Source organism: Cryobacterium roopkundense (assembly GCF_014200405.1).
GTDB lineage: Bacteria > Actinomycetota > Actinomycetes > Actinomycetales > Microbacteriaceae > Cryobacterium > Cryobacterium roopkundense.
The window spans coordinates 1,427,167-1,541,175 of record NZ_JACHBQ010000001.1; the positions used below are offsets into that span (position 1 = coordinate 1,427,167).

Consider the following 114,009-nt stretch of genomic DNA (forward strand, 5'->3'; position numbering starts at 1 on the left):
GTTGCCGGGGGCCAGATTGTGGCCTGCCCGGAAGGCGGCGAACGTGGCGCCGGGAAGCAGCACGGGAACCACGGGGCGCCGCGTACCGATTGACTTGAGCGTGGCCCGGGCCAGGTCGGAGGCTCGCACCACCTGGGGCCCGCCGATGTCGGCCACCCGCCCTGAGCCTCGGGTGAGGGCGAGGGCCAGCAACTGGTCGGCCACGTAGTGCACGTCGATCGGCTGCAAGCGGATGCTGGGGGCCAGCACCACGGGCATCTGGCGTTGGGACGTGAAAATCGTGAAGATCAGGTTGTGAAACTGGGTGGCGCGTTGAATCGTGAACGGCAGCCCCGAACTCTCGACCACGTCTTCGGTGGCTCGTTTCTCCCGGTAATAGCCTAGCGGAATGCGGTCGACCCCCACGATGGAGACGTAGATGAGGTGCGGTGGTGTGGCCGAGCGACGGGCGGCGTCCACGAGTCGACGGGTCATGCGTGCGTCGCCCCCGCGCGAATTTGTGGCGCAGTGGATGATCGTGTCGACGCCCGTGAGGGCGGCATCGAGGCCCTCGCCGGTGGACAGGTCGCCCTGCGCCCAGGTGGCTGGGGCACGTCCGGCCGGTGCGGGCCGTCGGCTGAGCGTGCGCGCGGCGCGTGGCGGCGCGAGCGAGTCGATCGCACGACCGAGAGTTCCGGTAGCGCCGGTCAGCAGTAGTGAGCTCATGTGGCCCAGTCTGGCACCGGTACGGGTTATGCGGCGGTGTTGAGCTCGGCGCGCAGAGGCCAGTCCTGGCCCTCGAGAATCACCTGGGCGCACATGCCGGTGGCGGCGTTCACGACGATGGGCGCCATCAGATTCACGGTCGTACTCCCCTCACCGGGGTTGACGACCACGAGAACGAGGGCATCCGTGGGTGCAGTCAGTGACAGCGCGTCGGACTGCTCCGACGAAATGTACGGCGTGTAGTCGGGCAGGTACACGGAGGCGTCGAGCACGTAGAGGCGCGTGCTTGGGTTGGGCACCGCCTGCAGCGAGTAGAGACCGTCGGCGCCGTCGACGGTGTTGAGGGTGAAGTCAGTGAGCGGCGCGAGGCCGGGCGGGGGAGTGACGAAGGTCAGGGCGGGGCTCATCGCAGAAAGTCCATCAGGGTCGGTTGGAGCACGCGGGCGGTCACCGCGAGGGCCGATTGGTAGGTGACCTCCTGCAGCTTGAGGTCGACGATTACTTGGGCCAGGTCCACGTCTTCGAGGCCGGAGCGCTGCGACTCGAGCGACCCGGATTGCTCGAGCAGCGTGCCCTGGGCGCGTTCCATGCGTGCCTGGCGGGCACCCACCTCCGAGCGCTGGCCGATGACCACGGCCAGACGCTCGTCCACGTCACCGAGCTGGTCGTTCACGGGGGTGCCATCTCGCAGGTTGCTCGCGATCGTGTCGATCAGGGAGAAGACCGAATTCGCGCCGCTGCCGAACACGGCCCCGCCATCGGCATCCACTCGCACTGTCGTGTCGGCGCCGATGCGCCTCGTCACGCTGCTGCCTGTGTCGCCGGTGAAGCTGTAGTCACTCCTGAAAGCGGCCCCGGCGTCGGAGCTGCCCGCGAAGACAGTGCGGCCGAGGTAGGAGGTGTTGGCAAGGCCGAGCAGGTCATCTTTCAGGCCCTCGAGCTCCACCGCGATGGCTTCCTTGGCCGCGGGGGAGAGCGCGCCGTTGCCGCCCTGCACCGTGAGGTCGCGCACGCGGTTCATGATGTTGGTCGACGCGCCGAGGGCGGAGTCGAGGGTAGTGAGCCAGTCGTTGCCGTTGTCGGCGTTGCGGCTGTACTGATCCACCGCGCGTGCCTCGGCACGCACCGACAGCGCGGCGGCCGCGGCGGTCGGGTCGTCGGAGGCACGGTTGATCGCCTTGAGCGAGCTCGCTTGCTCCTGCAGCCGCGACATGTTGGCCATGTTCTCCTGCAGGTTTTGCTGCGCGGTGCGCATCTGAGTCTGGCTGGTGACGCGAGAAATCATCGGTTACCTTCCCACCAATCCGGTGCGGTTGATCAGGGTGTCGAGCATCTCGTCGACGGCGGTCATCACTCGTGCCGCTCCCTGGTAGGCGTGCTGGAACATGAGCAGGTTCACGTTTTCTTCATCGAGATCCACGGAGGCGTTGGCGAGCTGCTGCCCCGCAGCGGATGTCGCGCTCGAGCTGGCGACATTGGCCTGCTGGAGCTGGCCCTGCGTCGCAACGCCGAGCTCCGTGACGAACTTCGACCAGACCGAGTCGGGGGATTCGACGGCCAGGCCGTCGGCATCGACAGCCTGGCCGGCGCCGAGCTGCGCGATCGCGTCGGCGATCGATCCGTCGTACGTGCCGAGGTTGGGGTCGCCCGCGTGCACGTCGGCGCCGGAGAGGGGAACCACGCTGAGGCTGGCGGCGGCATTGTCGCCCGAGTTATAGGCGAAGAACGACGTGCCACCGGCATCCGTTCCGTAAATGTTGTTGACCTTGTCGGCCAGCCCGCTCGCGAACGAGTTGTAGGAGTCGGCAGCGGCCACGATCGGCCCGCCGTTGGCCAGCATCGACAGCGCGCCGGCGATCTCGCCGCTGTCCACGAGCACGGGCGTTCCGGCGCGGGCGGAATCCTGCCAAACGAGGCGGGTGTTGTCGGCCACGCCAGGTGCCGATTCCGTCATCGCCGCCGTCAGTGTTGCCGCCCCCGACGTGGCCAGCGCGTGCGCCCTGTCTCCCGACACGAGCGCGTTGCCACCGATGAGCACGTCGACAGTGCCGTCTGCCTTGTCGCGCACGGTGGCGCCGGTGAGGGCCGCGATCGTGGTGGTGAGAGCGCTGCGCTGGTCAAGCAACTCATTGGCCGAGCCGCCGGAGGCCAGGGTGGAGCGGATGCGGGCGTTCAGATTGGCCACCTGGCTGGCGGCGCTGTTGAGCTCGCTCACCATGCCGTTCAGGTCGTTGCGCACGCTCGACCACTCGGAGGAGACGGCCGCATAGCCCTGCTTGATCTGTCCCACGAGTTCGGCCGCGTTTCCGAGCAGCAGCGCGGCGGGCGCCGAGGTATCGGCCCCGTTGGCGAGGTTCTGCCAGCCGGCCCAGAAATCACCGAGCTTGGCGGAGAGACCGTTCTCGCTCGGCTCCTTGAGCGAACCCTCGAGCGCGCTCAGCGAATTTGCGCGCACCGCGGTGTAACCCGCAGTGCCCGATGAAAAGCGCACCTGGGCATCCAGTTGGGCGCTGCCGAGGCGGGCCACGCCATCAACGGTGACGCCCTGGCCGATGCGGATGTTGTTCGTGAACATTCCGGTCTGCGCCGTGGGGCTGAGCGCCGAGGTTTCGATGCGCTGGCGGGTGTAACCGGCGGTGTTGGCGTTGGCGATGTTCTGCCCCACCACGTCGAGGCCCTTGCGCGCGGCGACGAGGCCACTGTAGGCCGCGTTCAGTCCGCCGAAGGTGCTCATTCGGGTCTCCCTACAGGTTCCGGTCGAAAAGGCGGGCGGCGGTCGCGGCCACGTCGGTGGCGCCGTGAGCGTCGTAGGTCTTCACATCGGGGTTCAGGCCGGCGAGAGTTTCCTGAGTCGAACGGCTCGCGGCCCGAATGAACTGTTCGTTCACATCTTTGAGCTGCTTGATCTGGGTGGTGAGGTCGGCCATGGCCTTGAGGTGTGCGCCGAGAATTTCGGTCCACGGGCCGGAGGGGGCACTCGCGGCGAGTTCGCGCAGGGTGGCGTCCTGGGAGCTGCCCCACTCGGTGGCGAGGGCGGCGACTTCCACAGAGCGGCCGAGGCCGGCTTCACGAACGAGGGTGAGCACCTGCTCCACCTCGCGGGTGGCGTGCTGCAGCCAGCGGCTCTTGCCGCCCTGCAGCAGCAGTTGTTCCTCTTCAAGTTTGAAGACGAGCAGCTCCAGCAACTCACGTTCGCGCCACAGCAACGCGGACAGCTCATTGGCACCCATGTGCTTCAACCACCATCTCAGATTCGTGCCGTGCCGCCCGCACATTGCAAGGCTTTCAGCGCATACGTAGGCACTATCGGCAGGGGTTGAGACAACGTTAGTCAATGAACGCTGAATATCACCCTAAATGGGGTCAAATTGATGTCCTCCGAAATGAGGACACGTTCTGCCCCGATTCGGGGGTGTTTTGGTACAGAACGGGCCCGGCATGACCCTAGGCTGTGAATCGCAGGTGAATGGGCATTCGCAGGGGCGCACGATTCACGCGAGACGCCTGCGCGTGCATCAGGCTTTTTTGACAACTCGGGGGGAAACGCACGTGAACCGTTCGGAGCGCAATCAACTAGTCGTTGAGAACCTGCCGCTGGTCGGTTACCTCGTCGCCGAGACGTGGGCCAAGGCCCGCCACCTGTCGCGCGACGACCTGGCTTCGGCCGGCGCGATGGCCCTGATTACCTCGGCGGATGCCTTCAACGCCGCCCTCGGCGTGCCCTTCGGCGCGTTCGCCCGTCGTCGCATCATCGGTGCCTTTGCCGACGAGATGCGCTCCAACGACTGGGCCACCCGCGGTGCCCGCCGACGCATCAAAGAGACCCTCGCCGTACAGGAAACCCTGTCCGCGGCCCTCGGGCGCACCCCCAACGTCGACGAGATCGCGGCCTCATTGGGGGTAGACCGTGAAACGGCCCTCGCCGGCATCTCCGATGCCGCCCGCACGGTCTCGACAATCGACGACACCACGGCGGAATTCCTCATCGCCGACACGATTCTTCCCGAGGAATCGCTGCTCACCGCCGAGCGCCTGGGCTATCTGCGCTCCTCAATCTCGGCCCTGCCCGAGAAGTTCCGCTACGTCGTCGAGCAGATCTACTTCGAAGACCGCGCCGTTAAAGACATCGCCGCCGAACTCGGCACCACGCACTCCGCGGTGTCCCAGACCCGCGCCGAGGCCATCCGCCTCCTGCGCGACGGTCTCGGCACTCACTACTCCGACGACGCCGAGACAGAGTACGTTCCCGAGTCCCGCATCGCCCCGGCACGCCGAAGCGCCTATCTGGCGCGCCTCGCCGACCACTCCGCCGTGGCCATGACCCGAGCCGCCCACGCTCGCACCACAGACGTCCCCGTAGCCTCCTAGCCTCGCCCCGCCCGAGCCCCCGCCGCGCTCACCCGCACTCGCTCGCCTGCACTTGCTCGCACTCGCTCGCCCGCGCTCGCACTCGCTCGCCCGCGCTCGCACTCGCTCGCCCGCGCTCGCACTCGCTCGCCCGCGCTCGCACTCGCTCGACCGCGCTCGACCGCGCTTTCACCCATCTCGCTGGTCGAGCAGCGCCGTCTACGGCGCGTGTCGAGACTCCGCAAGTCGCTCTTCGGACGCTCGCGTCTCGTGCCCGACGCGCATAGCGCTTCCACCACTGGAGAGATCTGCTCACGAGGTCTCGACGGGCGCGGCCCAAAAGCGGGCCCGCTGCTCGACCAACGGAAAGGGGCGCGAGCGGGCGCGGCTCCTTCTTAGCGGGCACGAGACCGCGCGAGCCGCTCTCCGGTCACTCGCGTCTCACTGCTGCTGCGGGGCCGTTAGGCCTGGAGCCGGAGTGGCGACCCCAACTTCAGTGGTGATTTGCTCACCAAGAGCATTGGGGTTTGGGTCGGATCGGCCGTGGGCGGTGGGATCAACCAGAAGTCTTGCCCGAGGCGGATGATCTTCCACCCGTCATTATGGAGGCGGAGGTGATGGGGGCTGCAGAGCAGGATGCCTTCGTCGAGGTTGGTGAGTCCGCCTTCTGCCTTCCAGAGGTGCAGGTGGTGGGCTTCGGAGAAGCTGGGTGGTTTCAGGCAGTCCTTCCACAGGCACCCGCCGTCCCGAAGCGCCAACGCCACGCGTTGCGCAGTTGTGAAGAGCCGTTGCTCCCGTCCGACATCGAGGACGGATCCGTCGCGGCCGAACAGCACCGGGGTGAAGCCCGTGTTGCACACCGTCCTGTCGATCGTGGCCGTGGTCACCGCGTCCGATGTTCCTTCGATGAACCCGTCTCCAACGAGCACCAGCCCCGAGGAAGGTGTTGCGGGTGCCTGCGCGGGTGCCTCCATCACGACGAGTTTCACCGACGGTCGGATGCGGCCGAAGATCGTGCCGGGGTCCGCTCCCGCGGCGACCTTGATCACCTCGATCAAAGACTCTGCGGCGATCTGGTCGGTTGAGCGGGGGTCGTCGATGATGCGCTGCGCTCGTTCCTTCTCTCCTTTCTCCACGAACCGTGGCCCGCCGGTGCGGGGACCGGTGACCTGCTGCAGGAAGTCTTTGAAGTACGCCCCGTTCTCCGGATCGAGCTCAAAACTCCCGTGCAGCATCCCGTCGGGCTTGTCGAACACCCGGAGGTATTGCCGGGCCCGCATGGCGTCGGCGCGGGAGGCGATCCCGGCGGCGTCGATCGAGTCCCGGCAGTGCCGGGCCGCTTTCGCGGCCTGGTCCGCGTTCAGGGTGCGGCACTCGATGAGGAGATGCTGGAGCGCCTCGGCCAGCATCTCCTCCGTCACACCCAGTGCGACCTCACCCAAGCCCCGCCTAACAGCCGTGGCAGCCTCCGCGCTGAGCGTTCCGTCGGTGACCGCGTCACCCAGCGCCGCGAACCACGGCCGGTTCACCTCAACCGGCGGCGCCTCGGGGTGTTCCAGAGCCAACTGGTCGGCTTCCTCTTGCCTGTCTCGGGCGGCTTCGGCTTCGGTGGCCATGGTGCCGGCCTCGATGAGGCGGCGAGTGTCTGCCTTGGTGCCGCCGCCTCCGCCGCCGAGGGCTTGTACGTAGTCTTCGGGGCTGTTGTAGCCCTTCTTTCGTGACAGTCCTTCTCTGCCGAGTGTCCAGTCGGATCGGTTGGCCATGTTGGCCGCCGAGAGGGCGTACGCGGCGGTGACCTCACGCAGGTGGCGGGCGATGGCCCGGTGGGTGCTCTCCGACCCGTCGTCGGACAGCTCCGCGAACGCTCTCGCGGACGTATCTGACCGGGCTAACACCCCGGACAGATCGGCGAAAACAACTTCAAGAGGGGTTGTCATGAGAGAAGTGTGACAGGCACCACCGACACTCCACCGGGCCCAGAAGCCGCCGCATCTCCGCGTCACTTCCAACTGTCCCAGGAATCTTCACCAGGTTTTCTAACCCGCCGACACCCTCAGCCGATAGCTCTAGGTGTCAGACCACGGATGGACTGACGTACTTTGACCCAATCACGGAGGATTCATCATGGGCATGCAGGTAAACACCAACATTGCGGCTAACAACGCTTACCGCAACCTCGCAACAACGCAGAACGACCTGTCCAAATCGCTGGAGAAGCTGTCCAGCGGTCTTCGCATCAACCGCGCAGCGGATGACGCAGCAGGCTTGGCCATCTCAGAAGGCCTCAAGTCGCAGGTCGGTGGCCTCACGGTCGCTTCCCGCAACGCGCAGGACGCCATCAGTGTCATCCAGACCGCTGAAGGTTCGCTGAATGAGGTCACCTCGATTCTGCAGCGTGTTCGCGACCTGGCTGTCCAGGCCGGTAACGACTCGAACAATGCTCAGTCTCGGGCAGCGATTACCACTGAAGTCAAGGCGCTGACGGACGAACTTACTCGAATCTCTGAGTCGACAAACTTCAACGGCACGAAACTACTGGACGGTGCCGTAGACGCAAGCGTTCCCGGTTCGCTGAGCTTTCAGGTCGGAGCGGACAACACCGCAAGTAGCCAAATCGTTGTGGATCTCTCCAAAGCCAACGTTGAAGCTATTGCGGACACTCTGGTGGGCGGAACGTCGGGTGCCACGGGTTCCGCATTCGCCGTGGACCTGGACGCCTTGGTTAATGGCGCGCAGACGTTCTCAAGCGTGAAGGATGGCGTAACGACCACTGTCGAGACGGCCGCCCTCACGGTAGCCGGCGCTGCAAGCGTTGATGCCTACGCCGACGCTTTGAATGGTGATGCAGACTTCTCGAGCGCTTACACGGCCTCAGTGACCAAGGATGCCAACGGAATGGGAACCGGTATCGTGGTCACGGCTAAGGACGGTGGCACTGTTCAGACGGACGTGGCGCCGGCTACAGCTGGCGTCGCTTCCGGAGGCACCGAAGGCACCGTGCCTGCTGGGGTCGGTCTGGACTTTTCCAGCGCGGCGGGAGCGGCTTCGGCAGTCAAGATCCTCGACGAGCAAATTGCCTTGGTCTCGAGTGCTCGTGCCGACCTGGGTGCGAACCAGAACCGGTTCGAGAGTGTTATCAAGAACCTGGCCGTATCGAAGGAAAACCTCACCGCTGCCGGTTCGCGTATTCGCGACACCGACATGGCCGAGGAAATGGTCAAATACACGCGTGCGAACATCCTGTCGCAGGCCGGAACCGCCATGCTCGCTCAGGCGAACCAGTCCAACCAGGGCGTTCTGCAGCTCCTTCAGTAACTAGAGGGCGCAGCATCACGCACGAACTGAACTGCGCTGAGTAGCAGCCGCGGGGCGATCTGGACCTCGCCCCGCGGCCGCTACCCAGCGTTCCGGTAGCACCGCAGTATCCACAGCACGAGAGGAACCACCATGTCGATGGCTATCGACGGACTGGTCAGTGGACTGGACACCACCTCCCTGATCAACTCGCTCATGCAGCTTGAGGCCGTTCCTCAGTCGCTGCTGCAGCGCAAAGTTTCTGAATCCACCACCTTCATCTCTGCCCTGCAGGGGCTGAACTCGAGCATCGCCAGCCTGGGCACGCTCGCCACGAAGACCGCCAAAGACGGCGCCTTCGACCTGTACTCGGCCACGAGCAGCTCGACCGCAGCTACTGTTACGGCTGCCGCCGGTGCGAGCGCGGGCCAGATCGACATCGTGGTTGACGAGCTGGCCCAGCGCCAGGTGTCGGTGTCCGACGCCCGTGCCGCTTGGCCCGGCTCCAACTTCACCATCACGACCGGCGGAAGCGCCGTGGCGATCAACGCCTCGTCGACAGACCTCGACGACATCGTGTCGGCCGTGAATGCTTCCGACGCCGGAGTGAAAGCCGTGAAGGTCTCCGCCGGCCTCGACGGAAACGGCGCGGCCCTCTATCGAGTGCAGTTCACCGCGAACACCACCGGTGCAGCCGGCGCGTTCACTGTCGACCAGGTGGATGAATCCAGCAACTCGATGATGGTCGAAACGCGCACGGCGCAAGATGCCAAGGTCACCCTGTGGGCGGGCACGAGTGCCGCGCAGAGCATCAGCTCCTCCACGAACACGTTCACGGACCTGCTGCCCGGCGTCTCGGTGACGGCAACCAAGGCCTCCGCCGATCCGGTGAGCATCACGGTCGCCCGCAACGATGCCGCCATCAGCACGATGGCGAGCGATCTCGTCAGCGGGCTGAACGGCATCTTCGCGCTGATCTCCACCAAGTCCGCCGTGGTGAACAGCACGAACTCCGCGGGAGTTGCGGTTCTCTCGAGCGGGCCTTTCACCGGGGACAGCACCATCCGCGACGTGAACCAGCGCATCCTCACCGCGGCATCCGCTCCCGTTAACGGGTACTCGCCGAGCGAATACGGGATCAGCATCACGAAGACCGGAACAATGGAATTCGATGCCACCAAGTTCGCCGCCGCGCTCAAGGCCGACCCTGTTCGCACCGAGGCGGCCCTCAAAGAGATCGCGTCGCGGGTAGCAGATGCCGCCACGAACGCGTCCGACAAGTACGACGGCCAGATCACCTCGAGAATCACCGGCCAGGAATTCATGGTCAAAGACCTCGGAAACCAGATCACCGACTGGGACCGCCGCCTGGCCTCCCGTCGTTCCACGCTCGAACGCACGTATTCCGGGCTGGAGGTGCAGCTGAGCGCGATGAACTCGCAGTCAGCCTGGCTCACCTCTCAGCTGTCCGCGCTCACCAACTCGAAGAGTAATTGATGACCCTCCTCATGATGCCTAACGCCGAAGCCCGCCGCGCCCGCTACAACCGCGAGGCCGTGCTCAGCGCCACCCCGGTGCGCCTGCTCACCATGCTCTACGACCGCCTGCTGCTCGATCTCAACCGCGCCGAGGCCGCGCAGATCGAGGAGAACTGGGGCGTCGCGAGCGAGAACCTGATCCACGCCCAGGCGATCATCTCCGAACTCACCACCTCGCTTAATGTGGACGCCTGGAACGGGGGAGAGGGCCTCTTCGCCCTCTACACCTACGTCTCCACCGCCCTGATGCGCGCCAACACCCACCGCGATGTGGCCCGCACGCAAGAGAGTATCGCCCTGCTCGAGCCCCTGCGCCTCACCTGGCACGAGGCCGCAGCCTCGCTGCCGGCCCAGCCCGCCGAGATGAACACGACGGGCGGCGCACTCGGCTTTGGCTAAGAAGGCACTCAACACGGCTGCCTGGCTGCGCGTACTGAACGAGCTTGAACAGAGTCTCGACACCGCCAACTGGGCGCTGGCAGCGAATTCCACGTCGACTTCCCCAGCGGATGCGGCGGGCCTCGCCCCGGCATCCACTTGGCGACCCCCGGCGACGATCGGGCCGATTCCCGCCCAGCTGGAGGGGCGTGCCCGCGACCTGCTCGTGTGCCAGCAGAAACTCGTGCGCGAACTCGACGCCGCCCGACGCACGGCAGGGCAACATCTCGCGGCCCTCCGCACAGTGCCCCCCGTGCGTGAGCTAGACCGGTCGGTTTACCTCGACGTCACCGGTTAACGGTCTCGTCACCGGCTCGCTAGAAAGTCTTACCGAATTCTTTCAACTAACTCCTAACCGGTACCCCCGTTCGGCCGATAGCTGACTGTGAGCACGGATCGCTCATCAACTGGCCACGGATTGGCCGTCGCGTCTTTTGTCGACGAAACGGGAACCCGTGCTTGAATCCGTGACCTCCTCAGCGCTCACCAGCGCCCTGGACGGCCTGGCCCTGCGCCAGCGCACCATCGCGAACAACATCGCGAACGTGAACACGCCCAATTACCACGCCCAGCGCGTCTCCTTCGAGAACGCCCTGGCGCAGTCGGTTTCCGAGGGTTCCGGCGCCGTGGCGGCGAGCAGCGAACGGTCAATGGACCCCACGAACGTCAACGGCAACAACGTGAACCTCGACACCGAGACGCTGTCCAACATCGACACGGTGCTGCGCTACCAGTTCGCGGCCCGCGCCGTGGAAGGCCCCTTCACCTCGATGCGCACCGCGATGCGGACCACCTGATGACCTTCGACGCGATCGGCATCGCCGGCAGCGGTCTCACGCTGCACCGCAAGTGGCTCGACGCCCTCGCCGACAACATGGCCAACGTCAACACCGCTACGAGCACCGACGGCAGTGCATTCCAGGCGCGGTATATTGCGGCGCAGGAGGGCGAAGGTGTCTCCGGCGTCTACGCCACTGGCGTGGAGCTCGGTTCTGCCGAGGGCCGCATGGTCTTCGAGCCGAACAACCCGCTCGCCGACACCGAGGGCTACGTTCGCTACCCCGAGATCGATCTCGCCGAGCAGATGGGCCAGCTCATCATGGCCCAGCGCGGCTACCAGGCCAACGCCGCAGTGGTGGACCGCGCCAAAACAACCTATGAAGCCGCACTCCAGATCGGACGTTCCTAATGCCCCTGAGCTCGATCCAGATGATTCAGGGCATGTCGGGCGTGCAGGGAACGACAGGCACCACGGCCACGCAGGGCACCGACGGCTCCGGCTTCGGCGCCGCCCTCACCGGCGCTGTCGACAACCTGCAGCAGATCTCGTCGGCCTCGAACGAGCTCGCGATCAAGGCTGTCACCGGCGACCTCACCGACATCCACTCGGCCACCATTGCGAGCACCCGCGCGCAGGTCACCCTGGAACTCGTCGCCGCCGTGCGTAACAAGGGCGTTGACGCGTTCAACGAGATCATGCGGATGCAGGCCTGATGCCCGCCCAGGTCACCTCGGCGTTCCGCCGCTTCAGCGATGCCATCCGCGCCTTCACCATCGCCCAGCGCACCGTCGCCATCATCGGCGTCGCCGTGCTCGTTCTCGGCATCGCAGCCCTCAGCATGTGGGTCACCAAGCCCGCCTACACGCCGCTGTTCTCCGGCCTGAGCGGCGTCGACGCCAACTCCATCGTGGAGCAGCTCCGAGCGGATGGCGTGGCCTACGAACTCAGCGACGGCGGCGCGACGATCATGGTGCCAGAGGCAAACGTCTATGACGAGCGTCTCAAGGCCGCCGCGGCCGGTCTTCCCACCTCCAGTACGGGCGGATACTCCCTGCTGGACACCATGGGCGTCACCTCCTCCGAGTTCCAGCAGTCGGTCACCTACAAGCGTGCCCTCGAAGGCGAACTCGCGTCCACGATCGGCGCCCTCGACGGTGTACAGACCGCGTCGGTGAAGCTCGCAATCCCCGAAGACAGCGTCTTCGTGTCTACGAAGAACGACCCGACGGCATCCGTTTTCGTGCAGACGAAGAACGGCGTGTCCCTCAGCAACAGCCAGGTGCAGGCCATCGTTCACCTGACGAGCGCGTCGATCGACGGTATGCCTCCCGAAAACGTGTCGGTTGTCGACGCGGCCGGCACTGTGCTCTCCGCCGTGGGCGTGGGCGCCACCGGTTCGGCAGACCAGCAGGCCTCCGACTACGAGAGCCGCGTGCGCGACTCCGTGCAGAACATGCTCGATCGCGTGGTGGGCCCCGGCAATGCCACGGTGGTGGTGGCCGCCGACATGAGTTACGAGTCGGCCCAACGCACCGAGGAATCCTTCACCTCGCCCGAGCAGGGCATCGCCCTCAACGAGTCGACCAAGATCGAGACGTACGCCGGCACCGGTGGCGGCGCCGCGGGAGTGCTCGGCGCCGACAACATCGCCGTCGCCGCCAACGAGAGTGGAGACGGAACGTTCAACTCCGAGGACTCCACCCGCAACAATGCTGTGAACAAGGTCACCGAGTCGCGTACCATCCCGGCAGGCTCCATCAACCGCCAGACCATCTCGGTGGCTGTCGACGCAGATGCCGCCGCCGGCATGAACGTGGCCGACGTCACGAGCCTCGTGGCCTCCGCCGCCGGAATCGACACCACACGCGGTGACGCCGTCACCGTGGAGGTCGTTTCCTTCAATCAGGCGGGGGCAGCGGATGCCGCGGCGGCCCTCGCCGCGGCAGAGAAGGCCGCCGCAGACGCCCGCCTCGCCAGCTTGCTGCGCATCGCCATCATCACCGCGGGCATCGTGATCATGGTTGTGGTCAGCCTCATTCTGTACGCACGTCGCTCGCGCCGCCAGAGCCGGGAGCCGGTGGACGTGGGTGACCTCAGCGAAATGCAGAATGTTCTCGACTCGATGAACGCTCCTACGCTGCTCACCCCGGTGATTCCCCAAAAGCTGCCCGTGCTGCCCCCGATCAACTACACGATGACAGAGGCCGACACCCGCCGCGCCGAGATTGACCAGCTCGCACAGAGCGACCCTAAGCGCACGGCCGAGTTTCTGCGCAATCTGATGGATGACCGGCAGAACGCATGAGTGAGATCATCACAGCGCTGACCGGCACCCAGAAGGTGGCCGTGGTGCTCATGAACATGGATCACGAACTCGCGTCCGTCGTCATGAAGCAGTTCTCCGACGCCGAGGCCGAGGTGATCGCGTCGGAGATCATCCAGCTGCGTAAGGTCGATGCCGAGATTGCTGAGAACGCCCTCACCGAGTTCCACGAGATCACGCGTAACAGCTCGCGTCCCGGCCGCGGCGGCCACGAATTCGCCCAGGGCCTGCTCGAGGCCTCCTTTGGCGCAGAGCGCGCCGCCGGCGTTCTGACCCGTGTCGCCACGTCGATGGCCGGCAAGGCCTTCGAATTTCTCGACAGCGCCGAATCCAGCGACGTGCTCAACCTGCTTGAGGGCGAAATGCCCCAGACCATCGCGCTCGTGCTCGCCCACCTGCGTCGCGAGCACGCCTCTGCGATTCTCTCCGGTATGGCGCCCTCCCTGCGAACCGACGTGGCGCAGTGCATCGCCACCATGGGGAGCGCGGCCCCCGAAGCGATTCGCATTGTGACGGACACTCTCAAGATGGGCGCGCGCACAGTTGTGGCACGCGAAACCGTCGAGGTCGTCGGGGGAGTGCAGCCGCTCGTCGAGATCATGAACCGCGCCGACGCCGCCACCGAGCGTGCGCTGCTCGAAGCCCTCGAAGAGCGAGACCCGATCCTCGCCGAAGAGGTGCGTTCGCGCATGCTCACCTTCGCCGACATCGTCAAGCTCGAGAGCCGCGACGTGCAGCAGGTTCTGCGCGGCATCGACACGAGCGTGCTCGCGATCGCCATGAAGGGCACCTCGGGCGCCGTGCTCGCGGTCATTCGCGCCAACCTCTCCGAGCGCAATCGCGACCTTCTCGACGACGAAACTAAGAGCCTCGGCCCGGTGCGCGTCAGCCAGGTCGAAGATGCCCGTGCCGAAGTCGTGCGTGCCATCCGTGACATGGAAGCCCAAGGCACGATCACCGTGCAGCGCGGCGTGGAGGAAGAGTATGTCAACTGACGCCGGCTTCTCGAGCGTGGCCTATCCTCGCCTGCGCGTCGTGGCCGACACCCGTGTCGACGAACGAGACCGCGCTGCCGGCCACGCCGCCGGATACGCCGCGGGCCTCCGCGCCGCCAGTATCACCGCCGCGGCCCTGGCGGTTGAGCAGGCCGCAGAACACGCCGCAGTTTTGCGCCACACCGAGGCAAAATCCGACCGAGCGGTGCGCCTGCTCGCCGCCGCCGCCGAAGCGCTCGACAACAGCACGGTTCCCGTGCTGCGTGAGGCCGAGGGAACCCTCGTGCGGACTGCCCTCGACCTCGCGGAGGCCGTGCTCGGCGCGGAGCTGAGCCAGGGCGAGATTTCGGCCAGGCGCGCGCTCGAACGCGCCCTCGGCCAGGGCGAGCATCTGGAAACACACACCGTGCACATGCACCCCGACGACCTGGCCGTGCTGGGGCTGTCCACCCAGAACATTCCCGGCGTGCTCTTCGTCTCCGATGCCTCGCTGTCCCGCGGCGACGCGGTCACCCGTTTCGCCGACGGCTTTCTCGACGCCCGCATCGGCACCGCCTTCACCCGGGTGAAGAACGCCATGTTGGGCGGCCTTGCATGAGCGGGCTGGCCCTGCTCGACGCCGCCGTCGCGTCGGCCCGATCCGCTGCGCGGCCGGAACGGGTGGGCACCGTCAGTTCCATCGTGGGCCTCGGCGTCGAGGTGCGTGGACTCGATGCCGCCATAGGCGACCTCGTGAGTCTGGGGGACTACCCCGGGATCGACTCTGAGGTCGTGGCCACCGGTGCCAGCGGCATCCGCTGTATGCCACTCGGCCGCCTCACCGGCTTGCGGGCCGGCGCACCCGCGCGCGCGGCGAGCACGCCGCTACTGGTGCCCACTGGAACCGGGCTCTTCGGCCGCGTGATCGACGGCCTCGGCCGCCCGATCGACGGCAAGGGCCCGCTTGCGAGCGACGGCGCGGTGTCGCTGCACCACCCGAGCCCCTCGGCCATGGCGCGCACCCGCATCACCGAGCAGCTGCAGCTTGGTGTGCGCGCCCTCGACACTCTTACCGCGGTGGGCAAGGGCCAGCGCATGGGGCTGTTCGCCGGTTCCGGCGTGGGCAAGTCATCGCTGCTGTCGATGATCGCCAGGGGAACGGATGCCGAGGTGTCCGTGATCGCCCTGGTGGGGGAGCGCGGCCGCGAGGTCCGCGAATTCCTCGAAGACGACCTCGGCCCCGAGGGGCTCGCGCGTTCGATAGTGGTGGTCTCCACGAGCGACGAACCGGCCATGATGCGCCTCCGCGCCGCGTTCACTGCCACGCGCATCGCGGAATCCTTCCGCGACCGCGGCTCCGACGTGGTGCTCATGATGGACTCGCTCACCCGCGTGGCCATGGCGCAGCGCGAAATCGGTCTTTCGGTGGGGGAACCCCCCGCCACCCGCGGCTACCCGCCGTCGACCTTCTCGGTGCTCGCGCAACTGCTCGAACGGGCCGGAACCGGCGAGACCGGCTCAATCACCGGCATGTACACAGTGCTCGTCGACGGCGATGACCATAACGAACCCATAGCGGATGCCGCGCGCTCGATCCTTGACGGACACGTCGTACTCGACCGCAAGCTCGCCATCACGGGCCATTTTCCCTCGATCGACATTCTCGGCTCCATCTCGCGGGTGGCATCACGGGTGAACACACCCGCACGCAATCAGGTCGCCGCGACCCTGCGCCGGGTGCTCGCCGCGCGCCAGGGCGCCCAGGACCTGCTCGACGTGGGCGCCTACCGCGCCGGCACCAATCCGCTCGTCGACGCCGCGGTCAACAACGAGAGCGCGATCAAGAACTTCCTGCAGCAGCGCATGGACGACCAGACGCCCACCATCGTGGCCTGGGATCGCCTGGCCGCCCTCACCCGGCAGCTCGGGGTGGCGTGATGAAGCGACTCTTTCCCCTCGCCGGCCTGCTGCGCCTGAGACACCTGGAGCAGGACGAAGCCGCCGGCGAACTCGCCGCCGCCAACTCCCGCGTGCAAGACAACGAGACCCGGCGCGACCGTGCCCGCGCCCTGCTGCACGGCGGGGCCCACTCGCCCACGAGCGCCGCGGCCATGAATGCCATGGCGGCGGCGCGGGCATCCTCCCGCAGCATGCTGAGCGACCTCGACGCCCTCGGGCAGGGACACCTCGCCACTCTGGCGCAGGCGCAGACTGTGTTCGACGCGGCTCGCGCCGAATCCATCGCGCTCGAGAAGCTGCAGGCCCGTCATGCCGCCGCCGTCGTCGCCGCAGACCTGCACGCCGAACAGATTGTGCTCGACGAGATCGCGTCCACACGCTGGCACCGAGACCAGGCCGCGCGAGAGACCGACGGCGGAGGTGCGCGATGACAATGACCATGTCCGACGCCTTGAGCCGCATCGACCAGATCCAGTCGACGCTGCAGCGAATCGCCGGCACCCAGTCGCCCGCGAAGACCGCGGCATCTGCTGCATCGGCCGATGCCTTCGCCGCGACCCTGGCCTCGAGCCTCGGCACCACTGGCACCTCGGCCTCCGGGGTGGCGGCACTCGCCGGAACGAGCACCGCCACCGGTACCGACGTGGCGACCGCCGCGCAGAAATACCTCGGCGTTCCCTACGTATTCGGCGGAGAAGATGCGAGCGGCATGGACTGCTCCGGACTCGTGCAGAAGGTATACGCCGATGTGGGCATAGAGGTTCCCCGGTTGGTTTCCGGCCAGATGAAGCTCGGCACCGAGGTCGGCTCGCTCGCAGAGGCCCAGCCTGGTGACCTCATCGTGACCGGCGGCGGCGCCCACATTCTCATCTACGCGGGCAACAACAAGGTCATCCACGCGCCGTACGCCGGTCGCACGGTATGTCTCGTCGAGGCCTACATGACGGATGCCGACATCGACACGATCCGACGGGTCATCCCTACGCAGACCGCCGCGACGGCCGGAAACACGACCGCCGACATGTTCAGCGCCGCCCTTGCCTCGTTTGAATCCGGCGGCGCCCGATGACCCTCACGCTGAACACCACGCCCGCGGGCTCTGCCGCCACGTCCGGCGGCCAGTCCGCCACAGCGCCCCGCCCCGCCGCGTCGGACGGCGCCGCCGGCTTTGCTGCTGCGCTGCAGCAGACGGGTCGAGAGGCGCGCGAGCAGAGCCCCACCGGCCGGGATGCGGCCGATAGCGCGCGCGTGGTGGCGCCCGCCGAGGTGGTGGCATCGTGCGTGCCTGTGTCGTCAGGCACGGCCGCCTCGATATCAGATTCGACAGTGGCAGCCGATGCCACCCCGTCCGATGGCGCAACGTCAGATGCCACCCCGTCAGATGCGAAGGCCATGCTCGTCGATGCCCCCGTGACAGCGCTGCCCACCACGTTTGCCTGGCTGGCCCTTGGCCGGAGCCCGATGGCCGACGTGTCCGGACAGCCGGCAGCTGCCGAGCAGGTTGCCGGGGTGCCCGCCGCGCAGGAAATGACACCGAAAACCGAGGCCGGGGCCCTCGACGCAGCGATCGGCACCGCCGAACAACCCGCACAGGTTCCGTTGCCCGTCACGCTGGCTGTCCCCGCTGCTGTCCCGAGCGCCGGTGCCCGCGCTGCGTTCGCGTCTCTCTCCCCGTCGTCCGTCGCCGTCTCGTTCGCGGGCGGTGCGAATGCCCGCTCCGCCGAGCCATCCACGCCGGCGACAGCTGCCCGGCCGCTTTGCCCTACCCCGGAGCCGTACGGAACGCCGACCCGGGCCGAGTTCCTCGTGCGGCCCACCGGGTCGACGAAGGCCGAGGCCGTCACGATCGTGCAGGCTGACGTGCCCGCGCCCACGACAGTTAGTGTTCCAGGTGCCGCGACGCCGACCGCGCCGGTTGCGCCCGCCGCGCCGACGGCATCCGCTGTCCCGGCCGCCCCGGTGCCGCTCACCGCTCAGGTCGCCAAACCGCTCTTCACGCTGAGCGGCGTCAAGCCGGGCGAGCACGTGCTCACCATCAACGTGACGCCCGAGAACCTCGGGCCGCTCACTGTGCGGGCGCACGTGACCGGAGACAACATTCGCGTGGAGCTTTTTGCCCCGACCGACCTCGCCCGCGAGGCGCTGCGCGCGATCCTGCCCGACTTGCGCCGAGACCTCGCCGGTGGCGGGCTCAACGCCCAGCTCGACCTCTCGTCGCAGAACCAGGCGAGCGATGCCCGAGCGGATGCGCAGGCCAGCCGCCAGCAACGGCCCCCGCCGGGCGCGCGCGACGGCCCGGGCGACGAACCCCCGCCCCGTTCCCCCCGCAGTTTTCTCTCCAGTTCTTCATCCACCATCGACGTGATGGCTTAGCAGGAAGGTCGCCCGTGACGATCCCCGCAGTTACCGCCGCTCCTACGACCGGAATGTATTCCTCCACGGTTACACGAGCCCCAAAGCAGACCATGGATTCGGAGGTCTTCATGTCACTGCTGGTCACCCAGCTACGCAACCAGGACCCGAGTTCGCCCATGGACACGAACCAGATGATCGCGCAGACCACCCAGCTGGCCATGATGGAGAAGCTCAACGCCCTCGCCACGACGAATGACGAGAACTTCTCGTTGCAGATGCGCATGGCCGCCGCGGCGCTCGTGGGTCAGGAGGTCAGCTACACGGATGCTGACGGAACTGAACTGACCGGACGGGCCACGGCCGTGTCCTACGCCGGTCCGGTGCCCCAGGTCACGGTCAACGGCCAGCCCGTCGCCCTTGACGCCATCTCCGGGGTGACCGGCGCCGCTGCCCCCACCGCCTGATCGCTCGACCCACACTCTTCTACTTCCTTATCGAAAGGCGGCACCCATGCTTCGCTCTCTCTACTCCGGTATCTCCGGACTCCGCGCCCACCAGGCCATGCTCGACGTGACCGGCAACAACATCGCCAACGTCAACACCACCGCGTTCAAGGCATCCGCCGCGCAATTCCAGGACACCCTCTCGCAGATGACGCAGGCCGCGGGCGGACCGCAGGCCACTGTCGGCGGCACGAACCCGGCCCAGGTCGGCCTCGGCGTGCAGGTTGCCGGCATTTCCACCAATTTCGCGCAGGGCTCCGCCCAGTCCACCGGACGCGCGACCGACGTGATGATCTCTGGCGACGGCTTCTTCGTCACCCAGCTCGGTGGCGAGACGCTGTACACCCGTGCCGGCGCCTTCGACTTCGACGCCCAAGGACGCCTCGTGTCGCCGGACGGTGCCATCGTGCAGGGCTGGAACGCCACCAACGGCGTGATCAACGCCGGCGGCGCCACCGGAAACATCACCCTCCCCGTTGCGGCCGTCATCCCCGCGAAGGTGACCACGACGGCATCCGTCAACGGAAACCTGCCCTCGGACGCCGTCGAGGGAACTGAACTCATCCGTGATATCGAGGTCTTCGATGCGTCCGGCACGGCGAGCACAATTTCCCTCAAGTTTGTCAAGGACGCTGCGGCCGGCACCTGGAACGTGAGCGACGTGAACAACACGGCCACGGCGTCCGTCGCCCTCACCTTCGTTAATGGCGAGCTGACGAACGCTGCCGGGACGGCGACCATCTCGGCCGGCGCTGCCGGAACCCCGGTTGACCTGTCGGCACTTGAGGGTTTCTCCGGCCTCACAACTGTCGCCTTCTCGGGCCAGGACGGTTCTGCGGCCGGAACTCTCGAATCCTTCGCTCTCGGTTCCGACGGAACTCTCGTAGGCCTGTTCAGCAACGGCGGCCAGCAGGCCATCGGGCGCATCGCCCTCGCCACTTTCACGAACCCCGGCGGCCTGGAGAAGGCCGGAGCTTCGGGCTACCGCGCCACCTTCAACTCCGGTGCGGCGCTGCTCGGCACAGCCGGCGCCGCAGGAATGGGTTCACTGCAGAGCGGTGCGCTCGAGATGTCGAACGTCGACCTGTCGCAGGAGTTCACGAATCTGATCGTGGCCCAGCGAGGTTTCCAGGCCAACGCCCGCATTATCACCACGTCCGACGAGGTGCTCCAGGAGCTCACTAACCTCAAGCGCTAGCTAGCGTCGCGGTCACCTGCGCCCGAAAGTGGCTCACGCCCCTGAAATCACAGGCGCATGAGCAACTTTCGGGCGCACGACCTCGTCGAGGCTCTGCAGCCCACATCATGTCCGCTCGGTACGGACTTCTGGTTGATTCCACCGCCCGCCACCGATCCGACCCAAACCCCCCGTCCTCCTGGTGAGCAAATCAGCACTGAAGCTTGGGTCGCCACTGCGGCTGCCGGCCTGCAGGAGTACGCGCCGCGTAGTGGATGCCCCAGGCCGGAGGGCGGCTCGCGGGGCTTCGAGACGCTCGTGCCTCGCTCCTCGACCGGCGCTGGATCGAGCCTGTCGAGTTCGGGGGGTCGAGCAGCGCGGCGGGGCCGACGGGCGTGGGCGGGCGGGTCAGCGGCGCTCGAGCTCGTGGGCGAGGGCGTCGAGTTCGGCGCCGCCGGCCATGAGGCGAGTCATCTCTTCGATGCTGATCTCGCTCTTCAGGAACGCACCGATGCTCGTACCGCGCTTGAGCAGCAGGAACCGGTCGCCCACCGGATACGCGTGGTGCGGATTGTGCGTGATGAAGACCACGCCGAGCCCGCGGTCGCGGGCCTGGGCGATGTACTTCAGCACCACGCCGGACTGCTTCACCCCGAGCGCCGCAGTCGGCTCATCGAGGATCACGACTTTGGCGCCGAAATACACAGCACGGGCGATCGCCACAGACTGGCGTTCACCCCCGGAGAGCGTGCCGATGGGCTGGTCGACGTCCCGCAGATCGATACCCATCTTCGCGAGTTCAGTTTTGGTGACCTCACGCATCCGCTTCACGTCGAGATACCGGAACGGGCCGAAACCCGTGGTGAGCTCGGAACCGAGAAAGAAGTTGCGCCACACCGGCATCAGGGGCACGACGGCGAGGTCCTGATAGACCGTGGCGATGCCGAGGTTGAGGGCATCGCGGGGGCTCGTGAAGGTGCGGGCCTCGCCGTAAGACAGCAGTTCTCCCTCGCTGTGCGCGTGGGCGCCGGCCAGAATCTTGATGAACGTGGACTTGCCGGCGCCGTTGTCGCCGAGCACGCACAGTACCTCGCCGACTCCAACCTGGGCCGAGACGCCCTGCAGAGCCAGTATCGAGCCGTAGCTCTTGCCGATGTTTCGCACCTCGAGAATAGGAGGTGCGGTAGACAGTGTCTGACTCATGAGCGAACTCCAGCTCGTTTGCGAACGTACAGGTTGACGAGCACGGCGAGCAGAAGCATGCCGCCGAGGAAGGCCTTGAGCCAGTTGTTGTCCCATTGGGCGAACACGATGCCCTGCAGGGTCATGCCGTAGATGAGGGCGCCGAGGGCGGCGCCGATCGCGGATCCGTAGCCACCGGTGAGCAGGCATCCGCCCACCACCGCGCAGATGATGTAGATGAACTCCTGGCCGATGCCGGTCGTGGCCTGCACCGTGGACACGTCGAAGAGCATGAGCATGCCCACGAGCCATCCGGCGCCGGCGGTGGTCATGAACAGGCCGATCTTGACCTTCATTACCGGGATGCCCACCTGACGCGAGCTCTGCAGCTGGCCGCCCACCGCGAAGATCCAGTTGCCTGCCCGGGTACGGATGAGCACCCAGGTGGCGACGATGATGGCGAGCAGCCACCAGACCACGGCCACCTTGAGGTCCATGCCGAGGAATGGGAACGAGGAGCCGAAGAACACCCTCACCGCGTCGAAGCCGGGAACTGTGCCCATGCCCTGAATCACCACGGAGCCGGTGATCAGCTTTGTGACGGCTAGGTTGATCCCCTGGAGAATGAAGAACGTGGCGAGGGTCACGATGAAGCTCGGCAGCCCGGTCTTCATCACGATGATGGCGTTGCCTGCACCGAGAGTGAGTGCAACCGCGAGAGCGACGCCCATTGAGAGCCAGACGTTGGCACCCCACTGGGTGGTCATGACGCCCACGATGAGCCCGGTCGTGCCGGTCATGGCGCCGGCCGAGAGGTCGAACTCCCCGCCGATCATCAGCAGCGCAACGGCAACTGCCATGATGCCGAACAGCGACGCCGAGTACAGCCACGTCGAGACGCCCGCGGGGGAGAGGAACACTTCAGTGGTTAAGGAGAAGAAAGCGAAGATGCCCAGGGCCGCGACGAAGGCGCCGACCTCGGGTCGTCGGAGCAACTTCACAATCGGCCCCACCGGCGTGAGGCGTTCGTCAATGGCTGGGGCGGCGGCTGGCGCGGCTGGCGCAGTGATCGTCATCGAGTGCCCTTGACTGCGAACTCGGCGACCTGCGCCGCGTTCTCCTTGGTGATGAAGGCCGGGCCGGAGTACACGGGCTGGCCGCCGCCGGCCACGTCGCCGTTGCGCAGCTGCAGGGTGAGGAAGACCACGGGGAGGTAGCCCTGGGAGTAGGGCTGCTGGTCGACCGCGAAGAGGATGGAGCCGTCTTCGATGAGTTTCGTCACGTCGGCGGACACGTCGAAGGTCGCGAGTTGGGCCGTGCCTCCGGCCTCCTCGTTGGCCTGTGCGGCGGCCACGGCGATGCCCGGGTTGAGCGTGAGCACGCCGTCGATGCTCGGGTCAGAGAGCAGCATGCTGCTGATCGTGTTCTTGGCGTCGGCGATGTTCGCCACGTCGACCTGAAGGTTTGTCACTGTGTCGAGCTTGTCGGCGGCGCCGGCGCAGCGCTCTTCGAGGGCCACGTTTCCCGCTTCGTGGATGACGCAGATCACGTTCGTGGCGCCGGCTGTGGCCAGTTCTTCACCCGCGCCCTGCCCGGCCAGGTATTCGCTCTGGCCCACGTGGGTCGAAGCGCCAAACTCCTTCGACTGCTCCATGCCGGCGTTGATGGTGATCACCGGGATGCCCGCGGCCACGGCCTTCTCGACCGCGCCGCGAACCCCGTCGGGATTGGCCATCGACACGATGATCCCGGCGGGCTTCGACGCGACGGCCGCGTCGATGAGCTGGCTCTGCTTCACCGGGTCGCCGTCGCCCTGGTACGTGACGTTCATTCCGAGGTCCGCCCCGGCCTGCTCGGCACCGCTCTTGACGACGTCCCAGAAGTTGTCGCCGGGGGTGCTGTGGGTGACGACCGCGATAGTGCCGCTCACGGCATCCGTTGTTGCCGCAGTGGTGGTCTGCCCGGTACCCGAGCAGCCGCTCAGGGCGAGCGGAACGGCGACGAGTGCTGCAAGCCATGCTTTGTTGTGACGCATCAGTGAATCCTCCATTGGATACAGGTGCTGTTCTGTTGGGTTGGGTGGTCCGTGACAGGGAGAGTTACTCCGCGAAAATGGGGGAGCGGGCGACTCGAACCGGCAGGCCGGTCTCGAGCGACTCTTGCGCCGCATCCGCTATCCGGCTCGCGGCAACGGCGTCGTCGGGGGTGCAGGGGTTCTCGCGCAGTCCGAGCACAAGCTCGATGAAGGCGACCATTTCGCTGCGGTACGCCTGGTCGAAGCGGTCGGCGAAGGTCTGGTGCGGGATTCCGGAGGGAAATGCAATGCCGGGCTCGGTGGAGCCCAAGGCGGTCCGGTCGTCGAGGCCCACGAGGAGGGAAGTCGCAGAGCCTTGCAACTCGAGGCGCACGTCATGCCCTGCCCCGTTGTAGCGGGAGGCGCTCACGGTGCCGATCATGCCGTCATCGAAGGTCACCAGGGCGAGTGCGGTGTCGACGTCGCCGAGCGCGCCGATGGCAGGGTCGCCATTGTTGCTGCCGCGAGAGTAGACCTCGACGATCTCGCGGCCCGTGATCCAGCGCAGAATGTCGAAGTCGTGCACGGAACAGTCCCGGAACAAGCCGCCGGAGCCGGCGAGGAATTCCACCGGCGGCGGAGTCATGTCGCATGTCACGGCGCGCAGGGAATGGATCCAGCCGAGCTCGCCGGCCTCGAAGGCCCGCTTGGCCTCGAGATACCCGAGGTCGAACCGGCGCTGGTGCCCGATCTGAACGACGCCCTGATGCTCGCGGATATAGGCGAGCACGGGCAGTGCCTCCGCCACATTGACCGCGACGGGCTTCTCGCAGAAGACCGGGATGCCGGCTTCGACGCCGGCCCGAATGTGCTCAGGGTGCAGGGCGGTTCCGGTGGCAACTACGAGGCCGTCAACACCCGAGGCGATCAATGCCTCGACGCTCGGCAGGTACTCTGCGCCGAGTTCGGCGGCCACGGCCTGAGCATGCGCGGCGGCGACATCTGTGAGTTTGAGGGCGACCGTGAAGCCGGAAGCCGGCAGGCCCGTGATGTTGCGGGCGTGCATCACACCGATGCGGCCAACCCCGATGAGTCCGAGCGTGATGTTCTTCATGATCTACTCCAGCGTCATTGACAGTATTGGACCGGTCCAACACGATGACTACAGGCTAATGGTGAATTTTCACCACGTCAATAGAATGTCTTTACAAAGTGGGAATTCACTTTACGCACGCGGCGGAGCGCTGCTACCGCGCACGGCGAGCGAGGGCGCGAGGAGCGTGAGCGATGCCGGCCGAACCGGGTCGGCGAGGCGCGCCACCAACAATTCGCCGGCCTTTCGCCCGCTCGCCAGGCTCGCGTTGTCGATGCTGGTCAGGCTGATGTGCCGCATCCTCGCGGTCGGAGTGTTGTCGTAGCCCACGATCGAGAGGTCGTCGGGCACAGCGCAACCCAGCTCATCCGCTGCGGAAAGCAAACCGAAGGCGGCCATGTCGTTCACGGCGAAAATGGCGGTGGGACGGATGCCCGTGGCCGGGTCCAGCAGCTGGAGCCCTGCCTCGTAGCCACCCTGTTCTGTTAGGCCACCGTCGACGGTGAGCATCAGCTCGGCGAGCCCGCTCTCCGTCATGGCCTGCTCATAGCCGGCTCGGCGGGCCAGGCCTACGGGCGTGGGCCCGGCGCCCAGGTGCGCGATGCGACGGTGGCCCAGGCTCACGAGATGCTGTACCGCGAGGTGTGCACCCGCCTCGTTGTCGTCGGTCACCACGTCTGCCGACGGGGCAGGGGCCTCCGGAGCGCCGAGCACAACGGTGGGCACCTGCCGCACGGCATTAATGAGGTCTTCAGAAGGGGGCAGGGTGCCCACGAGCACGAGGCCGTCGACGTTCATCTCCAGCAGCTTCCCGAGCAGAGAAGACCCGCCCCGACTGTCGAGACGGTGGTCGCCGAGCAGCATCTGCAGTCCGTGGGCATTCAACACGGCGTTGAGACCGTCGACCGCTTCAACGAACCACGGGTTTCGAAGGTCGTGCAGCACGACTCCGACCGTGTAACTCCGTGCCTCTGTGAGTGTGCGTGCGGCGGCGTTGGGCCGGTAGTCGAGTTCGCGCACCGCAGCGGCCACGGCGATCCGCTTGGCGTCGCTTACATACCCCGTGCCGCGCAGAACGAGGGACACGACCGACTTGGACACCCCGGCCTGGACGGCCACATCGCGGATGGTCGCGCGCTTGCTCGTGAAGTCAGCCATCCCTCCACTATAGGAAGCTAACGCCGTGGGCAGCGCGGCCGACAGTACGCAGTAGCGCCTCACTGGAGTCGTTCGTTACCAGGGGATGAGCTCATGATCGTAGTCACGCGGCTGAACGACAGCCAGTTTGCGATCAATCCCGATTTGATCGAACGCATACACGCGAATCCAGACACGACCCTAGTGATGGTTGATGGCGCCAACTTCATCGTGACCGAGACGATGGAAGAAGTGATTGAGCGAATCGCGCAGTACCGCGCCAGAGTGATTTCCCTCGCCTACGACCCCGACGCGGGCGAGCTGCCGCGCGGCCCGCGGAGGATCTGATGGATCCGGCGACACTGGTCGGTATCGTCATCGCCTTCGGGGCGCTCTTTGCCATGATCACCCTTGAGGGATCGTACGTCTCGAGTATTCTGCTGCCCGCGCCGATGATCCTGGTGTTCGTTGCCACGATCGCGGTGGGCGTCGCCGGCGGAACGATCCGGGACGCCGTACTCGCGTTCAAGGCGCTACCGCGCGCATTCAGGGGCAAGACTACCCCGCCCACTCAGATCATCGACCAGGTCGTCGGCCTGGCCGAAACCGCCCGCACCTCAGGCCTGCTCTCCCTCGAGCAGGAGGCCGACAACGTCAATGACCCGTTCTTGCGCGGGGCGCTCCAGAACATCGCGGATGGCACAGACGGCGACGAGCTGCGCATACTGCTCGAAGATGAGATCTCCACCAGGGCACGGGCCGACCGCTCAGCGGCCAAGTTCTTCAACAGCCTCGGCGGCTACGCGCCGACGATTGGTATCGTCGGCACGGTTGTGTCGCTCACGCACGTGCTGGAGAATCTCGACACGCCGGACACTCTCGGCCCGATGATCGCCGCTGCCTTCGTGGCCACCCTCTGGGGGCTCCTCTCGGCGAACTTCCTGTGGCTGCCCATCGGCTCGCGTCTCAAGCGGTTAGCCGACATCGAGGTTGATCGTATGACCCTGCTCATGGAAGGCGCGCTGGCCGTTCAGTCCGGCAGCCAGCCCCGCTTGCTCGGTGAACGCCTTCGCGCCATGGTCTCGGATGACGCACTCGGCAAGCCGGCGAAGGCCGCGAAGGCCGGAAAGGGCGCCCAGCAGAACGACGACGACACGACCCTGTTCGAAGCCGCATGAGTGCCCGCAAGGGGCGCCGCAGTTTCGGTGAAGATGAGGATGAGCATCCCGACGAACGCTGGATGGCCTCCTACATGGACATGGTCACGGTGCTCATGTGCATGTTCATAGTGCTTTTCGCCATGTCGAGCGTCGACCAGAACAAGTTCGAGCAGCTGCGCAACTCCCTCGCGACGGGCTTCGGAAGTGTCGAGGCCGGCTCCATCGATACGGCCACCGGCGTGGTTGTGCGGCCAGAGCACGTCGACTCCGAGGACGAAGCATTCTCCGGGGCGTCACCCACCGAGCTGCCGGCCACGGACCAGCAGCTGGCCACGGCAGAAGTTGAGGACCTCAGCAAGCTCGAGGCCGACATCACCGCGAACCTCGCCGCAGCGGGCCTGGCCGACCTCGTGCAATTCGCGGTCGACGAGCGCGGGCTGACTGTGGGGCTCGTGGGCTCCGAAACCTTCTTTGCCCCCGACCTGGCGGATCTGAGCCCGACGGCTGTGGCCATTCTCGATGCCATGGCACCGGTGCTGGCGGCGAGTGATCGCGAGATCTCGGTGGAAGGTCACGCCGACAAGCACGGGCAAACCGTAAACTATGCCACCGACTGGGAGCTGTCTGCTGGGCGCAGCACCCGTGTGCTCCGCCGTCTGGTGGAACAGGGCGGTGTGCAGCAGGAACGGATCGCGGCCATCGGCTACGGCGCGGCGCGGCCGGCATCCACTGGCTCCGAACTGGCCGATATGGCCATGAACCGCCGGGTTGACGTGGTGCTGCTCTCGACTCTGCCGGACTCGGTTCGCTCTCTCATCCCCGGGGTCATCGCCGGAACTGAAACGACGGGCGAAACCGGCACCGGCTAGCACCTAACGCCGCAGCGCGGCCGGCCGATAGTGGCAGACGTGACGGTCCAGGAACAGGTAAGCAGAGGTGTGCCCGCCAAGCCACCCAAAACGGTTGAGGTGTACGACTTCCGTCGCCCAACCACCCTCGCGCGGGAGCACGCCCGAGTCCTGGAACTCGCCTTCGAAACCTTCGCCCGCCAGTGGGGCACGCAGCTCACCGCTCGCGTGCGCCTGCTCTGCCAGGTGACGTGCGACCTCGTGCAGATGCAGACCTACGACGAGTATGCCTCGAGCCTGCCGTCCACCACGGCGATGGTGCTGTGCAGCATCGACGGCATCGCGGCAAAGACCGTGATGCAGTTTCCCACCCGCGCCGCCCTGAGCTGGGTCGATCACATGCTGGGTGGCAATGGCAGCAAGGCAGCCAAGGAAGAGCGCAAGTTCACCCCGATTGAGCAGGCACTTGTGCGTCACCTCGTCGAGGAAGGTCTCGAAGACCTCCGCTACTCGCTTGGCGACCTGCTGCTCGCCGACGTGACGATAGACGGGATCCAGTACAACTCGCAGTTCGCGCAGGCCGCCGCGACCGGCGACCTGATGATCGTCGCCACCTTCGGTATTCGGGCAGGCAGCGACGCGCCCGTGATCGCCACAGTGGCCATACCGGAGCACGCCCTGATGCCCCAACTGGGCGAGGCGAATCCCACGAGCCTCGCCGAAAACGCACGAGAACTGCTCGAACAGCAGCTCACCTTCGTACCGGTCGATGTTTCCCTGCGGCTCAATCCCATTCAGGTGCTCCCGAACCGAATTCTCAGTCTGGCCGTCGGAGACCTGCTCTCCATCCCGCATCCGCAGCATCGACCGCTCGACCTTGTCGTCAACGGCCAGATCCTGGCCACGGCTGCCGTGGGAGTGAACGGCTCCCGTCTTGCCTGCATCGTGATCGACACCGAGGAGAAACCATAATGACCGACACCGGAGTGTTGTCAGCCGCCGCCGTTGATGCCCTGATCCGAGTGCTCCCCACGGGCGTTCCCCTGCGCGCAGTGGAAACCCACGGCAGTTCGGCGCTGAGCGCGCGCGTCGGATCAGCAGCCGTGGCCTCTTTTGTCGGCGCGACCTCCGCAGACCTGGCGATCGTGTTGATGGACCCCGCAGCGTTCGACGCCGCGTCCGGGTCGGCCTCTGCGCTCGTCGCAAGCCATGATGTGCTGCGCCCGTCGCTCGAAAGTGCCGCCGGCGTGTTGGGCGTCGGTGTGCTCGGCGACACGCGCGTCGAAGACGCCTCTTCGCTCTTCATGGACGCAGAGACGCGCGTCTTTGAACTGGGCGCCGCCGGCCAGGTGAGCGGATGGTTCGCCCTGCGTGTGCGGAAGAACGGTGCGGCCACCGGAGGCGCCCCGGGGTCGACCTCTTCCGCGGTGAGCAACCTCGGGCGCATCAACAACGTGTGGATGGCGCTGACGGTAGAGATCGGCCACACGCGTATGCCCGTTCGTGACGTCTTGTCCCTTGAACCCGGTGCCGTCATCGAACTCGACCGCTCGGCAGGGGCGCCGGCCGACGTCATGCTCAACGGGCGGCTCATCGCGCATGGCGAGATCGTTGTCGTGGACCAGGACTATGCAATTCGCATCACGCAGATTCTCGACGTGGTCGAGGGCGCATCCTAAAGTGGACACCCTGATCGTGGCGTTGCGGGTGGTGGTGTCCCTCTCCGTCGTCCTCGCACTTCTCTGGTACCTGCAGCGCCGCTTCACCAAGGGCGTTCGCGCGCGCGGGGGAGCCAACCTCGTCACCGTCGTGGGCCGACAGGGCCTCGGCCAGAAGGCATCCGTCGTCGTCGTCGACATCGACGGCCAACGCCTCGTACTCGGAGTGACCGAACAATCCGTCACAGTTCTGCACGGCAGCGGCACCCCCGTGCCGGCCGCCGGCCATGAAGCCTTCGCCCGCTCGATGCACACCGCGACCGTCAGCACCGCACCGGAGAGCGACGCCGCGGTGGGCGCGCCCCTGGAATTCCGACCCCGTCGCAAGCCAGTGCAGGCGGGAGCCCTGAGCGGTTCCATCCTGTCGGCCTCCACGTGGCAGCAGGCCGCCGCTGCCCTTCGGCAGGGTCGGTGAACGCCCCCGTCCTCAGGCCCGACTCTTCTGCCGCCACCCTGAAGCGTCGCTTCTCCCTGCGTCTTGCCCTGCTGCTGGCCGCCGTCCTGCTCCTCACGGGGGCACTGCTCTGGTTCACGGCGACAGCGGGTCACGCCCTGCCGGTCGACCCGAAGATGCCGACCGATCCGATCGATCCGACGGCTCCCGTCGACCCTGGCGCGGGCGAAGGCGGTCTGACGATCGACATCAACGGCCCCAACGGCGCGCCGTCGTCTGCGATCGTCACTCTCGTGGGGATCACCCTGCTGTCGGTGGCACCGGCCCTGTTGCTCATGATGACGAGCTTCACGAAGATCTTCGTCGTGCTCGCCATGACCCGTAACGCGCTGGCCCTGCCGTCCATCCCGCCCAACCAGGTGCTCGCCGGACTTGCGCTCTTCCTCTCGCTGTTCATCATGGCGCCGGTTCTTGCCGACATTAACACTCTCGCCGTCACGCCGTACCTCGACGGCGGCATGACGTTCACGGAGGCCCTCGCAGCAGCATCCACTCCGCTTCAACACTTCATGATGGCAAATACCCGCGAGGAAGACCTTGCTCTGATGACGCGGGCCGCGGGCCAGGAGAACCCCGCCAGCCCGGACGACGTTGAGCTCCTCACGCTCATTCCCGCCTTCATGATCTCCGAACTTCGTGCGGCCTTCATCATCGGTTTCGTCATCTTCATTCCCTTTCTCGTCATCGACATCGTGGTCTCCGCGGCCCTGATGTCGATGGGAATGATGATGCTCCCGCCGGTGATGATTTCCCTGCCGTTTAAAATCCTGCTCTTCGTGCTCGTCGACGGCTGGGGACTCATCATCACCTCGCTTATCGGCAGTTATCGGATGGGCTGATGGACACCAACGCCGTTCTCGACATTGGTCTGCAGGCCCTGTGGCTCGCGGCGAAACTCTCAGCCCCTGTGCTCATCACGGCACTCGTCGTGGGCTTCGCCATCTCGCTCCTGCAATCGATCACTCAGATCCAGGAGGTGACGCTGTCGTTTGTGCCCAAGGCCATTGCCGTCTCCATCGCCCTGCTGATCACAGGACACTGGATGATCTCCGAGTCGGTGGCCTTCACTCACGCCATGTTCGATAAGATTCCCACGCTGATCGGCGGCGGGTGATGGAATTCTCTCTCAACCTCGCGTGGATCGAAGCGGTGATGCTCGCCGGGGTCCGCATGATCGCCTTTCTCGTGATCGCCCCGCCGTTTTCCTACCGGGCGTTCCCAGCGCGCATCAAAGCGATGCTTGGCATCGGGCTGGCCCTCGCCGTGGCTCCCCGCGTGACCGCAACCTACGAGTCCCTGAGCACTGCGGGCTTCTTTGGAGCGCTCGTGCTCGAGATCTTGGTGGGCGGACTGCTCGGGTTTCTCGTGTTCGTCATATTCTCCGCCGTGCAGTCAGCCGGCGGCCTGATCGACATGTTCAGCGGATTCCAGATGGCCCAAGGCTATGACCCGCAGTCCATGGTCAACGGTGCCCAGTTCACCCGGCTGTTCCAGATGACGGCTCTCGCCCTGCTGTTCGCCTCTGGCGGCTATCAGCTCATCATCGGCGGCCTCGTGCGCTCCTTTAACGCATTGCCGCTCGGCGGAGGCATCGACATGGCCGCCCCCGTGCAGGCACTGATCGGGGCCGTCAGCCAGATGTTCCTGGCCGCGGTACAGATCGCCGGCCCGTTGCTCGTCGTGCTCTTTCTCGCGGATGCCGGCCTCGGCCTGATCACGCGGGTCGCCCCGGCGCTCAACGCGTTCGCCCTCGGCTTCCCGCTCAAAATCCTCATCACCCTGACCCTGGCCGCCGCCGTGTACGTGGCATTGCCCCACATCGTCTCCTCGCTCACCGGCGAGGCCGTCGATGCGCTGATGGGGGTGAGGTAGATGGCTGAGCCCGATTCCGGCGAGAAGACCGAGCCGGCGACCCAAAAACGCATGAAAGAAGTGCGGGCCAAGGGCCAGCTGTCCAAGTCCCAGGACGTCACGGCCTGGCTCGGCGTCGGTGCCGCGGCAATCATGATTCCGGCCACCATCGAGGCCGGCGCCGAGGCCGGCAGCGACCAGATGTTCACTATCAAGAGCCTGATCATGAACCCCGACCCGCTCGAGGCCGTCACGGCGCTCGGCGACGGTATGGCTTCCATGGCCGGGGTGCTCACCCCCATGCTGCTCCTCGTCGTGGGAGTCGTACTCTTCGGCGCAGCGCTGCAGGGCGGCATCCACTTCAAGAAGTTCGAGGGCAAGTTCGAGCAGTTCAACATGGTCACGGGCCTGAAGCGGGTCTTCGGCGGTCAGGCGCTGTGGGAGGGCGTGAAGTCCCTGCTCAAAACAGCCGTCGTGGGTCTCGTGCTGTTCTGGGTGATTCAGGGTCTCATGCCCGTCATGATGACGGCCGGCGGCCTGCCGGTGATGGAGCTGATCGGCGCGGCCGGCGATGGTGCTGCGGCGCTGCTGCGATCAGCGGTCATTGCCGGGCTCATCCTGGCGGCGGCGGACGTCTTCGTGGTGATGCGGCGCAACCGTAAGAAGACGCGCATGACCAAGAAGGAGGTGCGTGACGAGAACAAGGCCTCGGAGGGCGATCCCATGATCAAGTCTCAGCGCCGCGCCCGTCAGCTCGCAATGAGTCGCAACCGCATGATCGCCTCAGTGACCGACGCCGACGTCGTGCTGGTCAACCCGACGCATGTGGCCGTTGCGCTGAGCTACGAACCCGGCAAATCAGCCCCGCGGGTCGTGGCGAAGGGAGTGGGACACATTGCCACCCGCATCCGCGAGCAGGCCGAAACCGACCGGGTCCCCATCGTGCAGGACATCCCGCTTGCCAGAGCGCTGCACGGCGCGTGCGAGATCGGCGAGGAGATCCCCGTCGACAGGTACAACTCGGTCGCCCGGGTGCTCGCCTTCGTGATGGCGCTCAAGGGGCGCGGCGGGGGAGGCGGGGGCGTGCACACCATGACCCCGCAACCAGCACAGAATCCATCTTTCGCAACGACCACCGGAGGCAACTGACGTGAATCGCAATCTCACCAAGCTCGCCGTGCCCGTCGGTGTCGTGGGCATCATCCTGCTGCTCGTCGTGCCGATCCCCGCGGTTATGCTCGACCTGCTCATCATCGTGAACATCATGCTCGCGCTCGTGACCCTGCTGACGACCATGTTCGTGAAGAAGCCTCTCGACTTCTCGGTCTTTCCCTCACTGCTGCTCGTGGCCACGCTGTTCCGACTGGGCCTCAACGTGGCGTCCACTCGATTGGTGCTGGGTGACGGGTACGCCGGGCAGGTGATCGAGGCCTTCGGTCACGTGGCCGTTGGCGGATCAATCATCATCGGCGCCGTTATCTTTCTCATTCTCGTCGTCATCCAGTTCGTCGTGGTCACGAAGGGCGCCGAACGCGTCGCGGAGGTCGGCGCTCGCTTCACTCTCGACGCCATGCCCGGCAAGCAGATGGCGATCGACGCCGACCTGAACGCCGGCCAGATCACCGACGCGCAAGCCAAGGACCGCCGCGCGGAGGTGTCGGCGGAGGCTGACTTCTACGGTGCGATGGACGGCGCCTCGAAGTTCGTCAAGGGTGATGCCATCGCGGGCATCATCATCATCATCATCAACCTCGTCGGCGGCATCGCGATCGGCATGCTGCAAAAGGGTATGGAGATCACCGATGCCCTCAACACGTATGCCCTCCTGACGATCGGCGACGGCCTCGTCACCCAGATCCCCGCCCTGCTGATGGCTGTCGCCACCGGCATGATCGTCACCCGCTCGAACGCCGAAGCCGACATGGGATCGACCGCGTCGACCCAGCTGTCGCAGTCCCGCTACGCCCTCACCATCGCCGGCTCGGCCGCCATCCTGATGGCGCTCATACCCGGCATGCCCATCTTCCCGTTCTTGATCGTGGGCGTGGCCCTGATCGTGATCGGGCAACGCATCAAGTCCGGCGAGACGACAAAGCAGGCGGCAGCGGATGCGAGCCTTGCGGCAGAGAAGACGGCTCCCCGCTCCGACACCCCGGAGGACCTGATCGAACAGATGCGGGTGCACGCCCTCGAGATCATGCTCGCCCCCGACCTCGTCGACATGGTGTCCGGCGCCTCCGACGACCTCCTGGCGCGGGTGCGCGGGCTGCGACGCAAGATCGCTCTCGACCTCGGTGTGGTCGTGCCGCCGGTGCGCACCCGCGACAGCGTGGAGCTGCCGGCTTCGACCTATTCCATTCGCATCGCCGGCGTGGAATATGGTCGCGGACTCGCCCCGTCCGGCAAGGTGCTCGCCCTCGGTGAGGCGCTCGACGGCCTGCCCGGCGTGGTCACTGTCGAACCCGTTTTCGGGCTCGCTGGCAAATGGGTGCCGAGCGAGATGCGACACAGCGCCGAAATGACCGGTGCCACCGTGATCGACCCAGTGTCGGTGCTGATCACACACCTCTCCTCGATCATCTCGCTCAACGCGGCGCGACTGCTCACGCGAGAAGACGTTCGTGTGCTGACGGATGGCGTGAAGCAGGTCAACCCCTCGGCCGTCGACGATTTGATTCCCGGTCTGCTCTCCCTCGCCGAGGTTCAGCGAGTGCTGCAGGGGCTCCTGATGGAGGGGATCCCGATCAATGATCTGCCGCGCATTTATGAGGCGCTGTCGCTGCGGGCAAAAACGAGCAACGACCCTGAGGGCCTCATCGAAGCGGCGCGCCAGGCCCTGGGCCCGGCACTCACAGTGCAGTATCTCGACGGAAACCTGCTGCGCGTCATCATGATCGAGCCCACTCTGGAACAATCAATGCTCGAGGGCATGCGCCCGTCCGAGCAGGGCACCCAGATCATGATGGATGCCGCGAAGATCGAGACCGTGCTGTCAAGCGTTCGCACCTCGGTCGCCGCCGTCGAGGCGAGCGGACTGAGCGCCGTCCTCGTGTGCGCACCCGCGCTGCGCCCGGCCGTCCGCCGCCTGGTCTCAACCCAGTCGGGCGGGCTCCCGGTGCTCTCGTACCAGGAAGTCACCTCCGCAAACGTGACCATCGAGACGGTTGGAGTGGTGCGTGGAGCCGAATCGCTTTCTGCTTAAGGGTACGACCATGCAGGAGCTGCAGGATCGAGTGCGCCTCGAACATGGAGCCCACGCCCGCATCATCTCAGCCGAACGCGTCACCGTGGGCGGTGTGCGCGGATTCTTCGCTAGACAACACTTTGAGGCGACCGTCGAGGTCGGACCGGTACATCGCCGCGCAGAACGCGCCCTGCTCGATGTTCCGGCCCGGCTCGGCATCGCCGCCTTGCTGGACGATGCCGACGCGGCAGAGGCGCGCAGCAACGGACTCGCGGGCGATGCGTCGATTTCCACCGAATCCGATGACTTCGCGGCCCTCATGGACGACCTAACGTTCGCGACGGCACGAACCAGTTCCCCGGCCGAGCCGCTGGGCGCGCCCCCGGACGCGCCGGCCCCGCTGGCCCGGGCGGGCGACCTCGTGCTCGTGATCGGCCTCACAGGTGAGGCCCTCGAGGTAGCGCGTGCCATGGTGCTCCTGACCGCGAACGCCGACCTCCGCGTGGGTGGATCCCTCTCTGCCCCCGGCCTTGACAGGGTCGACGACCGCCGCGATGCGCTGGCCGCGCGAGCCAGGGGAGTGGAACTCGATCAAACCACTTTCGTAGCCTTCGGCCTGGCGCGCCCCGGAGTGGATGCGTCGGCCGACCTGGCCCTGCGCACCGCGAGCATCGGCAGCGTCGGCGCGGACCAGGTCTGGGTCGTCGTGGACACAGGACGGAAGGTCGACGACACGGCGCGCTGGGTGAGTGCCATCGCGGAGTCCGTGCACATCGACGCCGTGGCTGCGGTGGGCGCCGAGCTGACGACCAGCCCGGAGACGGTTTCTGACCTCCGCCTTCCCGTTCGGTGGATCGACCTCGGGGTCGAAGCGCGTTCGTCCGGGCGACGCGCGGCCGCCCCCATACGGGGTGCGGCCGACAGGTCGCGATAAGCTGATCAAATGCTGGTTCTGACACGCAAACCTGGGGAGAAAATCCTCATCGGGGACGATATCGTCATCACCGTGCTTGACGCGCGCGGCGACAGCGTTCGCATCGGAATTGATGCTCCACGCGGCGTGAAAATCCAGCGCGACGAGGTCGTTCGGGCCGTGAGCGAGGCCAACCTGGCTGCCACCGTGGCCGACGATGACGCCGAAGACCGCATCAAGCGCAATCTGGGTTTGCTCGGGCTCACGCTCACGGCGTCGTCCGCGGGCGGCGAGCCCGTGGCCACCACGGGAGAGACGGGAGCCCCGAAGCCGCAGCCCCGGCCGCCTCTGCCCGACGCCGAGCGGGGCGCCTCGTCGGCACCGACAGTCTGAACCGGTTCAGTATGGAGTCTCTGCCGGTTTAGTCCACGGAGTCCATCCATTTCTCCGGTCGGCGCATCCACCGGATTGTGCAGCGTGAGTATCGTGCACGCACATGCAATGGTTCGCGGCCGGTGACTACGAGATCGCGCGGCCGGTACTGCAGCGCGGTGTTGCGGCGTGCTTCCTCCTCGCGTTCGTCTCGGCGATCAACCAGTTCCCCGCCCTGCTGGGCGAGCACGGGCTGCTGCCCGTGCCTCGATTCCTGGCGCGCGTGTCCTTCCGTGAGGCGCCGAGCCTTTTCCACTGGCGATACTCCGACACCATGCTGCTCACGGTCTGCTGGACCGGATCGGCTGTTGCGGCGTTCCTTGTGCTCGGGCTGCCCCAGCTGGGTCCGGCCTGGGTTCCGATCCGTCTGTTCCTGCTGCTGTGGGCGGCCTATCTCCCCGTCGTCAACGTCGGCCAAACGTTTTATTCCTTCGGCTGGGAAAGCCTTCTCCTCGAGGCTGGGTTCGTCGTTGCCTTCCTCGGCTCGAACGGCGTCGCGCCGCCCCTCACGATCATTCTGTTCGTGCGCTGGCTGGTCTTTAGACTGGAATTCGGCGCCGGCATGATCAAAATTCGTGGCGGCCGTGAGTGGCGCGACCTCACCGCACTCTTCTACCATCACGAGACCCAGCCGCTGCCGAATCCCTTCAGCAGGTGCGTGCACCCTCTGCCCCGCTGGTTCCACCGCGGGGAGGTGCTCTGCAACCATGTCGCCCAACTGGGGGTGCCGTTCTTCCTCTTCGCGCCCCAGCCCGTCGCATCCGTTGCCGCGGCCGTGATCATCCTCACCCAGCTATGGCTCGTGTTCACGGGCAACTTCGCCTGGCTCAACGCGATCACCATCGTGCTCGCATTCGCGGCCGTCGACGACACTGCTTTCCGCGTCGTGCTCGGTGTCCCCGGTCCGTCACCCCGCGAAACCACGCCGGTCTGGTTCCTGGCCGTCGTGTTGCTGGTGACCGCGCTCCTGCTCGCACTCAGCTCCTGGCCCCTGCGCAACCTCCTCTCGCGGAGACAGCTCATGAACGCGAGTTTCAATCGCTACCACCTCGTGAACGCCTATGGCGCATTCGGCACCGTCACCAGGGTGCGTTTCGAGATAATCGTGGAGGGTAACGACGATGCGGTGCCCGGCCGCGACGCCGAATGGCTCGAGTACGGCTTTCGGGCCATGCCGGGCGACCCCGGGCGCATGCCGCCGCAGGTGGCGCCGTATCACCTGCGGCTGGACTGGCTGATGTGGTTTCTGGCCCTGGGTGCCAGGGACACCCGGTGGTTCGAAGTATTCCTGCTACGCCTGCTGCAGGGAGACCGGCGGACGCTTCGTCTGCTGCGGTACAACCCTTTTCCGACCGGGGCGCCGCGCTGGATCAGGGCACGCCTCTTCGAGTATCGCTACACCTCGCTGGCCGAACGCCGCGCCACGGGAGCATGGTGGGCGCGTACCGAAGTCGGAATACTCGTGCCGCCGGTCGCCTTCGAGGGAACGGCAGACAACGACCAGTCGTAAGTGTGCCGCGCCACCAGGTTGGTGACAGCTAGTACCCGCGGAGCTCCTCGATGTCGCGACGCTCGCGTTTCGTGGGCCGCCCGGCACCGCGGTCACGCGTCGGAACCATCGCGACCTCCTCCCGTGGCGGCGGCGGGGGAGTATGGTCCACGAAACACTCCGCAGCCACGATCGCGCCCACGCGCTTGACTATGAGGCGTGACACGATTAGCACCCGGTCGAAACCGTCCGTGCGCACCCGCACCTCGTCGCCGATCCGCAGGGACTGGGCGGCCTTGGCCTTGTCACCGTTCACGCGCACGTGCCCCGCACGACACGCCGCCGTGGCCATGGAGCGCGTCTTGAACAGGCGCACTCCCCAGGTCCAGCTGTCGACGCGCGCGGTGAGAACGGGTTCCATTGGACAACTCTATTCCGTTGGCGGCCGGTCCGTTCGATTGGCTACGCGTTCAGACCGACCCACCCGATGAGCAGCATGGTGACAACGAATCCGCTGAAGAAATTCAGCCAGAGAAAATGCTTCCACCCGCGGTTGGCCCGGTCCGAGCGATCGTCGGTGACCGACCAATGAGGCAGCGCGGCGATAATGTACGGGAGCACCAGGATCGCGGCGATCGGACCGGGCCACCGAGTGAGGAGTATCAGCGCTCCCGCCAGAGTCCACAGCAGCACGGCGAGACGCACCGTGGTCGCCGCGCCGAGGGCAGTGGCAACTGACGCAATCCCGGCGTCACGATCGGGTGTGACGTCCTGCACGGCCCCGAAGGCGTGACTGGCCATGCCCCAGAAAAAGAAGGCGAGGAGCAGGGCGTACAGGCTGTCATCGAACGCAGCCCCGGCCACGAGCAATCCGTATACGGCCGGGCTCACGAAGTGAATGCTGGAGGTGACCGAATCGAGTCCGGGTCGCTCTTTGAATCTCAGCCCCGGAACTGAATAGGCCACCACGAAGAAGAGGCTCAGGGCCAGGACCAGCCACGAGAGAGCATGCGCCGGGCCGGCCAGAACGAGCATGGCCGCGATCAACGGTGCGGCGGTCACAATTCCAGACGTGATCACAAGCCGGTGAAGTTCGGGGGCCAGCAGTGCGCCCTGGGCGCCGCCCTTACGCGGATTGCGGAGGTCCGACTCGTAGTCGAACACGTCGTTGATGCCGTACATCAAAAGGTTGTAGGGAATCAGGAAGAAGAGGGTGCCCACGACGAACAGTGCGTCTATGCGCCCGGTTGTCATCAGATAGGCGGCAGCGAACGGAAACGCCGTGTTGATCCAGCTGAGGGGACGGGACGACAGAACGACCTGGCGGGCCCGCCAGCCCACGGTCGATTTAGCTTTCTGCACGTGCGCCGCCCTCTGTGTCGCTCAGGAGTACCCAGACCGACGGTAGCAGCACCGCGGCCGCGACCGGATAGGCGAAGTCTTCGATGGGGGCGCTGCCGATCAGCAGGCCCACCAGATGAGCGGGATCGTACGAGAAGAGCCCCGCGGTGATCATGAGGTTGTCGAAGACAGCCGTCAACGCCAGAACGAGGCCGAGGGCTATGCCGCACGCCGCGGTGTAACGCCGCGTTAGGCGTCCACGTGTCGCGGCCACGGCCGCGACAGCGGCGGCGACCAGCAGAAAGCACGCGTTGAGCAGCAAATAATTCATGTCGTGACCCTCTGGATGAGCAGGCGGTGGGTGCCCAGGGAGAGATTCATCGTCAGGTAGGCCAGGAATGTGAGAAAGAAGAGCTCCTCCAGCGGCAGCTCCGGGGCGAGTTGAATCCCCGTCATCAGGTCGGTTTCACCTCGGTAGAAGATGCCGAGACCGATGCCGAGAAGGTCCCAGGCCAGAAAGAAGGCCACGCCCACGACGAGCACGATCGTCGCACGCCGTGCGTCGCGCCAAAAGAAGAGCGAATACGCACGGTCGAGCAGCACCATACCCCCGAGCGATACGAGCAGGACGAGGAGATACGCTGCGCTCAACGTGGTTTTGGTTCGGGCCGTCTCGCCGGTTCCGGCAGCGGGCCTGTCGTCACGTCTCCACGGATGCGCTTCAACAGGATCTCCGCACTGATCAGGCACATCGGCAACCCGATCCCCGGAATCGTCGTGCCGCCGGCGTAATACAAGCCTTCGACCTTCCGTGAGGCATTCGAACCGCGAAGGAACGCACTCTGCCGCAGCGTGTGCGCGGGGCCCAGCGCGCCGCCACGCCAGGAATTCAGGTCCACGGCAAAGTCGGCCGGGCCGACTGTTCGGCGCAGGACGACCCGATCCGCCAGGTCTGGGATTCCGGCCCAGTCGGACAGCTGGGCGATGGCCGCGTCCGCAATCGACTCGATGGCGTCAGAGCCGCCGCCGCCGATGCCGCCATGACCGAGGCCCGGGTCGGCCGGAATCGGCACGAGGACGAACAGGTTGCTGTGGCCGTCTGGTGCCACAGTCGGATCCGTGGCATTGGGCATGCAGACGTAGAACGACGCTGGAGAGGGCACCGACGGGTTCTTACCGAAGATCCGTCCGAAGTTCTCGCCCCAGTCCTTCGTGAAGAACAGCGAGTGGTGCTTGAGAGCCGGCAGTTCGCCAGTGATCCCCAGCATCACGAGCACGGCGCCCGGGCCGGACGTGCGGCCCTTCCACCACTTCTCAGGGTAGGTCTGTTCGTTCGCGGCGAGCAACTGGGTCTCCGTGTGGTGCAGGTCCGCAGCGGACACGACACGGTCGGCCTCAAGGCGCGTCGGGAGGCCGTCCGTTCCCACGAAGCTCACGCCGGTTACGACATGAGCCTTCCCTGCATCCGGGTTGGGCGACGTGAGGATGCCGGTGACGCGAGCGTCCGTGATAACCCGAACACCCTCCCGCACGGCCAGGTCAGCAACGCTGCTGATGAGCTGCGAGAAACCGCCTTGGGGGTACAGTACGCCGTCGGCGAGGTCGAGGTGGCTCATGAGGTGGTACATCGACGGCGTCTGGTCGGGCGATGAACCGAGGAAGACCGCCGGGTACCCGAGAATCTGCCGCAGGCGGAGGTCGCGCACATAGCCGGCGGCGAATTTGTCCAGCGGCTGCAGCAGTAGGCGGGCGAGGCGTCCCAGTCGTTTCAGCACATCGGGCACCAGGAACGGGCGGAATGAGGCAAAACTCGAGTAGAGAAAGCGGTGCACTGCCATGTCGTAGGTGTCTTTGGCGGAGTCGAGGTATCGCGCCAGGGCGGCGCCGGCGCCGGGCTCAAGGCTCTCGAAGAGACGGATGTTCTCCTCGCGCTCGGCCTTGATATCCACGGGGCTTGGGTCGCCCTCGAAGAAGACACGGTAGCCAGGATCGAGGCGAACGAGGTCGAGTTGCTCCGCCGACGACGTGCCGAAGAGCCGGTAGAAGTGATCGAAAACCTCGGGCATCAGGTACCAGGACGGCCCGGTGTCGAAGCGGAATCCCTCGGCGTTCCACACCCCGGCCCGTCCACCGAGTTCGTGGCGTGCTTCCAGCAGCGTGACGGAATGCCCGTCTCGTGCCAGCAAGGCGGCGCTGGCCAGACCGGCGATGCCGCCGCCAATGACGATAATGCGGGACGACTCCGTGTTTGTCATCGTCGCCACCCGGCCGATCCCATGGCGGCGCTGAGGGCGATCACGAGCTTCTCGCCGTCGGGAACTCGCACACGGGCGCGTAGTAGCGTCTCGGCTGGTGTCGCCCGCAGCCGTGACGAGAGCTGGGAGAAGAGCCCGTGGGCCGCCGTGACTGCTCGTCGGCTGCCGGCCGGCAGGGCCGGCAGCACTGCGCCCGCTGCTGCCAGATCGGCATCGATGTCATCGAGTAGGCGGTTTTTTTCAGGGTCAGTCATGTTCAGCGGATCGATTCCGGGAAAGTAGTTGCGTCCGAGAATCTCTCGGTCACAGGCGAGGTCGCGCAAAAAGTTGATCTTCTGGAAGGCGGCGCCCAGACTGCGCGCTCCACGTTCGAGCTCGAGGGTATCGGCCGGGGGACGTCTCGAGTGCTGCAGAAAACAGCGTAGGCACATGAGGCCGATGACCTCGGCAGAACCGTAAATGTAGTCGGCGACACCCTCCGGTGTGAATGGTGCGTCGTCCAGATCGCGGCGCATCGACGCGAAAAACGGTGCGGTGAGCCTGGAGTCAATTCCGGCAGCGCGAGCAGTGTTGGCGAAGGCGTGCACGACGAGATTGGTGCTGTAGCCGAGTTCGATCGCCCGCTCGGTTTGCTGTTCGAGGTCGTCGAGCAAGGCACGCTGGCCGTCTATGCCGATCCCCGCGCCGGCCGCCGCGCCGTCGACTATCTCGTCAGCGATTCGCACGAGTGCGTAGATCGTTCTCACCTGTGTGCGGACCATTGGTTCGAGGAGGCGTGCCGCGAGGCCGAAGGACGTGGAGTAGGCCCCGATCACCGTGGTCGCGCTGGCGAGGGCTGCCGCGTTGTATTGCTCGATGTCGGTGGGCGCGGGACGCGGGGACCGACTCATCGGGACCGCTCCACGGAGGAGCCGGCGAGGGTGGCAAGCTTGCCGCGCAGTGCCGCGGGAAGTGCGGACCGCTCAAGCTCGTCGATGGCGCGCGCGGCGTACTCGCGAGCGAGACTCTCCACGCGGTGTCGGGCCCCACATTCTGTGAGGTGTTGCCGTGCGCGCTGGGCCTCAGCCTCGGTCAGGTCGCGCTTGCCCACCAGCGGATCAATCACGTCCCAGCCCGGAACGGAGCGGGCGTGGGCCAGCAGCGCCGTTTGCTTGCCTTCGCGGAGGTCGGCTGTGACGCTCTTTCCCGTCTTGGTCGAGTCTCCGAAGATACCGAGCAGGTCATCGGTGAGTTGGAAGGCAATGCCCACGAGCCTGCCGAAGCGCCCCAGCGTCGCAATGTCCTCGTCGGAAGCCGCTGCGAGCACCGCACCCGCCTGCAGGGGAGCTTCGAATGAGTAGACGGCGGTCTTCTGATCGAGGGTGGCGACGACGTCGTCCATCCCAGGCGGATGCTGCGCGAGGGCATTCGTCACGTCGGCGAGTTCTCCGGCTGCCGAGACGAACACGGCCCGGTCGAGGAGGTCGAGCAGGCGGACTCGCATGTCGCCAGCTATCGGAAGGCGGGCCAGGATGCGGTGTGCCTCGCTCAGGGCCAGATCCCCGGCCAGGATTCCCGCGGCGGTCGCCCAAACGGCCGCCTGATCGGGCTCAGCACCATGGGCGAAGGCCCGGTCGGTAAACCGCCCCGCGATGTTAGCCACGCCGCGGCGGGCGAGGTCACGATCAATAACATCATCGTGGATGACGAAGGCCGTGTGCAGCAGTTCGAAGCTCACCGCGACCTGGCCGGCGAGAGCCATGTCGACGCCGCCCAGCCCGGAGAACGCGGTGAGCACCAGGGTGGGCCGAACCCGTTTTCCCCCGGTCGCGGCCTCCTCCAGTGCATCCCACAGGGCGAGGTAGTGGCTGCCGTACTCTGTGGCCCGCGCCCGCGACTCCGAGAAGAATTGGGAGAGTTCGAATTCGACTCCGGCAGGCGTTGTCTCAAGCACGAAAACTCTCCATTTCGCTCACCTGGAGGCCGAGCCACGGGCTGAACGCCCACGGCGCGTCCCGGGCAGCCCTCCGGAGGGCGCTCGGGGTCGTCCAAGCGAATTCGATAACCTCGTCCGGGTTGGGCACGGGTTCGCTGGCGGTCGTAGCGATGTACACGGGACAAATCTCGTTCTCGACGATGCCGCTGCCGTCAACGGCGCGGTAGCGAAAATCGGGCAGTGTCGCGCTGATGTCGGCGGGGTCGAGTGTGAGACCGAGTTCGAATTGCGCGCGTCGGAGGACTCCGAGGTGCAGGGCTTCGCCGGGAAGCGGATGTCCGCAGAAAGAGTTGGTCCATACTCCCGGCCAGGTCTTCTTGCCCAGGGCGCGACGGGTCACCAACACCTCACCGACCGAATTGAAGACGTGGCAGGAGAATGCGAGGTGAAGAGGCGTGTCCGTGCTGTGCACACTGTATTTAGGCGCCGTTCCGATTTCACGCCCATCCTCATCGAGCAGGACGACGAGTTCTTCGGTCAGATCCAGGGTGTGCATGCTCGGGTCCGCCTTTTCGTTAATGCGCTGAAGTAGCTAACTGAGTTAGCTTGTCGAGGTTAGCATGGAGCATGTCCGAAAAAGATAGTCATTCGACGTCGCGGGGGCTTTACTGGTACCGCACCGATGATCGTACAGCGTCGTCCGTTTCTGTGCTTGAGTCTCTCAGACGCTTTCGCGCGGCGGATTCCGTGATGCGGAGGCATACCCAGGCCGCGATGTCGATGAACGAGACCGATCTGATGGCGCTGCGTCACCTGATCAGGAGCGAGGCCAAGGGCATTCCAGTGAGTCCCAAGGACCTCAGCGCCTTTCTGAACGTCTCGTCAGCGGCGACCGCCAAGCTGCTTTCTCGGCTGGGGAAATCCGGACACGTCAGACGCGAACCACATCCGAGCGACCGTCGTGCGCAGGTCATATTTGCGACGGCGGAAGCGCATCGGGGAGTTCGGAGCACCCTCGGACCAGCCCATGCACGCATGCTTGCTGTCGCTGAGAGCCTCGACGCGGAGCAGCAGCAAGCCGTGGTGTTTTTTCTCGACGCCATGAGTTCTGCTGTGGTCACAAGCGACGACGCGCCAGAATGATTCGCCATCCGGTGTGGGGACTTCAGTCGGAAGGGGCCATGCTGGGATCATGACGAGCGTGAGCGGCGATGCCTGGGTATACGGTCCCAACGGCGGCAGGTTTTGGGGTCGGTTCGGCGCCGCGGGCCTGCTCGTGCACGACCCGGCGCGGGGCGTGCTCCTGCAACATCGAGCCGTGTGGAGTCATTTCGGAGGCACCTGGGGCCTGCCGGGGGGCGCACGTCACGAGGGCGAATCCGCTGTCGATGCGGCGTTCCGGGAGGCACGGGAAGAGGCCGGAGTGCCGTCCGCTGTGATGCGCGTTCTGTTCACCTCGGTCGTGGACCTCGGCTTCTGGTCTTACACGACAGTGGTGGCCGAGTCGACCGCAGTATTTGACCCCGTGATCAGTGATGCCGAGAGCATCGCGTTGCGCTGGGTCAAGCCCGCCGAGATCGAGGAGTATCCGCTACACCCCGGCTTCGCCACGAGTTGGCCGGGGCTGCAGCAGCGTCTGGCGTCGTTTGCTCCCGATTGACTCCGCTTCCGGATTCTCCTCTCGGGCAACGTCGTGGGGCGACTTGTCTGGCCGCCAGCCTCGCCAGGTGGGATGACGCAACCGACCGGCCGGCGTCCACTGCGCGAATTCGACCTCACCGACGAGTTCCGGGCGCACCCACCTGGCGCCCGCTGCCTCGTCCGCGGCGAGGGTGGCAAACGGACAGTCCATGGCAGGGGAGGCGTCCATCAATTTTCGTGCGCTCAGGAGATCGCTGTCCCTGAATCCCGTGCCCACCCGCCCCACGTACTGCAGCGTGCCCTCGTGGGGAATCCCCAGCAACAGCGACCCGAACGTCTCCGATCGGTTTCCGCGGCCGGGCCGCCAGCCCCCGATGACGACTTCCTGTGTGCGACGTTGAGTGACTTTTACCCACGCACGCGACCTGCGGCCGGCCCGGTACGTGGAGTCGTGGCGCTTGGCGACGATGCCTTCGAGCCCCAACTCACGGCTCGTGCGTATCGCGGCCGCCACATCCCCGTCGAAGGAGGACGGTATCTGCACGGAATCCTGCGGTGTGAGGGCTCCGGTCAACCGGCGACGGCGGTCATCATAGCCGCGGTCGAGTAGCGACTCGCCGTTGTATTCGAGCATGTCGAAGACCAGATAGGTGACCGGCGGGTCCGCGGGCGATGGACCTGGGCGTGGCGGCACTGCCGATACCATTCGGGATTGCAGGCGCGCGAAGTCGGGCCGCCCCCTGGCATCCAGCGCGACGACCTCGCCGTCCAATACAGCGGTGCCCGAGCCGACGGCCGCCCGCACTCCCGCCGCAACCTCCGGGTAGAAGGGAGTCGCATCGAGCCCGTTTCGGGTGCGGAGGGTGGCCGTCCCCTCCGGCACGTCCCTGCTGACACACGCGAGGATGCGAATTCCATCCCATTTCATCTCGATCGCCCACTCCCGCTCGGGTCGGAGGTCGGACGGGCTGCCGGTCGTGGCCAGCATGGGGGAGTGGTCGGGTGGCGGCGAATCGGGCGTGACAGGCACGGTCCCCGTCGCGCGCATCTCCGCCACAGCCGTTGTCTTCATGAGGTGGATGAGCCAGTTGTCGTCGGCTCCGCCGTCCCCGTTGGTGTGGATGAGTGCGAACCGGCGAGGGCCACCGAGGCCACCGTCCCGCTGGGGAAATAGGGTCACAATCACCTCGTCGTGACCCCATTTCTCGACCTCCACGGTGCCGGCATCCCAGACGAACATAGTGCCGGCTCCATATTGTCCAGCGGGAATGGTGCCCTCGAATGTCCGATAGTCCACAGGGTGAGCCTCCGTGTGTACCGCCAGATGATTGTGCGCCGACGACGTCGGCAGGCCCGTGGGCAGCGCCCAGCACTCCAACACGCCGTCGCGTTCGATGCGCAGATCCCAATGAAGCCGGCGTGCGTGGTGTTCGTGAACCACGAAGGCCGGCGCCGTGTCACGCCCGAGTGCCGCACCCAGGTGCCCGGGAACGGGCTCCGGCGTGAACCCAGCGCTGCGTTTGGCCCGATAGCGTTCGAGCGGGTGAGGAGTCGAGTTGTCGGGACTGACCAGGGAAGCGGATGCGTGGCGCCGGGTCTCTGGCGGTGCGGTCGCCGGGTCGCCGTACCCGCCTGCTCTGTTCACTCTGGCGAGCGGATCACCGCCGCCGACAACGCGGCGCATTACCTCGATGTAGTCCAACTGGGCAAGGTCGCCGTCCGACAGTTCGCTCCAGACGCGCGGAGCAGCGACCGTGGGGCGGGAGCGACCGCGCAGTGAATATGGCGTGATCGTGGTCTTGGCCGCGCTGTTCTGGCTCCAATCGATGAAGACCCGCCCCGCCCGCACCGACTTCGTCATGGCGCTCACGACACGATCCGGGTGATCCGCTGCCATGGCGCGCGCGAGTTCGTGTGCGACGGCCACCACCTGATCGCTCGTGGCCGTCATGTCCAGCGCGGCGTATAGATGGATCCCCGTGCTGCCGCTGGTCACCGGCACCGGGTCGAGGCCCATGCCGGTCAGGAGTCCGCGCAGGATGAGTGCGACGTCCGCGCATTCGCCCAGCGACACCCCTGGCCCCGGGTCGAGATCGAGAACGAGCCGGTCGGGATGCCGCGGTGCCCCGTCCCTCCCGAACCGCCACTGCGGAACGTGAATTTCAAGAGCGCTCATCTGGGCCAACCAGACCAAGGTGGCCAGATCGTTGACGAGGGGATAGTCGAGAGGGCGGCTGCTGTGCTGCATTGCGCGGCGTTCGATCCACGCGGGCGCTCCGGGCTCCAGATCCTTCCGGAAGAACGCCGGTTCAGGGTCGGTCTCCGTTCCGACTCCGTGCACCCACCGCTTGCGGGTAGCCGGGCGGCCGGCGGCGTGGGAAATGAGCACGTCGGCGACCGTGGCGTAGTACTCAAGCACGTCGGCCTTTGTCGTGCCCGTTTCCGGATACAGGACCTTGTCCAGATGGGTGAGTGTCAGGCGGTGGCCGCCCACGACGATCATCCGGCTTATGGGGTCCATCACCCCAGAATGCCCCCGACCGGGTCTTCGGGCTAGGTCACACGCTTTCGCACTAGCTGATGAGGGGTAATCGGTGTCTACTGGTAGTGTGCGGTCAATCTGGAAGGGTGCGATCACGTTCGGTCTCGTGAACGTCCCGGTCAAGGTCTACAGCGCCACGGAAGATCACGATGTGGCGCTGCATCAGGTGCACGACGAGGACGGTGGTCGCATTCGGTACCAGCGCCGGTGCGAGATCTGCGGCCAGATCGTTGACTTTGAGCACATCGACAAGGCCTGGGCCGGGGATGACCAGATCGTGGTCTTGACCGAAGCCGAATTATCGTCCCTCCCGGCAGAACGCGCACGTGAAATCGACGTCGTCGAATTCGTGCCCAGCGATCAGCTCGACCCCATCATGTTCGAACGCACCTATTACCTGGAACCTGAGGGACGTTCGGCCAAGGCCTATGTGCTGCTGCGCCGCACCCTGGAAGCGACGAACCGTACGGCCATCGTGCGCTTCGCCCTGCGGCAGAAGACCCGGCTCGGTGCCCTGCGGGTGAGGGGCGACGTTCTGGTGCTGCAAGGATTGCTGTGGAGCGACGAGGTGCGCACGGCGAATTTCTCCGCCCTGGCTGGTCCAGTCTCCGTGACGGACAGGGAGCTCGAGCTCTCCGGCGCGCTCGTGAAGTCTTTCGAGAAAGACTTCACCCCTGAGGAATTTTCTGACGACTATCAGGTCCAGTTGCGGGCGCTGATCGACGCGAAACTGGCACGGGGCGACTCGCGAGAAACCCACACGACCCCCGAGGCTGGTGAGCCGGCATCCGGCGGCGAAGTTCTCGACCTGATGGAGGCACTCCGGCGTAGTGTCGACGCCAGCCACCGGCGGTCATCCGATACCGGTTAGCGCGGCCGCCGAGCAATATTTATTCCTGATCGGAACCGTATTTGGGTCAGATAATCGTTAGACTGGACACCGTGACGAGAGCAGAAAGCACCGAGGTGGGCTCGCAGGTGATGACCGTGCCCAACGGGTTGAGCGCCATCCGCTTGCTCCTGGTGCCGGTCTTTCTCATCCTTCTGGCGCAGGGCTCCGACGCCCTGGCGCTCATTGTGCTCGCGTTCTCCAGCCTCACGGACTTTCTCGACGGCTTCATCGCCCGCCGGTTCCATCTCGTCACCCGGCTGGGTCAGCTCCTCGATCCCGCCGCCGACCGGCTCTACATCTTCGCTGCCCTCATCGGTCTCGCGTGGCGAGACCTTGTGCCGTGGTGGATCGTGCTCCTCGTGGTCGGTCGAGATGTCTTCCTGCTCGTGCTGGGCATCATTCTGGCGAACTTCGGGTTTGGCCCGCTACCGGTACACACCCTCGGCAAGGTGGCCACGTTCTGCCTGTTCTACGCTCTTCCGATGATCATGCTGGGGCAGGCTTTTCCCGACTTGGCTTGGTGGTCCCAACCAGTGGGCTGGGCCTTCGCTCTCTGGGGTGTCTTCCTCTATTGGTGGGCCGGAATCATCTACGCCACTGAAACGATGCGCGTGATTCGGATTCCACGGGTCATTGTGCCGGTTCAATCAGATACGCTGGAATCATAGGAGGTGCAACGTGGCCGATTTTGAGAATTCGAACAAGGAGCAGGACGAGCCCGTGCGCAAGAACACACCTGAGTCGGTCAGTACCGACACGACGATGACATTCAGCCAGGAGTTCGCGGCGCAGATGGCCTCGATCGACGCGAACGTCACAGCCGAGGAACAGGAAGCCATTGCGGCGCTGCCGTCGGGTTCCGCACTGCTTGTCGTGCGGCGAGGACCCAACGCCGGCGCCCGCTTCCTGCTCGACGCCGACGTCACCACGGTGGGACGTCACCCGAACGCCGACATCTTTCTCGACGACGTTACAGTTTCACGCCGCCATGCGCAGTTTCTGCGACACGCGACGGCCTTTGAAGTCAAAGACCTCGGATCCCTCAACGGAACCTACTTCGATGGCGTGCGCATTGAAACGGCTCTGCTCAGTGATGGCGCCGAGGTTCAGGTGGGCAAGTTCCGCCTGACCTTCTACGCGTCCCGTCTCGACCTCGCGCGCACGGCGAGCGAATAATGTCGGCGTCCTCCGCCCAGGTGAAAGCCTCGGGCGCAGCGCCGCTATTGAGTATCGGTCAGGTCCTGGCTCGGCTCACGCCGGATTTCCCTGAGTTGACGCCGTCGAAGCTCCGTTTTCTCGAAGAACAGGGCCTGGTGTCACCGGCTCGTACCGGGTCGGGGTACCGCAAATTTTGTGCAGGTGACCTCGATCGCCTGCGGCTCATTCTGTCCATGCAGCGCGATCACTACCTGCCGCTCAAAGTCATCCGTTCCTATCTGGAAGACCTCGATGCGGGGCTCTCTCCCACTCTCCCGGGCGGGGCGACTCCCGGGCCGTCGATGCTCTCCACGGTGCGGCGCCTCACCCGTGACGAGCTCCTTCGGGAAGCGGGAGCATCCCTCACCCTGATGCACGATGCCGTCTCGGCGTCGATCATCCTGCCCGCGGAGTACTACGGGGAGAATGTGCTGCACGTGCTGCGTGCCCTCGTGGAGCTCCAGCGCAGTGGAATCGAGCCGAGGCACCTCCGCGGCTTCCGCGCCGCTGCAGAACGCGAACTGGGCCTGATCGAGAGTGCGCTCGTGCCCCTGGCGCGCCGCAAGGACGCCTCGAGCCGGGCGAAGGCCGCCGAAATGGCCGTGGAGATCGCGGGGCAGTTGGAAGTTATTCGCAGCAGTCTGATCCGTTCCGCCCTGGGACGATTAGGCTGAAAGCACTCGTCGCGTCACGAATCGTTACCGACACGGCAAGTTCGTTGCTCGAATGTCAGGCCCCGCGGGCCCCCCTGTCGGTAGCGTTGTCAACAGCGATCACAACTTCATCGCGAACAATTCCTGAGAGGCAGTCGTATGAGTGAACTCAAACCCGATGACGACGCCTCGCGCTACTCGCAGGGACTTCTGTTCACCGATGGCCTTCCCGAGCTCGACGAGAACTCCGGATACCGTGGGGCCGTCGCTGCCCGCGCCGCCGGTATCACCTACCGCCAGCTCGACTACTGGGCGCGCACCGGTCTGGTCGAACCCACCGTTCGCGGTGCGGCCGGCTCCGGCTCCCAGCGCCTGTACGGCTTCCGCGACATTCTCGTTCTCAAACTCGTCAAGCGGCTGCTTGACACCGGAATCTCCCTCCAGCAGATCCGCACGGCGGTCAACCAGCTCCGTGAGTCCGGCGTCAGCGACCTCGCCCAGACCACGCTCATGAGTGACGGCGCGAGTGTTTACCTCTGTACGTCCAACGACGAGGTCATCGACCTCGTCAGCCGCGGCCAGGGCGTCTTCGGCATCGCCGTGGGCAAGGTGCTCCGCGAGGTCGAGACCAGCCTTGTCGAGCTCAACCTCCAGGAAGCGGACCCGTCAGACGAGCTCGCCGCCCGCCGTTCCACCCGCAAAATCTCCTAACCCATCACCCCTTCCTCCCTCTTCCTCAGGGCCGAGAGCCAATCTCAGGAACTGTCGCGGAGCGCGTGATAGGCGGGGTGTCGAAATCTCGACAAGCTCGATCCAGGGTTCACGTGTCTGAGCTGAGGAGGCAGCTACCCGCCCCCGCGGCCCCACACGCTACCGACCTACAGGCGCTTCCGCGTACTCACCAATACGCGCCGTCCGCAGAACCCGCTCGAGCAACTGGTCGAAGTATCTCGCCATTTCCTGCGCGCTGTCCCCCGGCCAGATGTGCAGTGGCTTCGCGGCGCCCTGAGCCTGCTGCAGCGAGGTGCGCTCGGGCAGCTGCGGGCTGAGCACGAGGGGCCCGAACATGTCGCGGAGCTCCTTGATGCGGAACTGGTGCTCCAGGGAGGCCGTTCGGGCGCGATTGACAATGATGCCGAGCGGCTGCAGGCGGGGGCTGAGGCCTCGCCGGATTTCCTCGATCGCACGCAGGGCACGGTCGGCGGCCGCCACGGAGAACAGGCCGGGTTCGGTGACGACGGCTACTCGGTCGCTTGCGGCCCACGCGGTGCGCGTGAGGGCGTTGAGCGACGGCGCGCAGTCGATCAGCACGAGGTCGTATTCCTTCTCCACCGTGGAGAGGGCCTCCTCGAGCTTCCAGATTTCACGGATACTCGGGTGCGGACCATCGAAATTTATCGCAGACGGACTGCCGATCATCACATCGATGGTGCCCTGGCGTCCGCGCGTCCACCCGCTGGGGGCGATCGCGGCGCGAACTGTCTTTTCCTTGGGCGAGGCGAGGACGTCCGCCACGTTCAAGTGACCGGCGACTTCAATGTCCATGCCGGTCGACACGTCTGATTGCGGATCGAGATCAACCACCAGTGTTCGCACACCGCGGGCGAAGGCTGCAGAAGCAAGACCAAGGGTCACCGTGGTCTTGCCTACACCTCCCTTGAGGGAGCTAACGCTAAGTACATGCACAAGTAGACACGTTACCTTCAGTAGTCTGGGAGAACCTAACCGTTAGCTGTATGCCGGTTTACGTTCGAGAGGTCTGCATGTTTACGAAAATCCTTGTTGCCAACCGTGGTGAGATCGCAATCCGTGCCATGCGCGCGGCCGTAGAGCTCGGAGCGAAAACCGTTGCGGTCTTCCCCTTCGAAGATCGAAACTCCCTGCACCGCCTGAAGGCCGATGAGGCGTACCAGATCGGCGAGGTCGGCCACCCGGTGCGTGCGTACCTCGATGTGACTGAGATCATCCGCGTGGCTAAGGAGTGTGGCGCCGACGCCATCTACCCCGGCTATGGGTTTCTGTCCGAGAACCCGGAGCTGGCCGAGGCCGCCGCGGCGAACGGAATCACGTTCATCGGACCCGGGGCGGACGTGCTCGAGATGGCCGGCAACAAGGTGACGGCCAAGGAACACGCCATTGCGGCGGGGGTTCCCGTGCTGAAGTCGACTCCGCCGTCGAAGGACGTCGAGTTGCTCATCAGCCAGGCCGAGGACATCGGCTTTCCGGTCTTCGCCAAGGCCGTCGCCGGCGGCGGCGGTCGCGGCATGCGTCGGGTCGAATCGATGGCGGAGCTACGGGGGTCCCTTGAGGAGGCCATGCGTGAGGCCAACAGCGCCTTCGGTGACCCGACGATGTTCCTCGAGGCCGCAGTGCTGCGCCCCCGCCACATCGAAGTGCAGATTCTCGCCGACCACACCGGCGAAACCGTGCACCTGTTCGAGCGAGATTGCTCGGTGCAGCGTCGCCATCAGAAGGTGGTAGAGATCGCGCCCGCGCCGAACCTGAGCGATGAGATTCGTGTCAAGCTCTACGCGGATGCCATCACGTTCGCTCGTTCTATCGGCTACGTGAACGCCGGTACCGTCGAGTTCCTGCTCGATACCGTGGGGGAGCGCGCCGGGCAGCACGTCTTCATCGAAATGAACCCGCGCATCCAGGTGGAGCACACTGTCACCGAAGAGGTGACCGATGTCGACCTGGTCCAGTCGCAGATTCGTATCGCGGCGGGGGAGACGCTGGCGGACCTCGGACTCACTCAGGACAAGATCAAGCTCCGCGGCGCCGCGCTCCAGTGCCGGATCACGACGGAGGACCCCTCGGCGGGCTTCCGTCCCGACACGGGCAAGATCACGACGTATCGTTCGCCCGGAGGCGCCGGCATCCGTCTCGACGGAGGCACGATCAACCCTGGCACCCAGATCAGCCCGCACTTCGACTCCATGCTGGCCAAACTGACCTGCCGTGGCCGCGACTACGCGGCCGCTGTCGTACGCTCCAAGCGTGCGTTGGCCGAGTTCCGCATCCGCGGCGTGTCCACGAACATCTCGTTCCTGCAGGCGGTCCTCGACGACCCCGACTTCGCGGCCGGCGACCTGAGTACCTCCTTCATCGATGAACGGCCCGAGCTTCTGCGCACGGAGGCGTCGAAGGACCGCGGCACGAAGATCGTCAACTGGCTCGCCGACGTCACGGTGAACCAACCCAATGGCGTTGCCGTCACGACGGTGAGCCCGGCGGAGAAACTCCCCGTCCTCGACCTCAGCGTTCCGGCCCCCGACGGTTCGCGCCAGCAGCTTCAGCTGCTCGGACCGGTGAAGTTCGCCGCAGCCCTGCGCGCGCAGACGGCTTTGGCCGTTACGGACACGACCTTCCGGGACGCCCACCAGTCCCTGCTCGCGACTCGCGTGCGCACCAAGGACCTGGTGGCTGTCGCCCCGTATGTGGCGCGGCTCACGCCCCAGCTGCTCTCCGTAGAGGCGTGGGGCGGCGCGACATACGACGTCGCGCTGCGCTTCCTCGGCGAGGACCCGTGGGAACGCCTGGCGACCCTGCGGGCGGCACTGCCGAACATCAACATCCAGATGCTGCTGCGCGGTCGCAACACTGTCGGGTACACGCCGTACCCGACCGAGGTGACGGACGCGTTCGTGCGCGAGGCGGCCGACACTGGCGTCGACATCTTCCGTATCTTCGATGCCCTCAACGACGTGTCCCAGATGCGCCCCGCGATCGATGCCGTGCTCTCTACCGGTACCTCGGTGGCCGAGGTCGCCGTCTGCTACACCGGTGACCTGCTCAATCCTGCCGAAGACCTGTACACCCTGGACTATTACCTGCGCTTGGCCGACCAGATCGTAGAGTCCGGGGCGCACATTCTCGCCATCAAGGACATGGCCGGCCTGCTGCGTCCGGCCGCGGCCGAGAAGCTTGTCACCGCCTTCAGAGATCGTTTCGACCTGCCGGTGCACGTGCACACCCACGACACCCCTGGCGGGCAGCTCGCGACCCTTCTCGCGGCGGCTCGCGCCGGAGCGGATGCCGTCGACGTGGCGAGTGCGCCGATGGCGGGCACAACCAGCCAGCCCTCGGCATCCTCTCTCGTTGCAGCCCTCGCGCACACGGAGCGAGACACCGGCATCGAGCTTAAGAACGTCACGGACCTGGAGCCCTACTGGGAAGCCGTGCGCAACGTTTACCGTCCGTTCGAATCTGGTCTCTCCGCCCCTACAGGCCGTGTGTACACGCACGAGATCCCGGGTGGCCAGCTGTCCAACCTGCGCACGCAGGCCGTCGCACTAGGACTTGCCGATCACTTCGAACTGATCGAGGACATGTATGCCGCGGCGAACAAAATCCTGGGACGGGTCCCGAAGGTGACGCCCTCGTCGAAGGTTGTGGGCGACCTGGCCCTCTACCTCGCGGCTGTAAAGGCGGACCCCGCCGATTTCGAGCAGAACCCCGACAAGTACGACGTCCCCGACTCCGTGATCGGATTCATGGCCGGCGAGCTCGGGGATTTGCCGGGCGGATGGCCGGAGCCCTTCCGCACCAAGGTGCTCAAGGGGCGCACTGTCAAGGTCGGAATCACGGAAATTTCCGAGGCGGAGCGTGTTGCGCTCAACACCGACAGCACCACTCGCAGGGCGATGCTGAACCAGCTGCTCTTCCCCGCGCCGACGCGCCAGTTCGAGCAGATCCGCGAGCTGTTCGGTGACCTGTCCGTCATCGACACCGTTGACTACCTCTACGGCCTGCAGCAGGGCCAGGAACACGCCGTTGACATCGCGCAGGGCGTGCGCCTGTACGTGGGACTCGAAGCCATCGGTGAGGCCGATGACAAGGGCATCCGCACGGTCATGACCATGCTCAACGGCCAACTGCGCCCGGTCTTTGTTCGGGACCGTGGCATTACCGTCGACGCGCGTGTGGCCGAGAAAGCGGATGCCAACCAGCCTGGCCAGATCGCGGCGCCGTTCTCCGGCGTCGTCACCCTTCAGGTCGAGGACGGTGCGGAGGTCACGGCCGGCCAGAGCGTAGCAAGCATCGAGGCCATGAAGATGGAAGCGGCGATTACCTCACCGATCGCCGGTTTCATCGAGCGCGTCGCCATCCCCAGGACCCAGCAGGTCGACGCGGGCGACCTGCTCGTCGTCGTACGGCCGCGCTAGGCTTAGCTTCGCCGGCTATGAGGAATTGAGTGACGATTTGGCAGACAAGTCTGACGATGTCGACGGAGGCGAACCTCTGGGGTCGGCTCCGGGTGCCTTCGAGCCGGCAGAGCAGGAGTACCACGGAGAGTTGCTGCCCCACACGGTCGACAACCTCGCCTCCGTCCTGCCGGGCAGCCTGAGCGAGGCTGCGGAGCTTCTCGGGGCCTCACGTAGGGCCGTGCCCGGCAGCGGTGAGCCGAGTGCCCGCGTGCCGGGTCTGGGCCCAGTGGGTTCACATGGGCCGAGCACCCGCAGTTCGTCGCGCCTGGCAACGCATACCGTGGAAATCGATGCCATTGCGCCGGCACAGCCCGTTCGGGCTGCCGTAGCCATTGCCAACGGTGGAGGCTTCGAGCGCATGCGCGCGGATTCCACGGGCCCGGTTCGCCGGGACCGGCCTCGCGCCGAACGTGATCCCGGTGACGCCTCCGCTGAGCCGTACGTGGCCCAGCCAGAGTCCGCGGGAATGCTCACCGCTGAGCGTCTCCTGGCCGTCAACCGCAAGACACGCCGACCGCCCCGGGGCGCGTGGAACGAGTTTGTCTTTGCGGCGACCCTGCACCTGGTAAACCTGGGGGACTCGGCCTCAGTTCGCGCCCAGTCCGAGATGGACGAGCGCATTCGCAAGCACTTCGACGGCGGCACGCGATTTGTGCCCATCCTGACCCGCAAGGGGGGCGTGGGAAAGACGACAGTCACGACCTTGCTGGGCATGGCGTTGGCCGACTCTCGGGACGATCGAGTCATCGCGATCGACGCGAACCCCGACCGTGGAACCCTGTCTGAACGCGTGAGTCAGAAGACGACCTCGACCGTGCGGGACGTCGTCACCAAGGCCGCGTCCATCGGCAATTTCACCGACTTCTCCACGCTCGTCTCCCGTGACGAGACTCGGCTGGATATCCTCGCGTCCGACACCGACCCGATGCTCTCCGAAGCGTTCGACGAGAACGACTACAACGTCGTCGCCGACTTGGCCGCCCGCTACTATTCCCTTGCCCTCACCGACTGCGGTACCGGCATCGTGCACTCCGTCATGCGCGCCACCCTGCGCCGTGCCGACTCCATCGTCGTAGTGTCGGGCGGCAGCGTCGACGAGGCTCGGCTGGCCTCCGAAACGCTCACATGGCTGGAAGCCAACGGATACGGCGAGCTCGTGAAGAACGCCGTTGTCGCCCTGAACACCGCCACTCAGGGCACGAATCTGGTGCGTCTCGACGAGATCGAAGCGCACTTCCGCTCCAGGGTTCGGGCGATCGTTCGTATTCCCTACGATGCCCAGCTCGCGGCCGGCAGCGTCGTGTCGTACGAGGACCTCCGTCCCATCACACGCCTGGCGGCACGCACCCTCGCAGCCCTCGTTGTCGAAGGACTGCCCACCACACGCAGCATCTGACCATTCGTTTCGCACCACCATCTAATATTGGGAGTCCTCCTGTGCCCGAGCGCCAGATTCGTCTTTTCGGAGACCCCGTCCTGAAAACTATCTCCGACCCGATCGTGGTCATCGACGACCGGGTACGCAGTCTCGTGCAGGACCTCGTTGACAGTGTTCGCCTTCCCGGCCGGGCTGGGGTGGCTGCCTCTCAGATCGGGGTCAATCTCCGAGCCTTCAGCTACAACGTCGACGGTGAGGTCGGGTACATGCTCAACCCCACCATCGTGGAGCTCTCCGGCGAACCCGAAATGGTCGACGAAGGGTGCCTGTCAGTGCCAGGGCTCTGGTATCCCACGGAGCGCTTTCCGTTCGCGAAGGCTGTCGGAACCAACCTCGACGGCGAGACTATCGAGCTGTCCGGAACGGGAATCATGGCACAGGCCCTGCAACACGAGACTGACCATCTGGACGGGCTTCTCTACCTGGATCGCCTCACCAAGGAGAACCGGCGGGCCGCCATGAAGGAAGTTCGCGAGTCCGACTGGTTCTAGGCGGTTTCCCCATCCCACGATGGGGCGAAGCGCCTCACCAGCTCGAGATCGGGTGAGCCGAGTCTGAGAGTCGGGTCGCTTGGTCTCGATCGCTCCTTCGTCGCGCCTCGACCAGCGAGATGGGGAGACGCACCGCATTTCCCGAGTAGGCCCTGCAGGCCGGTCCTCAGACCGGCCTGCAGGGCCTCGATCTCGACAAGCTCGATTCAAGCACTCGTGGCTCGCGCCGCAACGGCGGAACCTTGGGGTTTCAGCTTCTGATCAGTCGCGGATGGAGAAGCCTTCGGTGATGGGGGCGCCAGCGTAGAGGCTGTCGATCTCCACGGCGAAATCGCGCAGGATGATGTTTCGCTTGATGCTCATCTTGGGTGTGAGGTGACCGCTCTCCTCCGTGAGCTCCAGTGGCAGCACGACAAACTTGCGAATCGACTCGGCGCGGCTGACGGTGTCATTTGCACGATCGACGGCGCGTTGGATTTCGGCGAGCACGGTGGGATCGACGGCCGCCTCTTGAACGCTCATGCCGGCATCCGCATTGTTGTTGTTGAGCCAGACCGGAAGCATGTCGGGGTCCAGTGTGATGAGAGCCCCGATGAAGGGCTTCTGGTCGCCGACCACGATGACCTGTCCGATGAGCGGGTTCGAGCGGATGGGGTCCTCGAGCGCGGCCGGGGCAACGTTCTTTCCACCGGCTGTGACGATGATTTCCTTCTTGCGCCCGGTGATACTGAGGAATCCGTCGTCGTCGAAGGCGCCGATGTCCCCGGTCTTCAACCAGCCGTCCTCGAACGTTTCCGCGGTGGCGGTGGGGTTCTTCCAGTATTCCTTGAAGACGTTGACGCCCTTGACCTGGATCTCCCCGTCGTCCATGACGCGCACTGACACTCCGGGGAGAGGAGGACCGACCGTGCCGATCTTGGCGCGAGTGGCCAGGCTCACCGTCGCAGGTGCGGTTGTTTCGGTCAGGCCGTAGCCCTCGAGAATGACGATTCCGAGGCTGTGGAAGAAATGCCCGAGATGGGCGCCGAGGGGCGCTGACCCTGACACCGCATAGACCACATTGCCGCCCATCGCCGCGCGAAGTTTGCTGTAGACGAGGCGATCGAAGAGGGCAAACTTGATCTTCATTCCCAGGGGAATCTGCTCCCCGGCCTGAACTGCCTTGGAATGTGCCACGGCAGTGGCCACGGCAGCCTTGAAGATCTTGCCCTTGCCTCCTGCCTCGGCCTTCTGGCCGGCGGAGTTGTAGACCTTCTCGAACACGCGTGGCACTGCCAGCAGGAATGTGGGCTTGAAGCTGCCCAGGGACGGCAAAAGCTGCCGGGTGTCGGGCTGGTGGCCCACGCGTACCCCGGCGTGCACGCACAGTACAGAGATGAATCGCGCGAACACGTGCGCGGTGGTGATGAACAGCAGGGTGGAAGCGCCCTCCGGGTGGGTGAGCACTTCCTTCAACGCCACGGCGGAATTTCGGCTGGTTTCGAGGAAGTTGGCATGGGTGAGCACGCAACCTTTCGGCTTGCCCGTGGAGCCCGACGTGTAGATCAGAGTCGCCATATCGGCTCCGACGGCGAGATTGCGCCGACGTTCGATCTCGGCATCGGGAACGGAGACTCCAGCGGCGACGATTTTGTCGAGATCGCCCAGGTCGATCTGCCAGACCTGACCGATATCGGGAAGATCGGCGTGCACCTCGTCGAAGCGAGCGAAATGCTCCGCGGTCTCGAGGATAACGGAGGTGGCGCCGGAATCGCTGAGGTTCCACTGCACCTGGCTCGGGGAGCTGGTGTCATAGACGGGCACGAGGACCGCGCCGGCAAACCACGTCGCGAAGTCGATCAGGGTCCACTCATACCGGGTCTTGCAGACGAGGCCGATCTTGTCCCCTGGCTCGATTCCGGAGGCCACCAGGCCCTTCGCGAGGGCGATGACCTGGCCGTGGAATTCGGCGACGGTGACCGGAACCCATCCGCTTGCGCTCGGCAGTGAGAACAAGACAAGGTTGGGGGTCGCCTCAAGTCGATTTACCAGCAGATCGGTGACGTTGGCCTCCGGGTCTGCGGGTACAACGGCTGGTACGTCAAACTGTTTCACGGTAACTCCTTTGGTACCGGTAGGGCGTGCGACTTCACTGCCATCAAATGTTGGCGGTGATCGGGTGCTTCGCCCTACGGCAAGCTGGTTAAGTACACTCTATGTGGTGTGGTGTCGACCTGCCCGGTCGACGCGCACTCTCTTTTCTGCATCGTTATATCCCCGCCACGAAAGGTACGTCTGTGCACGCCATTGGAATCGATATCGGCGGCACCAAGATTGCCGGAGCGCTCGTTGACGAGGACGGTGTGATCGTGAGGTCCGAACGACAGCCCACCAACGCCGGTGACCCACGGGAGATCGAGGACACTGTCGTCGGCATGATTGACGTGCTTCGGGGCGGCGACGATGTCATCGGTGTCGGCGTTGCCGCGGCCGGTTTCATCGATGCCGCGCAATCGACGGTCTACTACGCCCCGAACATCAACTGGCGCAATGAGCCGTTTCGCGAGAAACTCGAGGCGCGCATCGACCTGCCGATCATCGTGGAGAACGACGCCAACGCTGCTGGCTGGGCCGAGTTCAGGTTTGGCGCCGGACGTCCGTACACTGACATGATCACTCTCACCATCGGCACCGGCGTGGGCGGGGCGATCGTCGCCAACGGGGCGCTCTTTCGAGGCGGCTTCGGCGCGGGTGCGGAGCTCGGCCACCTGAGGCTCGTTCCGAATGGTCTCGCGTGCGGGTGCGGAGCCCACGGCTGTATCGAGCAGTATGGGTCGGGTCGTGCGCTTCTGCGCATCGCGAATGAGATTGCGGACGCCGGCATGTTGGGGCGAGGGTTGGCCATCGCGCGCGAACGCACGGGCAAGCTCACAGGCACAGAGATCGGGCGCCTCATTCAGGACGGTGACGCGGGAGCCCTCGCGGCCTTGCGGCAGTTGGGGGCGTCGCTCGGGCAGGCATGCGCCAGCTTGGGCGCCGTTCTCGACCCCCAGGTCTTCGTCTTCGGCGGGGGAGTGTCCATCGCCGGAGATTTGCTTCTTGCGCCGATTCGCGCGGCGTACCTCGAGCATCTGCCGGCGCGGGGGTATCATCCCGAAGCAGCCTTCGCAATCGCGCAGCTCGTGAACGATGCCGGCGTCGTCGGTGCCGCAGACCTCGCGCGAATCGCGGCAACGCGGCTCAGCTGACGTTCGGTGCACCGAATCCGGCCCCGCAGCGGTAACGTAAGATTTTCTTATTCGATGGGAGATCACGCGCAATGTTCTACTGGTTCATGAAGAACATTGTCGTGGGGCCCCTGCTGCTGGGTGTTTTTCGCCCCTGGGTCGTCGGCTTGGAGAATATACCCAAGGACGGCGGAGTGATTCTCGCGAGCAACCATCTGTCTTTCATCGACTCCGTCTTCCTTCCCCTCGTCGTGTCGCGCCGCGTGGTTTTCCTTGCAAAGAGCGAATACTTCACCGGGAAAGGTGTGAAGGGGTGGGCCACCCGCCAATTCTTCAAGGCCACCGGTCAGCTTCCGATTGACCGCTCCGGCGGGAAGGCGTCCGAGGATTCGTTGAATACGGGTTTGCGTGTACTGGGCGCCGGGGGAGTGCTGGGAATCTATCCGGAAGGAACGCGCAGCCCCGACGCACGCATGTACCGCGGCCGCACCGGTGTGGCACGCATGGTGCTGGAATCGGGTGTGCCGGTCATACCCGTTGCGATGATCGACACAGAGAAGGCCATGCCCACGGGCACTCGCATCCCCAAGGTGCGCCGTATCGGCATCGTCATCGGCAAGCCACTGGACTTCACCCGCTTCACGGGCATGGAGGGAGACCGCTTCGTGCTGCGGTCGGTCACGGACGAGCTCATGTATGAGCTTCAGCGTCTCAGCACCCAGGAGTACGTCGACGTGTATGCCACGAGCGTGAAAGAGAAGCGCGCGAACCTTTCGCGATAGGCTGCCAGTACTGCGCTTTGCCCCCTCGGGGCTGTGTTCCCTCGCGGGCACCGCACCATTGAGGCGCACACGAGTGTGCGCCGTAGAGAGAAAACAGGAACTATCACGTGGTAGACCCCACCGAACCAGTCGTACTCGCCGATGCCGCTGTAGTGGCCGGGCTGGATCACTGGCGCACGCTGCCCATCAAGCAGCAGCCGGCGTGGCCGGATGCCGACGTTGTCGCGGCCGCTTCAGCCGAATTGGCCACCCAGCCCCCGCTCGTCTTTGCCGGGGAGGTGGACATCCTGCGCGATCGACTTGCGCAGGCGGCCAGCGGTCATGCCTTTCTTCTCCAGGGGGGCGACTGCGCGGAAACCTTCAGCGGTGCGACCGCGGACCAGATCCGGAATCGCGTCAAGACGGTCTTGCAGATGGCTGTCGTGCTGACCTACGGTGCATCCATGCCGGTGATCAAGATGGGCCGCATGGCCGGCCAGTTCGCCAAGCCCCGCTCGAGCGACTTCGAAACCCGCGGGGATGTCACCTTGCCGGCTTACCGCGGCGACATCGTCAACGGCTACGACTTCACGCCGGAGTCCCGTGAGGCCGACCCGGCCCGCCTCGTGAAGGGCTACCACACGGCCGCTTCCACCCTCAATCTCATCCGGGCGTTCACGCAGGGCGGCTTCGCCGACCTGCGTCAGGTTCACAGCTGGAATCAGGGCTTCGCAGCCAATCCGGCCAACCAGCGTTACGAGAAGTTGGCCAAGGAGATCGACCGCGCGATCAAATTCATGATCGCCTGCGGCGCCGACTTTGAAGCGCTCAAGCGCACAGAATTCTACACCAGCCATGAAGGCCTGCTCATGGACTACGAGCGCCCCATGACGCGCATCGATTCGCGCACCGGCACGCCATTCAATACCTCGGCACACTTCATCTGGATCGGGGAACGCACCCGCGACCTCGATGGGGCGCACGTGGATTTCCTGTCGAGGGTGCGCAATCCGATCGGAGTCAAGCTCGGCCCGAGTACGACGGCCGACGACATGCTTCGACTCGTCGACAAGCTCGACCCCAATCGCGAGCCCGGCCGCCTGACGTTCATCACGCGCATGGGTGCCGGCAAGATCCGCGATGCGCTTCCCCCGCTCCTGGAAGCCATCAAAGCAAGCGATGCCACGCCGCTCTGGGTCACTGACCCGATGCATGGCAACGGAGTCACAACCCCGACCGGCTACAAGACGCGCCGCTTCGACGACGTCGTTGACGAGGTCAAGGGCTTTTTCGAGGCTCACCGCGCGGTAGGAACCCACCCCGGTGGAATCCACGTCGAGTTGACAGGCGACGACGTGACCGAGTGTCTGGGCGGCTCGGAGCACATTGACGAGGCTGCCCTCGCCACACGCTACGAATCCCTCTGCGACCCCCGACTCAACCACATGCAGTCCCTCGAACTGGCCTTCCTGGTCGCAGAGGAGCTCGGCCAGGCCCCGCGGGCAGGAGTGGCTCGCAACAGGGTCTAGTCGAGCCGAACAGGCGTCGAGCCCCGCACCCGTGTCTCAGGTGCGGGGCTCGACGCGTACCCGCGGACGCGGGGCGGTCACGATCCCGGCCCTAGGCCGAGAAGTTGATCTTGACGCTGCTGCCGCGCGGTACGGACTCACCGGCGCCCGGTGTGACCTTGGTGACTGTGAACAGGCCCGGCGCCGCATCCGCGAAGATGTTGTAGTCGAGCCTCAAGCTCGCGTCTTCCAGAATCTGCTTCGCCTCCGACCACGGCTTGCCGACAACATCGGGAATTTGAACGGGTTCTGGCCCGCGGGAAATGGTCAGCGTAATTGTTGCCCCGGAGCGGACGGGGCCGTCAGGTGCGGTGGACGAGACCACCCGTCCCTCCGGGACGGTGTCGCTGTAGGTTTGCTCGCCGGGTGCCGCGATGAGCCCGGCTGCCTCGAGCGTCTGGGTGGCATCGGCAACTGTCTCGCCGGAAACGCTCGGGATGGGGCCGAGAGATACCACGAGGTCTACGGGGAGCCCCTGAAAGTAGTCCCCACCCTGCGAGACGTCTCCGTCATCACTGGCCCGTGTCGCGGAAATGACGGTTCCGGACGCGACGGAATCGTCGAAGACTGGGTCCACTCCACCCACCTCGGCCTGCAGCTCGGTGATCTCAGCGGTTGCAGCCTCCTGGCTGAGGCCGGTCAGTGGGGGCAGAGTGATGGGCTGCAGGCCCAGCGAGACGATGATCGTCACGACGCTGTCTTTGGCAACCCGTTTGCCCGCTCCAGGGTCTGTGGACACGACCACGCCTTCGGGCACGTCGGCACTGTAGGCGGTCGTCTGGTCGGACGCCAGACCGACGGCAGTGAGCTGAGCGACAGCGTCGCCGGGGCTGAGCGTTGCCACGGCGGGAATCGCGATGTCGGAGCCTGGACCGGAACCGAAATACCACCCGGTGCCCCCCAGAGCCGAGGCGATCAGGATGACCAGTGCGAAGAGCCAGAAGCCACGGCCTTTTCGACGGCGGGCCTTGGTGGTGAGTCGGGCGCTGTTGTCGGGCTGCCGCGGGCCGACGCCGGTGGCGGTGAGCGGACCGAGCACGTTGGTGGGTGGGGTGCCGCCGAGAATCTGCGTTTCGGCGTTTGCGGTGGCAGCGGACAGGTTGGGCAACATCATCGTAGGTTGCAGCGCCGTGGGTTGCAGTGCGGTGGGCTGGGCCGACGGATCGGAGTGGCCGCGACCGGCGAGGAGCTGGTCGAGCATCACGCGAGCGTCCCGGGGGCGCTGCTCCGGATCGCGAGCCGTAGCCCACTGCACGAGCTCGTCAAGGTCCTGCGGTGTCGAGGGAACCTTGCTGCTGGGCCGCGGCACGGTGTCGTTGGCGTGCTGGTAGGCGATCTGCATCGGAGCCTCGCCCACGTAGGGCTGTTCGCCCGTGAGCATTTCGAACGTCATGATTCCGAGCGCGTAGATGTCGCTGCGGGCATCCGCAATTCCCCGGGTCACGAGTTCCGGGGAGAGGTAGGCGATGGTGCCCAGCAGTGCTTGGCCGGTCGCTGTGTTGTTGTTCACGGCGCGAGCGAGGCCGAAGTCGCTGATCTTGATCCGGCCGTCGTCGGCGAGCAGCACGTTTTCCGGCTTGACGTCCCGGTGCACGATTCCGGCTTTGTGAGCCGCGGCGAGCCCGCTGAGCACTGCCTCCAGAATATCCACGGTCTGCTCTGGTGTGAGCTTGCCGTAGTCCTTCAGCAGATCCCTCAGGGTGATACCCGGAAGGTATTCCATGACGAGGTAGGCGGCATCGGCGTCCTGGCCCTGATCGAAGACGTTCACAACGTTGGGGTGCGCCAGGCGCGCAGCGGAACGCGCTTCCTGGATGAATCTGCTCTTGAAGGCGTTGTCATCGGCCAGATGGCCGTGCATGATCTTTATCGCGACCCGACGCTCGAGGCGCAGGTCGGTGGCAAGGTAGACCGTCGCCATGCCGCCGCGAGCGATTCGGGAGCGCACCTGATACCGGCCATCTATCAGACGGCCGATCATCTGGTCGGTCGGGGTTTCACTCACTCGTCGAGTCTAGAGAAGCCCGACGGCAACATCCTGCTAGAACGCCGCGCGCCGCCGCAACACTCCCGGTCTAACCGAGCTGGCCGAGCCACGATCGGGCGGAGATCTCCCATTTCGCGTAGTGGTTCGGGAAGGCCGAAATCTGCACTGCCTGGGCAGCATCCGTCACGGTCATGGACTCCCAGCCCGGAATTTCGAGCAGGCCACGGGTGACCCCGGTATTGGGGTTGCTGCTGCCCCCGAAGAATGCCAAGGTTGCGCGGGTCGGATCCATGACTTGCTCGGGTGTGCCCCAGCCAAAGCTCGGGCGCTGCTGGAACAAACCCAGGGAATCCCGATCTCCGTAGTCCACATTCTTGAGACCCGATTCCTGAGCGGCAGCAGCCAGAGCAATGACGAGCCCGTAATCGGAGACGCCGATGGAACGACCGACGGCCACAATGGTGGAGGCGTTCTGCCGCATCTCGGACGTCAGGGGAGTGACGGCGTCCGCGCGCTCGGCTGCAGCCAGTGCCGCGGGGGAAGGAATCGTCAGCACCTGGCCGGGGTAAATCATGCTGGACCAGCCGAGACCGTTGGCGTCCAGCACATCCTGCACTGTCACGCCGGCTGTGGCGGCGACGGCACTGATGGTGTCTCCGCTCGCTATCGTGTATTCGGATGCCGCTGGAGCGGACTCCACAACCATCGGCGTGATGAAGGCGGCTGGCACAATCTGTGCGGTTTCCGCGACGGGCAGCACGATGGACTGGCCGGGGTAGATCACGCTGCTGCGCTCCAGGCCGTTCGCGCTCAATACCGCATCGGTTGACAACCCGTTGGCGGCCGCAATGCCGCCTATAGTGTCGCCGCTCTGCACAGTGTGCGCGGCCGCCGGGGAGGAAGCCGTGGCGGGAGCGCTGGGCGCGGATGGGGCCGTGAGGTTCAGAACTTGGCCCGGAAAGATCAATGCTGCCGAATCGAGGCCGTTCAGGGAGAGCACGGCGGACGTCGTGAGGCCGAAACGCGCGGCAATGCCGCTGACAGTGTCGCCGTCAGCGACCGAATACTGTGCGGGGACAGCTTCTGTAGCAGCGGCCGCCACGTGCGCAGTCGCGCTTCGCAGCCCGGTGTCGTGTGCCGTGGCTTCGGCGAATCGCGGATTGAGTGGCTTCTTAACGTCGGCCGCGTGGGCGGGCGCCGCCAAGTTCAGGCTGATGGCCAGTGTGCCTACCAGAACGATGGGAACAGTCAGTAGCGCACTCCGGCCCCGTCGCTCGTCCGGTTGTGTGCGCCGAATGCTATCGGCTGCAGTCGGTGCGCCGGTCGCGCCAGCGAGTGTGTTCACCTCAGTCGACATGGAACTCCTGTTCATTAGTACCCCAAGCCCCGGTCCGAGGTTGACACAGATGATTACTTGAGTCAATCAGTGTGGCAGATGTGACGTTCACCACACGTGTCATCCACTGCGTGTCATTTTGCGAGTTCGCGGAATCATGGGAGGATTAAAGCGTGACTGAAGAGTTTTCAGAGCCCGAGTGGCTCACTATCCCTGACCTTGTTGATCTGCTCGGACTGACTCAGTCTCGAGTGCGGCAGCTTATTGACGACAATCACCTGCTCGCCATTCGCCGCAACGGCGTATTGCAGGTGCCGGCCGACTTCCTGCGGGATCGAGCCCCACTGCCCGAATTGCGCGGGACCATCTTCGTTCTCAATGACGATGGGTTCACGACCGAACAGGCGATGAGCTGGCTGCTTGACGTCGACGACAGCCTCGGCGTGTCTCCCATTGCTGCCCTCCGCGCGGGGCGCAAGGCCGAGGTGCGCCGGGTCGCCCAAGCGTTGGCCTAGGCGCCGTCAGAAGGCTCGCCGGGCGACCTTTTCGGCGAGCATCCTGAGCTCTGACATGGCCGAGTCGGCCAGCAGGGCGGCGTCGAGAACCGCGGTAGCCTCCGCGAGCTGGTGCGTAATCAGGGCCTCGACACGATCGACGGCACCGCTCCCCGCAATGATGCCCTGCAGCTTCTCGATCTGGTGCGCCGTGAGGTTCGGGTCGCCGAGGTTGTCATCGAGGAATCGGCGGCTCCCGCCGTCCAGGTTCTCACGGGCCAGAGCAACGAGGACGGTCCGTTTGCCCTCCCTGAGATCGTCGCCGCTGGGCTTGCCGGTCAGGGACGAATCGCCGAAGACGCCCAGCAGATCGTCCCTGAGCTGATAGGCCAGGCCGAGGGGCAGACCGAACCTGCGCAGAGACTCCAACTGCTCGGGGGTCCCGCCTGCCAGAGCGGCTCCGATCACGAGTGGTGCGAGCACGCTGTAGCGAGCCGACTTGAACTCGATGACCCGCATGGCTCTCTCCAGCAATTCATCCTCCCGGGAGGTACGCCACGCGCGTTCCTCCAGGATGTCGAGATATTGTCCCGCAGTGACTTCGGTACGCATGAGATTGAATTCCCGTCGGGCGAACCGAGCCGCGCTCGGATCTCGGAGCCCTGCCAGCCCCTCGTCGAGGAGCTCGTCGCTCCAGCCCAGTAGCAGGTCGCCCAGCAGAATCGCCGACGCTCGGCCGAATTCGACCGGGCCGCCCGCCCAGTTCTCAGACCGATGCAGATTCTCAAAGAGCCGATGAGCGGATGCCGCACCGCGACGAGTGTCGGAATTGTCGATGATGTCGTCGTGCACGAGAGCCGCCGCGTGGAAGATCTCGAGCGCCGCCGCGGCGGACACGATGGGTGCGAGATCCACATCGTGGGGTGGGCCGGCAGTGGGGACCCCGTCGGAACCGCCGCCGGGCGTCACACTTCTCCATCCCCAGTAACAAAAGAGTGCCCGGAATCGCTTGCCACCGCTGAGAAATTGCCGAGAAAAGGCCACTAGTGGCGTCAAATCGGAGCTGATCAGGGACACAATTGGAGCGCGGGTAAAGAGGAATTCGTCGATGCGGGATTGAACCAGATCTATCAGATGATTGCTTTCGGACACCTGCCTAGCCTAGTCATCCTGACAGGGCTAGAATTGGGATTCAACCCGCTCGATCCCGAAATTGGAGGGAATGAGATGCCGCTTTCTGAACAAGAGCAGCGACTCCTTGAAGAGATGGAGCGCAGCCTCTATCACAACGATGCAGACTTTGTCGCAAGCGTAGGCGCTTCACGCCTGCGACCCAACTACCGTTCGATCGCCATCGGCGTCCTTCTAGCGGTGGTGGGCATTGTCGCCCTCATCGCAGGGGTGGCCCTGCAACTGTTGTGGCTGGGCATCGTGGGGTTCGTGGTGATGTTTACCGGGGTGCTGCTCGCATTGTCGCCGGGCAAGGCAATGAAGGGCATGTCGACGCCCGCAGATCCCGGCCGCCGCCCCACGCAGGCACGCTCGGACCAGGGCTTCATGGACAAGCTCAACGATCGCTGGGACCGTCGCCAGGACGGTCAGTAGCTAGGACGGTCAGTAGCTAGGACGGTCGTTCGCTCCATCTCCACGACGCTTCACTCTCCACCACACACGCGCATTGAAAAGGGCTGATCTTCGGATCGGCCCTTTTTTTGTGCCCAAAATCCGACCGTGTAACGATCAGATGCTCCCTTTTCCTCCACTCCTGAATGCCTTGTAATTATTGGTATGCAGCGGAAAATATTCCAATAATGGTGCCAATCTTCACGTTTTGTGGGGGACAGTGGAGTAAAGTGGAGTGACACTTGAATCCGGCCGGCAGAGAAGGGGTGATGCATGTTCCTTGGTACCTACGCCCCCAAGCTCGACGAAAAGGGACGCGTCATCCTCCCCGCGAAGTTCAGGGAAGAGCTGTCCACTGGAGTCGTCATGACTCGTGGTCAGGAGCACTGCATCTACGTGTTCAGCGCTCGGGAATTCGAGGATCTGCACGACAAGATTCGCCAGGCTCCCGTCACGAGCAAGCAGGCACGCGACTACCTGCGGGTGTTCCTGTCCGGCGCGAGCTCCGAAACACCCGACAAACAAAATCGGGTCACAATTCCAGCCAATCTCCGCAGCTATGCGGGCCTCGATCGTGAGCTGACCGTCATTGGTGCCGGTAGCCGCGTTGAGATTTGGGACAGCGAGGCCTGGGCCACATATCTGGCCGAGCAGGAATCCTCATACGCCAACACGACGGAGGAGGTGATTCCGGGACTTTTCTAGCCCCTGGCGCCTGACTCCCAGCCGTTCATGCCCTGACACACTTCCCCGGTGCCAGGAAAGAATGGATGGGGATCAGGCATCAGGGACCAGCCCGGCATTATGGCCATAAACGACATTCATACCCCGGTGCTCCTTGAGCGGTGCATCGAGCTGCTGACGCCGGGGCTGGCAGCGCCCGGTGCCGTTCTTGTGGACGCCACCCTCGGAATGGCGGGGCACGCTGAAGCTTTTCTGCAGCGTTTTCCCGGACTGGTTCTCGTCGGTCTCGACCGCGACCCCGACGCTCTCGCGATTGCGCGGGAACGGCTGGCCCCGTTCCACGATCGCGTGCACCTGGTCCATACCGTCTACGACGGCATCCAGGATGCCCTGCACAGCCTCGGGATCGAGGAGGTGCAGGGCGTTCTCTTCGACCTCGGTGTGTCCTCGCTGCAGATAGACCGTGTCGAACGGGGATTTTCGTATTCCAAGGACGCCCCGCTCGACATGCGCATGGACAGCACCTCTGAGCTGACCGCAGAAGTGATCCTGGCGACCTACAGCGAACAGGACCTGCGCCGCATCTTTCAGGACTACGGCGAGGAAAAGCTCTCCGCGCGATACGCGAAAGCCATTGTCGCGGCCCGTGAAGAGGCACCGTTCGTTCGATCGGCCCAGCTGGTTGACGTGATCACGACAGCAACACCCGTCGTCGTGCAGCGCATGGGACACCCGGCGAAGCGGGTCTTCCAGGCCCTGCGGATCGAGGTGAACCAGGAGCTCTCGGTGCTCGAGCGCGCCATCCCCGCGGCACTGGACGCTGTCGGCGTGGGTGGCCGCATCGTCGTGATGGCCTACCAATCCCTCGAGGACCGCATCGTCAAGCGTGCCCTCGCAGCGGCGTCGGGGTCAACGGCCCCGGTTGGGCTGCCCATCGAGCTGCCGGAACACAAACCGGTCTTCAGACTTCTCATTCGTGGAGCCGAGCTGGCCTCCGAAGCAGAAAAAGCGGACAACCCGCGTGCAACACCCGTGCGGCTGCGAGCTGCAGAGCGATTGAGGAGAGCCGGATGAGAGACAATCTTGCACGTGTACCGCTGGCGGCCGAACCGCAGCGTCAGAGCGAGGCGACCCACGTCGCACGTCGCTTTGAAATCGTGGCCCCCGATGCGAGGCGACGTCCGCGACCTCGAATCTTCTATGCCTTCACCGCGATCGCCGGAGTGGGGGCGATCATCGTCGCGCAGCTCCTGCTCAGCGTCGGAATCTCGCAGGGCGCCTACGAGATTTCGACCCTGCAGTCCAACCAGTCCGAGCTGACCCGCACCACTGCCAGCGTCAATGAGGACCTCGTGCGCGTCTCCTCCCCGCAGAGCCTTGCGGCGAACGCCGAGGCGCTGGGCATGGTGAGTAACTCCAATCCAGTGTATCTGCGCCTGTCCGACGGCGCGGTACTCGGCGCTCCCAGCTCGGCTTCAGGTTCCCAGGCCGGTTCGGCGAGCCTCGTTCCAAATGCACTGCTCGGAGATAACATCGTGCTCAGCCAGGTGCCCGCGGGCGCCGCCGGAACCGGTGTCGCAGCGGGGGCAATCGCCCCAGAATCGGCTCCGGTCGTCGCTGTGACGAGTGCGCCCGTTGTACCGGCAGGTTTGCCGTCTCCCACTACCCGTTAGCGATACCCAACGGCGAAACCGTCACGTCAGACTGTGGAGCACGACAGCACGACCAGCACGACCAGACAGCACGACCAGACAGCACGACCAGACAGCACGACCAGACAGCATGACCAGACAGCATGTGTGCGGCCTGTGGCCGAGGTAAGGAACTTAGCGTGGCGAAACGAACGGCACAGGGCAGACTGATCAGCAGCCGTTCCGATCGGCGGCGGGTCGCGGGCACGATAGTCGTGCTGATGCTCGTGATCTCGGTCTTCGTCGTGAAACTCGTCGACATTCAGGTCGTCCGCGCAGAGGCTCTCACCGCCGACTCGGTGGGAAACCGTTCCGTAGACCAAACCGTCTACGGAACCCGGGGGGGCATCGTGACTGAGGGCGGTGTCGTGCTCGCCGACTCTGTCATGCGCTATGACATCACGGTGTCCCCGAGAAACGTCGCCACGTTCACACGCGCGATCGCGGAGAGCGACAAGCGAGCCGAGGTCACTGTCGCGCAGGCTGCCGCAGAGCTCGGCGCGATCACCGGACAGACCGGGGACGCCATCCAGCTCATCATCGCCGAAGCCCTCGCTGCCAACCCGAATTCAGACTTTGCGTACATCACCAAACAGGTGGACGTGGACGCCCTCCGGGCGATCAACGAACTGGACATTCCCTGGCTGTACCCCAGAACGCATCCGAGCCGGGAATACCCGAATGGTGCCGTCGCTGGAAACCTCATCGGGTTTGTGTCAGGGGAAGGGAAGGCTCAAGCGGGCCTCGAGCTCGGCCAGGATGCCTGTCTCGCCAGCCGAGACGGCACTGAGACATACCAAAAAGGGGCCGACGGCGTGCGAATCCCGGGTAGTAGCGTCACGACGGCACAGGCCGTCGACGGCGGGGATGTTGTGTTGTCGATCGACTCCGACCTGCAATTCTTTGTGCAGCAGACGCTCGCCGCCCGGGCCCAGGAAACCGGCGCGGCGTGGGGTACTGTCGTCGTGCAGGACGCTAAGACCGGCAAACTTCTTGCGGTGGCCGACTATCCCTCTGTAGATCCGAACAACGTCGGAGGAACGGCGAACCCTGAAGACCGTGGATCACGTGCATTCACCGACTCCTTCGAACCCGGGTCCACGTTCAAGGCACTCACCGCGGCATCCGTTCTGGACGCCGGCGTCGCAGATCTGAACACCGAGGTCCTGGCACCGTATCGCTACCTGCCGGAAAACGGGGCCAATATCAACGACAGCCACCAGCACCCCGATCAGAACATGACGCTGTCCGATGTGCTGATTGACTCCTCGAACACGGGCATGTCCAAGTTCGGCGAGATGCTGACCAACGAGCAACGCTTCGACTACATGACAAAGTTCGGCGTGGGCACAGCCACCGATGCCGGATTCCCGCGGGAGGATTCCGGCATCCTGCATCCGTGGAAGGACTGGGACGCCCAAACCCAGTACGCGACCATGTTCGGCCAGGGCCTGACCACGACCGCACTCCAGGTGGCGAGCATGTACCAAACCATCGCCAACGACGGGGTGCACATGCCCGTCCAGCTCGTTGAGGGTTGCCGCCACGAGGACGGCACTGTGACCAACCAGCCGGATTCGACGGGGAGTCGCGTCCTGTCCGAGAAGGCGGCGAACGATACCTCCGATGTTCTCGAGATGGTCTACAGCGACAGCTGGGTGCATAGCATGTGGAATATTCCCGGTTATCGGGTGGCCGCGAAAACGGGTACCGCCCAGATGCCGAACGGGCAGGGTGGCTACTCAAAGGGCTACCTGGTGTCTGTCTCGGGGTTTGCCCCCGCGGACGATCCCCAATACGTCGTTTCGGTGAGCCTCGCCGACCCTGTTAAACTGAATACGTCCGCCGCACCCGCTCCGATCTTCCAGGAGGTCATGAGCCAGGTGTTGAAGAAATACCGGGCGGTTCCTTCGGGGGATCCAGCCCCCGTCCTCCCCACCTCCCGGTGAGAAAGTGAGCCTCGTGACCAATCTGGCACCCTCGGCTCTTCGTCCCCAGAACCCCGTTCCACGGTCGTTGTCGGGACTCGTCGATGAATTCAACCTCGCATGGAGCGGCGACATCGCCGGCGTGTCCGTGACCGGTGTGAGCCTCAGCTCCCGCACGGTGCAGCCCGGAGACCTGTACGTCGGGGTGCCGGGCCAACACAGCCACGGTGCCTCCTTCGCGCGCGCCGCTGCGGAGGCCGGCGCGGCGGCTGTGCTCACAGACGAAGCTGGAGCCCTGCTTGCCGCGGGCTGCGGTCTGCCGGTCATCGTGACCGAAAACGCCCGTGCCGCCCTGGGAACCGTGGCCGCCTGGATCTACCGCACGAGTGAGAACCCGGCAACCCTCTTCGCCGTGACGGGAACCAACGGCAAGACGAGCGTCGTGTACCTGCTCTTCGGCATCCTCAACCAACTCGGTGTCACATCGGGGCTCACGTCCACTGCGGAGCGGCGCATCGGCGACCTGGCCGTGACCAGTTCCCTGACCACGCCTGAGGCGAGCGAGCTTCACGCCCTTCTGGCACGGATGCGCGAGGCGGACGTGCGCGCGGTCGGTATCGAGGTGTCGGCGCAGGCTCTGAGTCGCCACAGGGTCGACGGTCTCGTCTTCGACGTCGCGGCCTTCACGAATCTCAGCCATGACCACCTCGACGATTACGCGGCAATGGATGACTATTTCCAGGCGAAACTCGAGCTCTTCACCCCCGACCGTTCTCGGCGTGGCATCATCACAGTCGACTCCGACTGGGGTCGCCGGATTGTCGAGGCATCCCGGATCCCCGTGACGACGATTAGCAATCGCCCCGACGTGCCCGCCGATTGGCGGATGACCGTCGTCGGGGAAAACGCCTCGTACACGGAGTTCGTGCTCGAAGGTCCCGACGGTCGGCGGCTGCAAAGCCGTGTTCCCCTGATGGGCTGGTACATGGCGGCAAACGCTGCGCTCGCAATCGTGATGCTCGTGGAATCGGGATTCGATCTTGAGTTGATCGCGCACGCTCTGGAACGCGATGGCGGAATCGACGCCTACATTCCCGGCCGAGCGGAACTGATCTCCGGCCCGCGTGGCCCCCTCGTCTATGTTGACTACGGCCACAGTCCCGACGCTTTCCTGAATACCCTCGCGGCGATCCGAAAGTTCACGCCCGGGCGTCTCATCATGCTCTTCGGGGCAGACGGAGACCGGGATACCACCAAGCGCGCTGATATGGGTGCCATCGCTGCCAGAGGAGCGGATGTAGTGGTCATCACGGATTTCCACCCGCGGTACGAGGACCCCGCGAGCATCCGAGCCACCCTGCTCTCGGCAGCCAGGGAGGCAATGCCCGCCGGGGAATTCTACGAGGTTCCGAATCCCCAGGCAGCATTTCGCAAGGCACTCTCGCTTGCCGGTGAAGGTGACGCCATCCTGTACGCTGGCCCGGGCCACGAAAACTACCATGAGGTTGCCGGTGTGAAAATTCCCTATTCTGCTCGCGACGATTCTCGCCAGGCACTCCGCGACGCGGGGTGGCTGTAAATGATCGCCCTCTCCCTCCGTCAGGTCACCGAGGCTACGGCCGGTGTGCTGCATCTGGCCGCCGGCACCGTCGATGACCGGTCGATGATTTCCGGCACCGTACAAACCGATTCCCGTGAAGTCACGCCCGGATCGATCTTCGTCGCCAAACCCGGCGAGGTCACCGACGGGCACCTGTTCGCCCCGACCGCGGTGGAACGCGGCGCCGAGCTCCTCATCGTGGAACGCCTCCTCGACCTTCCGGTGGCTCAGATCGTGGTCGCCGACGTCGTCGTGGCGTTGGGCGCCCTGGCATCTGACGTTGTCGCCCGCGTGCGCTCCGCAGGACGCTTGAAAGTCGTCGGCGTCACGGGGTCTAACGGCAAGACGACGACGAAGAACCTCCTGCGCGAGATCCTCGAACGGGTCGGTCCGACGGTCGCGCCGCGCGGTTCCTTCAACAATCAGGTCGGCGCGCCGATGACCATGCTCGAGGTCACGCACGAGACCGAATACCTCGTGGTGGAGATGGGCGCCAGCGGGGTGGGTGCCATTGCACGGTTGGTCGACCTGGTGCGCCCGGACATCGGCATCGTTCTGACAGTCGGCCTGGCTCACGCCGGCGAATTCGGCGGCCTCGACGCGACAGTTCTGGCCAAGTCCGAGATGGTGACCGAGCTTCTGCCCACGGATGTCGCGGTTCTCAATGCCGATGACCCTCGTGTCGCGGGAATGAGCGCTGTGACGCACGCCCGTGTCGTGCCGTTCGGAGAATACGGCAACGCCGTTGTGCGCGCCACCGACGTGCGAGCAGGCCGCAGCGGTACGTCCTTCATCCTTCACCTCGCCTCTGGCCAGAGCAGCCCGGTGGTTTTCCGCGTTCTCGGCGAACACCACATCACGAATGCCCTCGCTGCGGCTGCGGCCGCGGAGGTGCTCGGTGTTCCGCTCGACACGATTGTGGCAGCCTTGGAGTCCGTGCGGAAGGCGGAGCGTTGGCGGATGGAGGTACTGGGCGGCCGTGACGGGATCACCGTCATCAACGACGCATACAACGCGAGTCCGGACTCCATGACCGCCGCGCTGAAGACGTTGGCCCAGATCCAGGAGCCGGACACCCGCACCATCGCGGTGCTCGGGGAGATGGCAGAACTCGGGGCTCTGGCGGGGGAGGAACATGACCGCGTTGGGCTTCTCGCTGTACGGCTCAATATTTCCCAGGTCGTGGTGGTCGGCGCGGGTGCCCGCCGAATGCATATCAGCACCATCAACGAGGGATCCTGGGACGGCGAATCTGCCTATGTCGACACGGCGGACGAAGCCTTCGAGCTCGTACGCACGATAGTGCGGCCCGGCGACACCATTCTGGTGAAATCATCGAATTCCGCGGGACTGCGTTTCCTGGGCGACCGGTTGGGAGACCTTTACTCGTGAGAGCACTACTGCTGGCCGGCGCACTGTCGCTCGCCTTCACACTTTTTCTGACACCCCTCTTCATCCGGTTGTTCCATAAACTCGGCTGGGGCCAGTTCATTCGCGACGACGGTCCCAAAAGCCACCATGCCAAGCGCGGCACGGCGACCATGGGTGGCATCATCCTGATCTTCGGCGTGGTGATCAGCTTCTTCACCGCAAAGCTCACCCAGGGCGAGCCGATTACAGCCTCACCGCTCCTCGTGCTCTTCATGATGGTGGGCCTCGGGCTGGTCGGGTTCGTTGACGACTTCCTCAAGACCAGAAATCAACGGAGCCTGGGCTTGGGCGGCTGGTCGAAGATCGCCGGCCAGGTCATCGTGGCGAGTGTCTTCGCCTGGCTGTCCCTGCAGTTTCCGAACAAGAACGGGCTGACGCCCGCGTCCACACATGTGTCGTTCATCCGTGACACGCCGCTGGATTTCATGAGCCTCGGCGCCATCGCCGGGCTGATCCTTTTCATCCTCTGGATCTGCGTGATCGTGGCGGCCACCTCAAACAGCGTCAATGTGACAGACGGCCTTGATGGCCTTGCCACCGGTTCCTCCATCCTGGCGATCGGTTCCTTCATCGTCATTGGTTTCTGGCAGTTCAACCAGTCCTGTTTCAATGGCGGAGCCGACGCGACCGACCTGTACAGGTGTTACGAGATTCGTGACCCCCTCGACCTGGCCGTGGTATCGGCGGCCATAGTCGGAGGGCTCATCGGATTCCTCTGGTGGAACACATCCCCGGCGAAGATCTTCCTCGGCGACACCGGATCCCTCGCCATCGGCGGCGCCCTCGCCGCCCTGGCCATTCTGAGCCGCACGGAGCTTCTGCTCGTCCTCATCGGCGGCCTGTTCGTGATCGAGTCCGGATCCGTGATCGTGCAGCGCGCTTACTTCAAGATCACCCGTGGAAAGCGCATCTTCCTAATGAGCCCCATCCACCACCACTTCGAGCTCAAGGGCTGGGCCGAAGTCACCGTCGTCGTGCGATTCTGGATCATCGGCGGACTGCTGGTTGCGGCCGGAGTCGGAACCTTCTACCTTGAATGGCTCTCCGCGGTGCCGACGCCGTGAGCGACCTCGAGAACCGCCTCGAGCACCTTACGAGCTGGCAGTCCGACTGGTCGGCTCTTCGAGTGGCTGTGCTGGGCCTGGGCGTCACTGGTTTCGCCGCAGCGGATACCCTCGCTGAGCTGGGGGCGGATGTTCTCGTCGTCGCGTCCGCCGCGCCCGACGAGCGAACCCAACTGCTCAATGTGCTCGGGGTCGCGCTCGTGCAGTCCGACCTCACCGACGTTCCCGACGAGCTATCGGCGCACCGTCCCGAACTGCTGATCGTTTCCCCGGGATTCCACCCCGACCACGTGCTGCTGCAGTGGGCTGCGGCGCGGGGCATCGCCGTCTGGGGTGACATCGAACTCGCCTGGCGTCTGAGGGACAAGGTCGGCATTCCCGCCGAGTGGCTGCTCGTCACGGGCACCAACGGCAAGACCACGACGGTTCAGCTGGCGGCCACGATGTTGGCGGCCGCGGGGCATCGCGTCGCGCCGTGCGGCAATATCGGGGTGCCCGTGCTCGACGCCATCCGAGACCCGCGCGGCTGGGACGTTCTGGTTGTCGAGCTCTCCAGCTACCAGTTGCACCACCTGCCGCGCTCGGGACCCGGCGCACTCGCACCGTGGTCGAGCCTCTGCCTCAATGTCGCCGACGACCACCTCGATTGGCACGGCTCTGCAGCCGCCTATCGGGAGGCGAAGTCGACCGTTTATGCGAACACCGGAGTTGCCTGCATCTACAACAAAGCGGATGCCGCGACGCTGCACATGGTCGAAAACGCCGAGGTGCAGGAGGGGGCGCGCGCGATCGGATTCGGTCTCGGAGTTCCCGGTCCCAGTGAGCTGGGCATCGTCGAGGGAATCCTGTGTGATCGCGCGTTCCTCGACGACCGCTTCGACCGTGCGCTCGAGCTGACCACGGTGACCGAGCTCGCCGGAGCCGGCCTCGCCGCGCCCCACGTCATCGCCGACGTGTTGGCCGCCAGCGCCCTCGCCCGTTCGTTCGGGGTGGAGCCTGGCACGATTCGCGACGCGCTACTGACCTTCCACCTCGATGCGCACCGCATCGAGGTGGTCGCCCTTCAGAACAACATTCAGTGGATCGATGATTCCAAGGCCACCAACCCGCACGCAGCGGACGCTTCTCTCGCCGCCTTCGATTCGGTCGTGTGGATTGTGGGCGGACTGCTCAAGGGCGTGGACGTGAACGACCTGGTGCGCAAGCACGCGGCGCGCCTGTCCGGGGCGGTCATTATCGGTGTCGACAGGACTCCGCTGCGGGAAGCATTTGCGCGACACGCGCCGCTGGTGCGCGTTTTTGAGATCGATTCGGATGACACTGAAGATGTGATGCCGAGTGCTGTCAGGATGGCCGCCACCGTCGCGAAGCCGGGCGACGTCGTGTTGCTCGCACCGGCCGCCGCCTCGATGGACCAGTTCGACAATTACGCGGCACGCGGCACGGCATTCAACCAGGCGGTCCACACATTTCTCGGGAGGTAACGCTATGACGAACTCTCCCCGTACCCGGAACCGCCCCACGCCGGGGGCCGCAGCGCACCCTGCGACGCCCCTCACTGGCGCGTCGGCCCGGATCACCCTCGGACGAGTGTTCACGGCAGAGTCCGGCAACTATTTCCTCCTCCTCGGCACGACCCTGTTCCTCGTTGCCTTCGGTCTGGTCATGGTCTTGTCGTCCTCCTCGGTCGATTCGTACCTGGCCGATGCTGGATTCTTCGGCGGACTTCTGCGACAGGGAGGCTTTGCGCTCATAGGTGTGCCGCTCATGCTCGTGGCCAGCCGCATGCCCATCACGTTCTGGAAACGGATGGCCTGGCCCGCGCTGCTCGTCACGTCTTTTCTGCAATGCCTCGTGGTTTTCACCCCGATGGGATACGAGATCGCGGGCAACACGAACTGGCTGTCTATCGGTGGCATTCAATTTCAGCCCTCCGAAGGAATCAAGATGGCCCTCGTCATCTGGCTCGGCATGATTCTGGAGCAGAAGCGAGACCACCTCGACGACTGGCGCCACGTCTTCATCCCCGTCTTTGGCGTGGGCGGCGGTGCCGTGCTGCTCGTCATGATCGGTGGGGACCTCGGAACGGTCATGATCATGGCCGGGATCCTGTTCGGTGCCCTGTTCTTCGCCGGCGTGAAGTTCCGCCTGCTCATCATTCCAGTGGTAGCGGGGATCGGCGGTGCGCTGGTGCTTGCCCTCACGAGCAGCAACCGCCTGACGCGCATCATGAGCTTCGTCAACGAGGGCTGTGACCAGCTCAACGGCGCCATCTCCGCCAGTTGTTGGCAGCCGCTGCACGGCACGTGGGCCCTGGCTAACGGTGGAATCTTTGGTGTCGGTCTTGGCAACTCGAAGGCCAAATGGTCGTGGCTGCCGGCCGCGGACAACGACTACATCTTCGCCATCGTCGGCGAGGAACTGGGGCTGATCGGTGCCGTGGTTGTGCTGGGAATGTTCATTCTGCTCGCCTTCGCTTTTCTGCGCATCATGCGTTCGAGCACATCCGTGATGGCGCGCATCACGACATCCGCTGTCATGGTGTGGATCATCGGGCAGGCCTTCGTCAACATCGGGGTGGTGCTCGGCGTCTTCCCCGTGCTCGGGGTTCCGCTGCCGCTGATCTCCGCGGGAGGCACAGCTCTGCTGACCACGCTCGTGGCGATTGGGATCGTGTTGTCTTTTGCACGGGGACAGCACTCAGGGAGCACTCAACGATGACCACGTATCTTCTGGCTGGCGGCGGAACCGCCGGTCACGTCAATCCGCTGCTCGCGGTGGCCGATGCTCTGCGAGCGCGGGAACCCGAAGCGGTTGTCATCGCGCTCGGCACTGAGGAAGGCCTTGAGGCGCGACTCGTGCCTGCCCGCGGCTATGAACTGGTCTTCGTTCCCCGGGTGCCGTTTCCGCGTCGTCCCAACCGCCAGGCACTGGGCTTTCCGGGTCGCTTCCACCGCGCAGTGGCCGGCGTTGCGGAACTCATCCGCGAACGCCAGGTCGATGTCGTCGTGGGATTTGGCGGATTCGTCTCCACGCCCGCCTATCTTGCAGCGAGGCGCCTGCGCGTGCCGATAGCGATCCATGAAGCGAACGCGAAACCGGGGCTGGCCAACAGGCTCGGTGCCCGCTTCACCGAGCACGTCGGAGTGGCCTTCGCCGATACTCCCATTCGGCACGCTCAATTCGTGGGGATGCCGCTCCGTCCCGAAATTGAAAACCTCGATCGAGCGGCCGTCCGGAGCGAGGCCGAAGCTTTGTTCGGACTGGAGCCCGGACGAAAGACCCTGCTCGTGACCGGGGGGTCGCTTGGTGCTCGGCGGTTGAATTCCACTCTTGTGCAGTCGGGGCCGCTACTAGTCGCCGCGGGATGGCAGGTTCTTCACATCACCGGCGAACGGGGCGAAGTGCAGGATCCGGGCCTGGAGCACTACCGCATGATCGCCTATTGCGATCGAATGGACCTCGCCCTGGCCGTCGCTGATTGCGCCGTTTCTCGGGCAGGGGCCGCGACAGTCAGCGAGTTGTGCGCCCTGGGTATTCCGGCCGTCTACGTACCGTATCCAGTGGGGAACGGGGAGCAGCGGTTCAATGCGGCCGATGCGGTTCGAGCAGGCGGCGCCATCCTCGTAGAGGATGCACTCTTTCTGCCGAACTGGATCGCCGAGGAGCTCGTCCCCCTGTTGGGCGACGGCCTGCGCCTCGGTACCATGGGCAGGGCGGCGGCTTCGGTCGGTGTGCGAGACGGATCAGCACGAATGCTCGAACTCATCGACCGGGCCCGCTAGCTCACATGCCACCCCCAGCGCGTAACGTTGCTGGGGCTGAACCCCACCCGCACCTGTTTCGCCCCAAGCCGAGAAGAGCGTACACAACCGTGATCAAACCCGACCTCACACTGACCATCGGCGACGATCTGGGCGCGGTGCACTTCGTCGGTATCGGTGGCTCCGGGATGAGCGGCATTGCCCGGCTGTTCCTCGGGCAGGGCCACACCGTGACGGGCTCCGATGTTCGGGAGTCGGACAACGTTCTCGCGCTTCGGGCACTGGGTGCACACATCCAGATCGGGCACGACGCGGCGAATGTGGGCGACGCGGACACTCTCGTCGTCACGGGCGCACTGTGGCAGGACAACCCAGAGTACGTGCTGGCCACCGAGCGTGGCATCCCCGTCCTCCACCGTGCGCAGGCTCTGGCCTGGCTGATTCAGCACCAGCGACTCGTCGCCGTTGCCGGTGCTCACGGCAAAACCACGTCGACGGGCATGATCGTTACGGGCCTGCTCGGGCTGGGACACGACCCGAGCTTCGTCAACGGGGGAGTGATCGAATCGCTCGGAGTGAGCTCGGCCGGCGGAACCGAGGATCTTTTCGTTGTCGAAGCCGACGAATCCGATGGGTCATTTCTGCTCTACAACACGAACATCGCACTCGTTACCAACGTGGACCCCGATCACCTCGATCACTACGGGTCGTTGGAAGCCTTTGAAGCCGCGTTCGTGGAGTTCTCTTGCAACTCCACGGAACTCGTAGTCATTTCGTCAGACGACCCAGGTGCTGTTCGTGTGACGGAGAGCCTCACGGATCAGCGGGTGATCACCTTCGGCGAGGGTGCCGACGCGGACGTGCGGGTGCACTCGATGGCCACCGACGGACCGGTATCGTTCGCGGTCAGCTGGCAGGGGAAGGACTATTCGACCACACTGCGTATTCCAGGCAGGCATAACGCCATCAACGCCGCCGGCGCATTCGCCGTTCTGGTGGGTCTCGGACTCGAGCCGGCCGCGTCGCTCGCCGCCATCTCGCAATTCGGTGGCACGGAACGCCGCTTCGAGCTGCACGGGACCGTGGGGGGCGTCAGCGTCTACGACGACTATGCGCATCACCCGACGGAGGTCGCTGCCGCGCTCTCCGCCGCGCGCACTGTCGTGGGGAACGGTCGAATCATCGCCGTGCATCAGCCTCACCTGTACAGCCGGACCAAGCTCTTCGCCCAGGAATTTGCAGAAACGCTCGAAAGCCACGCCGAGCAGACCATCGTGCTCGATGTGTACGGCGCGCGTGAAGACCCGGAACCCGGAGTGACGGGCGCTCTCGTGGCGGACCGTTTCGTCGACCCCTCGCGGGTGGCCTTCATCCCTGACTGGCAGGACGCCGCGGATTACCTCGCCTCGATTGCCCAGGCTGGAGACTTCGTCGTGACGCTTGGCTGCGGCGACGTGTACCGCATCGTTCCCCAGCTTCTCGAAGCGCTCCGCGTGGCGCGCGAATGAGCCGCCTCCTCGCATGAGACGACCAGGGTCTTTCGATCGTCCGTCCCCTCCGGCCAAACCCGACGGAGGGAAGAAACGCTCCGCCGGAACCTCCACCGCACCGACGTCCGGGCCACGTCCGGCCCCTGCGGATGCTCACACCGAGCCGATACCGGTACACCGGGGAGGCTCCGAGTCGATGCCGCTCGCACCGGTGTCTGGAATTCGCGCCCGCGAGTCGGCGAAGGCGTCAGGCCAGCCGGCCACTGCCGTGGCTCACGCCGTGCTGCGTGCCGCCCGGCGGGCACGCAAGCGATTTGAAAGAGCCGAGGTGCGTCGTTTCACCTGGCGTTCGCGCCGACGGCGCACCGCGTGGCTGGTGACGGTCGGATCAATCCTGTTGGTACTTTCCGGTGTCATCGGTGCGGCGTACTCGCCGCTGATGGCGCTCCGCACGATTGACGTCGTGGGAACCGACCGCGTTTCGTCCGGGCAGGTCGTGGACGCGCTCAGCGACCAAATCGGCACGCCACTGCCGCTCATCGACTTTGCCAGAGTCAAGTCCGAGCTGTCCGGGTTCATGCTGATCCAAAGTTTCGTCACGGAGAGCAGGCCGCCCGGCACGCTCGTTGTGCGCATTGTGGAACGCGAACCGATCGGGGTCATCGCGTCGGATTCCGGGTTCGACCTCGTCGATGCCGCCGGCGTCGTGATCGACACCACCGAAGAGCGTCCGGAGGGCTACCCGCAGATCGAAGCGCCCGATGGTGTGGGCAGTGCCGGTTTCCTCGCCGCTGGGGAGGTCATTCACGCGTTGCCAGCGAGCATCCGTTCCGCGCTGGATTCAGTTCAGGCGGCAACCAAGGACGATGTGACCCTTAATCTCACCGGGGGAGTACGAGTGGCCTGGGGCAGCGCGGAACAGTCGGAATTCAAGGCTGTCGTTTTGGCTGCCCTCATGGTGGGCCACCCCGTCGGGAGTGTCAACGAATACGATGTAACGTCGCCCAACAGCGCCGTGCTGCGGTGACACCGGAAAAAATCTCAGCACACTTCGCGACACGCGGGCGCGCCTCCCCAGAGGGCGCTCGGTCACGCATAACTTCGAAATCAGCAATTGCATACTCAGCATAACTTTAAACTTCCAGTAAAGGTTTAGGGTTCCACCGGAGGCCGGACGTGTCAAACAACCAGAATTATCTAGCGGTCATCAAGGTCGTCGGCATCGGCGGTGGCGGCGTGAACGCCGTCAACCGCATGATCGAACTCGGTCTCCGCGGAGTCGAGTTCATCGCGATCAATACCGATGCCCAGGCGCTTCTGATGAGTGACGCCGACGTGAAACTCGACGTCGGTCGCGATCTCACGCGCGGCCTTGGCGCCGGCGCTGACCCCGAGGTCGGGCGTCGCGCGGCCGAGGATCACGCCGAGGAGATCGAAGAAGCCCTCGCCGGGGCCGACATGGTCTTCGTCACGGCCGGAGAGGGCGGCGGAACCGGAACCGGTGGCGCCCCCGTCGTCGCCCGCATCGCCAAGTCCATCGGCGCTCTCACGATCGGTGTGGTCACGAAGCCTTTCGGATTCGAGGGCAAGCGCCGTCAGGCGCAGGCCGAGACCGGTGTCGCCTCGCTCAAGAACGAGGTCGACACTCTCATCGTCGTGCCCAACGACCGCCTGCTGGAAATCAGCGACCGCGGTATCAGCATGCTCGAGGCGTTCGCAACCGCAGACCAGGTGCTCCTGGCCGGCGTGCAGGGCATCACCGACCTCATCACCACCCCCGGACTGATCAACCTTGACTTCGCTGACGTCAAGTCAGTCATGCAGGGTGCCGGTTCCGCGCTCATGGGCATCGGTTCTGCCCGTGGTGCAGACCGGGCCATCAAGGCGGCAGAGCTTGCCGTCGCGTCACCGCTGCTGGAGGCGAGTATCGACGGCGCCCACGGCGTGCTACTGTCCATCCAGGGCGGATCCAACCTGGGAATCTTCGAGATCAACGATGCTGCCCGCCTCGTCCAGGAAGCCGTGCACCCGGAAGCCAACATCATCTTCGGTGCCGTCATCGACGACACTCTGGGTGACGAGGTTCGGGTTACGGTCATTGCCGCCGGATTCGATGGTGGTGAACCCGGAGCGAAGGCCGTTGAGGTGCGCCGGGCTGACCTCGTCGCCGCCGGCGTTGCGGCCGGGGTCGGGACCGCGGGTGCTACTGGCGCCGGTGCTTCTGGCGCCGGTGCCTCGTCCACCGACTCCGGCGCCTACAACTCGGGTTCTTTCTCCGAGGGTGACGTGGCCGCAGTATCGTCCAGTTCAGTCTGGTCGGGAGCAGACTCCGCCACCGGTGGGACGGCTGCGGTCGACCCGGCCTTTGAAGAAGAGTCCGATGACCTGGACATCCCCGATTTCCTCAAGTGACCGGGGAGAGGCGGGAGTGACGGGGCTGGCCGAACGCCTCGAATCAGTCCGCGTCGGTATCGGCGACGCCGCGAGGTTGGCCGCGCGGCCAATCGAGGACATTACAACGATCGTGGTGACGAAGTTCCATCCCGTCAGCCTGATCGAGGAATTGTTCACCCTCGGGGTGCGGGATGTCGGTGAGAACCGGCATCAGGAAGCTCAGGCCAAAGCGGTGGAACTCGCCCGCCTCGGCCTCACCTGGCATTTTGTCGGTCAGATCCAGAGCAAGAAGGCCCGGCAGGTGCGGACCTACGCGAGCGTTATCCATTCCGTGGATCGTCCGGCGCTCGTGGCGGCCCTCGCGTCCGACGACGCGGCAGTGGACTGTTTTATCCAGGTGAACCTCACAGACGATCCAGCGCGAGGGGGCGTCGCCCCGGGGGAGCTGCTGCCGCTCGTTGACACGGTGCAGTCCGCACCGGGGCTGCGCCTGCTCGGTCTCATGGCCGTGGCGCCACTCAACGCTGGGGAGCCGACCTCCGAGCCGCGCAGGGCCTTCGCCCGTGTGCGTGAGTTGAGCGTCGGCATGCGAAAGCTCGCCCCGGAGGCGACCGCATTGTCCATGGGGATGAGCCAGGACTACGTGGCAGCCGTCCTCGAAGGAGCGACACACCTAAGAATTGGCACGGCAATCACCGGCAAACGCCCGGAACACAGTTAATCTCGACAGAGACGCAAACCAACACGGAGGTCGACATGTCCAACCCGCTCAAGAAAACCATGGTCTATCTGGGTCTGGCAGACGAAGAGCTTGAGTACGAGGCGCCCGCCGCGGCTCCCGTCGCTGCTGTCCCCGCCGCGGCCGGGAAAAGTGCCGGCCATGCCGCCGCAGACCGCGCCGGCCACTCCTCCTCAGCGCATGGTAATTCCGGGCAGGGTGGCGCGCAGAGCAACGCCGGCCGCGCTCCCGTTACTCCCTTGCGCAAAACGTCGACCCCCCAGAATGTGGCTGCGTCCGAAATGAATGAAATTCTCACCGTCCACCCGCGCCAGTATCGCGACGCGCAGGTCATCGCCGAGTCCTTCCGCGAAGGCATCCCCGTCATCATCAACCTTTCCCAGATGAGCGACGCCGATGCGCGACGCCTGATCGACTTTGCGAGCGGACTGTCACAGGGCCTGTACGGAAAGATTGAACGGGTAACCGCGAAGGTGTTTCTGCTCTCGCCGTCACACGTTGTTGTGTCCGGGGACAATGCCACTGAGGATTCCGCCGAAGAGGCGTCCTTCTTCGCGCAGGCCTAGTACCTCGCGTGGCCCTTCTCGGAAACCTTCTGTACTTTGTTTTCCTCCTGTATTTCTTTGTGCTGTGGGGCCGATTCATCGTCGATCTCGTTCGCGGCGTCAACCGTTCGTGGCGGCCGCAGGGCTTCACGCTCGTGCTCGTGGAGCTTGTTTACACGCTGACGGACCCGCCCGTGCGGTTCTTTCGCCGCCTCGTCCCCGCTCTGCGTGTGGGACCGATCGCCTTTGATTTCGGTTTCACGCTCACCATGCTCTGCTGCATCGTGGGAATGTCCCTCGCGCAACTGCTCTAACGTCCAGATCGCATCGCGGCACACACCGGTCCGGGAACCCAAGCATGTATCCTTGATCGGTGTCACACACGCTCTGGCGTGGTGTCATGTCAGCTTGCTAGCGTGGGCTGCACACAAACCAACTGTTCGCATAAGTATCAAGTTCTAAGGGTGGAAAGCCATGGCGCTAACTCCGGAAGATGTAGTCAATAAGAGGTTCCAGTCGACAAAGTTCCGCGAGGGATATGACCAAGACGAGGTAGACGACTTCCTCGACGAGGTTGTTGTTGAGCTGCGCCGTCTCACGCAGGAAAATGAGGAGCTTCGCGCCCGCATTACCGAGGGTGGCGGCGTCATCGCCGAAGCCGTCAGTGCGCCCGCGGCCGTCGCCGAGCCGGAGCCCGTCGTCGTTCCCGAGCCGGCCAAGGTCGCTCCGGTGGTCGCCGTTGTTCCCGAGCCCATCGACGAGACGGCCGGAACCACGAATCTCCTGCAGCTGGCCCGCCGCCTGCACGAGGAGCACGTCAAGGAAGGCGCCGAGAAGCGCGACGCCCTCATCGCCGAAGGCCACGCCACAGCGGCTCGCGTCGTTGCAGAGGCCGAAGCCAAGCAGCGCGCCCAGATGAAGGTCCTCGACCAGGAGCGCTCGGTCCTTGAGACTAAGATCGAGGGTCTTCGCACCTTCGAGCGCGAGTACCGTCTCAAGCTCAAGAGCTACATCGAAGGCCAGCTTCACGACCTCGACGCCACGTCGTCCGTCGGTGCCGGCGTGAACAGTGACTCGAAGTCCAGTTTCCAGGGCTTTGGCGCCTAAAGCTCCATCGAAGCAGGGGTCTCGAGCGCTCGTTCTTCTCGCGCTGGTTGCGGTCGGAATATACGCGCTCGATCAGATCAGTAAATTCTTCGTGGTCGCTAACATGGCCGAGGGCGAAGTCGTCCGGGTTCTGGGCGGGGTGCTGCACTGGCACTTCGTTCGGAACCCGGGCGCGGCTTTTTCCCTGGCCAGCGGTTCCACGTGGATTTTCTCCATCATCGCCGCTGCAGTGGTGGTCTTCATAGTCTGGTTTGCTCGTCGCATCCGCTCGCGGACCTGGGGCCTGGTCTTCGGCCTGCTGCTCGGCGGCGTGCTGGGCAATCTCACCGATCGTCTGTTGCGTGAACCGAGCTTCGGCGAGGGACACGTGGTTGACTTCATCTCCACCCCGTGGATGATCCCGGCCATCTACAACGTGGCCGACATGGCCATCGTGATCAGCATGGTGATCTTCATGATCCTCACCATCCGGGGCATCGGCCTGGACGGCCAGCGTGTGGTCGAAACACCCAAGTCCACTGCACCCCAGTCCGACGCTTCACAGGCCGACGCTTCACAGCCTCACGAGGCCAAGCCCGAAACCGGTAATACCCCATGACTTCCCAGTCTCGTTCCCTGCCCCTCCCCGATGGACTCGAGGGGGTGCGGGTGGACGCCGGCCTCGCCAAGCTGTTCGGTTTTTCACGGAGTTTCGCCGCGGAGATCTGCGAGGCGGACGGGGTGCTTCTGGACGGATCGGTCGCGGGTAAGTCGGACCGTTTGCACGCCGGCAGCTGGATCGAAGTGACCTGGCAGACCAAGGACCCGGTTCGAATCGTCCCCATCGCCGTGCCGGACCTCACCATCGTGCACGACGATGAAAGCATCGTTGTGATCAACAAACCCGCGGGAGTGGCGGCGCACCCCAGCGTCGGCTGGACGGGTCCCACGGTGCCTGGGGCCCTCGCCGCGGCCGGCTACCGCATTGCGACCTCCGGCGCAGCAGAGCGCGCGGGCATCGTTCACCGTCTGGATGTCGGCACGAGCGGGCTGATGGTCGTGGCCAAATCCGAAACGGCCTACACGGCCCTCAAGCGGGCCTTCCACGACCGCGAAGTCGAGAAGATCTACCACAGCGTCGTACAGGGCCATCCGGACCCCCTCGCCGGCACAATCGAGGCACCCATCGGTCGTCATCCGAGTTCCGCTTGGAAATTTGCGGTGATGTCAGACGGCAAGCACGCCGTCACCCATTACGAAACGCTCGAGGCCTTCCCGTCTGCCTCGCTCCTCGAGATTCACTTGGAGACCGGACGCACGCACCAGATTCGGGTGCACATGGCGGCTCAACGGCATCCGTGCGTCGGAGACGCGATGTACGGCGCCGACCCCAGCATCACGACCCGCCTCGGGCTCACGCGTCAGTGGCTGCACGCGAAGCAGCTCGCCTTCACTCATCCCGATTCGCACGAATGGGTCACCTTCAACGCCCCCTATGCCCCCGACCTCGCGCACGGCCTGTCCGTGTTGCGCGGTGACTGACACCGGCACGGTCCGGCCGCAACCAGCACGATTCAACCCGGCAGTGATTCAACCAACAGAGTGAGCACAGTGAGCACTACTTCTTCGACCTCGACGGATTCGTTCGTACACCTCCACGTGCACAGCGAGTATTCGATGCTCGACGGTGCCGCGCGAGTCAAACCGCTCATTGCTGCCGCTGTCGAACAGAAAATGCCGGCGGTGGCCATCACTGACCACGGCAACGTCTTCGGGGCCTTCGATTTCTGGCGCACGGCGACGGATGCCGGCATCAAGCCGATCATCGGCACCGAGGCGTATATCACTCCGGGCACCGACCGTCGTGACAAGACGCGTGTGCGGTGGGGAACCGGTGCGCAGAACCGTGACGACGTCGGAGGAAGCGGCTCTTACACGCACATGACGCTGCTGTCGGAGACCACCGAAGGCATGCACAACCTCTTTCGCCTCTCGTCGAAGGCCTCGCTCGAGGGCTACTACTTCAAACCCCGCATGGACCGAGAATTGCTCAGCCAGTTTTCAACCGGCCTGATCGGCACCACAGGGTGTGTTGGTGGCGAGGTGCAGACACGCCTTCGACTCGGCCAGTACGAGGAGGCCAAGAAGGCCGCCGGTGATTTCCAGGACATCTTCGGCAAGGAGAATTTCTTCTGCGAGATCATGGACCACGGCATCGACATCGAGCGCCGCACCATGACAGACCTGCTCAAGCTCGCGAAGGAGCTTGACCTGCCGCTCCTGGCCACGAACGACCTGCACTACACGCACGCCCACGACGCTACGGCCCACGCCGCCCTGTTGTGCGTGCAGTCGGCCTCGACGCTCGACGATCCCAACCGGTTCAAGTTCGATTCCAATGAGTTCTATCTCAAGACAGCCGCGCAGATGCGGCATATGTTCCGGGACCACCCGGAGTCGTGCGACAACACCCTGCTCATAGCCGAGCGCTGCCAGGTGGAGTTCAACACCAAGGCCAACTACATGCCCCGCTTCCCCTGCCCGGACGGGGAGAACGAGGAAAGCTGGTTCGTCAAGGAGAACGAGATCGGGTTGGCCACGCGCTACCCGAATGGCATTCCCGCCGACGTTCGCAAGCGCGCGGATTACGAAATCGGCATCATCATCCAAATGGGGTTCCCGGGGTATTTCCTGGTGGTCGCCGACTTCATCATGTGGTCCAAGCAGCAGGGCATTCGAGTGGGACCCGGTCGCGGGTCGGGTGCCGGCTCCATGGTGGCCTACGCGATGGGGATCACCGACCTCGACCCGCTGGTGCACGGTCTGATCTTCGAACGGTTCCTGAATCCCGACCGCGTCTCCATGCCCGACTTCGACGTGGACTTCGACGAGCGCCGCCGCGGCGAGGTCATCAAGTACGTGACCGAGAAATACGGCGAGGAGCGCGTCGCCCAGATCGTGACGTACGGCACGATCAAGGCCAAGCAGGCTCTGAAGGACGCAAGTCGGGTTCTGGGCTTCCCCTTCGGTATGGGGGACAAGCTCACCAAGGCCATGCCGCCGGCAATCATGGGTAAGGACGTGCCGCTCACCGGCATGTTCGACAAGGACCACCCCCGGTATCGGGAGGCCGCCGACTTCCGTGCGGTCATCGAATCCGACCCGGAAGCCCGGACGGTTTTCGACACGGCTCTCGGGCTGGAGAACCTCAAACGCCAGTGGGGCGTGCACGCGGCCGGTGTCATCATGTCGTCCGACCCGCTCATCGACATCATCCCCATCATGAAGCGGGAAGCGGATGGCCAGGTCGTCACGCAGTTCGACTATCCAGCCTCCGAGGCCCTCGGCCTGATCAAAATGGACTTCCTGGGGCTGCGGAACCTCACCATCATCGACGACACGCTCGACAACATCGAGGTGAACCGTGGCCACCGGCCGGTTCTTGAAGACCTCGGCCTCGAAGACCCTGCCGCCTACGAACTGCTCGCGCGCGGTGACACTCTCGGGGTCTTCCAGCTCGACGGCGGGCCGATGCGTTCGCTGCTGAGGCTCATGAAACCCGACAACTTCGAAGACATCTCCGCCGTCATCGCCCTATACCGACCCGGTCCCATGGGCGCCAACTCGCACACGAACTACGCGCTCCGCAAGACTGGGCAGCAGGAGATCATTCCGATCCACAAGGAGCTTGAGGAGGCGCTCTCCGACGTGATCGGAAACACCTACGGCCTGATCGTCTACCAGGAACAGGTGATGTCGATCGCCCAGAAGCTCGCTGGTTTCTCCCTCGGTGAGGCCGACCTGCTGCGGCGCGCGATGGGCAAGAAGAAGAAATCCGAACTCGACAAGCAGTTCGAGGGTTTCTCGGGCGGCATGAAGGCGAACGGCTATTCCATGGACGCCGTCACCACGGTGTGGAACATCCTGCTTCCCTTCTCCGACTACGCCTTCAACAAGGCGCACTCGGCCGCCTACGGCGTGCTGTCGTACTGGACCGCGTACCTGAAGGCGAAGTACCCGGCGGAGTATATGGCGGCCCTGCTCACAAGCGTGGGTGATTCGCGGGACAAGCTCGCCCTGTACCTCAACGAGTGCCGCCGCATGGGCATCAAGGTGCTCGCGCCCGATGTCAACGAATCCATTGGCTTCTTCGCTGCGGTGGGCACCGACATCCGCTTCGGACTCGGTGCCGTTCGCAACGTGGGCTTCAACGTCGTTGACGCGATCCGCGCGACTCGGGAGGCCAAAGGCCGCTTCGAGTCGTTCCACGATTTTCTCCGCAAGGTGCCGCTTCAGGTGGCCAACAAGCGCACTGTGGAGTCCCTGGTCAAGGCGGGGGCCTTCGACTCGCTCGGTGCCACCCGACGGGGAATGGTCGAAATCCACGAGTCCGCGGTGGAATCCGCGGTCAAGATCAAACGCGAAGAAGTGCACGGAAACATCGGCTTCGACTTTGACAGTCTCTTCGATGAGCCGCAGGACACCGACCAGGTCCCGGAGCGCCCGGAGTGGAGCAAGAAGGAAAAACTCGCCTTCGAACGCGACATGCTCGGACTCTACGTCTCAGACCACCCGCTCGCGGGACTGGAGATTCCCCTCGCCAAGCACGCGAGCACGTCCATCGCCGATCTCATCGCCTCAGAGACCACGGAGGACGGAGACACGGTGACAGTCGCCGGTTTGATCACGAGCGTGCAGCACCGCACCGCGAAGAAGTCCGGCAATCAGTACGGCATGATCCAGGTCGAGGATTTCGGCGGAGAGATCACCGCCATGTTCATGGGCAAGGCCTATGTGGAGTTCGCCCCCGAGCTGATCAACGACTCGGTCGTGGTCGTGCGTGGCCGGGTCAGCATGCGCGATGACGGCATGAACCTGCACGCCTTCAGCGTCTTCCAGCCCGAGTTGGGTCAGGCCTCAGACCAGAGTACGGTCTCGATCACGGTCACCGAGGCGCGCGCGACCACCGACACGGTGCAACTGCTGGGTGAGATCCTGACCCGTCACGCCGGTGATGCCGAGGTGCGCCTCAAGCTCGTGAAGGGTGACACCGCCCGGGTCTTCGAGCTGCCCCACCGGGTCACCGTGAGCGCCGACCTGTTTGGGGAACTCAAGAGCATCCTCGGCCCGAACTGCCTGACCTAGGTCGCTTCAGGGTTCTCTCCAGTCTGCGCCGGTATTCTGGCGTCATGACAACGTTCGAGCCGATCTACGGCATCGCGATCGCCGTGGGGCGAACCCTCTTCGGTGCGTTACGGCTGAAGCCGAGCGTCGAGGGTGTCGACAACCTGCCTGCCACCGGTGGGGCCGTGCTGGCGATCACGCACTTCGGTTACCTCGACTTCGCCCTTGTCGAATGGCGCATGTGGCACCACAATCGGCGGCACATTCGCTTCCTGGCCAAGAAGGGAGCTTCTCGCCAGCCGCTCATCGGTGCGCTCTTGCGCGGCATGCGACACATTTCGGTGGACATGACCAGTGGCGCCGCCGCCTACGCGGAGGCAGTTCACGCCCTCCGTGCCGGCGAGATCCTCGGGGTGTTTCCGGAGGGCGGTGTGAATGCCTCTTTCACCGTGCGGGAGCTCAAGACGGGCACGGTTCGAATGGCCGCAGAAGCCGGCGTTCCGATCATTCCCATCGCAGTCTGGGGCGGGCATCGGCTGCTCACGAAGAACCGCAAGCCGTCGCTGCGTGACGCTGTCGGCGTTCCAGTGCGTTTCGCCGTCGGCGCGCCCTTCACAGTGTCGGTCACCGACGATGCCTCCGCGGACACTGGCCGGCTGCATGACTCGCTCCAGCACCTCGTGGACGGCCTGCAGGCGGACTATCCGGTCGAGGGGAACGGGCAGTGGTGGCAGCCGGCACATCTCGGAGGCACCGCTCCCACCCCGGCGCAGGCCGCCAGAGTCGAGGCAGAGCGGCAGCGCCGCCGGCAGGCGGAACGCGCGGCAGAGGGCTAGTCAGCGGCCCGCAGCGTGGCCCCGGGAACTCGATAGGCACGCTCATGGTACAGCAGCGCATCATCGTCTTCGCCGATGCCTCCGCCCTCGATCTGAACCACGACGACAGCATTGTTGTGCACCGCGATTCGCTCCACGATCCGCCCTACCATCCACGACGTGACGTCGTTGAGCACGGGCAGCCCGTGTGGGCCGACATGCCAGTGATCGCCGATGAAGCGCTCGGCGTGCGGGCCGGCGAGCTTCTCCGCGACGGCTCGGTTGCGAGCCCCGAGCATATGGATGATGACCCGGTCACTGTGCACAATGGCCGGCCACGTGCTCGCCGAGCGCGCCATGTTGAAGGTGGCGAGCGGGGGGACCGCCGACAACGAGGCCAGACTTGTGGCCGTGAAGCCCACCGGGGAGCCGTCCTCGGCGAGCGTTGAAATGGCAGCCACACCGGCGGCGTGACGCCGGAAGGCGTGTTTGAAGGCCGCGAGGTCGAGCGGGGCGTTCGGGTCGGCCTCGAGGGGGGGAGGTGTGGACGGGACGGAATTCCGGGATGCAGTGGTGTCATTCATACCTAACCAACAATCTGTTCGTGCCCCACACTATTCCTGGTTGCAAATCCGGACGGATATGCTGGAGTCGATGATTCAGACTATTGACCTCCGCGGAACCCCGACCACCCCGGCGGCGCTTCTGGCCGCCGTGCCCCGTGCCCTCACGACAGTCACCTCGGCGAGCGACATCGCCGCCGAACTGATAGCGGATGTTCGGGCGAGGGGAGAGGTTGCACTGCTGGACCAGGCCGAACGCCTCGACCACGTGCGACCGCAGCACGTGCGAGTTCCGGCGGAACACCTCGTCGAGGCCCTCGCCGGGCTCGACCCGGCCGTGCGCGCTGCCGTCGAAGAGACGATCCGTCGGGTGCGCCTCGCGAGCGCCGCTCAGGTGCCGCCCGCTGTCACGACGACGATCACCGCGGGCGCCACAATCCGGCAGCGCTGGCAGCCGGTCAACCGGGTCGGTCTCTATGTGCCGGCGGGGAAGGCCGTCTATCCGTCGAGCGTCGTCATGAACGTGGTGCCGGCGCAGATAGCCGGGGTGTCCTCGATTGCCCTCGCGTCTCCACCGCAAAGCCGCTTCGACGGGCGCGTCCACCCCACGATCCTTGCTGTCGCCGCGTTGCTCGGCGTGAATGAGGTCTACGCAATGGGTGGGGCGGGCGCTGTAGGAGCGTTCGCCTACGGCGTCCCGGGCCTCGGCCTCGACCCCGTGCAGATCGTCACCGGACCGGGAAACGTCTACGTCGCCGCGGCGAAACGCCTCGTGCGCGGGCAGGCAGGGATCGACTCGGAGGCCGGTCCCACAGACATTCTCGTCATTGCGGATGCCGGAGCCGACCCGCTGCTCGTGGCGGCGGACCTCGTGAGCCAGGCGGAGCATGACGAGCTTGCCGCCGCCGTTCTCGTGACCGATTCAGTCGGTCTTGCCGATGCCGTCGCGGCGCGGCTCGTGACGCTTGCCGCAACGACGACCCACACCGAGCGGGTCACCGCCGCTCTCAGCGGCCGTCAGTCCGCTATCGTGCTCGTGGATGACCTCGCAGTCGCGGCGGCCTTCAGCAACGCCTTCGGCCCCGAGCACCTCGAGATCCAGACCAGCGACCCCGAAGCTGTGCTCGCGACCATCGAGAATGCCGGCGCCATCTTTCTGGGACCACACTCGCCGGTGAGCCTCGGAGACTACTCCGCAGGGTCGAACCATGTGCTGCCGACCGGAGGCCAGTCCCGATTCTCGTCGGCGCTGGGTGCGTACACGTTCCTGCGGCCGCAGCAGATCGTGAGCTACAGCCGCGAGGCGCTGCAGGCCGTCGCGGCGAACATCGCAGCCTTCTCGAAGGCTGAGGCACTGCCCGCCCACGGTGATGCCGTCACCGCGCGCTTTGTGGACGATCACACCGCAGGGAAGACGTCGAACTAGAGTGCGGGGCGGCGGGCAGGCCGTGCTCGGCGCGCTAGGCTGGCAACACTATGTTCTGCCCGTTCTGCCGCCACCCAGACTCCCGAGTCATCGACTCGCGCACCAGTGACGACGGACTCTCCATCCGCCGTCGACGCCAGTGCCCCGAATGCGGACGTCGTTTTAGCACCACGGAAACGGCGAGCCTGAACATCATCAAGCGGAGTGGTGTCGTGGAGCCGTTCAGCAGGGAGAAGATCGTCACGGGCGTGCGAAAGGCGTGCCAGGGGCGTCCCGTCACCGACTCCGACCTCGCCATGCTCGCCCAGAAGGTTGAAGAAACCATCCGGCAGACCGGCGCGTCGCAGATTGACGCGAACGACATCGGCCTGGCCATCCTGCCGCCGCTGCGCGACCTGGACGAAGTGGCCTACCTGCGGTTTGCCAGCGTCTACCAGGGGTTCAGCTCCCTCGAAGACTTCGAGGCAGCCATTACGCAGCTACGGCGGGAACACGAGAGCGACGAGCACGCGCCGACATCCGCTTCGCCGTCGACCACCGACTGATCACTATGTATCCCCTCTTTTTCTCGCTCGTGCTCACCCGGCTGGACCCGGAGCGCGCTCACCATCTCGCCTTCACCGCAATCAAGCTTCTGCCGCGTCTGGGCGTCGGACGAGCCGTGCACCGCTTCACGCGTCCACGCACCGATCTCGGTGTCGACGCCCTCGGCCTGCATTTCGAATCGCCGTTCGGGGTGGCAGCCGGATTCGACAAAGATGGCGAGGCCGTCATCGGCCTGGGTCACCTCGGGTTCGGGCACGTCGAGGTCGGTACCCTGACCGCCGTGGCCCAGCCGGGAAATGCCAAGCCCCGCCTGTTCAGGCTGATCCCGGACCGCGCCGTGATCAACCGGATGGGTTTCAACAACGGCGGGGCCTCCGCCGCCGCGCCGCGCCTGTCTCGCATCCGTCAGGTTGCGGGCCGGCCCGTATTGGGGATCAACATCGGCAAGAGCCGGGTCACCGTCGTCGACGACGCCATCGAGGACTACCTCGAGAGCGCTCGCCTGCTTGCACCCCTGGCAGACTACCTCGTGGTCAACGTCAGTTCACCCAACACACCAGGCCTGCGTGGTCTCCAGGAGCTCGACCGGCTGGCTCCGCTCCTCACCGCGGTCAAGAAGGCCGCGGCGTCCACGCCCCTGCTGGTCAAAATTGCGCCGGATCTCAGCGACGAGGAGGTCACCCGCATAGCGGGGCTTGCCGTTGACCTCGGCCTCGACGGCATTATCGCGACGAACACGACGCTCTCCAGGGAGAACCTGAAAACGGATGCGGCGGTCGTCGCCGCGGCAGGCGCCGGCGGGCTGTCGGGTGCGCCCCTCGGCACGAGATCCCTTGCCGTGCTGAGGCTCATTCGTTCCGTTGTCCCCCAGGGGTTCTGCGTGGTTTCCGTCGGTGGGGTCGAGACCGCCGAGCACGTCGCCGAGCGACTCGAGGCAGGGGCCACCCTCGTGCAGGGCTACACGGCTTTTCTCTACCGCGGCCCGTTGTGGGCGCGTCAGATCAACCGTGGCCTCGACCGCCTCCTGGCGACGAAACGCTGAGTTACACCAGCCCGTAGTTCGCCAGCTGGTTGGCGAGGCTCGAGCCGTCAGGGCCATAGACCCACGGTGACTCGTCTGTTCCCTCTACCGCGTCCTTGGATCGGCTGCCGGCCAGAACGGCCTCGCTCGGCGACAGTTGACGGATGGCGACGGCCGCGACACTTCCGGGGAACTCCTGCAGGAATTCGCTGTAGATATCCTCGTCGTGTTGGCCGTCGTCGCCGATCAGGATCCAGCGGATCTCCGGGAACTCCACGGCAAGGCGCCGCAGATTTTCTCGCTTGTGCTCTCGCCCGCTTCGGAAGAGGCGGTCGTGGGTCGGCCCCCAGTCCGTGAGGAGCAGGGCTCCGGCCGGGTACAGGTTTCGGGAGAGAAACCTGGTCAGGGTGGGCGCGACATTCCACGCGCCGGTCGACAGGTAGATCATGGGTGCACCCGGAGCGGATGCGGCAAGCCGTTCCAGGAAGACGGCCATTCCGGGGGTGGGGACCCGGGCGTGCTCATCGAGGACGAAGGTGTTCCAGGCCGCAAGCAGCGGGCGCGGCAGTGTCGTGACCATCACGGTGTCATCGACGTCGGAGACTACCCCGCGGGTGGTGCCTGGCGCCACTATCAGCAGGGGAGCCTCCTGCACCGCGGAGTCCTCGGTGTGCAGTCGAGCGACATGCCACCCCGGAGTGAGGTTCACCTGCACCACGGCATCAACGACGCCGCCCCGGTCGGCCTCGACCTCGTGAATCTCGCCGCTGATCTCGATTGTCACGGTGACGGCCTTGACCGGAACGCTGGTAAAGCTTCGCCAGCCGCGTATTCCCGCGTCCCGACCGTCGGTTCTGGGCTTCTTCTCCCGCGGAACGGCGCCGGGCTTTTCCGGCTTGGCAAGCAGAACACGGCAAAGAATGCGCACCCACCCCGTCGATCCGTAACCGGTGAACGGGATCACAGTGGGCCGGTAGCCGCGTTTCCGCGCGAATACCTCGCGACGGTCGTGCAGCCAGTCTTCGATACGGGCGGCTCGGTGCATCATATGAGCGGGAGTGAGCGCGATCGGCGTCTTGTCTCGGGACTCTGGCACGTTCCCAGTCTCTCATGTGCCGCCCACTCGGACCGCACCCGTGACCGTAAGACCCCCGAAATAGGGATGCGGCCGGGCGGCACGTAGGATGGGCAGTCATGTACTAGGGGGATTTATGTCGCATGTCGACTTTTTTAGCGGAGAGAGTGTCGCCCCTGGAGTGCAGGGCCGGGCAGAACCGATTCAGCAGCGCAGCGCAGCGCGGCTGTCCGGTCTGCTGGATGCTGCCGCATCCGTTGTCGATGAGGTTGGTTTCGATCGCATCACGACCGCGATGATCGCCGAACGCGCCGGCGCCTCGATAGGCACCGTCTACCGCTATTACCCGGATCGGGTGGCCGTGCTCAATGCTCTGCACGAGCGCGCCGTCCTCCGGCTGCGGCAAGGGGTCGTTGCCGAGCTGGGCACCAACAAGCCCGAAACCTGGTGGGATGCCGTTGACGGGGCGATTACGGCCTTCGTCGGCCTGTACCGGTCCGAGCCGGGTTTTCGAATCCTCAACTTTGCGGACCGCGAGCGTCCCCTGATCGGCGAGGAAGCCGATCTGGAGTCCGGATCGTTCGCGCGCCAGTTGGCTACTGCCTTCGAGGAGGAGTTCGGACTTCCCCGTGAACCAGACCTGACTTTTCGACTCGAGGTAGCCGTCGAGCTCGCCGATGCACTGCTCTCGCGTGCTTTCCAGGTGGACCCGCTCGGCGATGAGAGGTTCATTGCCGAGTGCCGGCGGGTGCTGCAGGCCTATCTCGAAAGCTTCTACGGCCCCAGCGTGCCGCTCAGCGTCGACCGGGTTCTCTGACCGATCAGGCAATCGGTTTTGCCTCCGGCTCCGAACCGTGGTTGGGTTGATTATCTGGTTTGTGTCGATCCGACGCCCCGCGAGGAATGAGCCACCTGAATGATCGAATTTCGTGCTGTATCGAAGCAATTCCCCGGCGGTACGGTGGCCGTGGAGAATTTCAGCCTCACGCTGCCGTCGCACAAGACCACGGTGCTCGTGGGCTCGTCCGGCTCGGGTAAGACCACGCTCCTGCGCATGATCAACCGGATGGTGGATCCGAGCAGCGGTTCCATCGAGATTGACGGCGATGACATCGCAGGGCTGGAGCCCGTCCAATTGCGCCGCAGCATCGGCTACGTCATGCAGAATTCGGGCCTGCTCCCGCATCGCAAGGTCATCGACAACGTGGCGACGGTCCCGTTGCTGCGGGGCGTCGGGCGCAGGAAGGCCCGGGCGGATGCCCTGGTGCTTCTCGATACAGTCGGGCTCGACCGTTCCCTCGCCGACCGGTACCCCAGCCAGCTCTCCGGCGGGCAACAGCAGCGTGTCGGCGTGGCCAGAGGTCTCGCGGTCAATCCCAACATCCTGCTCATGGACGAACCGTTCGGGGCCGTCGATCCCATCGTGCGCGCGGAACTCCAGCAGGAACTCCTCCGACTGCAGCGCGAGCTCGGCAAGACTGTCGTCTTCGTCACGCACGACATCGACGAGGCGTTCCTGCTCGGGGACCAGGTCGTGATCCTCCGCACCGGGGGCCTCATCGCCCAGGTGGGCACCCCGGCCGACATCCTCTCCAACCCGGCCGACGAATTCGTGGCGAGTTTCGTCGGCGCAGACCGCGGGAAGCGGGCGCTCCACCTTGAGAGTCGGCCGGACGGCGATGTCCTCGTTGATGCCGATGGCCGACTCGCCGGCGTGCTTGTGGCGCAGCAGACCGCCCCCGACAAGGCCGGGCCCGTCACGGGCACGGGTGCTTCGGCGCAGGGTGGGGTTCCGCGGTGACCTGGATATGGTCGAACCTCGACCTGATCTGGGATCGAACGCTCGATCATCTGCTCCTCAGCGTGCCTCCGATCATCCTCAGCTTCCTGATCGCCGTGCCGCTCGGTTGGCTAGCACACCGCTATCGGGTCGGTCGCGGACTGATCCTGACGGTCGTCGGTCTGTTGTATGCCATTCCATCGCTGCCGTTGTTCATCGTGTTGCCCTTCATCGTCGGGACCACGGTGCGTTCACCGCTCAACCTGATCATCGCGCTGACTCTCTACGGGGTAGCCCTGATGGTGCGGGTCGTTGCGGATGGCCTGGCCTCGGTGGATCGGGACGTACGCCAGTCAGCCAGGGCCGTGGGCTTCTCCTCGCGGGCGGAGTTCTGGCAGGTGGAGCTTCCGCTGGCGGGGCCGGTGTTATTGGCTGGCATGCGGGTCGTTGTCGTCAGCACGGTGAGCTTGGCCACCATCGGTGCCGTGATCGGCGCCCAAAGCCTCGGTAGCCTGTTCACCGACGGGTTCCAGCGCGGAATCCAGGCGGAGATCGTGGCCGGAATCGTGGCGACGGTCGCCCTCGCCCTGCTCCTTGACGGAACTCTCGTGCTGCTCGGCAGGGTTCTGATGCCGTGGACTCGGTCTTCCCGGCGGAAGGCGACGGGCGTGTCGGCGCCGCTGCAGGCCAGGACCCTACCGACGGGGGTGGCGGCATGAACTTCTTCGCCGACGCACTCGCGTGGCTTGTGGACCCGGCCAACTATGCGGGGCCCAACGCCATCGGCATCCGCCTGCTCGAGCACCTGGGTTTCACGCTTGTCACGCTCGTCCTGGCCTCGATCATCGCCATCCCGGTCGGTTTCCTGATCGGGCACACCGGGAGAGGCCGGGGATTCGCGGTGGGCACCTCCGGAGCGTTTCGCGCCATACCCACCCTCGGATTGTTGACCCTCGTTGCCCTGACTGTCGGCATCGGCCTCACCGCGCCGTATGTGGCCCTGACCGTGCTCGCCATCCCGCCGATTCTGGCCGGGGCGTACGCAGGGTTCGAGGCGATCGACCGCAAGATCATCGATGCCGCACGCGCCGTGGGCATGTCGGAGGGGCAGATCGTGCGCAAGGTCGAGCTACCGCTCGGTCTCCCGCTCCTGATGGGCGGGCTGCGGTCGGCGACGCTGCAGATCGTGGCGACGGCAACCCTTGCCGCGTACGTTGCGGATTTCGGTCTGGGGCGGTACCTCTTTGCGGGGTTGAGAACCCGGGACTATGCCGAGATGATCGGAGGGTCCATTCTGGTCATTCTTCTGGCACTCGCCCTCGAAGGGCTGTTCTCGGTGCTGCAGAAACTGGTTGTTCCCCGCGGCGTCGCGGCGGGACGCCCCACAGATGTCCGGGCCGGCACCACCAGGCCGCCCCGGTGATGGAATCCCCCATCGAGGAAGGAAAAAGAGATGTTCACGCAAAATAGAGGCCGACTAGCGCTCATCGGCGCGGTCGCGGTTGGGGCCGTCGTAGCCCTTGCAGGGTGTGCGTCCGGTGATCCCCTGGGCAGTGGAAGTGACTCCTCCGCGGGTGCCGACACCATTGTTGTCGGATCCCAGGACTATTACTCCAACGAGATCATCGCCGAAATCTACGCGCAGGCGCTGGAGGCGAACGACTTCACAGTGGATCGGAGCTTCCGCATCGGTCAGCGCGAGGTCTATCTTCCCGAGCTTGAGGCCGGAGGCGTTGACGTCTTCCCCGAGTACACAGGTAGCCTGCTTCAAGCGTTGAAGCCCGACGCCGCGGGTGGAACGAGCGACGAGGTCTACACGGAGCTCACCGCGGCGTTGCCGGAGGGTCTGCGGGTTCTGGACAAGGCGGACGCCTCTGACCAGAACTCCTGGACCGTCACGCAGGCCTTCGCCGATAAGTACAACCTCACCGACATCGCTTCGCTCACGAATGTCACGGAGCCGATCACCGTCGGTGGCAACTCGGAGCTTGAGACCCGTCCCTACGGGCCGGCCACGCTGAAGGAGAAGTACGGCATTGAAACGGCCGGCTTCAGCCCCGTCGAGGACAGTGGCGGACCGCTGACGGTGAAGGCACTCGTTGACGGTTCCATTCAGCTGGCCAATATCTACACGGCCAGCCCGAACATCAAGTCCGACAAGCTCGTCGCACTGGAAGACCCGGACGGTCTGTTCTTTGCCGACAACGTGGTGCCCGTCGTGTCTGAGAAGGTCGACACCACGGCCGCGGATGTTCTGAACAAGGTCAGCGTCGCCCTCACCGCGGACGACCTCGTCAGCCTGAACTCCGAGAGCGTCAATGACCAGAAATCAGCGGATGTCATCGCTGCCGCCTGGTTGAAGCAGGCGAACCTCTTCTAGTCCACGCGAATTCGACGGAGATTTTCGACCTGAACGGCCCTGTGAGACTCAGCGGGCCGTGAAGGGAGAAAATCTCCGTCGTTTTTGTGTGGGGGAGAGGCTGTCACGCCGTGAGGATGAGCACGGCCGCGGGACTAGCCACCAGCACGACGGCCGTGGCGACGGCGGCCGCGGTTGCCAGGGTCGACAGGGGCGCTTTCGGTGTCATCAGCCGATGCACGCGAGGTGCCACGAGAGGTTGCTCGGGCACGTGCGAAGCGAAGGCCGGCGCGGCCGGTGTCGCCGGGCCGGCTTCGGGCTGCTGCCCGAGTCCCACAAGGGCGATCGCCGTCGCGAGCGTGCGGTCGTCGACGACGCGGCGGGCGCGGTCGTCTGCGAGCATCTCCACGAGAAGAGCCACGGCGTTCTCCGCCCGGTTGGCGATGGGAAACCACGGCAGGGCGCTGTGCCACGATTTGAAGGCCAGCAGAACGAGGTGGTGTTGCTGCCGAAGGTGCGCCTGTTCGTGGGCGATCACGCCGCGCAGCTGATCGGCATCGAGCAGCCGCAGCAGCCCGTTGGAGAGCACGGTGGCCGAGCGGATGGCTCCCGGCAGGCAATAGGCCACGGGTGCCGCGTAGTCGATCACGCGCATTCCGGGCCGATCGGGCAGAGGATCGCTCAGCATGTCGATGAGATGATGATGCCGACGTCGCTCGCTCTCGGCCCGCACGAAGGTCGCCGCGAGGTTGAGTAGGAGGTGAGTGCCCAGCAAAAGCGCTCCGCAGAGCGCGAGAACATGCGCGAAAGTTGTGGCCGGGGCGAGAGTGCCGCTCGTCAGGGCACCGCCGAGGCCACCCAGCGCGCTGGCCAGGCCGGTTCCGAACGGGATCAGGCCGTAGCACAGCAGTGAACCGATCATGGAGACGCCGCCCGCGAGCGCAATGGCCTGCCACAGGGCGAGAGCGACGCCGGGGGACCTGGCAGTCCAGCGCGACCTCGCCACGAGCACGGGAACCGGCCAGGCCAGAGCGAGCGCGACGGCCCCGAGTATCAGGGCCGCTGCTAGCACGGCGGCAGGACGGGGTCGATCACGGTCGTGTGGAATGCAACGCGCCGAGAAGGTCGCGCAGTGTGTCAGCTTCTTCGGGGGTGACATTGCCGATGAAGCGCGCGAGCGCCTCCTGGCGGTCGGGGACAGATCCGAGCACTTGGTGCATGAGCTGCGCCGTGTGCTCGGCTCGAGTCGTCACCGCGCTGTAGAGATGCGGGCGGATGCTGCGATCCCGCGCCACAAAACCCTTGGTCTCGAGCCGGGACAGCACCGTCAGCACCGTGGTGGTCGCGAGAGTCTTGGAATTCTCCGTCGCGCGAACAGGGTCGGCCAAACAATCGCGAAGCTCTGTCGCCGACAGCGGCTCGGGGGTGTTCCACAGAACATCCATGATCAGTCGTTCCAATACACCCAAGCTACCCATGTTCTCCATGGTACGCCGTAACGCGGTATTTTCTACGACGCGTAGAAGGTATTATTCTACGAGACGTAGAAATGATGCTGGAGGGCACATGAACGAGTGGCTGGACCCCTTACTCCTGTCGCGGTGGCAGTTTGGTCTCACGACCGTCTACCACTTCCTCTTTGTGCCGCTGACGATTGGCATGGCCCTTACCGTGGCCATTTTTCAGACCGCCTGGGTGCGCACCGACAAAGCGAAGTACCTGCAGCTGACGCACTTCTTCGGCAAGATCTTTCTGATCAACTTCGCCATGGGCGTCGTGACCGGGATCGTGCAGGAATTCCAGTTCGGCATGAACTGGTCGGACTATTCACGGTTCGTCGGTGACGTCTTCGGAGCCCCCCTGGCCTTCGAGGGCATCATCGCCTTCTTCCTCGAAGCGACGTTCATCGGCCTGTGGATCTTCGGCTGGGACAAACTGCCGAAAAAACTGCACCTGGCCACGATCTGGCTGACCACCGCGGGCAGTATCGCGTCGGCATACTTCATCCTCGCAGCGAACGCATTTATGCAGAACCCGATCGCGTACCGGATCAACGAGGAGAAGGGGCGCGCCGAACTCACCAGCATCTGGGAACTCCTCACGAACCCCATTGCCCTCGCCGCGTTCCCGCACACGATATTCGCCTGTTTCATGGTCTCTGCCGGCCTCATCATCTCCGTCGCCGCCTGGCACCTGTACCGCAACCAGCATCTCGAGACGATGCGTCCCGCGCTCAAGTTCGGTCTCTGGATGATGGTCATCGCCGGGGTGCTCACGACCCTGGCCGGCGACCAGCTCGGGCTCGCCATGGTCGAGGCCCAGCCCATGAAGATGGCAGCGGCCGAAGCGCTGTACCACACGGCCACCGGCGCGAACGCGAGCTTCTCCATCTTCACGCTCGGCACGCCGGACGGCGTGCACGAGTTGTTCTCGGTGCGCGTTCCCTACCTCCTTTCCTTCCTGTCGACCCACACGTTCGACGGCACCGTCGAGGGCATCAACAATCTGCAGGCTCAGTACGTCACGCTGTACGGCCCCGGCGACTACACGCCCACCATCTGGATCACGTACTGGTCCTTCCGATGGATGATCGGCCTCGGCCTCGCGCACATGCTGGTCGCCGTCGTCGGTCTGTGGCTGACCCGCAAGGGACGCAGCCCGGAGCGCACCTGGGTCTGGAAGGTCGCGATCTGGAGTTTCCCGTTCTCCCTGCTCGCGATGAGCGTCGGTTGGGTCTTCACCGAAATGGGCCGCCAGCCCTGGCTTGTGTTCGGCCTGCTCAAGACCGCCGACGGCGTCTCGCCGGGAGTCAGCGGAGTCGAGATCCTGATCTCCCTGATCGCCTTCACCGTGGTCTACGGAATCCTCGCAGTGGTCGAATTCAGGCTGATCCTGCGCGCAGTTCAGAAGGGCCCGGCCGACGCGCCGGAACTTGACGAGGCCGGCGAGGTCACGCGCGCGGTCACGGTCTACTAGGCGACGGGCAGACAGGAAGAAGACATCATGGATCTCAACATTCTCTGGTTCTGGATCATCGCCTTCATGTTCATCGGGTATTTCGTGCTCGACGGCTTCGACTTCGGTGTGGGCATGTCCCTGCCCTTTCTCGGCAAGGACGACACCGATCGCCGGGTGCTGATCAACACCATCGGTCCGGTGTGGGACCTCAACGAGACCTGGGTCATCGTGGCCGGAGCTTCACTTTTCGCAGCGTTCCCCGAGTGGTATGCCACCATGTTCAGCGGCTTCTACCTGCCGCTGTTGCTCATCCTTCTCGCTCTCATCGTTCGCGGCGTGTCGTTCGAGTACCGTCACCAGCGTCCGGAATCGGCGTGGAAGAACTGGTTCGACGGCATGATCATCGTCGGTTCTGCTGTCCCCGCATTGCTCTGGGGGGTGGCTTTCGCCAACGTGGTTCGCGGCGTGCCGCTTGACGCCGATTTCAACTACATCGGTACCGTCTTCGACCTGCTCAACCCATACGCCCTGCTCGGCGGACTCACAACACTGCTGCTCTTCTTCACGCACGGGGTGATCTTCGTGGCGCTCAAGACCGAGGGCGATATCCGTGTGCGGGCGCGCCGCCTCGCCATCACCGTCGGACTCGTCACGATCGTCGTAGCGGCAGTGTTCCTCACCTGGACTACCTTAGCCTTTGGCACGCTGGCCTCCGGTCTGCTCGCGGCAGTGGCCGCCCTCACCCTGGTCGGTGCCTTCGTCGCGAACCTGCGCGGGGCGGAACGCTGGGCGTTCGGCCTGATGGCCGTGACCATCGGTCTCGCCGTGGTCACCCTGTTCGCGTCGCTTTTCCCTTTCGTCATGCCGGCGAGCAACGACCCCGCGAACAGCCTAACCATCGAGAATGCGTCATCGTCGGCTTACACCCTGACGGTGATGAGCTGGACCGCCCTGATCGGCATGCCTGTCATCCTCGGGTACCAGGCCTTCACCTACTGGGTGTTCCGCAAGCGCATCGGGCGCGCGCACATTGAGGCCGCCGTACACTAAATGCTCGTGCGACCACTCGACCCCAGGCTGCTGCGCTATGCGACGGCGGCACGCTGGTTCCTCTTCGTTGGAGCGCTGCTCGGGCTAGCCCAGACCCTCGTGGTTGTGGCGTTCGCCTGGCTCCTGAGCCGGGTGATCACACTCGCCATCGACGGTCGTCCGCTCGAAGAGCTCACCGGCAGCATCGCCGCACTCGCGGGTGTCATCGTTCTTCGTGCGGTGTGCGTGTGGCTCCTCGACGTGGCGGCGAGCCGCGGTGCCGCACGAGTGAAAACCCAGCTGCGCGCCCGGGTGCTCGCCCGGCTCGCCGAGCGGGGCCCCGACTTCGTGGCCGGCCGCCAGGGCGTTCGGCTGGCGACAACCGTCACCTCCGGGCTCGATGCTCTCGACAACTACTTCGCGCGGTACCTGCCCCAGCTGCTGCTCACCGCACTGGCAACGCCACTCATCGTGGTCGTCATGCTCGTCAACGACCTGGCGAGCGGCATCACCGTCATCATCGTGCTGCCGCTCATTCCAGTGTTTATGGTGCTCATCGGCAAGGCCACCCAAGCCGTTCAACAGAACCAGTGGGAGGCCCTGCAACGACTCGGCTCCGGGTTTCTCGATGTGGTCGGCGGGCTCGGCACTCTCAAGATCTTCGGACGAGAGCGGCGTCAATTCGTGCGCCTGCGCACCATCACCGAGGACTACCGTCAGCGAACCATGAAGGTGCTTCGAGTGTCGTTTCTGAGCGGATTCGTGCTCGAACTGGCCGCGAGCCTGTCCGTGGCGCTTATTGCGGTCTCGGTGGGTCTGCGCCTCGTGGAAGGATCTCTCGCCCTGTCTGTGGGGCTCTTCGTTCTGCTGCTCGCCCCGGAGGCCTTCCTGCCGATCCGACAGGTGGGCGCTCAATTCCACGCCGCGGCCGACGGCCTGGCGGCGGCGGGGGAGGTCTTCGCCATCCTGGACGAGGGGGAGTCCGTCGACACGGGCGACGTGCCCACAGCGGATGCCGCGGACCCTGTCGACACGACGGCCGCAGGGTTGCGGCTGCGCTCGTTCACGGTTCGTCGAGATGGCAGAGTCGTTGTCGACGGGCTCGACGCCGAATTCGAGGCAGGGCAACTCACTGTGATCAGCGGGCCCAGCGGAGCGGGCAAATCGACGCTCGTCGCGGCCCTGCTGGGTTTCCTACCGTTCGAGGGCGATCTCAGCCTCGGCACGCGCTGTATCCTCCAGGGCACCTCGCGCAGTTGGCTGTCCTGGGCCGGGCAACGTCCGGGCCTGCTGCCCGGCACGGTGCGGGACAACGTGGCGCTGGGGGGAACCCACATCGATCCCGCTGTGGTTGCAGTGTCCCTTGCCTGGGCGGGGTTGGCGGAACTCCCGCACACGTCGCGGCTGGGCGTGCACGGTGATGGGCTGTCCGGCGGCCAGGCGCAGCGGCTCGCGGCCGCCCGCGCCATCTACCGCGCACAGGTGCACGGCTGCCAGGTCGTGGTGTTCGACGAACCCAGTTCTGCCCTAGACGCCGAGGCCGAATTGGCGCTGCTGCACGGCCTCCGCCAACTCGCCGACCAGGGCCGGGTCGTCATCGTCGTCAGCCACCGGCCACACGTCGTCGCGGCGGCCGACCGGGTACTGACCATGCGGGAGAGCGTCCATGTTTAAACTTTCTGACGAATCCAGTGCCGTGCTCCGGCTCGCGCAGCCCCGTGCGCGCCGCTTTCTTCCGGGTCTGGCGGCCGGGGTACTGAGTGCGCTCCTCGCGGTGGGGTTGCTCGCCGTTTCGGCCTGGCTCATCACCAGGGCTGCCGAAATGCCCCCGATTCTCTTCCTGTCGATGGCCGTCGTCGGCGTGCGCGCCTTCGCTCTCGGTCGGTCGGTCTTTCGATACCTCGAGCGCGTGGCCAGCCACGACGCCGCGTTCGCCCAGCTGTCCGAGCTCCGACTGGGAATTTTCGCGCGGATCCTGCCGCTGGCGCCGGCCGGCCTCGCGCGCACCGGGCGCGGCGACCTGCTGAGCAGGCTGGTCAGAGACGTCGACGATCTGCAGGACCTGCCGCTGCGCGTGGTCCAACCTGTGCTCGTGTCGGGGATCACCGCAGTGTTGAGCGTGATCGGGGTGTGGCTCATCCTTCCTGCGGCCGGGCTCGCGCTTCTCTGCTGCCTCCTCGTCGCCCTCGGTGTCGGCACCCTCGTGGTCGGCCGCCTGTCGGCACGGGCCGAACGTGGCCTGGCGCCCCTGCGCGGCGCACTCGCCGATGAGATTCTGGACATCATTGAGAACCTTGACGTTCTGACCCTGTTCGGTGCCCTGGACGCTCGGTTGGAATCCTTCCGCCGCCTCGATGACCGGCTGCGCCGCGCTACCCTGCGCCGTGCCCTCGGCGTGGGCGTCCAGTCCGCCGTCGTGTCGCTCTCTGCCGGCGCAGCCACGATCGCAGCCCTCGTGTGGGGCGTCCCCGCGCTGGGTGGGGGAGCCGCGGGTGTCACCGGTCCGGCTTTTGTCGTCATCGTGCTCGTTCCCCTCGCCGTCTTCGAGGTTTTTGCCCTGATTCCGCTCGCCGCCGGTGCCTGGCGCCGGGTGCGGTCGAGTGCCGAGCGCGTGGCATCTGCTGTCCCGTTGGAGATACCGCGAGAGATACCGGGCGACGACGTCGCGGAAGCGACTGCCGCTCCGGCGCCGCCGGCCTCCGGGCCGCGGCTGCTCGAACTCGACCGCTTCGGCGCCCGGTGGCCCGGGGCGTCCACGCCGGCTGTCGCCGGCGTAACCCTGCGCCTCGCACCGGGCGATCGAGTGCATCTGGCCGGTGCGAGTGGCTCTGGCAAGACAACCCTCGCCACTGCACTCGTGCGCTTTCTGGACTACACGGGTTCGTATCGACTCGGGGGGATCGAGGCCAGGGACCTGCCGCAGCAGGATGTGCGCCGGTTGGTCGGGCTGTGCGAGCAACGCCCCTGGTTGTTCGACGACAGCATCCGCCAGAACCTGCTCTTCGCCAGGGACACCGCAACCGATGCCGAGCTCGAGGCCGTTCTGCACAGGGTCGGGCTGGGTGCGTGGACGGCCGAACGAGGCGGCCTGGACGCCAGGGTGGGGGAGCGCGGGGCTCTCGTGTCGGGAGGCCAGGCGCAGCGCATCGCCCTGGCGCGCGCCCTGCTCGCTGATTTCCCCATCCTCATCGTGGACGAGCCGACGGCTAACGTGGACACCGAGCAGGGGGACCTGCTCGTGCGCGACATCCTGCGCGCGGCTGCTGCCGACGATCGGGCCGTGCTTCTCATCTCCCACACGCCGGTGCCCGACGACCTGATCACCGGCCGGGTCACGCTCGACTGAACGGCCGGGCTAGTCCATGTGCCGGGATTCCCGGCGGTGCAGCCACTTCTTGAGCAGCACGATCCCGACAGCGAACAGGGCGATGATACCCACAAAAAAGTATCCCGCCATATGAAGTTCGTCACTGAGCTCGCGGTAGCCACCGGCCGCGGCCGAGCCGACCGAGACGTACGCGAGCGACCAGAGTATGCAGGCCGGTACGGTCCAGGCCATGAAGGTGCGATAGCGCATGCTGCTCATGCCCACGGTCAGCGGAATAACGGAGTGCAGCACGGGCAGGAATCGTGAGATGAACACGGCGAGCCCGCCGCGGCGTTCGAGGTAGTTCTCCGCGCGCTGCCAGTTCGCCTCGCCGATGCGCCTGCCCAGACGGCTGCGTCGGATGTAAGGACCGAAGTAGCGCCCGAGGGCAAAGCCGATGCTTTCGCCCGTCAACGCGCCCAGAATGACGGCTATGACGAGCGCCACATACTCCGTGGGGTTCGTGACAGCAGTGCTTGCGACGATCACGATGGTGTCACCGGGAACGACGAGGCCCACCAGGACGGATGTTTCGAGCATGATGCCGATGCCGGCCAGCAGCGTGCGCAGCACGGGATCGACGCTCGACACTGTCTCGAGGATCCAATTGAGGATGTCATTCATCCCTCATAGCCTAAGCGGGGTTTCGCAGCGTGCGCGGCCACTCCGCCACCTAGGCTGGAGGGGTGACTGGACAGATCCACAGTATTCCCCTGCAGGAATGGAAGGATCCGGCGCGCGTCTTTGGGGCGCTCTACTCCGATCACCCGTACGCGTTTTGGCTCGACGCCGGTTCCAACGCCCGCACGGGACGCAGCTACATGGGGGTAGCCGCGGCTGATTCCCGCTTCGTGACCGCAGTGGTGGGCGAGGGCACGGTGCGCGTGGTCACGCCCGGTGGGGCCGCCGGGGATGTCACCCTTCGGCAGACCGTCTTCGAATTTCTCCGGAGCGAACTTCCTGAGCTCCGTCCCACCGCCGGTGACGAGCCCGACGACGATTTTGACGCGGCGTTCCGGCTGGGTTGGGTCGGCTGGCTCGGCTACGAACTTGGAGCCGAGACCGTGGGCACTAGCGTGCACGCTTCCGGCCATCCCGACGCGGCCCTCCTGGAAATCGACCGCGCCATCATGTTCGATCACGGCACTCGCACGGTGAGCCTGTTGGCGCGGGCACGACCGGGGCTTGCCTGCACCATCACGGACTGGGCCGCTGAGGTTGAACTCGGCCTACTCACAGCTCCGGACCGACCGCGGGCGGGGCCGGTGTCATCCGCTCCCTCGAGCTGGCGCCATTCCCCGGAGCGCTACGCCGAACTGATTGCCGAGTGCCTTCTGGCCATCAGAGCCGGTGACGCCTATCAGGTGTGCCTCACCAACGAGATCTGCGTAAACGTCGACGTCGACCCGGTTGAGGCCTACCTGCGCCTGCGTGAGGGAAGCCCGAGCCACCACGGCGGGCTTCTTCGTTTTGGCGATAGGGCGCTGCTCAGCGCATCGCCGGAGCAATTCCTCCAGGTGACACCCACCGGGCGCATCCGCACAAAGCCCATTAAGGGGACCCGTCCTCGATCCGCAGACGTCGCGCGCGACCGGGAGCTGGTTGGCGAGCTCCAGGGCAGCGACAAAGAACGAGCGGAGAATCTCATGATCGTCGATCTCATGCGCAACGACCTCGGTCGTGTCGCGGAGCTTGGTTCAGTCTCGGTGTCCTCGCTCCTGGCGGTGGAAAGCTACCCCCACGTTCACCAGCTCGTGAGCACGATCGAGGCCAGACTGGCGATCGGCGTCACCGGCGTCGATGCCGTCGCGGCGTGTTTTCCGGCCGGGTCCATGACCGGGGCGCCCAAACACAGTGCCATGGGCCTGATTGACCGGCTGGAAGGAGGGCCACGGGGGCTCTACGCCGGCGCGTTCGGCTACTTCGGTCTGGACGGGGCCGTCGATCTCGCCATCGTCATTCGCAGCATTGTGCTCGGTCCCGGAGGTGCCACGATCGGTACCGGCGGCGGCATCACGGCGCTGTCGGACCCCGAGGAAGAAATCGAAGAGACGCGCATCAAGGCCGCCGCACTCCTCGTCGCCCTCGGTGCGGCCCCGTCAAGTCAAGGATCGGGGTCAGCGGCGGGCAACCACGGTGAGTAACCTAGAGGGGTGTACGCCTTTACCGGGCGCACTCACGCGAGCCTCTGCTCGTCCCCACCGCAATGAATGAGAGCCCCGTGGCACACGAGCACGACACCGTCCCTTCGCACGACACCGTCCACCTGCACGAGGACAGAGACGACGAGATGTACGACTTTGCGGCCATTCAGGCGAAGTGGCAACCCATCTGGGAAGACCTCAAACCCTTCAGCACGAGCGATCCCGACGACACCCGGCCGCGCAAGTACGTGCTGGACATGTTCCCGTATCCTTCGGGCGATCTGCACATGGGACATGCCGAGGTGTACGCCCTCGGAGACATCGTGGCCCGGTATTGGCGCCACCAGGGGTTCAACGTGCTCCACCCAATCGGGTGGGACTCCTTCGGGCTGCCCGCCGAGAACGCCGCCATCAAGCGCGGCATCGACCCGCGCGGCTGGACCTACGACAACATCGCCCAGCAGAAGAAGAGCATGAAGCTCTACGCCACGAGCTTCGACTGGGACCGCGAACTGCACACGAGCGACCCCGAGTACTACCAGTGGACCCAGTGGCTGTTTCTGCAGCTGCACAAGAAGGGCCTCGCCTACCGCAAGGACAGCTGGGTGAACTGGGACCCGATCGACCAGACCGTGCTCGCGAACGAGCAGGTGCTCGCCGACGGCACCTCCGAGCGCAGCGGCGCCGTCGTCGTCAAAAAGAAGCTCACCCAGTGGTATTTCAAGATCACGGACTATGCCGACCGCCTGCTCGATGACCTGAACCAGCTCGAGGGCAGCTGGCCGGCCAAGGTGCTTAACATGCAGCGCAACTGGATCGGGCGTTCGATCGGAGCGGATGTCGAATTCGCGATCGAAGGACGGGACGAGCGTGTCACCGTGTTTACTACCCGCCCTGACACCCTGTTCGGGGCCACCTTCATGGTCGTCGCGCCGGACTGCGACCTGGCGGCAGAACTCGTCGCCGAGTCCACGCCCGAGGTGCGGACTGCCTTTCAGGACTACCTCGTGCGGGTACAGCGCAGCACCGAGATCGAGCGGCAGGCGACCGACCGAGACAAGACCGGTGTGTTTCTCGGCCGCTATGCCATCAACCCGGTGAACGGAGAACGCCTCCCCATCTGGGCCGCCGACTATGTGCTCGCGGACTACGGCACGGGAGCGATCATGGCCGTGCCCGCGCACGACCAACGCGACCTCGACTTCGCCCGCGCGTTCGATCTGCCGGTGCGGGTCGTCGTCGACACCAATTCACCGGCCACGGGCATGATCCCGGTCATCACTCAGGGCATGATCGACGGCACTGAGGAACTGCCTGCGCTCGACCCGCTCAGCACAGGCATCGCCCTGGCGGGCGAGGGCCGCCTCATCAACTCCGGCCCCCTCAACGGCATGAGCAAAACCACGGCGATCAAACGCATCGTCGAGCAACTCGCCGGCGATGGGCTCGGCCGCGCGGCGAAGAACTATCGTCTCCGCGACTGGCTCGTCTCCCGCCAGCGCTACTGGGGTGCGCCGATCCCGATCATCCACGGCGCCGACGGCTCCGAGATTCCAGTGCCCGATGATCAGCTGCCGGTGCTGCTCCCACCTTCGGAGGGCCTCGATCTGAAGCCCCGCGGAACGTCGCCGCTGGGCGGCGCGGCCGACTGGGTCAACGTGGCGAACCCGATCGACGGCACGCCCGCACGCCGGGACGCCGACACCCTGGACACCTTCGTGGACAGCTCCTGGTATTTCCTGCGGTTCCTGAACCCGAATGACGCCACCAAGGCCTTCGACCCGAAGGAAGCCGAGAAGTGGGCCCCTGTCGACCAGTACGTCGGCGGGGTCGAGCACGCCATCCTGCACCTGCTGTATGCCCGCTTCATCACGAAGTTCCTCTTCGACGAGGGGTACGTCAGCTTCACCGAGCCCTTCACCGCGTTGCTGAACCAGGGCATGGTGATTCTCGACGGCTCGAAGATGTCCAAGAGTAAGGGCAACCTCGTCTACTTCACCGAGGAAATCGAACGCCACGGCGTCGATGCGGTGCGCCTCACCATGGCCTTTGCCGGTCCTCCGGAAGACGACATCGACTGGGCGGATGTGTCCCCGGTGGGCTCGTCCAAATTCCTGGCCCGCGCATGGCGCGTCGCCAGAGACGTCACGAGTTCCCCGGACGTCGATTGGAAATCGGGCGACAGCGCGCTTCGTCGGGTGACGCATCGATTCCTGGCCGACGCTCCGGCCCTGGTGGAATCCTTCAAGTTCAACGTCGTAGTGGCGCGCCTCATGGAGCTCGTCAATGCAACGCGCAAGGTGATCGACACTGGAGCCGGACCGGCGGATGCCGCGGTGCGCGAGGCCGCGGAGGTCACGGCCATGGCGCTGAACCTGTTCGCACCCTATGCGGCAGAAGACATGTGGCAGCACCTCGGCTACGAACCCTGCATCGCCCTCGTGCTGTGGCGCAAGGCCGACCTCACCCTGTTGGTGGAGGAATCGGTGACGGCTGTGGTCCAGGTCGACGGAAAGATGCGCACCCTGCTCGAGGTGTCTCCGAAGATCTCGAGCGAGGACCTCGAGAAGATGGCGCGTGAGGCCGTTCCGGTGGTGCGATCGATTGGCGATCGGCAGATCGTGCGCGTCATCGTCCGCGTACCGAAGCTCGTCTCCATCGTCACCACGGGCTGAGCCTCGCGGCCAGCTCTTCCTCCACAGGGGCGCTGGCGTGCTCGGACCCACAGATCCGGCGGCACCGAACCCGGCGGGAACGCTCGGGCCTAGCCTGTCGGGATGCAGCAGGATTTCCCCGATGACCTCGACCGGCTGAGCCCGCAGTCCCGTGCCCCGGAGCGCGGGCACGGGCGGCTCGGCGTGGGCGCGGCGATCGTGCTGCTGATCGCCACGCTCGTGATTGCCGTCGTGGTCTCGGCGTTCGCCCAGCCCGCCGAGAGGCCGGTCGCCTCAGGTCCCGGTGCCCCCT

General features: G+C 65.2%; 112 protein-coding genes (2 of these 112 cut by a window edge). 82 read left to right on the top strand and 30 right to left on the bottom strand.

What is annotated here, in order from left to right:
- The 5 genes in view from BJ997_RS06635 to BJ997_RS06655 are tightly spaced (at most 26 nt apart) and all read right to left on the bottom strand, a layout consistent with a single transcriptional unit that may run on beyond the window.
- Positions 1 to 705 carry the 5' portion of an SDR family oxidoreductase gene (locus tag BJ997_RS06635; RefSeq protein ID WP_035835558.1) on the bottom strand. It extends 51 nt beyond the left edge of the window, so only the first 705 of its 756 coding nucleotides appear in the window; it begins with the start codon at positions 703 to 705; its stop codon lies beyond the left edge, outside the window.
- A 26-nt stretch (positions 706 to 731) separates the two neighbouring features.
- Complete coding sequence (locus BJ997_RS06640; protein ID WP_035835557.1) at positions 732 to 1,112, bottom strand: flagellar assembly protein FliW; 381 nt, start codon at positions 1,110 to 1,112, stop codon at positions 732 to 734.
- Positions 1,109 to 1,990, bottom strand: coding sequence for a flagellar hook-associated protein FlgL (gene flgL / locus BJ997_RS06645; protein WP_035835556.1), 882 nt, complete (start codon positions 1,988 to 1,990; stop codon positions 1,109 to 1,111). Before flgL ends, BJ997_RS06640 begins: the two co-directional genes overlap by 4 nt.
- Before the next feature lie 3 nt (positions 1,991 to 1,993).
- The gene (flgK, locus tag BJ997_RS06650; RefSeq protein WP_035835555.1) at positions 1,994 to 3,439 is read right to left on the bottom strand and encodes a flagellar hook-associated protein FlgK; all 1,446 of its coding nucleotides are present in this window, start codon (positions 3,437 to 3,439) and stop codon (positions 1,994 to 1,996) included.
- 10 nt (positions 3,440 to 3,449) lie between these two features.
- Entirely contained in the window at positions 3,450 to 3,935 is a 486-nt protein-coding gene (locus BJ997_RS06655; protein WP_035835554.1) for a flagellar protein FlgN, read from the bottom strand.
- A 319-nt stretch (positions 3,936 to 4,254) separates the two neighbouring features.
- On the opposite strand from BJ997_RS06655, the gene BJ997_RS06660 reads away from it, so the two are divergent.
- Positions 4,255 to 5,073: a sigma-70 family RNA polymerase sigma factor gene (locus tag BJ997_RS06660; RefSeq protein WP_035835553.1), complete on the top strand. Its 819-nt coding sequence runs from the start codon at positions 4,255 to 4,257 to the stop codon at positions 5,071 to 5,073.
- Between the two features lie 440 nt (positions 5,074 to 5,513).
- On the opposite strand, the gene BJ997_RS06665 is transcribed toward BJ997_RS06660, so the two are convergent.
- Complete coding sequence (locus tag BJ997_RS06665) at positions 5,514 to 6,989, bottom strand: HNH endonuclease signature motif containing protein (protein WP_183323305.1); 1,476 nt, start codon at positions 6,987 to 6,989, stop codon at positions 5,514 to 5,516.
- Between the two features lie 187 nt (positions 6,990 to 7,176).
- Here BJ997_RS06665 and BJ997_RS06670 point away from each other — a divergent pair, with 187 nt between their 5' ends.
- The 16 genes from BJ997_RS06670 (at position 7,177) to BJ997_RS06745 (ending at position 20,415) form a co-directional block, all read left to right on the top strand.
- On the top strand, positions 7,177 to 8,367 hold the full coding sequence (locus tag BJ997_RS06670; RefSeq protein ID WP_035835550.1) for a flagellin N-terminal helical domain-containing protein: 1,191 nt from the start codon (positions 7,177 to 7,179) through the stop codon (positions 8,365 to 8,367).
- Positions 8,368 to 8,499: 132 nt separating this feature from the next.
- Entirely contained in the window at positions 8,500 to 9,843 is a 1,344-nt protein-coding gene (fliD, locus tag BJ997_RS06675; protein ID WP_035835549.1) for a flagellar filament capping protein FliD, read from the top strand.
- Positions 9,843 to 10,283 carry a flagellar export chaperone FliS gene (gene fliS, locus BJ997_RS06680; protein WP_052541986.1) on the top strand — a complete coding sequence of 147 codons (441 nt, stop codon included), beginning with the start codon at positions 9,843 to 9,845 and terminating at the stop codon, positions 10,281 to 10,283. Before fliD ends, fliS begins: the two co-directional genes overlap by 1 nt.
- Positions 10,276 to 10,620 (top strand): hypothetical protein, encoded by a 345-nt coding sequence (locus BJ997_RS06685; RefSeq protein ID WP_035835548.1) that lies wholly within the window; start codon positions 10,276 to 10,278, stop codon positions 10,618 to 10,620. The genes fliS and BJ997_RS06685 overlap by 8 nt, the downstream gene beginning before the upstream one ends.
- A gap of 157 nt (positions 10,621 to 10,777) precedes the next feature.
- A complete protein-coding gene (locus BJ997_RS06690) occupies positions 10,778 to 11,119 on the top strand; it encodes a flagellar basal body rod protein FlgB (RefSeq protein ID WP_035835546.1) in 342 nt (113 codons plus the stop codon).
- Positions 11,119 to 11,511, top strand: coding sequence for a flagellar basal body rod protein FlgC (locus tag BJ997_RS06695; protein WP_035835545.1), 393 nt, complete (start codon positions 11,119 to 11,121; stop codon positions 11,509 to 11,511). The genes BJ997_RS06690 and BJ997_RS06695 overlap by 1 nt, the downstream gene beginning before the upstream one ends.
- Positions 11,511 to 11,816, top strand: a complete 306-nt coding sequence (fliE, locus tag BJ997_RS06700) for a flagellar hook-basal body complex protein FliE (RefSeq protein WP_035835543.1) — start codon at positions 11,511 to 11,513, stop codon at positions 11,814 to 11,816. Before BJ997_RS06695 ends, fliE begins: the two co-directional genes overlap by 1 nt.
- A complete protein-coding gene (gene fliF / locus BJ997_RS06705) occupies positions 11,816 to 13,408 on the top strand; it encodes a flagellar basal-body MS-ring/collar protein FliF (RefSeq protein ID WP_035835542.1) in 1,593 nt (530 codons plus the stop codon). The genes fliE and fliF overlap by 1 nt, the downstream gene beginning before the upstream one ends.
- Entirely contained in the window at positions 13,405 to 14,421 is a 1,017-nt protein-coding gene (fliG, locus tag BJ997_RS06710) for a flagellar motor switch protein FliG (protein ID WP_183323307.1), read from the top strand. Before fliF ends, fliG begins: the two co-directional genes overlap by 4 nt.
- The gene (locus tag BJ997_RS06715; RefSeq protein WP_035835541.1) at positions 14,411 to 15,019 is read left to right on the top strand and encodes a FliH/SctL family protein; all 609 of its coding nucleotides are present in this window, start codon (positions 14,411 to 14,413) and stop codon (positions 15,017 to 15,019) included. Before fliG ends, BJ997_RS06715 begins: the two co-directional genes overlap by 11 nt.
- A complete protein-coding gene (locus BJ997_RS06720; protein WP_035835540.1) occupies positions 15,016 to 16,338 on the top strand; it encodes a FliI/YscN family ATPase in 1,323 nt (440 codons plus the stop codon). Before BJ997_RS06715 ends, BJ997_RS06720 begins: the two co-directional genes overlap by 4 nt.
- On the top strand, positions 16,338 to 16,790 hold the full coding sequence (locus tag BJ997_RS06725) for a flagellar export protein FliJ (protein WP_035835539.1): 453 nt from the start codon (positions 16,338 to 16,340) through the stop codon (positions 16,788 to 16,790). The genes BJ997_RS06720 and BJ997_RS06725 overlap by 1 nt, the downstream gene beginning before the upstream one ends.
- Positions 16,791 to 16,792: 2 nt before the next feature.
- Positions 16,793 to 17,428, top strand: a complete 636-nt coding sequence (locus tag BJ997_RS06730; protein WP_183323309.1) for a C40 family peptidase — start codon at positions 16,793 to 16,795, stop codon at positions 17,426 to 17,428.
- Complete coding sequence (locus tag BJ997_RS06735; RefSeq protein ID WP_052541985.1) at positions 17,425 to 18,732, top strand: flagellar hook-length control protein FliK; 1,308 nt, start codon at positions 17,425 to 17,427, stop codon at positions 18,730 to 18,732. Before BJ997_RS06730 ends, BJ997_RS06735 begins: the two co-directional genes overlap by 4 nt.
- Before the next feature lie 110 nt (positions 18,733 to 18,842).
- Entirely contained in the window at positions 18,843 to 19,178 is a 336-nt protein-coding gene (locus tag BJ997_RS06740; RefSeq protein WP_338042551.1) for a flagellar hook assembly protein FlgD, read from the top strand.
- Between the two features lie 46 nt (positions 19,179 to 19,224).
- Positions 19,225 to 20,415, top strand: coding sequence for a flagellar hook protein FlgE (locus tag BJ997_RS06745; protein ID WP_035835535.1), 1,191 nt, complete (start codon positions 19,225 to 19,227; stop codon positions 20,413 to 20,415).
- A gap of 387 nt (positions 20,416 to 20,802) precedes the next feature.
- Here the strand turns inward: BJ997_RS06745 and BJ997_RS06750 are convergent, their stop codons facing one another.
- The 5 genes from BJ997_RS06750 to BJ997_RS06770 all read right to left on the bottom strand — a co-directional run bounded on the left by BJ997_RS06750 (position 20,803) and on the right by BJ997_RS06770 (position 25,841).
- Positions 20,803 to 21,597 (bottom strand): ATP-binding cassette domain-containing protein, encoded by a 795-nt coding sequence (locus BJ997_RS06750; RefSeq protein WP_035835534.1) that lies wholly within the window; start codon positions 21,595 to 21,597, stop codon positions 20,803 to 20,805.
- Positions 21,594 to 22,652, bottom strand: coding sequence for an ABC transporter permease (locus tag BJ997_RS06755; RefSeq protein WP_183323311.1), 1,059 nt, complete (start codon positions 22,650 to 22,652; stop codon positions 21,594 to 21,596). The genes BJ997_RS06750 and BJ997_RS06755 overlap by 4 nt, the downstream gene beginning before the upstream one ends.
- Positions 22,649 to 23,611, bottom strand: a complete 963-nt coding sequence (locus BJ997_RS06760) for a sugar ABC transporter substrate-binding protein (RefSeq protein ID WP_035839913.1) — start codon at positions 23,609 to 23,611, stop codon at positions 22,649 to 22,651. The genes BJ997_RS06755 and BJ997_RS06760 overlap by 4 nt, the downstream gene beginning before the upstream one ends.
- 64 nt (positions 23,612 to 23,675) lie before the next feature.
- A complete protein-coding gene (locus BJ997_RS06765) occupies positions 23,676 to 24,704 on the bottom strand; it encodes a Gfo/Idh/MocA family protein (RefSeq protein ID WP_035839910.1) in 1,029 nt (342 codons plus the stop codon).
- Between the two features lie 111 nt (positions 24,705 to 24,815).
- Positions 24,816 to 25,841: a LacI family DNA-binding transcriptional regulator gene (locus BJ997_RS06770; protein WP_035839908.1), complete on the bottom strand. Its 1,026-nt coding sequence runs from the start codon at positions 25,839 to 25,841 to the stop codon at positions 24,816 to 24,818.
- 93 nt (positions 25,842 to 25,934) lie between these two features.
- Here BJ997_RS06770 and BJ997_RS06775 point away from each other — a divergent pair, with 93 nt between their 5' ends.
- The 14 genes from BJ997_RS06775 (at position 25,935) to BJ997_RS06840 (ending at position 37,890) form a co-directional block, all read left to right on the top strand.
- Positions 25,935 to 26,168, top strand: coding sequence for a flagellar FlbD family protein (locus BJ997_RS06775; RefSeq protein ID WP_035839906.1), 234 nt, complete (start codon positions 25,935 to 25,937; stop codon positions 26,166 to 26,168).
- On the top strand, positions 26,168 to 26,998 hold the full coding sequence (locus BJ997_RS06780; protein WP_035839904.1) for a motility protein A: 831 nt from the start codon (positions 26,168 to 26,170) through the stop codon (positions 26,996 to 26,998). Before BJ997_RS06775 ends, BJ997_RS06780 begins: the two co-directional genes overlap by 1 nt.
- On the top strand, positions 26,995 to 27,849 hold the full coding sequence (locus BJ997_RS06785; RefSeq protein ID WP_035839902.1) for an OmpA/MotB family protein: 855 nt from the start codon (positions 26,995 to 26,997) through the stop codon (positions 27,847 to 27,849). Before BJ997_RS06780 ends, BJ997_RS06785 begins: the two co-directional genes overlap by 4 nt.
- Positions 27,850 to 27,888: 39 nt before the next feature.
- Complete coding sequence (locus BJ997_RS21915; RefSeq protein ID WP_236629127.1) at positions 27,889 to 28,800, top strand: flagellar motor switch protein FliM; 912 nt, start codon at positions 27,889 to 27,891, stop codon at positions 28,798 to 28,800.
- Complete coding sequence (gene fliN, locus BJ997_RS06795; protein ID WP_035839896.1) at positions 28,800 to 29,507, top strand: flagellar motor switch protein FliN; 708 nt, start codon at positions 28,800 to 28,802, stop codon at positions 29,505 to 29,507. Before BJ997_RS21915 ends, fliN begins: the two co-directional genes overlap by 1 nt.
- 1 nt (position 29,508) lies before the next feature.
- A complete protein-coding gene (locus tag BJ997_RS06800) occupies positions 29,509 to 29,961 on the top strand; it encodes a flagellar biosynthetic protein FliO (RefSeq protein ID WP_035839893.1) in 453 nt (150 codons plus the stop codon).
- A complete protein-coding gene (fliP, locus tag BJ997_RS06805) occupies positions 29,958 to 30,839 on the top strand; it encodes a flagellar type III secretion system pore protein FliP (protein ID WP_183323312.1) in 882 nt (293 codons plus the stop codon). Before BJ997_RS06800 ends, fliP begins: the two co-directional genes overlap by 4 nt.
- Entirely contained in the window at positions 30,839 to 31,114 is a 276-nt protein-coding gene (gene fliQ, locus BJ997_RS06810) for a flagellar biosynthesis protein FliQ (RefSeq protein WP_035839890.1), read from the top strand. The genes fliP and fliQ overlap by 1 nt, the downstream gene beginning before the upstream one ends.
- The gene (locus tag BJ997_RS06815) at positions 31,114 to 31,872 is read left to right on the top strand and encodes a flagellar biosynthetic protein FliR (protein WP_035839887.1); all 759 of its coding nucleotides are present in this window, start codon (positions 31,114 to 31,116) and stop codon (positions 31,870 to 31,872) included. Before fliQ ends, BJ997_RS06815 begins: the two co-directional genes overlap by 1 nt.
- Positions 31,873 to 33,000 (top strand): EscU/YscU/HrcU family type III secretion system export apparatus switch protein, encoded by a 1,128-nt coding sequence (locus tag BJ997_RS06820; protein ID WP_183323314.1) that lies wholly within the window; start codon positions 31,873 to 31,875, stop codon positions 32,998 to 33,000.
- 1 nt (position 33,001) lies between these two features.
- Positions 33,002 to 35,053, top strand: coding sequence for a flagellar biosynthesis protein FlhA (locus tag BJ997_RS06825; protein WP_035834492.1), 2,052 nt, complete (start codon positions 33,002 to 33,004; stop codon positions 35,051 to 35,053).
- A gap of 10 nt (positions 35,054 to 35,063) precedes the next feature.
- Complete coding sequence (locus BJ997_RS06830) at positions 35,064 to 35,969, top strand: hypothetical protein (protein ID WP_035834490.1); 906 nt, start codon at positions 35,064 to 35,066, stop codon at positions 35,967 to 35,969.
- Between the two features lie 9 nt (positions 35,970 to 35,978).
- Positions 35,979 to 36,341, top strand: coding sequence for a carbon storage regulator CsrA (gene csrA / locus BJ997_RS22065; protein WP_084140959.1), 363 nt, complete (start codon positions 35,979 to 35,981; stop codon positions 36,339 to 36,341).
- 103 nt (positions 36,342 to 36,444) lie between these two features.
- Positions 36,445 to 37,890 carry a lipase maturation factor family protein gene (locus BJ997_RS06840; protein ID WP_035834488.1) on the top strand — a complete coding sequence of 482 codons (1,446 nt, stop codon included), beginning with the start codon at positions 36,445 to 36,447 and terminating at the stop codon, positions 37,888 to 37,890.
- 28 nt (positions 37,891 to 37,918) lie between these two features.
- On the opposite strand, the gene BJ997_RS06845 is transcribed toward BJ997_RS06840, so the two are convergent.
- From BJ997_RS06845 to idi, 8 genes are read right to left on the bottom strand one after another with little or no spacing between them, the layout of a single operon-like run.
- Positions 37,919 to 38,290 (bottom strand): RNA-binding S4 domain-containing protein, encoded by a 372-nt coding sequence (locus BJ997_RS06845; RefSeq protein WP_035834486.1) that lies wholly within the window; start codon positions 38,288 to 38,290, stop codon positions 37,919 to 37,921.
- Between the two features lie 41 nt (positions 38,291 to 38,331).
- Positions 38,332 to 39,231: a prenyltransferase gene (locus tag BJ997_RS06850; RefSeq protein WP_084140958.1), complete on the bottom strand. Its 900-nt coding sequence runs from the start codon at positions 39,229 to 39,231 to the stop codon at positions 38,332 to 38,334.
- Complete coding sequence (locus tag BJ997_RS06855) at positions 39,218 to 39,541, bottom strand: lycopene cyclase domain-containing protein (RefSeq protein ID WP_035834482.1); 324 nt, start codon at positions 39,539 to 39,541, stop codon at positions 39,218 to 39,220. The genes BJ997_RS06850 and BJ997_RS06855 overlap by 14 nt, the downstream gene beginning before the upstream one ends.
- A complete protein-coding gene (locus tag BJ997_RS06860; RefSeq protein WP_035834480.1) occupies positions 39,538 to 39,861 on the bottom strand; it encodes a lycopene cyclase domain-containing protein in 324 nt (107 codons plus the stop codon). Before BJ997_RS06860 ends, BJ997_RS06855 begins: the two co-directional genes overlap by 4 nt.
- Positions 39,858 to 41,465 carry a phytoene desaturase family protein gene (gene crtI, locus BJ997_RS06865; RefSeq protein ID WP_035834551.1) on the bottom strand — a complete coding sequence of 536 codons (1,608 nt, stop codon included), beginning with the start codon at positions 41,463 to 41,465 and terminating at the stop codon, positions 39,858 to 39,860. The genes BJ997_RS06860 and crtI overlap by 4 nt, the downstream gene beginning before the upstream one ends.
- Positions 41,462 to 42,355, bottom strand: a complete 894-nt coding sequence (locus tag BJ997_RS06870; RefSeq protein ID WP_183323316.1) for a phytoene/squalene synthase family protein — start codon at positions 42,353 to 42,355, stop codon at positions 41,462 to 41,464. The genes crtI and BJ997_RS06870 overlap by 4 nt, the downstream gene beginning before the upstream one ends.
- A complete protein-coding gene (locus tag BJ997_RS06875) occupies positions 42,352 to 43,398 on the bottom strand; it encodes a polyprenyl synthetase family protein (protein WP_035834478.1) in 1,047 nt (348 codons plus the stop codon). The genes BJ997_RS06870 and BJ997_RS06875 overlap by 4 nt, the downstream gene beginning before the upstream one ends.
- The gene (gene idi, locus BJ997_RS06880) at positions 43,391 to 43,936 is read right to left on the bottom strand and encodes an isopentenyl-diphosphate Delta-isomerase (protein ID WP_183323318.1); all 546 of its coding nucleotides are present in this window, start codon (positions 43,934 to 43,936) and stop codon (positions 43,391 to 43,393) included. The genes BJ997_RS06875 and idi overlap by 8 nt, the downstream gene beginning before the upstream one ends.
- A 218-nt stretch (positions 43,937 to 44,154) precedes the next feature.
- On the opposite strand from idi, the gene BJ997_RS06885 reads away from it, so the two are divergent.
- A complete protein-coding gene (locus BJ997_RS06885; RefSeq protein WP_236628686.1) occupies positions 44,155 to 44,523 on the top strand; it encodes a MarR family winged helix-turn-helix transcriptional regulator in 369 nt (122 codons plus the stop codon).
- Between the two features lie 49 nt (positions 44,524 to 44,572).
- The gene (locus tag BJ997_RS06890) at positions 44,573 to 45,040 is read left to right on the top strand and encodes an NUDIX domain-containing protein (RefSeq protein ID WP_035834475.1); all 468 of its coding nucleotides are present in this window, start codon (positions 44,573 to 44,575) and stop codon (positions 45,038 to 45,040) included.
- Here BJ997_RS06890 and BJ997_RS06895 read toward each other — a convergent pair.
- Entirely contained in the window at positions 44,972 to 47,542 is a 2,571-nt protein-coding gene (locus tag BJ997_RS06895; RefSeq protein WP_084140957.1) for an ATP-dependent DNA ligase, read from the bottom strand. The two genes, BJ997_RS06890 and BJ997_RS06895, sit on opposite strands and share 69 nt — an antisense overlap.
- A gap of 88 nt (positions 47,543 to 47,630) precedes the next feature.
- Here BJ997_RS06895 and ku point away from each other — a divergent pair, with 88 nt between their 5' ends.
- The 5 genes from ku (at position 47,631) to BJ997_RS06920 (ending at position 51,016) form a co-directional block, all read left to right on the top strand.
- On the top strand, positions 47,631 to 48,434 hold the full coding sequence (ku, locus tag BJ997_RS06900) for a non-homologous end joining protein Ku (protein WP_035834473.1): 804 nt from the start codon (positions 47,631 to 47,633) through the stop codon (positions 48,432 to 48,434).
- A 71-nt stretch (positions 48,435 to 48,505) separates the two neighbouring features.
- Positions 48,506 to 49,123, top strand: coding sequence for a CDP-alcohol phosphatidyltransferase family protein (locus BJ997_RS06905; protein WP_035834471.1), 618 nt, complete (start codon positions 48,506 to 48,508; stop codon positions 49,121 to 49,123).
- Positions 49,124 to 49,217: 94 nt separating this feature from the next.
- Positions 49,218 to 49,631, top strand: a complete 414-nt coding sequence (locus BJ997_RS06910; protein WP_084140963.1) for an FHA domain-containing protein — start codon at positions 49,218 to 49,220, stop codon at positions 49,629 to 49,631.
- Positions 49,631 to 50,326 (top strand): transcriptional regulator FtsR, encoded by a 696-nt coding sequence (gene ftsR, locus BJ997_RS06915; RefSeq protein WP_035834469.1) that lies wholly within the window; start codon positions 49,631 to 49,633, stop codon positions 50,324 to 50,326. The genes BJ997_RS06910 and ftsR overlap by 1 nt, the downstream gene beginning before the upstream one ends.
- Before the next feature lie 138 nt (positions 50,327 to 50,464).
- On the top strand, positions 50,465 to 51,016 hold the full coding sequence (locus BJ997_RS06920; RefSeq protein WP_035834468.1) for a MerR family transcriptional regulator: 552 nt from the start codon (positions 50,465 to 50,467) through the stop codon (positions 51,014 to 51,016).
- A gap of 159 nt (positions 51,017 to 51,175) precedes the next feature.
- Here the strand turns inward: BJ997_RS06920 and BJ997_RS06925 are convergent, their stop codons facing one another.
- Positions 51,176 to 51,991: a ParA family protein gene (locus tag BJ997_RS06925; RefSeq protein WP_035834465.1), complete on the bottom strand. Its 816-nt coding sequence runs from the start codon at positions 51,989 to 51,991 to the stop codon at positions 51,176 to 51,178.
- A 77-nt stretch (positions 51,992 to 52,068) separates the two neighbouring features.
- Between BJ997_RS06925 and BJ997_RS06930 the strand changes: the two genes are divergently transcribed.
- From BJ997_RS06930 to def, 3 genes are read left to right on the top strand one after another with little or no spacing between them, the layout of a single operon-like run.
- Positions 52,069 to 55,473, top strand: coding sequence for a pyruvate carboxylase (locus tag BJ997_RS06930; protein ID WP_035834463.1), 3,405 nt, complete (start codon positions 52,069 to 52,071; stop codon positions 55,471 to 55,473).
- 37 nt (positions 55,474 to 55,510) lie between these two features.
- Positions 55,511 to 56,911 (top strand): MinD/ParA family ATP-binding protein, encoded by a 1,401-nt coding sequence (locus tag BJ997_RS06935; protein ID WP_236628684.1) that lies wholly within the window; start codon positions 55,511 to 55,513, stop codon positions 56,909 to 56,911.
- Positions 56,912 to 56,952: 41 nt separating this feature from the next.
- On the top strand, positions 56,953 to 57,444 hold the full coding sequence (def, locus tag BJ997_RS06940) for a peptide deformylase (protein WP_035834461.1): 492 nt from the start codon (positions 56,953 to 56,955) through the stop codon (positions 57,442 to 57,444).
- A 261-nt stretch (positions 57,445 to 57,705) separates the two neighbouring features.
- Here def and BJ997_RS06945 read toward each other — a convergent pair whose 3' ends face one another.
- Complete coding sequence (locus BJ997_RS06945; RefSeq protein WP_035834459.1) at positions 57,706 to 59,538, bottom strand: AMP-dependent synthetase/ligase; 1,833 nt, start codon at positions 59,536 to 59,538, stop codon at positions 57,706 to 57,708.
- Positions 59,539 to 59,720: 182 nt separating this feature from the next.
- Here BJ997_RS06945 and BJ997_RS06950 point away from each other — a divergent pair, with 182 nt between their 5' ends.
- From BJ997_RS06950 to BJ997_RS06960, 3 genes are all read left to right on the top strand, one after another.
- Positions 59,721 to 60,671: an ROK family glucokinase gene (locus BJ997_RS06950; protein WP_035834457.1), complete on the top strand. Its 951-nt coding sequence runs from the start codon at positions 59,721 to 59,723 to the stop codon at positions 60,669 to 60,671.
- A gap of 71 nt (positions 60,672 to 60,742) precedes the next feature.
- A complete protein-coding gene (locus tag BJ997_RS06955) occupies positions 60,743 to 61,432 on the top strand; it encodes a lysophospholipid acyltransferase family protein (protein ID WP_035834455.1) in 690 nt (229 codons plus the stop codon).
- 107 nt (positions 61,433 to 61,539) lie between these two features.
- On the top strand, positions 61,540 to 62,940 hold the full coding sequence (locus BJ997_RS06960) for a class II 3-deoxy-7-phosphoheptulonate synthase (protein WP_052541822.1): 1,401 nt from the start codon (positions 61,540 to 61,542) through the stop codon (positions 62,938 to 62,940).
- A gap of 91 nt (positions 62,941 to 63,031) precedes the next feature.
- On the opposite strand, the gene pknB is transcribed toward BJ997_RS06960, so the two are convergent.
- Entirely contained in the window at positions 63,032 to 64,984 is a 1,953-nt protein-coding gene (gene pknB / locus BJ997_RS06965; protein ID WP_035834453.1) for a Stk1 family PASTA domain-containing Ser/Thr kinase, read from the bottom strand.
- A 70-nt stretch (positions 64,985 to 65,054) separates the two neighbouring features.
- The gene (locus tag BJ997_RS06970; RefSeq protein ID WP_084140956.1) at positions 65,055 to 66,323 is read right to left on the bottom strand and encodes a LysM peptidoglycan-binding domain-containing protein; all 1,269 of its coding nucleotides are present in this window, start codon (positions 66,321 to 66,323) and stop codon (positions 65,055 to 65,057) included.
- A 152-nt stretch (positions 66,324 to 66,475) separates the two neighbouring features.
- On the opposite strand from BJ997_RS06970, the gene BJ997_RS06975 reads away from it, so the two are divergent.
- Entirely contained in the window at positions 66,476 to 66,817 is a 342-nt protein-coding gene (locus BJ997_RS06975) for an Rv2175c family DNA-binding protein (RefSeq protein ID WP_035834450.1), read from the top strand.
- A 6-nt stretch (positions 66,818 to 66,823) separates the two neighbouring features.
- On the opposite strand, the gene BJ997_RS06980 is transcribed toward BJ997_RS06975, so the two are convergent.
- Entirely contained in the window at positions 66,824 to 67,948 is a 1,125-nt protein-coding gene (locus BJ997_RS06980) for a polyprenyl synthetase family protein (protein WP_035834448.1), read from the bottom strand.
- On the opposite strand from BJ997_RS06980, the gene BJ997_RS06985 reads away from it, so the two are divergent.
- The 22 genes from BJ997_RS06985 to BJ997_RS07090 all read left to right on the top strand — a co-directional run bounded on the left by BJ997_RS06985 (position 67,913) and on the right by BJ997_RS07090 (position 92,795).
- The gene (locus tag BJ997_RS06985; protein ID WP_338042531.1) at positions 67,913 to 68,401 is read left to right on the top strand and encodes a DUF3040 domain-containing protein; all 489 of its coding nucleotides are present in this window, start codon (positions 67,913 to 67,915) and stop codon (positions 68,399 to 68,401) included. The two genes, BJ997_RS06980 and BJ997_RS06985, sit on opposite strands and share 36 nt — an antisense overlap.
- 291 nt (positions 68,402 to 68,692) lie before the next feature.
- Positions 68,693 to 69,124, top strand: a complete 432-nt coding sequence (gene mraZ, locus BJ997_RS06990; protein ID WP_035834445.1) for a division/cell wall cluster transcriptional repressor MraZ — start codon at positions 68,693 to 68,695, stop codon at positions 69,122 to 69,124.
- A 99-nt stretch (positions 69,125 to 69,223) separates the two neighbouring features.
- On the top strand, positions 69,224 to 70,177 hold the full coding sequence (rsmH, locus tag BJ997_RS06995) for a 16S rRNA (cytosine(1402)-N(4))-methyltransferase RsmH (protein WP_035834443.1): 954 nt from the start codon (positions 69,224 to 69,226) through the stop codon (positions 70,175 to 70,177).
- The gene (gene ftsL, locus BJ997_RS07000; RefSeq protein ID WP_052541821.1) at positions 70,174 to 70,776 is read left to right on the top strand and encodes a cell division protein FtsL; all 603 of its coding nucleotides are present in this window, start codon (positions 70,174 to 70,176) and stop codon (positions 70,774 to 70,776) included. Before rsmH ends, ftsL begins: the two co-directional genes overlap by 4 nt.
- Positions 70,777 to 70,934: 158 nt before the next feature.
- Positions 70,935 to 72,743: a peptidoglycan D,D-transpeptidase FtsI family protein gene (locus BJ997_RS07005; RefSeq protein WP_236628682.1), complete on the top strand. Its 1,809-nt coding sequence runs from the start codon at positions 70,935 to 70,937 to the stop codon at positions 72,741 to 72,743.
- 13 nt (positions 72,744 to 72,756) lie between these two features.
- A complete protein-coding gene (locus BJ997_RS07010; RefSeq protein WP_035834542.1) occupies positions 72,757 to 74,301 on the top strand; it encodes a Mur ligase family protein in 1,545 nt (514 codons plus the stop codon).
- Complete coding sequence (locus BJ997_RS07015; RefSeq protein ID WP_035834441.1) at positions 74,302 to 75,714, top strand: UDP-N-acetylmuramoyl-tripeptide--D-alanyl-D-alanine ligase; 1,413 nt, start codon at positions 74,302 to 74,304, stop codon at positions 75,712 to 75,714.
- Entirely contained in the window at positions 75,711 to 76,817 is a 1,107-nt protein-coding gene (gene mraY / locus BJ997_RS07020; protein ID WP_035834439.1) for a phospho-N-acetylmuramoyl-pentapeptide-transferase, read from the top strand. The genes BJ997_RS07015 and mraY overlap by 4 nt, the downstream gene beginning before the upstream one ends.
- Positions 76,790 to 78,301, top strand: coding sequence for a UDP-N-acetylmuramoyl-L-alanine--D-glutamate ligase (gene murD, locus BJ997_RS07025; protein WP_052541820.1), 1,512 nt, complete (start codon positions 76,790 to 76,792; stop codon positions 78,299 to 78,301). The genes mraY and murD overlap by 28 nt, the downstream gene beginning before the upstream one ends.
- Before the next feature lie 4 nt (positions 78,302 to 78,305).
- A complete protein-coding gene (gene ftsW, locus BJ997_RS07030; protein ID WP_035834438.1) occupies positions 78,306 to 79,538 on the top strand; it encodes a putative lipid II flippase FtsW in 1,233 nt (410 codons plus the stop codon).
- Positions 79,535 to 80,602, top strand: a complete 1,068-nt coding sequence (locus BJ997_RS07035) for a UDP-N-acetylglucosamine--N-acetylmuramyl-(pentapeptide) pyrophosphoryl-undecaprenol N-acetylglucosamine transferase (protein WP_035834436.1) — start codon at positions 79,535 to 79,537, stop codon at positions 80,600 to 80,602. Before ftsW ends, BJ997_RS07035 begins: the two co-directional genes overlap by 4 nt.
- 89 nt (positions 80,603 to 80,691) lie before the next feature.
- Complete coding sequence (gene murC, locus BJ997_RS07040) at positions 80,692 to 82,089, top strand: UDP-N-acetylmuramate--L-alanine ligase (protein WP_035834434.1); 1,398 nt, start codon at positions 80,692 to 80,694, stop codon at positions 82,087 to 82,089.
- A gap of 178 nt (positions 82,090 to 82,267) precedes the next feature.
- Positions 82,268 to 83,098, top strand: a complete 831-nt coding sequence (locus tag BJ997_RS07045) for a cell division protein FtsQ/DivIB (protein WP_035834433.1) — start codon at positions 82,268 to 82,270, stop codon at positions 83,096 to 83,098.
- A 149-nt stretch (positions 83,099 to 83,247) separates the two neighbouring features.
- Positions 83,248 to 84,483 (top strand): cell division protein FtsZ, encoded by a 1,236-nt coding sequence (gene ftsZ / locus BJ997_RS07050; protein ID WP_035834431.1) that lies wholly within the window; start codon positions 83,248 to 83,250, stop codon positions 84,481 to 84,483.
- The gene (locus tag BJ997_RS07055; RefSeq protein ID WP_035834429.1) at positions 84,452 to 85,186 is read left to right on the top strand and encodes a YggS family pyridoxal phosphate-dependent enzyme; all 735 of its coding nucleotides are present in this window, start codon (positions 84,452 to 84,454) and stop codon (positions 85,184 to 85,186) included. Before ftsZ ends, BJ997_RS07055 begins: the two co-directional genes overlap by 32 nt.
- A 35-nt stretch (positions 85,187 to 85,221) precedes the next feature.
- On the top strand, positions 85,222 to 85,770 hold the full coding sequence (locus BJ997_RS07060; RefSeq protein ID WP_035834427.1) for a cell division protein SepF: 549 nt from the start codon (positions 85,222 to 85,224) through the stop codon (positions 85,768 to 85,770).
- Between the two features lie 8 nt (positions 85,771 to 85,778).
- Positions 85,779 to 86,063 (top strand): YggT family protein, encoded by a 285-nt coding sequence (locus BJ997_RS07065; protein WP_035834425.1) that lies wholly within the window; start codon positions 85,779 to 85,781, stop codon positions 86,061 to 86,063.
- A 160-nt stretch (positions 86,064 to 86,223) separates the two neighbouring features.
- Positions 86,224 to 86,856: a DivIVA domain-containing protein gene (locus tag BJ997_RS07070; protein ID WP_035834423.1), complete on the top strand. Its 633-nt coding sequence runs from the start codon at positions 86,224 to 86,226 to the stop codon at positions 86,854 to 86,856.
- Positions 86,819 to 87,454: a signal peptidase II gene (lspA, locus tag BJ997_RS07075; protein ID WP_420827177.1), complete on the top strand. Its 636-nt coding sequence runs from the start codon at positions 86,819 to 86,821 to the stop codon at positions 87,452 to 87,454. Before BJ997_RS07070 ends, lspA begins: the two co-directional genes overlap by 38 nt.
- Complete coding sequence (locus tag BJ997_RS07080) at positions 87,451 to 88,377, top strand: RluA family pseudouridine synthase (RefSeq protein WP_035834421.1); 927 nt, start codon at positions 87,451 to 87,453, stop codon at positions 88,375 to 88,377. Before lspA ends, BJ997_RS07080 begins: the two co-directional genes overlap by 4 nt.
- A gap of 135 nt (positions 88,378 to 88,512) precedes the next feature.
- Complete coding sequence (gene dnaE / locus BJ997_RS07085) at positions 88,513 to 91,980, top strand: DNA polymerase III subunit alpha (RefSeq protein ID WP_052541825.1); 3,468 nt, start codon at positions 88,513 to 88,515, stop codon at positions 91,978 to 91,980.
- Between the two features lie 44 nt (positions 91,981 to 92,024).
- Complete coding sequence (locus tag BJ997_RS07090; RefSeq protein WP_035834419.1) at positions 92,025 to 92,795, top strand: lysophospholipid acyltransferase family protein; 771 nt, start codon at positions 92,025 to 92,027, stop codon at positions 92,793 to 92,795.
- Here the strand turns inward: BJ997_RS07090 and BJ997_RS07095 are convergent.
- The gene (locus tag BJ997_RS07095) at positions 92,792 to 93,358 is read right to left on the bottom strand and encodes a flavin reductase family protein (protein WP_035834417.1); all 567 of its coding nucleotides are present in this window, start codon (positions 93,356 to 93,358) and stop codon (positions 92,792 to 92,794) included. The two genes, BJ997_RS07090 and BJ997_RS07095, sit on opposite strands and share 4 nt — an antisense overlap.
- 70 nt (positions 93,359 to 93,428) lie before the next feature.
- Here BJ997_RS07095 and hisD point away from each other — a divergent pair, with 70 nt between their 5' ends.
- The 3 genes from hisD to BJ997_RS07110 are packed head-to-tail and all read left to right on the top strand — an operon-like array spanning position 93,429 to position 96,351.
- Positions 93,429 to 94,763, top strand: coding sequence for a histidinol dehydrogenase (gene hisD / locus BJ997_RS07100; RefSeq protein ID WP_035834538.1), 1,335 nt, complete (start codon positions 93,429 to 93,431; stop codon positions 94,761 to 94,763).
- Positions 94,764 to 94,813: 50 nt separating this feature from the next.
- Positions 94,814 to 95,308, top strand: coding sequence for a transcriptional regulator NrdR (nrdR, locus tag BJ997_RS07105; protein ID WP_035834416.1), 495 nt, complete (start codon positions 94,814 to 94,816; stop codon positions 95,306 to 95,308).
- Positions 95,309 to 95,313: 5 nt separating this feature from the next.
- Positions 95,314 to 96,351, top strand: a complete 1,038-nt coding sequence (locus tag BJ997_RS07110; RefSeq protein WP_035834414.1) for a quinone-dependent dihydroorotate dehydrogenase — start codon at positions 95,314 to 95,316, stop codon at positions 96,349 to 96,351.
- A gap of 1 nt (position 96,352) precedes the next feature.
- Here BJ997_RS07110 and BJ997_RS07115 read toward each other — a convergent pair whose 3' ends face one another.
- Positions 96,353 to 97,378 (bottom strand): App1 family protein, encoded by a 1,026-nt coding sequence (locus BJ997_RS07115; protein ID WP_052541818.1) that lies wholly within the window; start codon positions 97,376 to 97,378, stop codon positions 96,353 to 96,355.
- Between the two features lie 163 nt (positions 97,379 to 97,541).
- Here BJ997_RS07115 and BJ997_RS07120 point away from each other — a divergent pair, with 163 nt between their 5' ends.
- The 5 genes from BJ997_RS07120 to BJ997_RS07140 all read left to right on the top strand — a co-directional run bounded on the left by BJ997_RS07120 (position 97,542) and on the right by BJ997_RS07140 (position 101,565).
- Positions 97,542 to 98,222: a TetR/AcrR family transcriptional regulator gene (locus BJ997_RS07120; RefSeq protein WP_035834410.1), complete on the top strand. Its 681-nt coding sequence runs from the start codon at positions 97,542 to 97,544 to the stop codon at positions 98,220 to 98,222.
- Positions 98,223 to 98,321: 99 nt separating this feature from the next.
- Positions 98,322 to 99,206, top strand: a complete 885-nt coding sequence (locus tag BJ997_RS07125) for an ABC transporter ATP-binding protein (protein WP_035834408.1) — start codon at positions 98,322 to 98,324, stop codon at positions 99,204 to 99,206.
- The gene (locus tag BJ997_RS07130; RefSeq protein ID WP_035834406.1) at positions 99,203 to 99,904 is read left to right on the top strand and encodes an ABC transporter permease; all 702 of its coding nucleotides are present in this window, start codon (positions 99,203 to 99,205) and stop codon (positions 99,902 to 99,904) included. Before BJ997_RS07125 ends, BJ997_RS07130 begins: the two co-directional genes overlap by 4 nt.
- On the top strand, positions 99,901 to 100,608 hold the full coding sequence (locus BJ997_RS07135; protein ID WP_035834404.1) for an ABC transporter permease: 708 nt from the start codon (positions 99,901 to 99,903) through the stop codon (positions 100,606 to 100,608). The genes BJ997_RS07130 and BJ997_RS07135 overlap by 4 nt, the downstream gene beginning before the upstream one ends.
- Positions 100,609 to 100,638: 30 nt before the next feature.
- The gene (locus BJ997_RS07140) at positions 100,639 to 101,565 is read left to right on the top strand and encodes an ABC transporter substrate-binding protein (RefSeq protein WP_052541817.1); all 927 of its coding nucleotides are present in this window, start codon (positions 100,639 to 100,641) and stop codon (positions 101,563 to 101,565) included.
- A 103-nt stretch (positions 101,566 to 101,668) separates the two neighbouring features.
- Here the strand turns inward: BJ997_RS07140 and BJ997_RS07145 are convergent, their stop codons facing one another.
- Together BJ997_RS07145 and BJ997_RS07150 are read right to left on the bottom strand one after the other, a co-directional pair.
- On the bottom strand, positions 101,669 to 102,616 hold the full coding sequence (locus tag BJ997_RS07145) for a M56 family metallopeptidase (RefSeq protein WP_035834402.1): 948 nt from the start codon (positions 102,614 to 102,616) through the stop codon (positions 101,669 to 101,671).
- 19 nt (positions 102,617 to 102,635) lie between these two features.
- Positions 102,636 to 103,022, bottom strand: coding sequence for a BlaI/MecI/CopY family transcriptional regulator (locus BJ997_RS07150; protein WP_035834536.1), 387 nt, complete (start codon positions 103,020 to 103,022; stop codon positions 102,636 to 102,638).
- An 88-nt stretch (positions 103,023 to 103,110) separates the two neighbouring features.
- Between BJ997_RS07150 and BJ997_RS07155 the strand changes: the two genes are divergently transcribed.
- From BJ997_RS07155 to cydC, 4 genes are read left to right on the top strand one after another with little or no spacing between them, the layout of a single operon-like run.
- The gene (locus tag BJ997_RS07155; RefSeq protein WP_035834401.1) at positions 103,111 to 104,520 is read left to right on the top strand and encodes a cytochrome ubiquinol oxidase subunit I; all 1,410 of its coding nucleotides are present in this window, start codon (positions 103,111 to 103,113) and stop codon (positions 104,518 to 104,520) included.
- A 27-nt stretch (positions 104,521 to 104,547) separates the two neighbouring features.
- Positions 104,548 to 105,552 carry a cytochrome d ubiquinol oxidase subunit II gene (gene cydB, locus BJ997_RS07160; protein ID WP_035834399.1) on the top strand — a complete coding sequence of 335 codons (1,005 nt, stop codon included), beginning with the start codon at positions 104,548 to 104,550 and terminating at the stop codon, positions 105,550 to 105,552.
- Between the two features lie 6 nt (positions 105,553 to 105,558).
- On the top strand, positions 105,559 to 107,205 hold the full coding sequence (gene cydD / locus BJ997_RS07165) for a thiol reductant ABC exporter subunit CydD (protein WP_035834535.1): 1,647 nt from the start codon (positions 105,559 to 105,561) through the stop codon (positions 107,203 to 107,205).
- Positions 107,198 to 108,877 carry a thiol reductant ABC exporter subunit CydC gene (cydC, locus tag BJ997_RS07170; protein WP_035834398.1) on the top strand — a complete coding sequence of 560 codons (1,680 nt, stop codon included), beginning with the start codon at positions 107,198 to 107,200 and terminating at the stop codon, positions 108,875 to 108,877. Before cydD ends, cydC begins: the two co-directional genes overlap by 8 nt.
- A 9-nt stretch (positions 108,878 to 108,886) precedes the next feature.
- Here cydC and BJ997_RS07175 read toward each other — a convergent pair whose 3' ends face one another.
- A complete protein-coding gene (locus BJ997_RS07175; protein ID WP_035834534.1) occupies positions 108,887 to 109,522 on the bottom strand; it encodes a DedA family protein in 636 nt (211 codons plus the stop codon).
- Positions 109,523 to 109,584: 62 nt separating this feature from the next.
- On the opposite strand from BJ997_RS07175, the gene pabB reads away from it, so the two are divergent.
- The 3 genes from pabB to BJ997_RS07190 all read left to right on the top strand — a co-directional run.
- The gene (pabB, locus tag BJ997_RS07180) at positions 109,585 to 111,042 is read left to right on the top strand and encodes an aminodeoxychorismate synthase component I (RefSeq protein WP_052541815.1); all 1,458 of its coding nucleotides are present in this window, start codon (positions 109,585 to 109,587) and stop codon (positions 111,040 to 111,042) included.
- Positions 111,043 to 111,188: 146 nt separating this feature from the next.
- On the top strand, positions 111,189 to 113,717 hold the full coding sequence (gene leuS / locus BJ997_RS07185) for a leucine--tRNA ligase (protein ID WP_052541823.1): 2,529 nt from the start codon (positions 111,189 to 111,191) through the stop codon (positions 113,715 to 113,717).
- Positions 113,718 to 113,819: 102 nt separating this feature from the next.
- A protein-coding gene (locus BJ997_RS07190; RefSeq protein WP_035834396.1) for a ComEA family DNA-binding protein crosses the window boundary here: on the top strand, positions 113,820 to 114,009 show its beginning. 488 nt of this gene lie beyond the right edge of the window; the window shows 190 of its 678 coding nt (coding positions 1-190); its start codon is at positions 113,820 to 113,822; its stop codon lies off the right edge, out of view.

Excerpts from the sequence above, each read along its gene's own strand:
- BJ997_RS06640 (WP_035835557.1), bottom strand. The coding sequence starts at position 1,112 with ATGAGCCCCGCCCTGACCTTCGTCACTCCCCCGCCCGGCCTCGCGCCG.
- flgL (WP_035835556.1), bottom strand. The coding sequence starts at position 1,990 with ATGATTTCTCGCGTCACCAGCCAGACTCAGATGCGCACCGCGCAGCAA.
- flgK (WP_035835555.1), bottom strand. The coding sequence starts at position 3,439 with ATGAGCACCTTCGGCGGACTGAACGCGGCCTACAGTGGCCTCGTCGCC.
- BJ997_RS06655 (WP_035835554.1), bottom strand. The coding sequence starts at position 3,935 with ATGGGTGCCAATGAGCTGTCCGCGTTGCTGTGGCGCGAACGTGAGTTG.
- BJ997_RS06665 (WP_183323305.1), bottom strand. The coding sequence starts at position 6,989 with ATGACAACCCCTCTTGAAGTTGTTTTCGCCGATCTGTCCGGGGTGTTA.
- BJ997_RS06670 (WP_035835550.1), top strand. The coding sequence starts at position 7,177 with ATGGGCATGCAGGTAAACACCAACATTGCGGCTAACAACGCTTACCGC.
- fliD (WP_035835549.1), top strand. The coding sequence starts at position 8,500 with ATGTCGATGGCTATCGACGGACTGGTCAGTGGACTGGACACCACCTCC.
- fliS (WP_052541986.1), top strand. The coding sequence starts at position 9,843 with ATGACCCTCCTCATGATGCCTAACGCCGAAGCCCGCCGCGCCCGCTAC.
- BJ997_RS06695 (WP_035835545.1), top strand. The coding sequence starts at position 11,119 with ATGACCTTCGACGCGATCGGCATCGCCGGCAGCGGTCTCACGCTGCAC.
- fliE (WP_035835543.1), top strand. The coding sequence starts at position 11,511 with ATGCCCCTGAGCTCGATCCAGATGATTCAGGGCATGTCGGGCGTGCAG.
- fliF (WP_035835542.1), top strand. The coding sequence starts at position 11,816 with ATGCCCGCCCAGGTCACCTCGGCGTTCCGCCGCTTCAGCGATGCCATC.
- fliG (WP_183323307.1), top strand. The coding sequence starts at position 13,405 with ATGAGTGAGATCATCACAGCGCTGACCGGCACCCAGAAGGTGGCCGTG.
- BJ997_RS06715 (WP_035835541.1), top strand. The coding sequence starts at position 14,411 with ATGTCAACTGACGCCGGCTTCTCGAGCGTGGCCTATCCTCGCCTGCGC.
- BJ997_RS06720 (WP_035835540.1), top strand. The coding sequence starts at position 15,016 with ATGAGCGGGCTGGCCCTGCTCGACGCCGCCGTCGCGTCGGCCCGATCC.
- BJ997_RS06725 (WP_035835539.1), top strand. The coding sequence starts at position 16,338 with ATGAAGCGACTCTTTCCCCTCGCCGGCCTGCTGCGCCTGAGACACCTG.
- BJ997_RS06730 (WP_183323309.1), top strand. The coding sequence starts at position 16,793 with ATGACCATGTCCGACGCCTTGAGCCGCATCGACCAGATCCAGTCGACG.
- BJ997_RS06735 (WP_052541985.1), top strand. The coding sequence starts at position 17,425 with ATGACCCTCACGCTGAACACCACGCCCGCGGGCTCTGCCGCCACGTCC.
- BJ997_RS06740 (WP_338042551.1), top strand. The coding sequence starts at position 18,843 with ATGTCACTGCTGGTCACCCAGCTACGCAACCAGGACCCGAGTTCGCCC.
- BJ997_RS06745 (WP_035835535.1), top strand. The coding sequence starts at position 19,225 with ATGCTTCGCTCTCTCTACTCCGGTATCTCCGGACTCCGCGCCCACCAG.
- BJ997_RS06750 (WP_035835534.1), bottom strand. The coding sequence starts at position 21,597 with ATGAGTCAGACACTGTCTACCGCACCTCCTATTCTCGAGGTGCGAAAC.
- BJ997_RS06755 (WP_183323311.1), bottom strand. The coding sequence starts at position 22,652 with ATGACGATCACTGCGCCAGCCGCGCCAGCCGCCGCCCCAGCCATTGAC.
- BJ997_RS06760 (WP_035839913.1), bottom strand. The coding sequence starts at position 23,611 with ATGCGTCACAACAAAGCATGGCTTGCAGCACTCGTCGCCGTTCCGCTC.
- BJ997_RS06765 (WP_035839910.1), bottom strand. The coding sequence starts at position 24,704 with ATGAAGAACATCACGCTCGGACTCATCGGGGTTGGCCGCATCGGTGTG.
- BJ997_RS06770 (WP_035839908.1), bottom strand. The coding sequence starts at position 25,841 with ATGGCTGACTTCACGAGCAAGCGCGCGACCATCCGCGATGTGGCCGTC.
- BJ997_RS06775 (WP_035839906.1), top strand. The coding sequence starts at position 25,935 with ATGATCGTAGTCACGCGGCTGAACGACAGCCAGTTTGCGATCAATCCC.
- BJ997_RS06780 (WP_035839904.1), top strand. The coding sequence starts at position 26,168 with ATGGATCCGGCGACACTGGTCGGTATCGTCATCGCCTTCGGGGCGCTC.
- BJ997_RS06785 (WP_035839902.1), top strand. The coding sequence starts at position 26,995 with ATGAGTGCCCGCAAGGGGCGCCGCAGTTTCGGTGAAGATGAGGATGAG.
- fliN (WP_035839896.1), top strand. The coding sequence starts at position 28,800 with ATGACCGACACCGGAGTGTTGTCAGCCGCCGCCGTTGATGCCCTGATC.
- fliQ (WP_035839890.1), top strand. The coding sequence starts at position 30,839 with ATGGACACCAACGCCGTTCTCGACATTGGTCTGCAGGCCCTGTGGCTC.
- BJ997_RS06815 (WP_035839887.1), top strand. The coding sequence starts at position 31,114 with ATGGAATTCTCTCTCAACCTCGCGTGGATCGAAGCGGTGATGCTCGCC.
- BJ997_RS06820 (WP_183323314.1), top strand. The coding sequence starts at position 31,873 with ATGGCTGAGCCCGATTCCGGCGAGAAGACCGAGCCGGCGACCCAAAAA.
- BJ997_RS06830 (WP_035834490.1), top strand. The coding sequence starts at position 35,064 with ATGCAGGAGCTGCAGGATCGAGTGCGCCTCGAACATGGAGCCCACGCC.
- csrA (WP_084140959.1), top strand. The coding sequence starts at position 35,979 with ATGCTGGTTCTGACACGCAAACCTGGGGAGAAAATCCTCATCGGGGAC.
- BJ997_RS06840 (WP_035834488.1), top strand. The coding sequence starts at position 36,445 with ATGCAATGGTTCGCGGCCGGTGACTACGAGATCGCGCGGCCGGTACTG.
- BJ997_RS06845 (WP_035834486.1), bottom strand. The coding sequence starts at position 38,290 with ATGGAACCCGTTCTCACCGCGCGCGTCGACAGCTGGACCTGGGGAGTG.
- BJ997_RS06855 (WP_035834482.1), bottom strand. The coding sequence starts at position 39,541 with ATGAATTATTTGCTGCTCAACGCGTGCTTTCTGCTGGTCGCCGCCGCT.
- crtI (WP_035834551.1), bottom strand. The coding sequence starts at position 41,465 with ATGACAAACACGGAGTCGTCCCGCATTATCGTCATTGGCGGCGGCATC.
- BJ997_RS06870 (WP_183323316.1), bottom strand. The coding sequence starts at position 42,355 with ATGAGTCGGTCCCCGCGTCCCGCGCCCACCGACATCGAGCAATACAAC.
- idi (WP_183323318.1), bottom strand. The coding sequence starts at position 43,936 with ATGCACACCCTGGATCTGACCGAAGAACTCGTCGTCCTGCTCGATGAG.
- BJ997_RS06885 (WP_236628686.1), top strand. The coding sequence starts at position 44,155 with ATGTCGATGAACGAGACCGATCTGATGGCGCTGCGTCACCTGATCAGG.
- BJ997_RS06890 (WP_035834475.1), top strand. The coding sequence starts at position 44,573 with ATGACGAGCGTGAGCGGCGATGCCTGGGTATACGGTCCCAACGGCGGC.
- BJ997_RS06895 (WP_084140957.1), bottom strand. The coding sequence starts at position 47,542 with ATGGACCCCATAAGCCGGATGATCGTCGTGGGCGGCCACCGCCTGACA.
- BJ997_RS06910 (WP_084140963.1), top strand. The coding sequence starts at position 49,218 with ATGACATTCAGCCAGGAGTTCGCGGCGCAGATGGCCTCGATCGACGCG.
- ftsR (WP_035834469.1), top strand. The coding sequence starts at position 49,631 with ATGTCGGCGTCCTCCGCCCAGGTGAAAGCCTCGGGCGCAGCGCCGCTA.
- BJ997_RS06920 (WP_035834468.1), top strand. The coding sequence starts at position 50,465 with ATGAGTGAACTCAAACCCGATGACGACGCCTCGCGCTACTCGCAGGGA.
- BJ997_RS06930 (WP_035834463.1), top strand. The coding sequence starts at position 52,069 with ATGTTTACGAAAATCCTTGTTGCCAACCGTGGTGAGATCGCAATCCGT.
- BJ997_RS06955 (WP_035834455.1), top strand. The coding sequence starts at position 60,743 with ATGTTCTACTGGTTCATGAAGAACATTGTCGTGGGGCCCCTGCTGCTG.
- BJ997_RS06970 (WP_084140956.1), bottom strand. The coding sequence starts at position 66,323 with ATGTCGACTGAGGTGAACACACTCGCTGGCGCGACCGGCGCACCGACT.
- mraZ (WP_035834445.1), top strand. The coding sequence starts at position 68,693 with ATGTTCCTTGGTACCTACGCCCCCAAGCTCGACGAAAAGGGACGCGTC.
- rsmH (WP_035834443.1), top strand. The coding sequence starts at position 69,224 with ATGGCCATAAACGACATTCATACCCCGGTGCTCCTTGAGCGGTGCATC.
- ftsL (WP_052541821.1), top strand. The coding sequence starts at position 70,174 with ATGAGAGACAATCTTGCACGTGTACCGCTGGCGGCCGAACCGCAGCGT.
- BJ997_RS07015 (WP_035834441.1), top strand. The coding sequence starts at position 74,302 with ATGATCGCCCTCTCCCTCCGTCAGGTCACCGAGGCTACGGCCGGTGTG.
- murD (WP_052541820.1), top strand. The coding sequence starts at position 76,790 with ATGGCTCTCCGCGGTGCCGACGCCGTGAGCGACCTCGAGAACCGCCTC.
- ftsW (WP_035834438.1), top strand. The coding sequence starts at position 78,306 with ATGACGAACTCTCCCCGTACCCGGAACCGCCCCACGCCGGGGGCCGCA.
- BJ997_RS07035 (WP_035834436.1), top strand. The coding sequence starts at position 79,535 with ATGACCACGTATCTTCTGGCTGGCGGCGGAACCGCCGGTCACGTCAAT.
- BJ997_RS07045 (WP_035834433.1), top strand. The coding sequence starts at position 82,268 with ATGCCGCTCGCACCGGTGTCTGGAATTCGCGCCCGCGAGTCGGCGAAG.
- BJ997_RS07055 (WP_035834429.1), top strand. The coding sequence starts at position 84,452 with ATGACCTGGACATCCCCGATTTCCTCAAGTGACCGGGGAGAGGCGGGA.
- BJ997_RS07060 (WP_035834427.1), top strand. The coding sequence starts at position 85,222 with ATGTCCAACCCGCTCAAGAAAACCATGGTCTATCTGGGTCTGGCAGAC.
- BJ997_RS07070 (WP_035834423.1), top strand. The coding sequence starts at position 86,224 with ATGGCGCTAACTCCGGAAGATGTAGTCAATAAGAGGTTCCAGTCGACA.
- BJ997_RS07080 (WP_035834421.1), top strand. The coding sequence starts at position 87,451 with ATGACTTCCCAGTCTCGTTCCCTGCCCCTCCCCGATGGACTCGAGGGG.
- dnaE (WP_052541825.1), top strand. The coding sequence starts at position 88,513 with ATGCTCGACGGTGCCGCGCGAGTCAAACCGCTCATTGCTGCCGCTGTC.
- BJ997_RS07090 (WP_035834419.1), top strand. The coding sequence starts at position 92,025 with ATGACAACGTTCGAGCCGATCTACGGCATCGCGATCGCCGTGGGGCGA.
- BJ997_RS07095 (WP_035834417.1), bottom strand. The coding sequence starts at position 93,358 with ATGAATGACACCACTGCATCCCGGAATTCCGTCCCGTCCACACCTCCC.
- hisD (WP_035834538.1), top strand. The coding sequence starts at position 93,429 with ATGATTCAGACTATTGACCTCCGCGGAACCCCGACCACCCCGGCGGCG.
- nrdR (WP_035834416.1), top strand. The coding sequence starts at position 94,814 with ATGTTCTGCCCGTTCTGCCGCCACCCAGACTCCCGAGTCATCGACTCG.
- BJ997_RS07110 (WP_035834414.1), top strand. The coding sequence starts at position 95,314 with ATGTATCCCCTCTTTTTCTCGCTCGTGCTCACCCGGCTGGACCCGGAG.
- BJ997_RS07115 (WP_052541818.1), bottom strand. The coding sequence starts at position 97,378 with ATGATGCACCGAGCCGCCCGTATCGAAGACTGGCTGCACGACCGTCGC.
- BJ997_RS07120 (WP_035834410.1), top strand. The coding sequence starts at position 97,542 with ATGTCGCATGTCGACTTTTTTAGCGGAGAGAGTGTCGCCCCTGGAGTG.
- BJ997_RS07125 (WP_035834408.1), top strand. The coding sequence starts at position 98,322 with ATGATCGAATTTCGTGCTGTATCGAAGCAATTCCCCGGCGGTACGGTG.
- BJ997_RS07135 (WP_035834404.1), top strand. The coding sequence starts at position 99,901 with ATGAACTTCTTCGCCGACGCACTCGCGTGGCTTGTGGACCCGGCCAAC.
- BJ997_RS07140 (WP_052541817.1), top strand. The coding sequence starts at position 100,639 with ATGTTCACGCAAAATAGAGGCCGACTAGCGCTCATCGGCGCGGTCGCG.
- BJ997_RS07150 (WP_035834536.1), bottom strand. The coding sequence starts at position 103,022 with ATGGGTAGCTTGGGTGTATTGGAACGACTGATCATGGATGTTCTGTGG.
- BJ997_RS07155 (WP_035834401.1), top strand. The coding sequence starts at position 103,111 with ATGAACGAGTGGCTGGACCCCTTACTCCTGTCGCGGTGGCAGTTTGGT.
- cydB (WP_035834399.1), top strand. The coding sequence starts at position 104,548 with ATGGATCTCAACATTCTCTGGTTCTGGATCATCGCCTTCATGTTCATC.
- cydC (WP_035834398.1), top strand. The coding sequence starts at position 107,198 with ATGTTTAAACTTTCTGACGAATCCAGTGCCGTGCTCCGGCTCGCGCAG.
- BJ997_RS07175 (WP_035834534.1), bottom strand. The coding sequence starts at position 109,522 with ATGAATGACATCCTCAATTGGATCCTCGAGACAGTGTCGAGCGTCGAT.
- leuS (WP_052541823.1), top strand. The coding sequence starts at position 111,189 with ATGTACGACTTTGCGGCCATTCAGGCGAAGTGGCAACCCATCTGGGAA.